The organism is Stenotrophomonas sp. YJH_SMC_46 (assembly GCF_059370315.1).
Genome location: NZ_JCAFTO010000004.1, coordinates 164,914 through 280,256, shown reverse-complemented (window position 1 = coordinate 280,256; position 115,343 = coordinate 164,914). Strand labels below are relative to the sequence as shown.

90 protein-coding genes (2 of these 90 only partly in view) are annotated in these 115,343 nt (G+C 67.2%); 34 read left to right on the top strand and 56 right to left on the bottom strand.

Annotation, left to right across the window (positions count from 1 at the left end):
- The 5 genes from AC5P8C_RS14895 to AC5P8C_RS14875 form a co-directional block, all read right to left on the bottom strand.
- On the bottom strand, positions 1 to 92 hold the beginning of the coding sequence (locus tag AC5P8C_RS14895) for a BcsE family c-di-GMP-binding protein (RefSeq protein ID WP_019661021.1). 1,447 nt of this gene lie to the left of the window's left edge; the window shows 92 of its 1,539 coding nt (coding positions 1-92); its start codon is at positions 90 to 92; its stop codon lies off the left edge, out of view.
- Positions 93 to 305: 213 nt separating this feature from the next.
- The gene (locus tag AC5P8C_RS14890) at positions 306 to 1,340 is read right to left on the bottom strand and encodes a fimbrial protein (protein ID WP_019661020.1); all 1,035 of its coding nucleotides are present in this window, start codon (positions 1,338 to 1,340) and stop codon (positions 306 to 308) included.
- Positions 1,331 to 3,895, bottom strand: a complete 2,565-nt coding sequence (locus tag AC5P8C_RS14885) for a fimbria/pilus outer membrane usher protein (protein WP_495219064.1) — start codon at positions 3,893 to 3,895, stop codon at positions 1,331 to 1,333. Before AC5P8C_RS14885 ends, AC5P8C_RS14890 begins: the two co-directional genes overlap by 10 nt.
- 92 nt (positions 3,896 to 3,987) lie before the next feature.
- A complete protein-coding gene (locus AC5P8C_RS14880) occupies positions 3,988 to 4,716 on the bottom strand; it encodes a fimbrial biogenesis chaperone (protein WP_019661018.1) in 729 nt (242 codons plus the stop codon).
- Positions 4,717 to 4,801: 85 nt separating this feature from the next.
- The gene (locus tag AC5P8C_RS14875; protein WP_019661017.1) at positions 4,802 to 5,341 is read right to left on the bottom strand and encodes a fimbrial protein; all 540 of its coding nucleotides are present in this window, start codon (positions 5,339 to 5,341) and stop codon (positions 4,802 to 4,804) included.
- A gap of 459 nt (positions 5,342 to 5,800) precedes the next feature.
- Between AC5P8C_RS14875 and AC5P8C_RS14870 the strand changes: the two genes are divergently transcribed.
- Complete coding sequence (locus AC5P8C_RS14870; RefSeq protein WP_019661016.1) at positions 5,801 to 6,166, top strand: hypothetical protein; 366 nt, start codon at positions 5,801 to 5,803, stop codon at positions 6,164 to 6,166.
- Between the two features lie 10 nt (positions 6,167 to 6,176).
- Here the strand turns inward: AC5P8C_RS14870 and pncB are convergent, their stop codons facing one another.
- The 17 genes from pncB to purL form a co-directional block, all read right to left on the bottom strand.
- Positions 6,177 to 7,355 (bottom strand): nicotinate phosphoribosyltransferase, encoded by a 1,179-nt coding sequence (pncB, locus tag AC5P8C_RS14865; protein ID WP_019661015.1) that lies wholly within the window; start codon positions 7,353 to 7,355, stop codon positions 6,177 to 6,179.
- A gap of 101 nt (positions 7,356 to 7,456) precedes the next feature.
- Positions 7,457 to 8,296, bottom strand: a complete 840-nt coding sequence (locus AC5P8C_RS14860) for a glycosyltransferase family 2 protein (protein WP_019661014.1) — start codon at positions 8,294 to 8,296, stop codon at positions 7,457 to 7,459.
- Positions 8,293 to 9,144 (bottom strand): glycosyltransferase family 2 protein, encoded by an 852-nt coding sequence (locus AC5P8C_RS14855; protein WP_019661013.1) that lies wholly within the window; start codon positions 9,142 to 9,144, stop codon positions 8,293 to 8,295. The genes AC5P8C_RS14860 and AC5P8C_RS14855 overlap by 4 nt, the downstream gene beginning before the upstream one ends.
- Before the next feature lie 570 nt (positions 9,145 to 9,714).
- On the bottom strand, positions 9,715 to 11,922 hold the full coding sequence (gene gspD / locus AC5P8C_RS14850; RefSeq protein ID WP_241888646.1) for a type II secretion system secretin GspD: 2,208 nt from the start codon (positions 11,920 to 11,922) through the stop codon (positions 9,715 to 9,717).
- 9 nt (positions 11,923 to 11,931) lie between these two features.
- Positions 11,932 to 12,717, bottom strand: a complete 786-nt coding sequence (locus AC5P8C_RS14845; RefSeq protein ID WP_019661011.1) for a type II secretion system protein, XpsN-like — start codon at positions 12,715 to 12,717, stop codon at positions 11,932 to 11,934.
- Positions 12,707 to 13,414 (bottom strand): type II secretion system protein GspM, encoded by a 708-nt coding sequence (gene gspM / locus AC5P8C_RS14840; protein ID WP_241745020.1) that lies wholly within the window; start codon positions 13,412 to 13,414, stop codon positions 12,707 to 12,709. Before gspM ends, AC5P8C_RS14845 begins: the two co-directional genes overlap by 11 nt.
- A complete protein-coding gene (locus AC5P8C_RS14835) occupies positions 13,395 to 14,540 on the bottom strand; it encodes a PilN domain-containing protein (RefSeq protein WP_019661009.1) in 1,146 nt (381 codons plus the stop codon). The genes gspM and AC5P8C_RS14835 overlap by 20 nt, the downstream gene beginning before the upstream one ends.
- Entirely contained in the window at positions 14,537 to 15,400 is an 864-nt protein-coding gene (locus AC5P8C_RS14830; protein ID WP_019661008.1) for a type II secretion system minor pseudopilin, read from the bottom strand. The genes AC5P8C_RS14835 and AC5P8C_RS14830 overlap by 4 nt, the downstream gene beginning before the upstream one ends.
- Complete coding sequence (locus AC5P8C_RS14825) at positions 15,397 to 16,029, bottom strand: type II secretion system protein J (RefSeq protein WP_495219004.1); 633 nt, start codon at positions 16,027 to 16,029, stop codon at positions 15,397 to 15,399. Before AC5P8C_RS14825 ends, AC5P8C_RS14830 begins: the two co-directional genes overlap by 4 nt.
- Positions 16,026 to 16,445, bottom strand: coding sequence for a type II secretion system protein XpsI (xpsI, locus tag AC5P8C_RS14820; protein WP_019661006.1), 420 nt, complete (start codon positions 16,443 to 16,445; stop codon positions 16,026 to 16,028). The genes AC5P8C_RS14825 and xpsI overlap by 4 nt, the downstream gene beginning before the upstream one ends.
- Positions 16,442 to 16,936, bottom strand: coding sequence for a type II secretion system protein XpsH (gene xpsH / locus AC5P8C_RS14815; protein WP_019661005.1), 495 nt, complete (start codon positions 16,934 to 16,936; stop codon positions 16,442 to 16,444). Before xpsH ends, xpsI begins: the two co-directional genes overlap by 4 nt.
- A gap of 6 nt (positions 16,937 to 16,942) precedes the next feature.
- Positions 16,943 to 17,386 carry a type II secretion system major pseudopilin GspG gene (gspG, locus tag AC5P8C_RS14810; RefSeq protein WP_495219003.1) on the bottom strand — a complete coding sequence of 148 codons (444 nt, stop codon included), beginning with the start codon at positions 17,384 to 17,386 and terminating at the stop codon, positions 16,943 to 16,945.
- A 49-nt stretch (positions 17,387 to 17,435) separates the two neighbouring features.
- Entirely contained in the window at positions 17,436 to 18,656 is a 1,221-nt protein-coding gene (gene xpsF / locus AC5P8C_RS14805) for a type II secretion system protein XpsF (protein ID WP_019661003.1), read from the bottom strand.
- Positions 18,657 to 18,680: 24 nt separating this feature from the next.
- A complete protein-coding gene (gene gspE / locus AC5P8C_RS14800; protein ID WP_495219002.1) occupies positions 18,681 to 20,402 on the bottom strand; it encodes a type II secretion system ATPase GspE in 1,722 nt (573 codons plus the stop codon).
- A gap of 136 nt (positions 20,403 to 20,538) precedes the next feature.
- Positions 20,539 to 22,392 carry a S8 family peptidase gene (locus tag AC5P8C_RS14795; protein WP_019661001.1) on the bottom strand — a complete coding sequence of 618 codons (1,854 nt, stop codon included), beginning with the start codon at positions 22,390 to 22,392 and terminating at the stop codon, positions 20,539 to 20,541.
- Between the two features lie 157 nt (positions 22,393 to 22,549).
- A complete protein-coding gene (locus AC5P8C_RS14790; RefSeq protein WP_495218999.1) occupies positions 22,550 to 30,073 on the bottom strand; it encodes an ESPR-type extended signal peptide-containing protein in 7,524 nt (2,507 codons plus the stop codon).
- Positions 30,074 to 30,510: 437 nt separating this feature from the next.
- Positions 30,511 to 34,395, bottom strand: coding sequence for a phosphoribosylformylglycinamidine synthase (purL, locus tag AC5P8C_RS14785; RefSeq protein ID WP_495218997.1), 3,885 nt, complete (start codon positions 34,393 to 34,395; stop codon positions 30,511 to 30,513).
- A gap of 805 nt (positions 34,396 to 35,200) precedes the next feature.
- On the opposite strand from purL, the gene AC5P8C_RS14780 reads away from it, so the two are divergent.
- Positions 35,201 to 37,300 carry a glycosyl hydrolase family 18 protein gene (locus AC5P8C_RS14780; protein WP_021203462.1) on the top strand — a complete coding sequence of 700 codons (2,100 nt, stop codon included), beginning with the start codon at positions 35,201 to 35,203 and terminating at the stop codon, positions 37,298 to 37,300.
- 119 nt (positions 37,301 to 37,419) lie between these two features.
- Here AC5P8C_RS14780 and AC5P8C_RS14775 read toward each other — a convergent pair whose 3' ends face one another.
- Together AC5P8C_RS14775 and xerD are read right to left on the bottom strand one after the other, a co-directional pair.
- Entirely contained in the window at positions 37,420 to 38,208 is a 789-nt protein-coding gene (locus AC5P8C_RS14775) for a DsbC family protein (RefSeq protein ID WP_021203463.1), read from the bottom strand.
- Between the two features lie 100 nt (positions 38,209 to 38,308).
- Positions 38,309 to 39,286: a site-specific tyrosine recombinase XerD gene (gene xerD / locus AC5P8C_RS14770; protein ID WP_233653242.1), complete on the bottom strand. Its 978-nt coding sequence runs from the start codon at positions 39,284 to 39,286 to the stop codon at positions 38,309 to 38,311.
- A gap of 56 nt (positions 39,287 to 39,342) precedes the next feature.
- Here xerD and AC5P8C_RS14765 point away from each other — a divergent pair, with 56 nt between their 5' ends.
- Complete coding sequence (locus AC5P8C_RS14765; RefSeq protein ID WP_021203465.1) at positions 39,343 to 39,834, top strand: RDD family protein; 492 nt, start codon at positions 39,343 to 39,345, stop codon at positions 39,832 to 39,834.
- 179 nt (positions 39,835 to 40,013) lie between these two features.
- Here the strand turns inward: AC5P8C_RS14765 and lptG are convergent, their stop codons facing one another.
- Positions 40,014 to 41,120 (bottom strand): LPS export ABC transporter permease LptG, encoded by a 1,107-nt coding sequence (gene lptG, locus AC5P8C_RS14760; protein WP_019660994.1) that lies wholly within the window; start codon positions 41,118 to 41,120, stop codon positions 40,014 to 40,016.
- Positions 41,117 to 42,199: an LPS export ABC transporter permease LptF gene (lptF, locus tag AC5P8C_RS14755; RefSeq protein WP_019660993.1), complete on the bottom strand. Its 1,083-nt coding sequence runs from the start codon at positions 42,197 to 42,199 to the stop codon at positions 41,117 to 41,119. Before lptF ends, lptG begins: the two co-directional genes overlap by 4 nt.
- 104 nt (positions 42,200 to 42,303) lie before the next feature.
- Between lptF and AC5P8C_RS14750 the strand changes: the two genes are divergently transcribed.
- From AC5P8C_RS14750 to AC5P8C_RS14735, 4 genes are all read left to right on the top strand, one after another.
- Positions 42,304 to 43,782 (top strand): leucyl aminopeptidase, encoded by a 1,479-nt coding sequence (locus tag AC5P8C_RS14750; protein WP_233653244.1) that lies wholly within the window; start codon positions 42,304 to 42,306, stop codon positions 43,780 to 43,782.
- An 82-nt stretch (positions 43,783 to 43,864) separates the two neighbouring features.
- A complete protein-coding gene (locus AC5P8C_RS14745) occupies positions 43,865 to 44,290 on the top strand; it encodes a DNA polymerase III subunit chi (protein WP_019660991.1) in 426 nt (141 codons plus the stop codon).
- A 71-nt stretch (positions 44,291 to 44,361) separates the two neighbouring features.
- Positions 44,362 to 47,190 (top strand): valine--tRNA ligase, encoded by a 2,829-nt coding sequence (locus AC5P8C_RS14740; RefSeq protein WP_019660990.1) that lies wholly within the window; start codon positions 44,362 to 44,364, stop codon positions 47,188 to 47,190.
- Between the two features lie 79 nt (positions 47,191 to 47,269).
- Positions 47,270 to 48,091, top strand: coding sequence for an EamA family transporter (locus AC5P8C_RS14735; RefSeq protein WP_019660989.1), 822 nt, complete (start codon positions 47,270 to 47,272; stop codon positions 48,089 to 48,091).
- Positions 48,092 to 48,157: 66 nt separating this feature from the next.
- Here AC5P8C_RS14735 and rimI read toward each other — a convergent pair whose 3' ends face one another.
- From rimI to pssA, 3 genes are read right to left on the bottom strand one after another with little or no spacing between them, the layout of a single operon-like run.
- Positions 48,158 to 48,655 carry a ribosomal protein S18-alanine N-acetyltransferase gene (gene rimI / locus AC5P8C_RS14730; RefSeq protein WP_019660988.1) on the bottom strand — a complete coding sequence of 166 codons (498 nt, stop codon included), beginning with the start codon at positions 48,653 to 48,655 and terminating at the stop codon, positions 48,158 to 48,160.
- Positions 48,652 to 49,161: a hypothetical protein gene (locus tag AC5P8C_RS14725; protein WP_019660987.1), complete on the bottom strand. Its 510-nt coding sequence runs from the start codon at positions 49,159 to 49,161 to the stop codon at positions 48,652 to 48,654. The genes rimI and AC5P8C_RS14725 overlap by 4 nt, the downstream gene beginning before the upstream one ends.
- Positions 49,158 to 49,934: a CDP-diacylglycerol--serine O-phosphatidyltransferase gene (gene pssA, locus AC5P8C_RS14720; protein WP_019660986.1), complete on the bottom strand. Its 777-nt coding sequence runs from the start codon at positions 49,932 to 49,934 to the stop codon at positions 49,158 to 49,160. The genes AC5P8C_RS14725 and pssA overlap by 4 nt, the downstream gene beginning before the upstream one ends.
- Positions 49,935 to 50,014: 80 nt before the next feature.
- On the opposite strand from pssA, the gene AC5P8C_RS14715 reads away from it, so the two are divergent.
- The 3 genes from AC5P8C_RS14715 to AC5P8C_RS14705 all read left to right on the top strand — a co-directional run bounded on the left by AC5P8C_RS14715 (position 50,015) and on the right by AC5P8C_RS14705 (position 53,284).
- Positions 50,015 to 50,392, top strand: coding sequence for a DUF4124 domain-containing protein (locus tag AC5P8C_RS14715; protein ID WP_026347125.1), 378 nt, complete (start codon positions 50,015 to 50,017; stop codon positions 50,390 to 50,392).
- Positions 50,393 to 50,974: 582 nt separating this feature from the next.
- Positions 50,975 to 52,678 (top strand): proline--tRNA ligase, encoded by a 1,704-nt coding sequence (locus tag AC5P8C_RS14710; protein ID WP_019660984.1) that lies wholly within the window; start codon positions 50,975 to 50,977, stop codon positions 52,676 to 52,678.
- Between the two features lie 222 nt (positions 52,679 to 52,900).
- The gene (locus tag AC5P8C_RS14705) at positions 52,901 to 53,284 is read left to right on the top strand and encodes an H-NS histone family protein (protein WP_010480700.1); all 384 of its coding nucleotides are present in this window, start codon (positions 52,901 to 52,903) and stop codon (positions 53,282 to 53,284) included.
- Between the two features lie 109 nt (positions 53,285 to 53,393).
- Here the strand turns inward: AC5P8C_RS14705 and AC5P8C_RS14700 are convergent, their stop codons facing one another.
- On the bottom strand, positions 53,394 to 54,653 hold the full coding sequence (locus tag AC5P8C_RS14700) for a threonine/serine exporter family protein (protein ID WP_019660983.1): 1,260 nt from the start codon (positions 54,651 to 54,653) through the stop codon (positions 53,394 to 53,396).
- 92 nt (positions 54,654 to 54,745) lie between these two features.
- Here AC5P8C_RS14700 and AC5P8C_RS14695 point away from each other — a divergent pair, with 92 nt between their 5' ends.
- From AC5P8C_RS14695 to AC5P8C_RS14680, 4 genes are read left to right on the top strand one after another with little or no spacing between them, the layout of a single operon-like run.
- Positions 54,746 to 55,867 carry an ABC transporter permease gene (locus AC5P8C_RS14695; protein ID WP_019660982.1) on the top strand — a complete coding sequence of 374 codons (1,122 nt, stop codon included), beginning with the start codon at positions 54,746 to 54,748 and terminating at the stop codon, positions 55,865 to 55,867.
- Between the two features lies 1 nt (position 55,868).
- The gene (locus AC5P8C_RS14690; RefSeq protein ID WP_019660981.1) at positions 55,869 to 56,696 is read left to right on the top strand and encodes an ABC transporter ATP-binding protein; all 828 of its coding nucleotides are present in this window, start codon (positions 55,869 to 55,871) and stop codon (positions 56,694 to 56,696) included.
- Positions 56,697 to 56,699: 3 nt separating this feature from the next.
- Entirely contained in the window at positions 56,700 to 57,626 is a 927-nt protein-coding gene (locus tag AC5P8C_RS14685; RefSeq protein ID WP_019660980.1) for an MlaD family protein, read from the top strand.
- Positions 57,623 to 58,264, top strand: coding sequence for an ABC-type transport auxiliary lipoprotein family protein (locus tag AC5P8C_RS14680; RefSeq protein ID WP_019660979.1), 642 nt, complete (start codon positions 57,623 to 57,625; stop codon positions 58,262 to 58,264). The genes AC5P8C_RS14685 and AC5P8C_RS14680 overlap by 4 nt, the downstream gene beginning before the upstream one ends.
- 4 nt (positions 58,265 to 58,268) lie before the next feature.
- Here the strand turns inward: AC5P8C_RS14680 and AC5P8C_RS14675 are convergent, their stop codons facing one another.
- The 3 genes from AC5P8C_RS14675 to AC5P8C_RS14665 are packed head-to-tail and all read right to left on the bottom strand — an operon-like array spanning position 58,269 to position 60,269.
- Positions 58,269 to 58,856: an alpha-ketoglutarate-dependent dioxygenase AlkB family protein gene (locus AC5P8C_RS14675; RefSeq protein ID WP_019660978.1), complete on the bottom strand. Its 588-nt coding sequence runs from the start codon at positions 58,854 to 58,856 to the stop codon at positions 58,269 to 58,271.
- Between the two features lie 47 nt (positions 58,857 to 58,903).
- The gene (locus AC5P8C_RS14670; protein ID WP_019660977.1) at positions 58,904 to 59,536 is read right to left on the bottom strand and encodes a CoA transferase subunit B; all 633 of its coding nucleotides are present in this window, start codon (positions 59,534 to 59,536) and stop codon (positions 58,904 to 58,906) included.
- A 1-nt stretch (position 59,537) separates the two neighbouring features.
- Positions 59,538 to 60,269 (bottom strand): CoA transferase subunit A, encoded by a 732-nt coding sequence (locus AC5P8C_RS14665; RefSeq protein WP_019660976.1) that lies wholly within the window; start codon positions 60,267 to 60,269, stop codon positions 59,538 to 59,540.
- A 158-nt stretch (positions 60,270 to 60,427) separates the two neighbouring features.
- On the opposite strand from AC5P8C_RS14665, the gene AC5P8C_RS14660 reads away from it, so the two are divergent.
- From AC5P8C_RS14660 to AC5P8C_RS14650, 3 genes are all read left to right on the top strand, one after another.
- A complete protein-coding gene (locus AC5P8C_RS14660) occupies positions 60,428 to 63,745 on the top strand; it encodes a DEAD/DEAH box helicase (protein WP_019660975.1) in 3,318 nt (1,105 codons plus the stop codon).
- Positions 63,746 to 63,842: 97 nt separating this feature from the next.
- A complete protein-coding gene (locus tag AC5P8C_RS14655) occupies positions 63,843 to 65,189 on the top strand; it encodes a phosphohexomutase domain-containing protein (protein ID WP_019660974.1) in 1,347 nt (448 codons plus the stop codon).
- Between the two features lie 12 nt (positions 65,190 to 65,201).
- Entirely contained in the window at positions 65,202 to 66,605 is a 1,404-nt protein-coding gene (locus tag AC5P8C_RS14650; protein WP_019660973.1) for a mannose-1-phosphate guanylyltransferase/mannose-6-phosphate isomerase, read from the top strand.
- Between the two features lie 98 nt (positions 66,606 to 66,703).
- Here the strand turns inward: AC5P8C_RS14650 and rfbD are convergent, their stop codons facing one another.
- Genes rfbD through rfbB form a run of 4 tightly spaced genes read right to left on the bottom strand, consistent with a single transcriptional unit; the run spans position 66,704 to position 70,120 of the window.
- Complete coding sequence (rfbD, locus tag AC5P8C_RS14645; RefSeq protein WP_019660972.1) at positions 66,704 to 67,597, bottom strand: dTDP-4-dehydrorhamnose reductase; 894 nt, start codon at positions 67,595 to 67,597, stop codon at positions 66,704 to 66,706.
- Complete coding sequence (gene rfbC, locus AC5P8C_RS14640; protein WP_019660971.1) at positions 67,594 to 68,166, bottom strand: dTDP-4-dehydrorhamnose 3,5-epimerase; 573 nt, start codon at positions 68,164 to 68,166, stop codon at positions 67,594 to 67,596. The genes rfbD and rfbC overlap by 4 nt, the downstream gene beginning before the upstream one ends.
- A complete protein-coding gene (gene rfbA / locus AC5P8C_RS14635) occupies positions 68,163 to 69,050 on the bottom strand; it encodes a glucose-1-phosphate thymidylyltransferase RfbA (RefSeq protein WP_019660970.1) in 888 nt (295 codons plus the stop codon). Before rfbA ends, rfbC begins: the two co-directional genes overlap by 4 nt.
- A gap of 14 nt (positions 69,051 to 69,064) precedes the next feature.
- The gene (gene rfbB / locus AC5P8C_RS14630) at positions 69,065 to 70,120 is read right to left on the bottom strand and encodes a dTDP-glucose 4,6-dehydratase (protein ID WP_111097806.1); all 1,056 of its coding nucleotides are present in this window, start codon (positions 70,118 to 70,120) and stop codon (positions 69,065 to 69,067) included.
- Positions 70,121 to 70,383: 263 nt separating this feature from the next.
- On the opposite strand from rfbB, the gene AC5P8C_RS14625 reads away from it, so the two are divergent.
- From AC5P8C_RS14625 to AC5P8C_RS14610, 4 genes are all read left to right on the top strand, one after another.
- Positions 70,384 to 71,130, top strand: coding sequence for an electron transfer flavoprotein subunit beta/FixA family protein (locus AC5P8C_RS14625; RefSeq protein WP_019660968.1), 747 nt, complete (start codon positions 70,384 to 70,386; stop codon positions 71,128 to 71,130).
- Complete coding sequence (locus tag AC5P8C_RS14620; RefSeq protein WP_019660967.1) at positions 71,130 to 72,071, top strand: electron transfer flavoprotein subunit alpha/FixB family protein; 942 nt, start codon at positions 71,130 to 71,132, stop codon at positions 72,069 to 72,071. Before AC5P8C_RS14625 ends, AC5P8C_RS14620 begins: the two co-directional genes overlap by 1 nt.
- A 171-nt stretch (positions 72,072 to 72,242) precedes the next feature.
- Positions 72,243 to 72,935: an NAD-dependent epimerase/dehydratase family protein gene (locus AC5P8C_RS14615; RefSeq protein WP_019660966.1), complete on the top strand. Its 693-nt coding sequence runs from the start codon at positions 72,243 to 72,245 to the stop codon at positions 72,933 to 72,935.
- On the top strand, positions 72,925 to 73,890 hold the full coding sequence (locus tag AC5P8C_RS14610; RefSeq protein WP_111097817.1) for a glycosyltransferase family 2 protein: 966 nt from the start codon (positions 72,925 to 72,927) through the stop codon (positions 73,888 to 73,890). Before AC5P8C_RS14615 ends, AC5P8C_RS14610 begins: the two co-directional genes overlap by 11 nt.
- A 17-nt stretch (positions 73,891 to 73,907) precedes the next feature.
- Here AC5P8C_RS14610 and AC5P8C_RS14605 read toward each other — a convergent pair whose 3' ends face one another.
- The 11 genes from AC5P8C_RS14605 to AC5P8C_RS14555 all read right to left on the bottom strand — a co-directional run bounded on the left by AC5P8C_RS14605 (position 73,908) and on the right by AC5P8C_RS14555 (position 87,364).
- On the bottom strand, positions 73,908 to 74,747 hold the full coding sequence (locus tag AC5P8C_RS14605; protein ID WP_019660964.1) for a glycosyltransferase family 2 protein: 840 nt from the start codon (positions 74,745 to 74,747) through the stop codon (positions 73,908 to 73,910).
- Positions 74,744 to 75,217: a GtrA family protein gene (locus AC5P8C_RS14600; RefSeq protein WP_019660963.1), complete on the bottom strand. Its 474-nt coding sequence runs from the start codon at positions 75,215 to 75,217 to the stop codon at positions 74,744 to 74,746. The genes AC5P8C_RS14605 and AC5P8C_RS14600 overlap by 4 nt, the downstream gene beginning before the upstream one ends.
- Positions 75,218 to 75,219: 2 nt before the next feature.
- Positions 75,220 to 77,007 (bottom strand): hypothetical protein, encoded by a 1,788-nt coding sequence (locus tag AC5P8C_RS14595; RefSeq protein WP_026347123.1) that lies wholly within the window; start codon positions 77,005 to 77,007, stop codon positions 75,220 to 75,222.
- An 8-nt stretch (positions 77,008 to 77,015) separates the two neighbouring features.
- Complete coding sequence (locus AC5P8C_RS14590; protein ID WP_019660961.1) at positions 77,016 to 80,438, bottom strand: glycosyltransferase; 3,423 nt, start codon at positions 80,436 to 80,438, stop codon at positions 77,016 to 77,018.
- Positions 80,438 to 81,793 (bottom strand): ABC transporter ATP-binding protein, encoded by a 1,356-nt coding sequence (locus AC5P8C_RS14585; protein WP_495219063.1) that lies wholly within the window; start codon positions 81,791 to 81,793, stop codon positions 80,438 to 80,440. The genes AC5P8C_RS14590 and AC5P8C_RS14585 overlap by 1 nt, the downstream gene beginning before the upstream one ends.
- The gene (locus AC5P8C_RS14580) at positions 81,783 to 82,577 is read right to left on the bottom strand and encodes an ABC transporter permease (protein ID WP_019660959.1); all 795 of its coding nucleotides are present in this window, start codon (positions 82,575 to 82,577) and stop codon (positions 81,783 to 81,785) included. The genes AC5P8C_RS14585 and AC5P8C_RS14580 overlap by 11 nt, the downstream gene beginning before the upstream one ends.
- Positions 82,577 to 83,761, bottom strand: coding sequence for a cystathionine gamma-synthase (locus AC5P8C_RS14575; protein WP_019660958.1), 1,185 nt, complete (start codon positions 83,759 to 83,761; stop codon positions 82,577 to 82,579). The genes AC5P8C_RS14580 and AC5P8C_RS14575 overlap by 1 nt, the downstream gene beginning before the upstream one ends.
- Positions 83,762 to 83,884: 123 nt before the next feature.
- A complete protein-coding gene (locus tag AC5P8C_RS14570; RefSeq protein ID WP_021202680.1) occupies positions 83,885 to 85,255 on the bottom strand; it encodes a pyridoxal-phosphate dependent enzyme in 1,371 nt (456 codons plus the stop codon).
- A 301-nt stretch (positions 85,256 to 85,556) separates the two neighbouring features.
- Positions 85,557 to 85,793 (bottom strand): HP1242/YdcH family protein, encoded by a 237-nt coding sequence (locus AC5P8C_RS14565; RefSeq protein ID WP_005407964.1) that lies wholly within the window; start codon positions 85,791 to 85,793, stop codon positions 85,557 to 85,559.
- 324 nt (positions 85,794 to 86,117) lie between these two features.
- Positions 86,118 to 87,002, bottom strand: coding sequence for an OmpA family protein (locus AC5P8C_RS14560; RefSeq protein ID WP_019660955.1), 885 nt, complete (start codon positions 87,000 to 87,002; stop codon positions 86,118 to 86,120).
- Positions 86,999 to 87,364, bottom strand: coding sequence for a DUF4398 domain-containing protein (locus AC5P8C_RS14555; protein WP_019660954.1), 366 nt, complete (start codon positions 87,362 to 87,364; stop codon positions 86,999 to 87,001). Before AC5P8C_RS14555 ends, AC5P8C_RS14560 begins: the two co-directional genes overlap by 4 nt.
- Before the next feature lie 121 nt (positions 87,365 to 87,485).
- Here AC5P8C_RS14555 and AC5P8C_RS14550 point away from each other — a divergent pair, with 121 nt between their 5' ends.
- The 3 genes from AC5P8C_RS14550 (at position 87,486) to AC5P8C_RS14540 (ending at position 91,502) form a co-directional block, all read left to right on the top strand.
- Complete coding sequence (locus AC5P8C_RS14550; RefSeq protein ID WP_019660953.1) at positions 87,486 to 88,613, top strand: PilT/PilU family type 4a pilus ATPase; 1,128 nt, start codon at positions 87,486 to 87,488, stop codon at positions 88,611 to 88,613.
- A 128-nt stretch (positions 88,614 to 88,741) separates the two neighbouring features.
- Positions 88,742 to 90,025 (top strand): putative DNA modification/repair radical SAM protein, encoded by a 1,284-nt coding sequence (locus tag AC5P8C_RS14545; protein WP_019660952.1) that lies wholly within the window; start codon positions 88,742 to 88,744, stop codon positions 90,023 to 90,025.
- Entirely contained in the window at positions 90,006 to 91,502 is a 1,497-nt protein-coding gene (locus AC5P8C_RS14540) for a UdgX family uracil-DNA binding protein (protein WP_019660951.1), read from the top strand. Before AC5P8C_RS14545 ends, AC5P8C_RS14540 begins: the two co-directional genes overlap by 20 nt.
- Positions 91,503 to 91,535: 33 nt before the next feature.
- On the opposite strand, the gene maiA is transcribed toward AC5P8C_RS14540, so the two are convergent.
- Together maiA and AC5P8C_RS14530 are read right to left on the bottom strand one after the other, a co-directional pair.
- Positions 91,536 to 92,204 (bottom strand): maleylacetoacetate isomerase, encoded by a 669-nt coding sequence (gene maiA / locus AC5P8C_RS14535; RefSeq protein WP_019660950.1) that lies wholly within the window; start codon positions 92,202 to 92,204, stop codon positions 91,536 to 91,538.
- A 14-nt stretch (positions 92,205 to 92,218) separates the two neighbouring features.
- Entirely contained in the window at positions 92,219 to 93,208 is a 990-nt protein-coding gene (locus AC5P8C_RS14530; protein ID WP_495218994.1) for a fumarylacetoacetate hydrolase family protein, read from the bottom strand.
- 893 nt (positions 93,209 to 94,101) lie between these two features.
- Here AC5P8C_RS14530 and AC5P8C_RS14525 point away from each other — a divergent pair.
- Positions 94,102 to 95,514 carry a DEAD/DEAH box helicase gene (locus AC5P8C_RS14525; RefSeq protein ID WP_019660948.1) on the top strand — a complete coding sequence of 471 codons (1,413 nt, stop codon included), beginning with the start codon at positions 94,102 to 94,104 and terminating at the stop codon, positions 95,512 to 95,514.
- Between the two features lie 555 nt (positions 95,515 to 96,069).
- Here AC5P8C_RS14525 and AC5P8C_RS14520 read toward each other — a convergent pair.
- Positions 96,070 to 98,664, bottom strand: a complete 2,595-nt coding sequence (locus AC5P8C_RS14520; RefSeq protein ID WP_019660947.1) for a M14 family zinc carboxypeptidase — start codon at positions 98,662 to 98,664, stop codon at positions 96,070 to 96,072.
- 73 nt (positions 98,665 to 98,737) lie between these two features.
- Entirely contained in the window at positions 98,738 to 101,377 is a 2,640-nt protein-coding gene (locus AC5P8C_RS14515) for a TonB-dependent receptor plug domain-containing protein (RefSeq protein ID WP_019660946.1), read from the bottom strand.
- 191 nt (positions 101,378 to 101,568) lie between these two features.
- Between AC5P8C_RS14515 and queD the strand changes: the two genes are divergently transcribed.
- Both queD and AC5P8C_RS14505 read left to right on the top strand, forming a co-directional pair.
- Positions 101,569 to 101,931, top strand: a complete 363-nt coding sequence (gene queD / locus AC5P8C_RS14510) for a 6-carboxytetrahydropterin synthase QueD (protein WP_005407953.1) — start codon at positions 101,569 to 101,571, stop codon at positions 101,929 to 101,931.
- Positions 101,932 to 102,049: 118 nt separating this feature from the next.
- Entirely contained in the window at positions 102,050 to 102,397 is a 348-nt protein-coding gene (locus tag AC5P8C_RS14505; protein WP_019660945.1) for a phasin family protein, read from the top strand.
- A 434-nt stretch (positions 102,398 to 102,831) separates the two neighbouring features.
- On the opposite strand, the gene asnB is transcribed toward AC5P8C_RS14505, so the two are convergent.
- Positions 102,832 to 104,733, bottom strand: a complete 1,902-nt coding sequence (gene asnB, locus AC5P8C_RS14500) for an asparagine synthase (glutamine-hydrolyzing) (RefSeq protein WP_019660944.1) — start codon at positions 104,731 to 104,733, stop codon at positions 102,832 to 102,834.
- Between the two features lie 347 nt (positions 104,734 to 105,080).
- Between asnB and AC5P8C_RS14495 the strand changes: the two genes are divergently transcribed.
- Positions 105,081 to 105,770 carry a winged helix-turn-helix domain-containing protein gene (locus tag AC5P8C_RS14495; protein ID WP_010484092.1) on the top strand — a complete coding sequence of 230 codons (690 nt, stop codon included), beginning with the start codon at positions 105,081 to 105,083 and terminating at the stop codon, positions 105,768 to 105,770.
- Entirely contained in the window at positions 105,767 to 107,113 is a 1,347-nt protein-coding gene (locus AC5P8C_RS14490) for an ATP-binding protein (RefSeq protein ID WP_019660943.1), read from the top strand. The genes AC5P8C_RS14495 and AC5P8C_RS14490 overlap by 4 nt, the downstream gene beginning before the upstream one ends.
- On the opposite strand, the gene AC5P8C_RS14485 is transcribed toward AC5P8C_RS14490, so the two are convergent.
- Positions 107,110 to 108,579 (bottom strand): sensor histidine kinase, encoded by a 1,470-nt coding sequence (locus AC5P8C_RS14485; protein WP_019660942.1) that lies wholly within the window; start codon positions 108,577 to 108,579, stop codon positions 107,110 to 107,112. The two genes, AC5P8C_RS14490 and AC5P8C_RS14485, sit on opposite strands and share 4 nt — an antisense overlap.
- Positions 108,576 to 109,295, bottom strand: a complete 720-nt coding sequence (locus tag AC5P8C_RS14480; protein ID WP_005407947.1) for a response regulator transcription factor — start codon at positions 109,293 to 109,295, stop codon at positions 108,576 to 108,578. Before AC5P8C_RS14480 ends, AC5P8C_RS14485 begins: the two co-directional genes overlap by 4 nt.
- A 144-nt stretch (positions 109,296 to 109,439) precedes the next feature.
- Between AC5P8C_RS14480 and msrB the strand changes: the two genes are divergently transcribed.
- The 4 genes from msrB to AC5P8C_RS14460 all read left to right on the top strand — a co-directional run bounded on the left by msrB (position 109,440) and on the right by AC5P8C_RS14460 (position 114,230).
- Positions 109,440 to 110,012, top strand: coding sequence for a peptide-methionine (R)-S-oxide reductase MsrB (gene msrB / locus AC5P8C_RS14475; RefSeq protein WP_019660941.1), 573 nt, complete (start codon positions 109,440 to 109,442; stop codon positions 110,010 to 110,012).
- A gap of 2 nt (positions 110,013 to 110,014) precedes the next feature.
- Positions 110,015 to 111,784 (top strand): cytochrome c biogenesis protein DipZ, encoded by a 1,770-nt coding sequence (locus tag AC5P8C_RS14470; RefSeq protein ID WP_019660940.1) that lies wholly within the window; start codon positions 110,015 to 110,017, stop codon positions 111,782 to 111,784.
- 14 nt (positions 111,785 to 111,798) lie between these two features.
- Complete coding sequence (msrA, locus tag AC5P8C_RS14465) at positions 111,799 to 112,536, top strand: peptide-methionine (S)-S-oxide reductase MsrA (RefSeq protein ID WP_026347122.1); 738 nt, start codon at positions 111,799 to 111,801, stop codon at positions 112,534 to 112,536.
- 242 nt (positions 112,537 to 112,778) lie between these two features.
- Positions 112,779 to 114,230, top strand: a complete 1,452-nt coding sequence (locus AC5P8C_RS14460) for an aminotransferase-like domain-containing protein (RefSeq protein ID WP_019660938.1) — start codon at positions 112,779 to 112,781, stop codon at positions 114,228 to 114,230.
- Between the two features lie 78 nt (positions 114,231 to 114,308).
- Here AC5P8C_RS14460 and bioD read toward each other — a convergent pair whose 3' ends face one another.
- Entirely contained in the window at positions 114,309 to 114,992 is a 684-nt protein-coding gene (gene bioD, locus AC5P8C_RS14455; RefSeq protein WP_019660937.1) for a dethiobiotin synthase, read from the bottom strand.
- Positions 114,993 to 115,060: 68 nt separating this feature from the next.
- On the opposite strand from bioD, the gene AC5P8C_RS14450 reads away from it, so the two are divergent.
- Positions 115,061 to 115,343 carry the 5' portion of a GAF domain-containing protein gene (locus AC5P8C_RS14450; RefSeq protein WP_005407940.1) on the top strand. It continues 200 nt past the right edge of the window, so 283 of the gene's 483 nt are visible here — the first part of the coding sequence; the start codon lies at positions 115,061 to 115,063; its stop codon lies off the right edge, out of view.

Here is a 115,343-nt window from a genome sequence, read left to right as displayed (position 1 = left end):
CTGCCCGCGGCAACGACCCAATACAGGCCCCCGCTGCGCATCTCCACCAGTTCGGTGGGCAGTCCGGCAATGGCAAGGTGTGTTGCTGGCACGCCGGATCCTTTCATTGCCCCTCACCCAGGCCGACGGCCCGGCAGCGGGGGCGCTGCAGTGGAGAGGGGATCATTTCCATGACGCACATCACATTCATGTGTCTGTACGGCAATGATAGCCCTGATCTTCACGTCTGCGGGATCAAGACGCAGTCAACGCCCCCCGCGGAGCGGGGGGGGTGAGGCTCCAAACTCAGCAATGGGAGACCTGCGCTATTCGTACTGGATGGTGAACGTTGCCTGCCCGTTGGCGGTGCCCGCACCGACGGTACCTGCCTGGGTCTGCACATAGCGCGCGCGCAACGGCAGCGCCATGACGCTGGTACCCGGCGCCGTAGTGCCGACGTTGATGGTCTGGCCGAAGCGCACTTCTCGCTCGGTGCTGCCGTCGCGCTGGACCATCTGGATGCCGATGCGCGTGGCGCTGTTGCTGGTCGCGCTGAGCTTGAGCACGCCCGGCATGTTCGAGCTGTCCTGGTCGGCGTCGAGGCGGATGCCGATCTTGCTCTGGTAGGCGGCCACGTTGCTGCCCTGGCAGTTCAGGCGGATCTCGAAATCGCGATCAGCGGCCTTGGAGCCGACACCGGTGAAGGTGGTGTTGGGCACGCTGCCGAAATCGACGGCGATGTTGCGGCTGCCGGCCTGCACTTCGCAGGTGGGGCTGACCACGGTGGTACCCGAGCCCTTGAACGTCGAGGTCAGCTCCGGACGGCCAGGACCGTCGCCGTCGAGATAGTAGGTGGTGAAGCGGCCGTTGGGCGCGATGATGCCCGAGCCCGTCTGCGCGGCGGTCTTGATCAGCTCCACGCGGAAGCGGCCACCATTGAGGGTCAACGTCCGGTTGCCCCCCAATTGCAGCGTGTGCGGGTAGTAGGTCTGGATGGTGCCCGAATCACGATAGACACGGATACCCACTCCCGCTACATCGGTCGCATAGACGTTGCTGAAACCCGGGACTGCGTTTTGCTGTGCGGCGTTGACGAAACGCCCGTTGGCACTACCGCCCCAGCGATCGCAGTAACCGATGCTGTCGCGCTGGTTGATCGGCACGATCAACTCCTTGATCACACCACCGACGGGCAGGCTGGGCAGGATCACGATCTGCCCCATGTCCATCTGCACGTCCTGCGCGACAAAGCCCTGCTGGGTGATATAGCAGGTCGCCAACGCCGGGCTGGCCACGGCGATACCCCCCATCACGGCCATGGCGGCAAGCAGCGTGCGGCTGCGGGAAGAAATCATCGGCATGCTGCCTCCAGCGGAATGAAGCCGGTCTTGGACGCATCGGCGCCCGCCGGAACCTGGTAATCGATGGTGCAGCGCTGGTCTGCACCGGCGCCCCACTCCACCAGCAGGCGGCCCTGGCTCTTTTCACTGCGCACGTACAGGCGGCCGCCCTGGCTGACCATGCCCACCGGCTGGCCCTGGTCATCCTTGACCTGCGCACCGAACGGCATGCTGCGGCCATCGGCATTGCGTACCTGGATCAGCAGCGCATTGCCTTTGCGGGTATCGAAGCGCAGGTAGCTGATGGCACCGGCGAACGGCGCGATCGACTGGCTGGTGCTTTCCAGCTCGACGTCATGGGCCATGCCCTGCGGGTCAAGGGTGACGGTGTTGAGGCGGTACGGCGATACGTACGGAACCACTGCATATCCACGGCTATCTACGCGCAGGCCCGGGGCGTTGCTGACGATCGCATCGCGCGCACCCGGCGCTTCCACCAGCACCATGGTGTCGCCCCGCTGCGGGGTGAAGGTGAAGCCGCCCGGATGCACGACCACGCTGCCGTTGGCACCGACCGAGGCCTGGCGGAAATCGCGCGAGTGGCTGTAGGTCGCGTTCAACGCGGAGTAGCGGCTGCGGTACTCGGCGTTGCCGACCGCCGTGGTGCCCCCCTCGCGGGAATCGGACAGGGCCACGCCGTAGCTGAAGTTGTTGTCGACGCCGGCCGAACCGGTGATGCCGACGCGGCTGTTGTCGTAGCCACCACGATCGCGCATGCCCAGATCGGCGCTGAACGACACCGGGTGGGTACCCCGGCCCAGCGGCACGCTCATCGACAGCAGGTACTGGGTATCGGAACGGCCGAGCACGCCCTCTTCGGTGCGCAGCGCCGAGAAGCCGTAGTTCACCGAGCGCCAGGCGTTGTTGTAGCCCACCTGGTACTGCTTGGAGGTGCCGGAACGGTCGTAGAAGTCACGCACCGAACCGGTCACGTACAGCGCGCCGCCGCGACGTCCCAGCGGCTGGTTCAGCGTTATCTGGAACTGGCTGCGCTGACGGCCACGGGTGGTCGGATCGATTCCGCGCGTGTCCGAATCACGGCCGTACAGCGCATCCTGCAGGCTGTAGAAACCTTCGGTCGAATAGCGGTAGGCGGCCAGGGTCAGGTTGGTCCCGGTCTCGCCGATCATGTTGCTGTAGCTCAAGCGCACGCTGGCACCGGTGTGGTTGCCGTAGTGGTCGAACGTCGTACGTGCGTGGGTGACGTCGGCGGCGAACGCGCCAACCGGCGTGGACAGGCCGACGCCGTACAGCAGCGACAGGTAGCCGTCGCTCAGTGCACTGCCGCCGTACAGGGTCAACTGGTTGCCGATACCGCGCTGGTAGGTGCCCTGCACCAGCCACGGCTCATCGGCCAGCAGCTTGTTGCGCACCTGGCCGGCGGTCAGCGAGTAACGCGACACGCCTTCGCGCAGCATCTGCGGCACCGAGCCGAACGGCACCTTGAATTCGCGGCGGCGGCCATCGGCCTCGATCACGCTCACTTCCAGATCGCCGCCGTAGCCGGTCGGGTACAGGTCGTCGATGACGAAGCTGCCCGGCGACACGGTGGAGGAGTAGATCAGCTGCTCGTTCTGGCGCACTTCGATGCGTGCATTGGTCTCGGCGATGCCGCGCACGACCGGCGCGTAGCCGCGCAGCGAATCGGGCAGCATGCGGTCGTCGCTGGCCAGGCTGGCACCGCGGTAACCGATCGAGTCGAACAGTTCACCGGTGGTGTAGGCCTCACCGATGGTGAGCATGCCGCGCACCTGCGGAATGCCGCGCTGCGCATAGGTGGCGATGCTCTGCCAATGGCGGCCATCGCCCTCGGACCAGGTCAGGTTCGAATCGTGGCGGAACTGCCAGCCACCCAGGTTCATGCCGGCGTTGAGGCCGAGGTAGGCACTGCGGTTGCGCTGGCCACCTTCGACACGGCTGTCGCTGTCGATGGCATTGAAGCTGTAGCCAACGAAGCCGGCATTGATGCCGCGGTCCCACAGCGCCGGGTTGACGTAGCCGCGTGCCTCACGGCGCAGGAATACCTGCGGGATGCTCAGGTCGTAGCGCAGGTTGCCGCTGTCATAGACACCATAGGCATTGGCCATGCGCTGCTGGACCGGCACGCAGCTGGTCTTGTCGGTCGGCACGGACGGATCCTGCTGCAGCAGCACGGCTTCGCTGTCCACGCCCATTTCTTCCAGCATCGGCAGCGGCAGGCAGGCGTCGACACGGCCCTGCGCATCGGCCTTGAACTGCAGATCGCGACGGCCCTGCCAGGCACCGTTGACGTAGACGTCGACACGATAGTTGCCGGCCACCATCGGGTTGCCGTTGCTGAAGGCCGCCAGGTCGACCTGCTTGGCCTGGCCAGACAGGAAGCTGGAATTGAACTGGGCCGACTCCGGTGCACGCGCATTGGCCGCACCACTCTGCGCCATCAGCGCCTGTTCGCCGAGATTGGCCGGGGCAGCCAGCGCCCATCCTGGGCAGGCCACGCCAGCAACCAGCAGGCAAAGCGCCTGATGGATCGACAATGTCAATCTGTTTCCGATCACACTGACATTCCTTCAATTCGCCGCACAGCGGCGGTGGCGGGATGCGCAGGCCAAGGGCCAGCGCGGCGCGTTCAGCCCCCGGTGCTGCCGAGGCGGATGGTGTGTTCCACCCGGCCGCCGTAGTCGTTGATGGTGATGAAGCGGACCTGGCCGGTGCCCGCCGGTGCGGCGAACTCCAGGCTCTGCTTCGGCGCGACCATCGCGCCCTTGTCCTCGACGGCCTTTTCACTGCTGCCGGTCACGGCATGTACTTCGGCCAGAGTGACGTGGAAGGGGCTCGGGTTTTCCACCCGCAGGCGGTCGCCATTGCGGGTCCAGCGCAGCGCTGCCGGCGCGTCGTTGGCGACGCCCTTCAGGCCCTGCGGCCGGTAGAAAAGCTTCAGGCGCGAACGGAACGCGACCTGCAGGTAATTCTGTTCGCCGCTTTCGGCGTTGTCCGGGGACGGCGGCACATCCAGCACGTTGAGCCAGAACACCGACTCACGGTCGGTCGGCAGCTGCGCGCCGGAGAAGATCAGTCGCAGCGCCTGGCTGCGGCCCGGCTCGACACGCGCGATCGGCGGTGTAAGCACGAACGGGGCATCGCTGGTATCGGCGGTCTGGTTGGCGTCGCCGCTGTCGATCCAGGCCTGCACCAGCGCCGGCGAATCGCCCACGTTGTCGACCTGCACGGTGACTTCGCGCGCCTGCGCCGGATAGATCACTCGCGTGCCATTGACCACCACGCCGGCCAGTGCGTTCTGGCAGAAGGGCAGCGTGAACGCTGCCAGCAGCAGCGCCCGGGGAAAGAATGCTTTCATCGGAAGTACTACGCTCGAGGGGTGTGGCCAGCGGCCGCGGAACACCGGCCGGCGCGAACGCCGGCCAGTGGGGGCATGACTGCGATCAGTTGTAGATGATCGTGTACTTGACGCTGCTGGTGACGTCGCCCGGGGTGGCGGCGGCAGTGGCGTAGTACTCAGCGTAGTAGTTCAGGTCGGCCGAGCCGTCGGTGCCGACGGTGACCCACTGCGAGTTGGTCTGGGCCAGGCCAGCACCAGCCGCCTTGATCGGCAGGAACTGGTTGTTCGAGCCCAGCAGCTGCAGCTGCACGTTGGTGGCAGCGTTGGCCGAGGCCTGGTTGACCAGGCGGCCACTGTTGAAGTCGACGGTCGAACCCGGCTCGAAGTAGGTGGCGACGTTGCCGGCGCTGCACTTGGTCAGGTTGATGGCGAACGGAGTACGGCCCGCAACGGCGCCGGCGGTGGCCAGGGTGTTCTTGGACACGGTCGGCAGCGTCACGGCGAAGTCCTTGCCGCCCGGGGTCGAGATGGTGCAGGTCTTGTCGGTCACCTTGCCATTGAAGGTGATGGTGCCGTCGGCGGCGTTGGCGGCCAGCGGAGCGGCGGCCAGCATCAGAGCGGCGATGATATTGATCTTGTGCATTCGCTTTTACCTAACCCTACTGAAGAGATGAGAAGTAGAGGAGGAAGCAAGGAGCACTGCCGGGCTAACAAGACCCATCCTTGCGTCTCACCTGTGGCCGGACTCGGACGTAGCTTTCCCTGAATCCGTGACGCAAGTATAGGTGCAAGTGTGATGAAAGTCTCATTATTTTTCTGAACGTCAATTCATTGACGCTGGAAATGTGACGTGATAGCCGAAATCAGGACCCACGGGGGTTCGGGAACCCGACGGTCGCCGGATCAGGTCAGAAGCGACCTTGGATGACGCTTCGGGTGGCGCGTTCGGCATGCACGGAAACAAACCTTTTCCCGGCGGAAATCGGCTTCTTTGATGCGCATCACTCTTTCTTGGTGATGGCCCTAGCAGATTCGGAATCGTCCTATTAAAGGCTGATCGAAGCTGTCGCTAACTAGGACACACCGAACCAGAGAACGTGTCATGAGGAATTCCATTCTGCTGTGCGTGGCCCTGATGTCCGTCAGTGCGCTGGCCCAGGCCAGCAGCGGCAGCATCCGTTTCAGTGGCCGCATCGCCGAGCCGGGCTGCACGACGAATCTGTCCCAGGGCGAGCTGAGCCTGGCCGCCTGCCCGCCGTCGGCCAAGGGCTCGACGGTGGAAGTGACGGCGCTGGCCAACGGCCAGGCCGCGACGCTGCGCGACGGCAAGCGCCAGGGCCAGAAGCTGTCGGTGTCGGCCAGCGCGCTGCGCGCCGGCGATATCGCCTTCTCCGAGCGTTACAGCGTGCAGGCTTCGACGCAGCAGCCGCTGCAGGGCGCCTATCTGGTGGTGGTCGACTACCTGTAAGCCGGCACGCTTACGCCGGCGGCAGCTCGAAGACCTGGCGCAGGTAGGCCAGGTAGCCCGGGTCGTCGCACATGCTCTTGCCTGGCGAATCGCTGAGCTTGGCCACCGGCTGGCCATTGCAGCGGACCATCTTGATGACGATGTTGAGCGGCGTTGGCCCCAGATCATTGGTCAGGTGGGTGCCGACGCCGAAGGCGACCTGGCAGCGACCACGGAAGTAGTCGTACAGGCGCATCACCTTGGCGATGTCGAGCCCATCGCTGAACACCAGCACCTTGCTGCGCGGATCCACCCGGCGCTGCTGGAAATGCGCCAGCATGCGGTCGCCCCAGTCGAACGGATCGCCCGAGTCGTGGCGGACACCGTCGAACAGCTTGCAGAAATACATGTCGAAATCGCGCAGGAACGCATCCAGGCCGACCACGTCGGACAGCGCGATGCCGAGGTCGCCGCGGTACTCGCGTGCCCACGATTCCAGTGCCGCCACCTGCGAATCACGCAGGCGCGGGCCAAGTGCCTGGAATGCCTGCAGGTACTCATGGGCCATGGTGCCGTGCGGGGTCATGCCGTACAGGCGGGCGAAGTGCACGTTGCTGGTGCCGACCAGTTGCGGGCCGAGCGCATCGCGCAGCAGCGGCAGCAGGCGCGCATGCCAGTCACGCGAATAACGGCGGCGGCTGCCGTAGTCGGCAATGCGGCACTGTTCGAAACCGGGAGTATCACGCAGCAGCGCGGCCTTGGCCTGCAGCCGACGCTCGCCCTCGGCAAAGTCGGCGGTGGTGGTGTTGCGGAACCAGACTTCGTTGATGATCGCCAGCAGCGGGACTTCGAACAGGATGGTGTGCAGCCACGGGCCGGTGATGTCCAGTTCGATCTCACCGGGCACGGCCGTCGACGCGCGTAGCTGGATGTACTTGCGGTCGAGGTGGAACAGGCCGAGGAAATCGGCGAAATCCGGCTTCACGAAGCGCAGGCCACGCATGTAGTCCAGCTCCGCGTCGCTGAAGCGCAGGCTGCACAGGTGGTCGATCTCTTCGTCGATCTGGTCGATGTAGTGGGCCAGGTCGATGCCGGGCGTGCGGCACTTGAACCGGTACTGCACCTGGGCACCGGGGTGCTGGTGGAGCACCGCCTGCATCATGGTGAACTTGTACAGATCGGTGTCGAGCAGGGACTGGATGATAGGCATGAGGCGGATTATGCGCCCGGACGGGTGAACCGGGGTGGCCGCGGGCACGCTCGGCTCTCCGCGTGGGTAGATCCGCGCCATGCGTGGATGCAGGTTCGGCCCTACAACGACCTGCGCAACAGGCGCGGTACCAGCATCAGGGCGTGCCCCCAGATCGCGGCCCACACCGCCACGCGCACCGGCAGCGAACGCTGCCTGGCCTCGAACTTCTGAAAGTAGCGCCACAGGCCCCTGTGCTTGTGCCATTCAACGAAGAACGGCCGCGATCGGCTCGAGACGCCACGTACATGGGTGACCTGCAGGTCGTTTGCAATCGCCACCACGGCCCCGGCTTCGCGTGCACGCCGGCACAGGTCCAGGTCTTCGGCGTGCAGACGATACCCGGCGTCCCAGCCTCCGATCCGGTCGAACAATGCACGCGGCATCATCAGCAGTGCGCCAGACAGTGCCGGCACCCGCTGCAGCACCTGCTGCGGGTCACGCGGCAGCGCCAGCTTCGAGCCCTTTCCCGGCGAGCGCAGCATCATCAGGAAATCCGGGTCGCGGCGGCGCACGGCTTCGTCGGCATGGCCCTGCTCGTCCACCTGCTCGACACCGAGCAGGCAATCGCCCAGTGCTTCCGCCCGGCTGCGCAGTGCGGCCAACGTCTCCGGCTCGACCATCAGGTCCGGGTTGATGAAGGCCAACCAGGGGCTGCGCGAATCGGCCACGCCCTGGTTGTTGGCAGCGGCGAAGCCGGGATTGTCCGGGTTGCCGACGAAACGCACGCGCGGATCGTGGCTGGCATGGCGCTGCACGATGTCCAGCGTGCCATCCATCGAGCCATTGTCGATCACCCGGATCTCGGCCACGTCCTGCGCCTGGCGAAGGCGCGAGAGGCAGGCATCGATGGTGCTGGCACTCTGGTAGGTCACGACGATGGCGGCGATGGCAACATTCAAGCGAGTGACTCCGGCGCGGAAGGAACGAACAGGTCGCCCTGTTCCTTCGGCATTATCGCCTGCCGCATGCGCTGCTGCAGGTCGGCGCGCAGCCCGTGCAATGGATCGTGCATCAGGAAATCGGCCAGGCGCGGCACCCAGCCAGGCCAACGCGCAGCCAGCGCCTCAAGGTCGCCATCGCGGCTGGCCGCCTCGCCCGCCCGGCTCACAAAGGCGGTCTCGCACAGTACGTTGCGCCAGCCCAGGCCGGCCATGCGCAGGCTGAGGTCGACCAGGGCCGCGTTCCAGCCAGCGTAGCTGTCCACATCCAGGCCACCGGCGCGGCGGCGCGCATTGCCACGCACCAGAACCGCATGGGTGACCGCCGATGGCAGTTCCGGGTGCAGCGCCGGCAAGGCGGCGCAGGTCTGTGCCAGCAGCGCCGCATCCTCGGGCTCGGGATTGATCTCGCCCAACCGTGGCCACGCTGCGGTTTCGCCGGCATTGCACCACGGGGTTGCGGTCGCGATGGCGGCATCGCGGGCGAAGGCGTCCTGCAGTTGTTGCAGCCAACCCGGCGCAGGCACGCTGTCCGGTCCCAGCACGGCCACGTCCAGGCCATCGCAGGCGCGCAGCATCTCGTCCAGATGGGCGACCTCGCCCAGTGGCCGCGCGCGCCGGGTGTACTCGGCCTGTAGTGGCGTATGTGCCAGCCAGTGTTCCACCACCGCCTGCGCACGCGGCCCGGTCTGCGCATCGTCGGCCAGCCAGACTGCGGTGCCCGGCGCGGTGCCCGCATCCAGTGCGGCCAGGCAGCGGTCGAGCGCGGCATCGTCCACGCACAGCGGCAACAACACGATCGCCCCCATCCCGCCTCCGTGGTTGTCGGTGGCCACAGCCTAGCACCGGGAGGGTATCGGCCGGGTTGCGCCCGGCACCCGCTTCAGGCCAGGGCAACAGCAACAGCCGAAGCAAGGGCTGGGTTCCTGGGGTTGGCGGGGTGGGTCCGGTTGCGGGGGACGCTGCAAGTACGTCCATGTAGGTCGGTCGCCGCATCCATGCGGCTCACGCCCCCACAACCGGACCCACCCCACCGTCGACAGTTTTCCGCGACCTGCCTGCTCTTCTGTAGAGCCGAGCCGTGCTCGGCTCAGATCTCACAGATATCGAAATATTCGATTTCGATGGAGAGTCATCCACGCATGGCGTGGATCGTGTCGACCAAGGTCGACACCTACCAACAGCAAGCAGGAAACCGTCGAAGGCGGGGCACTGTGGGTTTGCGGGGTGTGAGCCGCATGGATGCGGCGACCAAGCCTACATGGACGTATTCACGGCGTCCCCGCAAACCCACAGTGCCCCCGCCATCCCTCAGTAAACCCGCTGTTGCTGTTGCTCCGGCCTCGGCGGGTGCCGGGCGCAGCCCGGCCGCAAACCCCTTACTTCTTTGCGCGCGGCTGGTTCAGCGGTTCCATCGCGCGGAAGCGCTGGCTGTACTCGTCGGTCAGATTGCGCGCTTCCTGGCTGTTGCGCACGATGCTCGGGGTCAACAGCACGATCACCTCCGAACGGCGGCTGGTGCGGCTCTTCTGCCCGAACAGCGCGCCCACCACCGGAATCCGGCTCAGGCCGGGAATGCCGCTGCTGCCATCGGTGCCCGAATCGGTGATCAGGCCGGCCAGCATGATGGTGTCGCCACTCTGCACCGCCGCTTCGGTCGACAGCTTCTTGGTGGAAATGCGCGGGTTGCAGTTGCGCTCCTGCGGGTTGCAGTTCTCCGGTACGTTCGAGGCGCTGCTCACTTCCTGCACGATGTCGAGGAACACCGTGCCGTCGCGGGTCACGCGCGGGCGCACCTTCAGGATCACGCCGGTGTCGATGTACTGCACCGAGCTGTAGCTGCTGGTGCCGATGCCGGTGTTCACCGTAGTCGTGTTGATCGGCACCTTGTCGCCCACGTTGAGCGTGGCCTCGGCATTGTTGCGCACGAACACCGAAGGGGTCTGCAGCAGGCGCACATCGGTGACCTTGTCCAGCGCGCTCACCACCGCTGCGCCGTTGTGGCCGGTGAACGCCCAGCCCAGGCCTTCGCCACCGGTCGCGGCACCGGCGAAGCTGCTCCAGGAGCCACCCGCTGCTGCCGGCAGGGTCACGCCGCCCAATGCGCCCGTCAGGGCACGCCCGGCCACGGCGTTGTCGAAGAACCAGTTCACGCCGTACTTCAGGTCGCCATCGAGCGAGACCTCGGCCACCTGGGCTTCGATGTGCACCTGCAGGGGCATCACGTCCAGCTTCTCGATCACCTCGCGGATCGACCGCCAGGCCTGCGGGGTCGAACGCACCAGCAGGGTGTTGGTTTCCTCCACCGCCGACACGCCCACGCGGTCGCCTTCCACTTCCAGGCTGACACTGACGTTGCCGGACTGGCGCTGCGGCAGGTTCATGCTGCCGTTGCCACCGCCACTGGAGCTGCTGCCGGGGACCGAGCCGAAGCTGCTGCTGTTGTTGTTGGTGCTGTCCATGCCACGATCGGAGTCGCTGCCCAGCTGCGACGGCATCGCCCCCGGGGCCAGCGAGGCCGGACTGGAACCGCCGCGGTTGCCACTGCTGGCAAATGCTTCACTGAGCCGTTCGGCCAGGTCACGCGCCTTGATGTAGCGCAGCTCGTAGGAAAACAGGCGGGCACTGCCACCGGCGGTATCGATGCGGTCCAGCCACTGCTGGATCTGGTCCAGGTAACGCACCTGCGGGGTGATCACCAGCACCGCGTTGGCGTTTTCCAGCGGCAGGAAGCGGAACATGCCGGCACTGGGCGTCTTGCTCTCCTCGCCGAATACTTTCTCCAGGTCGGCAGCGACCTGCTCGGCCTTGCCCGACTGGATCGGGAACACGCCCACCGACATGCCCGACAGCCAGTCGACGTCGAAGATCTCGACGGTGCGCATGTAGTTTTCCAGCTCGGCGCGGGTACCGCCCAGGGTGATAACGTTGCGGCCGCTGTCGACGTTGACGATCGCATTGGGCCGCGCATAAGGCTCCAGCACCTTCTTCATCTCGGTGGCGGAGATGAACTGCAGCGGGACCACGCGGACCTCGAAGCCACGCGCGCTGGCGGCTGGCGCCGTGCTCGGCGCAACCGTACCGGCCAGCGCCTGGTCGGCGGCAACGATGTTGTAGCGCCCACCGCTGTAGACCATGCGTGCGTTGTTCCAGCCCAGCACCATCTCCAGCAGGTTCAGCGCCTGTGCCGGCGACACGGGCTTGGGGGTGGCCAGGGTGACCGTGCCCTGCACCCCCGGTGCGATCACGTAGTTCTGGCCCAGCATGTCGCCGAGGATGGCCTTGACCACCGCATGCAACGATTCGCCTTCGAAGTTGAAGGTAGCCTCGCCGGTGCTGGCGCCATGCAGCGCCGGTGCCGGTGCGCGGGCTGCTTCGCGGTTGATCATGGTGCCCGTGCCACGGCGGATCACCGCCTGCGGCGCGCCCTGGGCGTCACGGGCGGCGTCAGCGGTGACATCGGCCGCCCGGCCAGCCTCGGAGGTGGGCGACAGATTGCCCTTGCGCTGCACGTGCGGCGCGGACACGGTGCTGCAGCCGACCAGCAGCGCGAGGGCAAAGGACCAGGGAAGGAAACGCAGGCTCATGCATTCACTCTATCGGTTGGTGCCATCGCCCGGGGGCGGCGACGGTTGTTGCTGCTGTTGTTGCTGCAGCTGGCGGCGACGGGCCTGGATGCGTTCGCGGATGGCCTGCATCTGCGCTTCGCTGGGGCCGTTGTTGGTGGCAGGGGCGGATGCCGCAGCCGAGGGCGCTGGCGCACTGCCAGCAGGCGACGGCGATGGGGTTGCCGCAACCGGCGGCGGTGCCGGCGGAGCGCCTGCCGGGGGCGGCACAACGATCGCACCTGCCGGCGGCACACCATTGGCGCCGCGCAGTACGGTCGGCGGTTCACCGCCCTGCCCGTTGAATACCGCCAGTTCCAGCACCTGGTTGCCACCGGGGCCGATCACGGTGGCCTGGCGCGGCTGCAGCGCCACCAGCTGCCAGCCGTCGACAGCTTCACCGTTGAGGCGCAGGCGCAGCGAGCGGTTCTGTTCGGTGGTGAAAGTGGCCATCCCGAAGTTGCCGGTCAGCAGCACGCCGGTCAGGCGCAGCGCGGCACTGGCGGCGGGCTCGCTGCCACCGAGCAGGTAGGGCTTGGGCCTGCGGTCCTCGGCGAACAGCGGCCGTTCGCTGATTGCGCTGTAGCTGTCGGCGCTGGGCATGCGTTCTGCAGCCAACGGCGGCAGCACCGGCAACGAGGGCACCGCGTCGGCATTGCCGCCGGCAGCTGGCAGCTGGCTGCCCAGCCCGAAGCCGGTGGCCAGCCAGACCGCTGCCGCCCAGCCGGCCAGTGCCAGCAGGAAACCGGTGCGCAGGCTGATCTGCTCAAGCTTCATCGGCCACCTCCTGCCCCTCTTCCGGCGCAGCCGGTGAGGGTGCCGGTGCAGCCGAAGGCGGTTGCGGCGCCGCGCCTGGCTCGGCTGCCGGTGCCGCCGCAGCGCCATCGGCAGCGGCACCGGGCAGCAGGTAACCGGCCAGTTCGAACGACACGTCCAGGCCGAGCCCGGATTCATTCGGCGACTGCTGGAAGCGCTGCGCGATCAGGTTGAGGTTGTCGACGAACAGGCGTGGGCTGCCGGTTTCCAGGCTGTGCAGCACCGTGGCCAGCTCGGCCACGCCACAGCGCAGGCGCACCTGCATGGCCACTCGCACGAATTCGGCGTCACGACGGTTGTCGGCCAGTGGCGTGCGGTTGCTGATGGTGCAACTGCGGTTGCCCGGGCTGGCCATCGCCACCGCATCCTGCAGCCTGGCGCCAAGCGCAGCGGCCGCAGCTTCGGCCGTGGCCTCACGCAGGAAACCAGGCCGCTGCTGCAATGCCTCGCGGGTGGCGCGCAGCCGTTGTTCGATCTGCGGCTGCTGCTGCAGCTGCGCCTGCACGCGCTGCTCGCGTTCGCGCAGGGCGGCCACGTCGGCGTCGATTTCACGCAGTGGCCGGGTGAACCAGGGGTGCACCAGCAGCAGGTAGGCCAGGCCCAGCACTGCCAGCAGCAGCGCCAGTGCCAGCCAGCGGTCACGGCGTGCGCTTGGCATCGGCATCGGCCGCCTCCCGGGCCGGGGCTGCAGCCGGCAACGGCTGCAGTTCGGCAGTCATGGTGAAACGGTCACGGCCGCTGGCAGCACCATCGGCCTGCAGTACGCCGGTCAGATTGACCTTGCGCCACTGCGGTGCGTCCTGCAGCAGCTGCACCAGCTGCGACGCCTCGCGGCTCAGGCCGATCAGCTGCAGGTTGTTGTTCTCGATGGCCAGCTTTTCCAGATAGGTGCCCTCCGGCAGGCGCCGGGTCAGTTCATTCCAGATTTCCACCGTTCCGGCACGCTGGCTGCGCTGCTTTTCCAGGAATGCGGCACCATCGATCAGCGCCTGCAGCTGCGCGCGTTCGCTGGCGACACCACGCGCACTGCGTGCACTGCGCTCGACCTGCGCACGCAGCGCATCGGCAGCGTCACGGCGGTTGTCGAGCAGCTGCACGGCGGCCAGCACCAGCATCACCAGCGCGGCCACGGCCAACAGCACGTTCCAGCGCCGCATGGGATCCGCGCGCAACTGGCGCTGCGCCGGTGGCAGCAGGTTCACCTGCAGAGGCTCACCCTCGCTGTCGACGGCATCGACACCGGCCAGTGCATCGGCCCACTCGCCCACGCTGGCCCGCCACGCTTCCAGCTGGCGCAGCGGCCAGGCGATCAGTTCGACCTGCAGCTGGCCCTCGGCTGCGCCCCCCAGCTCACGGACGTCAAAGCTGACCTGGCTCGATTCGAACGGCGTCTGGCGGTCGATCTCGAAACCGACCACGGCGCGCAGGCGGTCGGCCGCAGCCGCGGGCAAGCGCAGATGACGACGCAGTACCTCGCTGGCAGGCAGCAGCCACACCCGTGGCAGGCTGCGCAGCCGCGGTTCCAGCACGCGGTCCAGTTCCACCGGCGACAGCGGCCATGGCACGCTGGCAACCGCTTCGCGGCGTTCACCGGCCTCACGCCAGACCTGCAGCTGGTCACCCTGGCGCTGCAGCAGCAGGCGCGCCTGTGCCCAGCCCAGCGCCCACTGCCAACGGGCCGGCACCCACGCCAGCAGCGATTGCCGCCACCAGCGCAGGAAACGGCCGGCGCCCGGGCCGATCCGGCCCTGCACCTGCCGCACACTGTCCTGCCATGCCGTCATCTTGCTGTCATTCCCTGCTCCCAGCGAAGCACTGTGTAGGACCGCCCGGGAACCCCGCCCGAGCCATTGCGTACCACTGCCTGCAACACCGACCGGCGTCCACTGCTGTCGGTTGCACGGGACTCGATACTATAGGTGCCGCTGCTGCTGGCAAGCGTTGTCGCACCGCCAGCGGTATCTGCGTCACGCTCCTGCTGGGCGCGCTGCGCCAGCACGGTATCCGCATCCAGCCCCAGTGCGGTCAGCACCGGCGCGCTGGCGAACTGGGGATCCGGGCGCGCCTGGCGGCTGTACAGGGTCAGGTGGGGCAGCATGGCCTTGTACAGCGGGCCGCGCATGCCCAGCACCCGCTGCAGTTCGCCGAGTGTCTCAAAGCGCTTGTTGCGCGGGCCATACGGCAACCCGGCCGCCGCGTAGTCCGGCGCTTCGGCACCGCCACCGGGCTGCAGCAGGCTGTCTTCATCACGCCAGTCAACAATGGCGCCGGCCATCTGCCGGGCAGCGCCTTCGTCTTCACCGAGTGCCTTGAGGAACGCCGTCAGCAGGGTCACGTCGGCCAGGTTGAGGTTGATCTTGCCATTCTCGTCCAGCACCTTGATCTCGATGCTGGCGTCATCGAACTGCCAGCGGTAGGTGCGGCCATCGGCACGCCAGGGCGCCCGCAGCGGATCAGCGGACAGGCGCAGCAGCGCGTACTCCAGGCCGGCGCGCGCACGTTCCTGCCCGCGTGCATCGTCATCCAGTACCCGCTGCTGCAGATGCTCGACCCGTGCGCTCAGCGCGAACGCACCGACCAGCGCGGTCATCAATGCGATCAGCCACAGCACCAGCACCAGCGCCGCACCGTGTTGCCGGTTCATCGCGAACCTCCACTGCCACCGGCGCGCGGTGCCACCACCAGCAATGGCCAGGGCGCGCCCTTGGCGGGCACGATCCTGATCTCCACCAGCATCGGCAGCCGCCGGGTATCGTCCCAGCGCGGCATCCAGTCACTCATCTGACCGGTGCCCGCATCGATGCCGCGATAGCGCAGCTGCACCGACTTCAGGTTCTCAACCAACACCTCCGGCGGGCGTGGCGGATTCTCGGCGATGCGCTCGCCTTCCTGCAGCAACACCAGGTCCAGCAGCAGGCGCTGTTGCCCCTCGCGTCCGTCCACCTGCAGCGCGTGCAGGTAGGAGCCGCCACGGCCGAGGTAGCCGGGCAGGTCGGCGGCGAACAGCATGCGCTGTTCTTCGCCCTGGAAGAACACCGGTTCGCGGGTGGGGTCCGGGACCTCCAGCGGGGTGCGCAGTGCGCCGGCCAGCTGCCTGCGCAGCAGAGACTCGACCGCCCGCATGCGTTCACTTTCGGCGGCGATCTGTTCGCCGCGCTGGCTGACCGCCATCGCCGAGCGTACGCTGGCAAAGGCCAATGCCAGGCCGCCGGCCAGCAGCACGGTGGCCAGCATTACTTCGACCAGGGTGAACCCTGCGGCGCGGGGCTTCACCGCGCATTCTCCAGGTCGGGCGGCAACAGGCGCAGGCTGCGCCAGCGCAGCTGTTCGCGCTCGCTGTCACCCCAGCGCACCTGCAGCTGCAGTTCGGCCAGCCAGGGGGTTCCCGGTGACGTTGCCTGCGCGACATTGCCTGCGCGCGGCTCCGCCCATGGCTGGACCTGCAATTCCCAGTGGTAGCGCCCCTGCTCCCAGTCTCCCTGCTGCCTGCCTGCCTGCAGCGGCGAGGCGACGCCGGTTTCGGCCAGCAGCGACTGCGCATGCAGCACCGCGCGCGTGCGCAGCTCGGCATCGCGCACCTGTTTTGCGCCGCCGGACAGGCTGCCCAGCAGCAGCGTCAGCGCCAGGCCCAGCAGGGCGAAGGCGATGATCACTTCCAGCAGGGTGAAGCCGCGGGCGCGCCGCTTCATTGCGCCCGCCAAGGGCCAGAGCGGACCTCACCGGTCAGCCAGCCCACGTCGATGCGCCATTCGGCGTCGTCACGCTGCAGCCGGATGCGGCCACCGCTGGAGCCGCCATCGGGGTGGAACTCGATCACGCCCTGCCCCGGCGCGGTGGCCAGCTGCGCGGCGCCTTCGAACTGCACCTGCAGCTGTGCCGGCACGTCACCGTGGCGCTGGTTGGCGCCTTCCCAGCGCCGCTTGGCCGGCTCGATGACAAAGCGCTGCGGCTCGCCGCGGGTGATCGCCTGCGCGCGCACCATGCGCAGCTGGTTGGCGATGTCCTTGCCGGCGCTGCGCAGCTGCATGCCAGCGAAACCGCGTGACAGGCCGGCAGCGGTGATCAGGCCGATCGCGGCGATCAGCGCGATCACCAGCAGCATTTCCAGCAGCGACAGGCCCGCTGCGCGCCTGCCGGGCAGGCGCGGGCGTTGCAACCGGCGCGGCAGGAAACGCGACATGCCCGGTTACGGCTGGTAGCGGATGTCGGCGTCGACACTGCTGCCACCGGCCTTGCCGTCCTTGCCCAGGCTGATCAGCTCATACGGCTGGCCCTCGCCCGGCGTGCGGTATTCCAGCGCATGGCCCCACGGATCGTTCAGATCGGCCGGCTTGGCATAGGGCCCCAGCCAGCCAGCCACGCCAGCCGGTGCAGTCACCAGATCATTGAGCGAGCCGGGCAGCTTGCCGGTATCGATCTGGTAGTTGTCGACCTTGGATGCGACGGTCTGCACCTGTGCCTTGGCAATGTTGGCCTTGCCGCGGTCGGCGCCACCCAGCACGCGGCTGGCGACCAGGGTCAGCACCGCGCCGATCAGCACGATGACGATGATGATCTCCAGCAGGCTCATGCCCGACTGGTTGCGCGCTGCGATGAAGGAAAGGCGGATCGGTCGACGGGAAGCAATCATGGTCGGTCCTTTCAGTTGCGGAGTGTCGGGGTTGCGTAGGGATCCATCGTCAACCGATGGCATTGGTCAGGTCGTACAGCGGCACCAGCACGGCAACGATCACCGCACCCACCACCGAGGCCAGCACCAGGGTGATCGCCGGCACCATCGCCGCCAACAGGCGGTCGATGCGGCGGGCGCTGTCCTGTTCGAAGGTGTCAGCCGCTTTCAACAGCATGGTATCGAGCGCGCCGGACTCCTCGCCAACCTGGATCATCTGCAAGGCCAGGCGCGGGAAACGCCTGCCTCGCGACAGTGCCAGCGACAGGCCGGCACCGTTCTTCACTTCATCGGCGGCGGTTTCCACATCGGCAGCCAGCGCGCGGTTGCCCAGCACGTTGCGGGCGATGCCCAGGGCACCCAGCAGCGGTACGCCATTGCGCAGCAGGGTACCCAGCGTGCGCGCCAGCCGGGCAGTCTCCAGTTCACCCAGCAGGCGGCCGATGCCGCGACGCTGCAGCAGCCAACCATCCAGCGCCAACCGGAAGGCCGGCTGCCGCGCCTTGCGTTCGAAGAACAGCGCCACCAGCGCCGGCACCACCAGCAGCAGCACCCACCAGTCACGCACGAACAGGCCCAGCTGCAGCACTGCGTTGGTGAACCACGGCAGCGCCACATCCAGGCTCTCGTACATCTGCGCGAACTGCGGCACCACGTAGCCAAGCAGGAACAGCAGCGCACCACCCACCACCACCAGCAGGATGGCCGGGTACACCAGCGCGTTGATCACCTTGCCTTGCAGGGCCCGGCTGCGTTCGAGGTAGTCGGCCAGGCGCTGCAGGGTTTCGTGCAGGCTGCCGCCGGCCTCACCGGCACGCACCATGTTCACGTACAGGCGCGAGAACAACCCGTGCTGGCGTTCCAGTGCGGTCGACAGCGGCGCGCCACCGCGCACCACATCGCGGATGTCGGCGATCGCGCGACGCGAACGATCGTCTTCGGGCAACCCGAGCAGGATCGACAGCGCGCGGTCCAGCGGCTGGCCCGCACCGAGCAGTGTCGCCAGCTGCTGGGTGAACTGCAGCAATGCCGCGCCCTGCAGCGGCCGTTGGCGGAACAGGTTGCGCCAGGTACCGCCACCGATCGCACCGCCATCGGCCAGCTGTGTCTCCATCGGCAGATGGCCCTGGTCCTGCAGGCGCGCGACCAGCTCGGCCTCGCTGGCCGCTTCCATCTGCCCGTCGAAGATCTCGCCGTGCGGATTCAGTGCCTTGTAACGGTAGGTCGGCATGTCAGCCCCGTCGTCCTGCGCGCATCAGCTTTCCTCGGTGACACGCAGGACTTCCTCGATGGTCGTCTGCCCACTGAGGGCCTTGGACAGGCCGTCTTCGTACATCGTGCGCATGCCGGCTTCGCGGGCAATGCGTTCGATCTCGCCCATGCCGTCGCGGCGCATCACCGCACGCCGCAGCGCATCGTTCATCACCAGGAATTCCATGATGGTGGTACGACCGAGGTAACCGGTCGGCGCCAGCGCCGAGGGCCTGGGGCGGAACAGATGGATCGGCCCCTCCGGCTGCAGGCGGCGCAGCTCGAAGCGTTTGATTTCCTCCGGCGAAGCCTCGTAGCGCTCGGCGTGGGTCGGTTCCAGCCGGCGCACCAGGCGCTGGGCCAGAATCCCGTTGATGGTGGAGGTGAGCAGGTAGTCTTCCACGCCCATGTCGAGCAGGCGGGTGATACCACCGGCGGCATTGTTGGTGTGCAGGGTGGACAGCACCAGATGGCCGGTCAGTGCCGACTGGATCGCGATGCGCGCAGTTTCCAGATCGCGCATTTCGCCGATCATGATGATGTCCGGATCCTGGCGCACGATGCTGCGCAGCGCGTTGGCGAAGTCCAGGCCGATCTGCGGCTTGGCCTGGATCTGGTTGATGCCCTCGATCTGGTACTCGACCGGGTCCTCGACCGTGATGATCTTGACGTCGGCGGTATTGAGCTGGCTCAGCGCGGTGTACAGCGTGGTGGTCTTGCCCGAGCCGGTCGGGCCGGTCACCAGCAGGATGCCGTGCGGCTGTTCCAGCACCTTGCGGAACTGCGGCAGGAACGCATCGGTGAACCCCAGCCGGTGGAAATCAAACACCACTGTCTCGCGGTCGAGCAGGCGCATCACCACGCTTTCGCCGTGCGCGGTCGGCACGGTGCTCACGCGCAGGTCCAGCTCCTTGCCCTGCACGCGCAGCATGATGCGGCCGTCCTGCGGCAGGCGGCGCTCGGCAATGTTGAGCCGGGCCATGATCTTGATGCGGCTGATCACCGCTGCGGTGAGGTTGGCCGGCGGGCTTTCGCCCTCCACCAGCACGCCATCGACACGGTAGCGGACCTTCAGGCGGCTCTCGAACGGTTCGACATGGATGTCCGACGCGCGCAGTTCCACCGCACGCTGGATCACCAGGTTGACCAGGCGGATCACCGGCGCTTCCGAGGCCAGGTCGCGCAGGTGCTCGATATCGTCGACCGCGCCGCCCTCGCCGTCTGCGGTCTCCACGATCGCGCCCATCGCGCTGCGGCCCTGGCCGAACCAGCGCTCGACCAGGTCATCGATCTCCGCGCGCATGCCCAGCACCGGTGTCACCGGAACCCCCAGCGCCAACTGCACGGCCTGCTGCGGATAGGCATCGTGGGCATCGGCCAGCCACAGACGCACCCTGTGTTCATTCAACTCCAGCGGGCACACATGGAACTGCTTCAGGAAGCGCAGCGACAGTGGCATGCCCTCGGCCAGTGCCTGTGGCGGGGCCTCCGGCACCTGCCTGCCCTCCAGCAGCGGCAGGCCCAGCACCTCCGCGCTGGTCTGTGCCTGGTCGCGTTCAGACACCAGGCCCAGGCGCACCAGCAGGCCCAGCAGGCTGCCGCCGGCCTCGGCGTGCAACGGCCGCGCGCGCGCCAGGTCTCCTTCCTTGAGCCGGCCGCGTGCCAGCAGCGCATCCAGGATGCGGCCTTCGGCATCGTCGGTAACGGTTGCAGCGAGCGCGTTCACGTGACTCTCCTGTCAATCGGACCGACTTTAGCAGTTAAGCCATGATTTCCGCCGCCCTGCGGCCAGCTTTCGTAAAAAGACGAAGCCCGTCACACAGGATGACGGGCCTCGGCCGTTCAACTACGACACGTCAGGCTTACTGCGTGGCGAGGATGCTCACGCCGTTATAGGCCGCTTCGCCCACTACCTTGATGTAGTAGGTGCCTGCCACCGGCTTGTTCACCCGTACCGTTTCGGACGTGCCGGGACGGGTCGACTTGCCATCGTTGTCGCTGGCGCTCGGCTCGCGACCCTGGGCGATGTAGACGGACACGTTGCCGGTGCCACCGTAGGTGATCACGCTGAGCTGCTTGCCAGCGGCTGCCTCGAAGCTGTACAGGCGGCTGCTGCCGGCCGTGCCGTTCAGCCCCCCCACGGCGGCCTTGTTGGTCAGCGGCGTCGCCACCGGTCCACAGTTCTCGGTGCACGGCTCTTCCAGCGCCTTGGCCAGCGCCGCCTTGGCATCGACGATGCCGGTGCCGATCGGAGTGGCGGTCGGGATGCTGACCGGGAACGGACGCGCGGTTTCCTTCAGCAGGGTGCGCATCGCGGCGGGGGCCAGCGGATCCTTGCCCTTGGCGATCAGCGCGCTCTGCACCAGTGCAGCGACGGCAGCCACGTGCGGCGAGGCCATCGACGTGCCGCCCATGCCCATGTAGCTGTAGCTGCCCGACTCCGGCGTGGTGGCCGCATCGGAACCGGACTGCCAGACGTAGCCGCCGGGATTGCCGTCGACGCTGCCACCACCACCCGGACCGGACAGGTCCACGCGGGTGCCGTAGTTGGAGTAGTAGGTGATGCCGCCGGTAATGCGGGTGGCGCCGACGGTCACCACGCCGTCGCAACTGGCTGGACGGTATTTGGAGGCGTTGTCGGTCTCGTTGCCGGCCGCCACGACCACGGTGGTGCCACGCGAGATCGCGCCATTGATCGCATCCTGGTAGGTTCCGTCACAGCTGCCGCTTCCACCCAGGCTCATGTTGATGATCTCGGCCGGGTTGGCATTGGCGGGCACGCCCGCCACCGTGCCGCCGGAGGCCCAGGTGATGGCGTCGGCGATATCGGAAAGGTAGCCACCGCACTTGCCGAGCACGCGGACCGGCAGCACCTTGGCCTTGTGCGCGACACCGGCCATGCCGACGCCGTTGTTGGTCTGCTCGGCCACGGTGCCAGCCACGTGGGTACCGTGCCAGGAGCTGTCCTCCGCGACGGAACCGGTGTAGCACTCGTTGTCGTTCTCGACCCAGTCACCATAGTCCTGCGCACCTGGCACGCGATCGTTGGTGGCACGGCGCGACGTCTCGGCATCGCTGATGAAGTCGTAGCCTTCCAGCAGGTTGCCGACCAGGTCCGGGTGCTGCGGCAGGATGCCGGTGTCGAGTACCGCCACCACCACGCCTTCGCCCTGCGATACATCCCACGCCGACGGTGCGTTGATGCCGCCGGTGGCGTTGTGCAGGTGCCACTGGTACTGCTGGTAGTAGGGATCATTCGGCGCCAGCGCCGGCTGCACGTCACCGGCACGCAGCTCGGTACGGCGCAGCTTCACATCGGCCTCGGCGTACTGCACGGACGGATCGGCCTTCAGTTCCTTCAGCACGCGCTGCAGTTCGGCAGGCGCCAGGCGCCCCTGCAGGCGGATCAGGTCGGCACCGACGCCCAGCCTGCGCACGACCTGCGGGCCGAGCGCGCTGGCGCGGGTAGTGCCACCGGACAGGCTGGCGCGGGTCAGCGCGGACTGCACGGTGGACAGCTTGGCCGACCGGTCGCCCGCCGCAGTGGTGCCGGCACGGTACTTGACGATGATGCGCTGGGTGCCGGGCTCGGCGGTGCTGGCCTGGCGCACCGGTTCACGGGTCGGCAACCCGGCGGCGTGGACGGCACCGACGGCGGTCATCGACAGCACGGCGGCGGCAAGCACATTGATGCGAAGGTTCTGCTTCTTGATCACGTCGAATTCCTCTTCTGGGTCATGGATCGAACCAACACTGCGGCCATCATTCCTTGACGACTCCCGGCCGGCCCAGCCGGGATTGCCGTGACCTCCCCCCAGGCCCTGTTTGCAGGTTTGGCGCCGGCGTGGGTGGCCGCCGGCGCAGTGGTTTGGCTTACCAGCCGAAGCCGGCACCGACGCCAACCGAGCTGTCGTCACTGCTGAAGGCACCGCCGAAGGTAACCGTGGCGCGATCGCTGATCGCACGCTGGTAGCCCAGCGACAACGCCGACTCGCCGCCCTGGAAACCGATGCCGACGCCGACCCGGTTCTGGGTGCGGATACCGGCGGCACTGGTGGCCATGTTGAGCATCGCCGCACTCATCGCACCCTGGCGGTCGATGCGGCGGTCCATGTGGCGCAGGCGTCCATCGATTTCACCCTTGAACACATCGAAGCTGTCGGCGACGGCCTGGACGCGGCTGTCGGTGTAGCTGTTCGCCGTGGCCACGCCACGGTCCAGCTGGCCCTTGTTGACGGCGTCGGTGGCGGTGGTGCCGGCGGCGACGTTGGTGACCTGGCGTTCGTTGCCTTCGCTGCCGACCGACACGGTGTTGGCACGATCGGCGACCGAACCCTGGCCCAGTGCCACGGCGTTGGCAGCCGTGGCACTGGCACCCTGGCCGACGGCGGTGGACGACGCGCCGCTGGCGACGGCGCCCTCGCCCATGGCCACCGCATTGGCGCCGGTCGCCGGGGTCCCGACCGGAATGCCAGCACCCGCCGCGGCGGCCGTCGGCGTACCCTGCACCCGCGCGGTGCCGGCCGGTGCTGCATCGGCTGTTGCACGCGCATCCGCGGCGCTGGCCAGCGGGCTGTCATCCAGCGAGGCACTCATCGCGCGCAGGCTGGCGGTTCCGGCACGCGTGCCACCGGCGGTGCGACGGTCGATCTCGCTGACCTTGCGGTCCAGCGCGCCCAGCGCATCGCCGACGTTGCTGTAGGTGGCGCCCTGGATCACGTAGTTCGGCGCCACGAACACGCCCTGCATGCCAACGCTGGCGCCACCGCCGAGGAAGCTGGCGGCATCACTTAGCGACTGGAACAGCTGCCCGCCGGTGATCACCTGGCGGCTACCGGCGGCGATGCTGCCGGCACCGACGTTGTCGATGGTGGTGCCCTGGAAACCGGACAGGGTCAGTCGGTCACGGCTGGCGTCGTCGTAGCCGACCGCACTGGCCGCCGTGGTCTCGACCGTCGCGATGCGCGAGTCGAAGTCACCCACGCGGGTTTCCACTGCTCCCACCCGCTGGTTGGTGACGTTGAGCTGGGAGCCGGTGATCGCATCGGTGCTGCCGGCAGCGATGCGGCCGTCGGCGACGTTGACGATGCGCCGCGTGGCCGGACCGGCGGTGCCGTTGCCACCGCCGACCGAGACCACGTTGGCCTCCAGCGCGCGCGAACCGGCACCCAATGCCACCGAGTTGTTGCCGCTGGCGCCGCTGTTGGCACCCAGTGCCAGCGTCGCATTGCCGATGGCCGCGGCACCGCTGCCCAACGCATTGCTGCGGCCGCCACTGGCGTTGGCGTTGCCGCCAATGGCCACGGCATCGGTGCCGGTGGCACTGGCGGTACCCGAACCGTTGGCCTTGAAGCGTTGGCCGACCGCATCGGCGGTGGCGGCCACTGCATCGAGCTGGCCCTTGTTCACCGCATCGGTGGCCTGCGTACCCGCCGCGACATTGGTGAGCTGGCGGTTGATCGCGCTGTGGGTGACGCCGGCGGCATCGACCCACTCCTGCGCAGCACCCACCGACACCGTGTTGGCGCGGTCGGCCAGCGAGCCCGCGCCCAACGCGACGCTGTTACCGGCGTCCTTGGTGGTCCAGGTGTTGCTGCCGAGCACCGTCGCGTTGCTGGCCTGCGCATAGCTGTTGTAACCGACCACGGTGGCGCCATCTTCGGTGGCCCACGCTTCACTGCCGATGGCGGTAGTGAACTGGCCGGCGCTGGCGCTGGCGGCATCCTGTCCGGCCAGTGCGTTGAAGCCGACCGCCACGCCGTTCAACCCGGTGGCGGCGTTGTTGCCCAGAGCGGTGCCGTACTCGCCAGCCTTTGCCTGCACGCCGAAGCCGGCGCCGGCGATCTGCGCGATGGTGCCCTGGCCCACCGCCGTGGAAACATCGGCGGCCTGCGCAGCACTGCCTACGGCGGTGCCGAAGAAGCCGGCGCTGGCACCTGCACCAAACGCCGTGGCGCGCCAGCCGCTGGCCTGCGCGAAGTTGCCGACTGCGGTCGTTTCGCGGCCATCGGCGATCGCGCCGTAGCCCACTGCGGTAGCCGCAAGGCCGGCGGCCTCGGCCATGCCGCCGACAGCGGTCGCCCCGATGCCCTGCGACTGCGACTGCGCGCCGATCGCAATGCTGGCGGCGCCGCCGCTGCTGCTCTGTGCACCCAGCGCAACGGCACTGTCTGCGGTGCTGCTGGCACCGCTGCCGATGGCCACGCTCTGCTCGGCCGTGGCCAGTGCGTCGACGCCGACCGCCGTGGCATTGGCAGCGACCACCGTTGCGCCGCTGCCCAACGCGGTAGCGCCGTTGCCAATTGCATTGGCCGCATTGCCAGCGGCGAGCGCGTTGTCACCCTCCACCAGTGCGCCTGCTTCGCCATCGGCATTGCCGCTGGCCTGGAACTGGCGGCTGGTCTTGTCGGCAACGCTGGCCACCGCGTCCAGCTGGCCCTTGTTCACCGCATCGGTGGCTTCAGTGCCGGCTGCAACATGGGTCACCTGGCGCTCACCGCCCGCGGTTCCCACAGCCACGGTATTGTCGCGCTCGGCCTTGGAGCCGGCGCCCAGCGCCACGCTGTTCAACCCACTGGCGGTGGCACCGGCACCCAGCGCAGTGGCATCCGCCGCATCCGCCCACGAGTTCCAGCCGATCGCGGTCGCGTAGTCTTCGGTCGCCCACGCACCCGCACCGAATGCCGCTGCACCAGTGCCGCTGGCACGCGACGGGATCAAGCCGAAGAAGGTGCTGCCACCAATGGCCACACTCTCCTCGCCACTGGCCTCGCTGGACTGACCTACGGCCACGGCACCGGTACCGGCCGCGGCAGCGCCGAAGCCGACTGCCGTGGTGTTGGCACCACTTGCCGCCGAGCCATAGCCCAACGCGGTGCCGAGGCGTCCGCTTGCTTCGGCATAGCCACCGACGGCGGTGGTGCCATCGGCCGAGGCGGCGCTGCGGAAGCCGCTGGCCAGTGCCTGCGTGCCGCTGGCGTTGGATTCAGTGCCGGTCGCGGTACTGTATGCACCACTGGCCTGTGCACGCGCACCCACGGCACTGGCACCCAGCTCGCTGGCGCTGGCGCCGGTGCCGAGCGCAAGGCTGTCTTCGCCGGTGGCCTGTGCGGCACTGCCCAACGCTGCGGCGTTGTCGCCGGTGGCCAGCGCATCGAGGCCCACCGCCGTGGCGTTGGCCGCCAGTGCATTGGCGCCGCTGCCGAGTGCGGTGGCGCCGTTGCCGATGGCGTTGGCCGCATCACCGGCGGCCAACGCGTTGTCGCCCTCAACCAGGGCGCCGGTTTCACCATCGGCGTTGCCACTGGCCTGGAACTGCCTGCTGGTCTTTTCCGCTGCAGCGGCTACGGCGTCGAGCTGGTTCTTGTTGACCGCATCAGTGCCCTGCGTGCCAGCAGCCACGTTGGTGATCTGGCGGGTATTGCCACCACCGCCCACCGACACGGTGTTGTCGCGGTCGGCGATCGAATCGGCACCCAGCGCCACGCTGTTGGCCGCGCGCGATTCGGCGGCGTTGCCCAGTGCGGTGCTGTTGATGCCACCGGACCAGGCGCCACCACCGACGGCGGTGGAGTAGTTGCCCGATGCTTCGGTGGCCAGCACGCCGAACAGCGAACCGCCGACGGCAACACTGTTGGTGCCGGTGGCCAGGCTGCCCTGGCCGGTGGCCGTGCTGTAGGCACCGGAGGCTTCCGCATCGCCACCCACTGCCACACTGTTGGAACCGGAGGCATTGGCGAAGTTGCCGAAGGCGGTGGCGTTGAACGCCGAGGCCTGCGCATAGCCACCGATGGCGGTGCTGTAGCCACCGGTCGCTTCTGCACCGATGCCGAACGCTGCCGACGCGGTGCCGCTGGCCACGCTCTCGCTGCCGACAGCGGTGGCCGCATCGCCGCTGGCATTGCTGAAGTAGCCCACCGCCACGGCTTCCTCGCCGGAGGCTTCGGACAACACACCGTTGGCGGTACTGCCGGCACCACTGGCGATGCTGGCGGCACCGAACGCCGCGCTCTGCTCGCCGCTGGCTTCGCTTTCCGCGCCCTGTGCGGTGGCGTACTCACCGGTGGCCTGCGCGTTGGCACCGACGGCGCTGGCGTTGGCGGCGCTGGCCAGCGCGTTGAAGCCGATCGCCTGCGCGTTGCTGGCCAGCGCATTGGCACCACTGCCGAGCGCGGTGGCGCCGTTGCCGATGGCGTTGGCCGCATCACCGGCGGCCAGCGCGTTGTCACCGTCCACCAGGGCACCAGTCACGTCGTCGCCGTTGCCGCTGGCCTGGAAGAAGCGGCTGGTGGTCGTGGCGGTGGTCGCCACTGCATCCAGCTGTGCCTTGTTCACCGCGTCCGTGGCTTGGGTACCGGCAGCGACGTTGGTGACCTGGCGTTCGTTGCCGCTGCTGCCCACCGACACCGTGCGTGCACGGCTGGCAACCGAACCGGCACCGAGCGCGACAGCATTGCTGGCGCTGGCGTTGCTGCCGGCGCCCAATGCGATCGCACTTTCGCCGCCGGCCACCGTATTGGTACCGATGGCGATGCTGTTGATGCTGTTGCCCAGCGCCTGGAAGCCCAGTGCCACGCTGTTGTCGCCATAGCCGAATGCACCGCGGCCGACCGCAGTGGAACTGGCCCCATTGGCCCAGCTGTTGTAGCCGATGGAGGTTGCGCCGCTGCCACTGGCCCAGGCCGCGTTGCCAAAGGCCGACGCGTTGGTGGCGGTGGCCCACGCACCCGAACCGAACGCTGCTGCGCCACTGGCCGTCGCCCAGCTGTAACCCCCTACCGCGGTGCTGTCATCGCTGCTGGCGAAGGCGCTGTCACCAACCGCGACCGCATAGCTGCCGGTTGCACGCGACGTGCCGCCAGCAGCGAAGCTGTTGTCCCCGCTGGCCTTGGCCGCATTGCCGAAGGCGCTGCTGGCGGCGCCGGTGGCCTGTGCGCCGCTGCCCACTGCGGTGGCGTTGGCGACGGCGGTGGTGCCTACCTGCTGCGCCGTGCCGTCGGCACCGATGATCGGCTGGTTGTACTCGTCGTAGGCCTGGCCGAGGCCACCGATGGCAACACCGCCGTTGCCGGTGGCGCTGCTGTTGCGACCCACCGCCACGCTGTCATCACCGATCGCCGACGCGGCAGCGCCATGTGCAACCGCGCCGGCGCCGATCGCATTGCTCGACGAACCGGCCGCGACCGCGCCTTCCCCCTCGGCCAGCGCACCGGCATCACTGCCCGCTTCCGGCTGCGCCTGGAAGAAGCGCGCGGTGCTGTCGGCGGTGCTGGCCACGGCGTCCAGCTGCGCCTTGTTCACTGCATCGGTGGCTTCGCTGCCGGCAGCGACGCTGGTGATCTGCCGTTCGTTGCCGGCACTGCCGACGGCCACGCTGTTGGCGCGCACCGCTTCGGAATTCGCGCCAAGCGCGACGCTGTTGGCGCCACGCGCGGTGGCGTAGTACCCGACGGCCGTGCTCTGTGCGCCGCTGGCCCAGGTCTGCGCGCCGAGTGCGCTGGCATTCTCACCCGGGGCGTAAGCGAAGTAGCCGACGGCGGTGGATTCCGCGCCGGAGGCTTCGGTCAGGCTGCCGTTGGCCACCGCGCGGTCACCGCTTGCGATGGCACCGGCACCGACGGCTGTCGCCGCTTCGCCGCCGGCCTGGGTCTGCACGAAGAAACCCAGGCCGGGAATCAGGTCGGCCGGGCCACCGATGGCCACGCTGCTGGTGCCGGTGGCGTTGCTCTGCGTACCCAGCGCCGTGGAGTAATCACCGATGGCGTTGGCGACCGCACCGAACGCGGATGCCTGCGCGCCGGCGGCATAGGCACCTACCCCGTAGGACGACGCCGCAAAGCCGCTGGCTTCGGCACTGGCGCCCACCGCGGTGCCACCGACACCGGCACTGGTGGCGCCGGTTTCCACCGGTACGCCGCCACTGGTGATCAGCGGATTGCCATCGGCATCAACAGCGGCACCACCGACGGCGACGCTGCCCGGGCCGTTGGCCTGTGCGTTGTTGCCGAACGCGGCACTGTTCTGGCCCGAGGCCAGTGCGTTGTTGCCCACGGCGGTCGCGTTCTGCGCAATGGCGTTGGCGCCCGCGCCCACAGCGGTGGCGCCGTTGCCGATGGCGTTGGCCGCCTCGCCGGCCGCCAGTGCCTCGTCACCTTCGGCCAGCGCGCCGGCATCGCTGTTGCTGCTGCCAGTAGCCTGGAACCGCTTGGCGGTGGCATCGGCCACGGTAGCCACGTCCTTCAGCTGGCCGACATTGACCGCGTCGGTATCTTCAGTACCTGCCGCAACGCTGGTGATCTGCCGGGTCAGGCCGTACTCGGTCGCACCGACGGACACCGTATCGACACGGTCGGCCAGCGAGCCTGCGCCCAGCGCCACGCTGCCGGTGGCAACCGCCGCCGAATTGGAGCCCAGTGCGGTGCTGTATTCGCCCACGGCGGTACTGAATGCACCCACCGCAATCGAGGCTTCGTTTGCGGCAGTGGCGCCTCGACCCAGTGCGGAACTGCCTGGGCCCATCGCCACAGCGCCACCACCTACGGCAGTGGCGCCGTCGGCGCTTGCTTCGGACAACGCACCCAGCGCGGTGGCCGCGCCGTTCTCGCTGGCGGCATAGGCGCTGGCGCCAACGGCGGTGTCACCGAGACCGAACGCTGCGGCGCTCTGCCCGACCACCACGCTGGCATCGCCGATCGCCAATGCGCCTTGTCCGAACGCACTGGCGCCGAGACCGGCGGCAATGGCCTGGGTGCCGATGGCGGTGGTGGCATTGGCCAAGGACTGGGCGCCGGCACCGGCGGCTACCGCGCCTTGCCCGTCGATCTTGGCCGCGTCGCTGTCATCACCTGCGCCGTCAGCCTTGAAGTAGCGGTCCCCAGCTGCGGCGACATCCGCCAGCGCGGCCTGCGTGGCGCGCGCCTGCGCATCCAGCTGCCCCTTGTTCACCGCATCGGTGGCCTGGGTACCGGCGGCCACGTTGGTGATCTGCCGTTCCTTGCCGGCATCGCCGACAGACACCGTGTTGGCGCGCGTAGCCTTGGAGCCTGCGCCCAGCGCAACGCTGTTGGCTGCACTGGCGCTGCTGTTGCCACCGATCGCCACCGCGTTGCTGCCCTTGGCACTGGCCGTGCCTTCAACCAGGCACTTTTCCAGCAGCTTGCCGCTGAGTGCCACACAGGTGGCGCTGCCACCGATCTGCACCGACTGTGCAGCGGCGGAACTGCTCATGCCCAATCCCAATACCAGGCCCAGTGCCACCGCCAACAGCGCGGGCGTGGCCTGTGTCGTATCGCGGCGCTGGTCGACAACACCACCGCTGCTGTCGGAGGAGGCCAGCTCCGAGGCCACCACCAACTGACCCAATGCTTTGTTCCAGACCTTGCGATAAATCCGATTCATCGGTACGGCTCCTGATTGGACTGGTTTTGGGCAAAGCGACGCCATCGCCGAGCCTTCTGGCCCAGCGTCCCCTGGGGGCGTCTATTCGCGTGATTTACTGCGGGTAATGCCGAACGGCGCGCAGCGACAGAAACCCGAGCGCATGCGCCAAGCGGTTACTGCGAAATGAATGATTCTGAAACGGGCTTCAAGTGTTAACGGCAACTTTGCAGATCGTCAAGACTTTGACACGGCAAATCCTATTGCCGTGAAGCAGTTCACCATTTCGCGTGTTTATAAAAGAACTTCGTTATGCACACGTGACGAGCTGCTGGCGCATGAAAATCGATGTAACTAGCGGGCGCGACAAGGGTTTCGCGCGCGCAAAGAAAAACCCGCCGGCAACGCGGCGGGTTTTCCATACGCGATGGCATTGCGCCGTGCGCGCAATGCTGCGATCAGCCGCACCACACCCGTGCGTTGCGGAACATGCGCATCCACGGCGAATCACCCTGCCATTCGGCCGGCGCCCAGCTCATGTTGAGCGCGCGCGGGGTGCGCTCGGGGTGCGGCATCATGATGGTGACCCGGCCGTCGCTGCTGGTGAGGCCGGTGATGCCATCCGGCGAACCATTCGGATTCAGCGGATACTGGCTGGCAACGTTGCCATGGCCATCAATGTAACGCAGCGAGACGCGGGCCGCGGCCTGGTCGACGGCCGTGTCGAACACTGCCTGGCCTTCACCATGCGCCACCGCCACCGGCAGGCGCGAGCCGGCCATGCCACGCAGCAGGATCGACGGCGACTCCACCACTTCCAGCAGTGCGGTACGGGCTTCGAACTGCTCGCTGGCATTGCGGCGGAACTGCGGCCAGTGCTCGGCACCCGGAATGATGTTCTTCAGCTGGCTCATCATCTGGCAGCCATTGCACACGCCCAGCGCGAAGCTGTCTTCGCGTGCGAAGAACGCGGCGAAGGCATCACGCAGTGCGCTGCGCTCCAGGATCGAGGTAGCCCAGCCACGGCCGGCACCGAGCACGTCGCCATAGCTGAAGCCACCACAGGCCACCAGGCCGGTGAAGTCCTGCAGCGCCACGCGGCCTTCGATCAGGTCGCTCATGTGCACGTCGAAGGCGCGGAAGCCGGCGCGTTCGAAGGCGTTGGCCATTTCGATCTGGCCATTGACGCCCTGCTCGCGCAGCACGGCCACGCGCGGGCGCGCACCGCTGCTGATGAACGGTGCGGCCACGTCTTCGTTGAGATCGAAGCTGAGCTTCGGCTTCAGGCCCGGTGCGTTGAAGGCACGTGCCACCTCGCGCTCTGCGTCGGCATTGGCCGGATTGTCGCGGCGCTTCTGCATCGCGTGGGTAACCGACCACCACGCGTCGAACAACGCTTCCCAGCGCCATTCGGCCAGGTTCTCGCCACCCAGCGACACGCGCACCACCGGTGCGGTGGTCGGCTTGGCGATGCGCTGCGCGCATTCGGTCAATGCATGGCGTTCGACAAGGTCGGCAAACGCGGCGCGGTCTTCGCGTGCGATCTGCACCACCGCACCCAGTTCTTCGTTGAACAAGCTGCGGAACGGATCGTCACCCCAGGCATCGAGGGTGATGTCCAGGCCCAGGCGCGAGGTGAAGGCCATTTCGCACAACGCGGCGAAGGCACCGCCGTCGCTGCGGTCGTGATAGGCCAGCAGCAGGCCGGACTGGCGCGCATCGCGGATCAGTTCGAAGAAACCCCGCAGGCGCTGCGGATCGTCCAGGTCCGGGGCGGCACCGGCAAAGGCCGGCAGTTCGCTGTGGTCGGCATGCACCTGGGCCAGGATCGAACCACCCAGGCGTTGCTTGCCGGCCCCCAGGCCGATCAGCCACAGCTCGCTGTCCACCTCCCGGTCGAGCAGCGGGGTCAACTGCTGGCGCACGTCGGCCACCGGCGCGAACGCCGAGATCACCAGCGACACCGGCGACACGCTCTTGTGCGCCTCACCCTGGTCGTGCCACTGCGCCTGCATCGACAACGAGTCCTTGCCCACCGGGATGCTGATGTCCAGCTGCGGGCACAGTTCCATGCCCACTGCCTTCACAGCGTCGTACAGCAGTGCGTCTTCGCCCGGGTGGCCGGCCGCGGCCATCCAGTTCGCCGACAGCTTGATCTCATCCAGCGCATCGACCGGCGCCGCGCACAGGTTGGTCAGCGCTTCGCCCACCGCCATGCGTGCCGAAGCAGCCGCATCGAGCAGGGCCAGTGGGGTGCGCTCGCCGATCGACATCGCTTCGCCGGCGACGCCGTCGAAGTCGGCCAGGGTGATCGCCACGTCGGCCACCGGCAGCTGCCACGGACCGACCATCTGTTCGCGTGCGGTCAGGCCACCGACGCTGCGATCACCGATGGTGACCAGGAAGTTCTTCGAGGCGACCGTCGGGTGCGCGAGCACGCGCAGGCCTGCTTCCTGCAGATCCAGGCCACCGGTCTTCAGCGCCGGCCAGCGCGGTGTCGGCGGGTGCGCAGTGTCGCGGTGCATCTTCGGCGGCTTGCCGAACAGCACGTCCATCGGCAGGTCGATCGGTGCGTCGGCCGGGGTGTGGCCCGGCACGGCGCCATAGGCCACCACCAGATGTTCCTCGGCGGTCGCCACGCCAACTGCAGCGAACGGGCAGCGCTCACGAGCACACAGCGCGGCGAACTCGGCCAGGCGCTCCTGGGCCACGCCCAGCACGTAGCGTTCCTGCGATTCGTTGCACCACAGCTGCATCGGCGACAGCGACGGATCATCGGTGGGCACCTTGCCCAGATCGATCACGCCGCCGACCCTGGAGTCGTGCAGCAGTTCGGGGATGGCATTGGACAGGCCACCGGCGCCGACATCGTGGAAGAACTTGATCGGGTTGTCGGCGCCCATCGCCACGCAGCGGTCGATGACCTCCTGGCAGCGGCGTTCCATTTCCGGGTTGTCGCGCTGCACGCTGGCGAAGTCCAGGTCCTCGGCGCTTTCACCGGAGGCCACCGAACTGGCGGCACCGCCGCCCAGGCCGATCAGCATCGCCGGGCCACCCAGCACGATCACCGCATCACCGGCCTGCAGCGGGATCTTGTCGACCTGCACGCGGTCGATCGCGCCGAGGCCACCGGCCAGCATGATCGGCTTGTCGTACGCGCGCACCAGATCGGCGCCTTCCGGCAGCTCGAAGCTGCGGAAGTAGCCGAGCAGGTTCGGGCGGCCGAACTCGTTGTTGAACGCGGCGCCGCCGAGCGGGCCGTCGGTCATGATTTCCAGCGCCGGTGCCATGCGCGGGTTCAGCGCGCGCGGCGCCTCCCACGGCTGCGGTAATTCCGGAATGCGCAGGTGCGAGACCGAGAAGCCGGTCAGGCCGGCCTTGGGCTTGCCGCCGCGGCCGGTCGCGCCTTCGTCGCGGATCTCGCCACCGGCACCGGTCGAGGCGCCCGGGAATGGCGCGATCGCGGTCGGGTGGTTGTGCGTTTCCACCTTGATCTGGAACGCGCTGGGCACCTGCGGCTCGCGGCGGTACTCGCCGCTGGCCGGATCCGGGCGGTAACGCGACGCCGGATGGCCTTCAATCACCGCGGCGTTGTCGCTGTACGCGCTGAGCGTGTGCTGCGGGGTCTGCTGGTGCGTGTTCTTGATCATCCGGAACAGCGAGCGGTCCTGCTCCTGGCCGTCGATGGTCCAGCTGGCGTTGAAGATCTTGTGGCGGCAGTGCTCGGAATTGGCCTGCGCGAACATCATCAGTTCCACGTCCGACGGCGACCGGCCCAACGCAGTGAAACGCTCGCGCAGGTAGTCGATCTCGTCCTGGGCCATGGCCAGGCCGAGGCGCTGGTTGGCGGCCTCCAGCTGGTCCACCGGCACGCGCTCCAGTTCACCCCGGGCCGGTGCCGAGAACAGCGCCTGGCCCTGTTCCACGGTCTCCAGCACAGACTGCGTCATCGGGTCGTGCAGCGCCTTGACCAGCGCCTGCTGGGCAGCGGCACCGGCCGGCCAACCCTGCACGTCGATGCGCAGGCCACGCTCGACCCGGCTGACCGGCTGGCCGGCACCTCGGACCAGTTCGGTGGCCTTGCTCGACCACGGCGACAGCGTGCCCAGGCGCGGCACCACGATGCGGCTGACTGCGCCTTCGGCCACGGCTTCGGCCTGCGGCGCCGCTTCGAGGATGCGGCACAGCGTGGTCAGGTCGGGGGCGGCGCTGCCTTCGGGCTGCACGAAGTAGACGTGCCAGGCACCGCTGATGCGCAGGGAGGGAGCGATGGACTGCAGGCGGGATTCAAGACGTTCGCGGCGGAACGGCGACAGGGCGGGCGCGCCCTCGAGGACCATCATGTCCGGGGAACCGTAGTTGGGAAACGGGCCCGACATTGTACCGGAAGCGGGGGAAGGGCTCTGGCCGGGCGGCGCCCGGCACCCGCCGAGGCCAGGGCAACGGCAACAGCAACAGCAAGAGCTGGCTTCCTGTGGGCTGGCGGGGCGGTGGGGGCCAGCAGGACACGCCGTAAACCCATCCATGGGGGCTCGATGGCGCCATCCATGGCGCCAACGGTCCTGCTGGCCCCCACCACCCCGCCCCCGACAGATTTCCGCGATCTGCGGCCATGCGTGAATGCTCCCCGGTAGTGCCGGCCGCTGGCCGGCACCCAGGAAATGTCAGAAATCAGGCACTGAAGAGCGCAGCGACCGGCTTTTGCCTTTGTTTTTTCTTCTGTCTTTCGTGGCTGGCCGCGCAGGAACCTGTCCGTGGCCGGGCGGGTGGGCTGCGCAGGGGCGTGAGCCGCATGGATGCGGCGACCGAGCTTACATGGACGTACTTGCAGCGTCCCCTGCGCAGCCCACCCGCCCGGCCAACCCCCAGAAATCCGCTGTTCGCGGAAAGCCCCAGCCACGAGGGGCCCCGCCGATGGCCGCCGACCGCGCGCAGCGCGCTCTCCGCCCGATTCCCCGAACCATGCGCTTGCTCACGGATTGACCACGCAATTGATGACAACGTTGTCCCCACCTGGTGCCGGACTCTCTCCCCGGCCTCCCAGGTGCCCTCCGTCCGGCCCCTCCGTCGCCTTCCCCGGCGATGCCCGGACCTGCGTCACGCGCGGCGCCATCGGGGCCCGCGCGCCCTTTGATCGGAGACTTACCCATGTACGACCCGATTGTGCGCAGTGCCGAACGTTCGACCCGAAGCTGTCGTCCCCGCCGCCTGGCCTGGCTGCTTGCCTTGGCCGCCGGTGCCGCCGTCCTGCCCGGCCTGGCGCAGGCCGCCAGCTGTGCCGGGGTGGCCGAATGGGACCAGGCCAAGATCTACCGGGCCGGCGATACCCTGCAGAAAGGAGGCGTCCTCTATCGGGCGAACCAGGACATCTGGAACGCGCCGCCGGACCATCCGGCCGGCGCGCCCTACTACACCAACCTCGGCGCCTGCGATGGCGGCGGCGCCAACCAGCCGCCGGTGGTCAGCCTGACCTCGCCGGCCAACGGTGCCACCTTCAGTGCCGGCAGCACGGTGAACGTGACCGCCACCGCCAGTGATCCAGACGGCAGCGTCGCCAAGGTCGAGTTCTTCCGCGATGGCAGCACGCTCGGCGTGGCCACCAGTGCGCCGTATGCGGCCAGCTGGGCCAACGCCAGCGCCGGCAGCCACACCCTGCGCGCGGTGGCCACCGACAACAACAACGCCACCACCAGCACGGCGACCATCACCATCACCGTCAACGCCGCCAGCGGCGACACCACCGCGCCGAGCGTGCCGGGCGGGCTGGCGGTCGGCACCCGTACCGCCAACAGCATCGCGCTCAGCTGGAGCCCGTCCACCGACAACACCGGTGGCAGCGGCGTGGCCGGCTATGACGTGTACCGCAACGGCAGCCTGGTCGGTTCACCGTCCAGTGCCAGCTACGTCGATGGCGGGTTGACTGCATCCACCACCTACCGCTACCGCGTACGCGCCCGCGACAATGCCGGCAATGCCTCAGCGCAGGGCACCGAGATCAGCGCCACCACGCTGGCCGGCGACGGCGGAACCACCGGCAAGCGGGTCATCGGTTACTTCACCCAGTGGGGCATCTACGGCCGCAACTACCGGGTCAAGAACATCGACAGCAGCGGTTCGGCCGCGCGCCTGACCCACATCAACTACGCGTTCGGCAACGTGCGCAACAACCGTTGCGAAGTGGGCGTCACCCAACCCTCGGATCCGAACAGCGGTGCCGGTGGCGATGCTTTCGCCGACTACACCAAGGCCTTCAGTGCCGCCGAGAGTGTCAGCGGCAGCGCCGACACCTGGGACCAGCCGCTGCGCGGCAACTGGAACCAGCTCAAGCAGCTCAAGGCCAAGTACCCGAACCTGAAGGTACTGATCTCGCTGGGTGGCTGGACCTGGTCGCGCGGCTTCTCCAGCGCAGCGCGCCCGGAGAACCGCCAGGCCTTCGTCGCCTCGTGCATCGACGCGTACATCAAGGGCAATCTGCCAGTGACCGACGGTGCCGGTGGTGCCGGTGCCGCGCTGGGTGTGTTCGACGGCATCGACATCGACTGGGAATACCCGGTGGCCTGCGGCATCGAATGCGGCAAGCCGGAAGACAACGCCAACTTCACCGCGCTGATGGCCGAGTTCCGCCGCCAGCTCGATGCGGTGCGTCCGGGCCTGTTGCTGACGGTGGCGGTGGGCGCCGGCATCGACAAGATCCGCGTCACCGATCCGGCCGCGTACCACCCGTACCTGGACTACATCAACGTGATGACCTACGACTTCCACGGCGCGTGGGATGCGAAGACCAATCACCAGTCGGCGCTGTTCGATTCGCCCAATGATCCGTCCACCGGCGACCAGAAGCTGTACAACAGCAACGACGCCATCGAGGCCTTCATCAGCCGCGGCGTGCCCGCGGCCAAGCTCAACCTGGGCATCGGCTACTACGGGCGTGGCTGGACCGGTGTGGCCAACGCCAACAACGGCCTGTACCAGACCGCGACCGGCGCTGCCCCGGGCACGTATGAAGCCGGCATCGAAGACTGGAAGGTGCTGAAGAACCTGGCGTGGCCGGGCTACACCGACAACACCGCAGGTGCCACCTGGATCTACAACGGCAGCACGCTGTGGAGCTTCGACACCCCGGCCAACATCACCCGCAAGATGGGCTACGTGAAGACCCAGGGCCTGGGCGGCGCGTTCGTCTGGGAGTTCAGTGGTGACGATGCGCAGGGCACGCTGACCAAGGCGGTCAGTGATGGCCTGAAGTAAGAAAAAAGCCGGGGGTGCTGCGCGCCCCCGGCTTCCTACCTGTAGAGCCAAGCCCATGCTCGGCTGCGGAAACATCAGCCGAGCATGGGCTCGGCTCTACAGAAACAAGGTCGGTCGCGTCAGCGCTTGGCCGACAGCTTTTCCAGCGCCGCACGCAGCTGTGCCGGCGGCAGGTAGCCCCCCAGCTGGGTGCCGTCCGGCGCGAAGATCGCCGGCGTGCCGTTCACGCCCAGCTGCTGGCCCAGTGCGTACTGCATCGCCACCGGGTTGGTGCAGTTCTTTGCCGGCACGCTGCCACCGCGCTTGGCGTTGGTCAGTGCCTGGCGGCGATCAGCCGCACACCAGACCGAGATCATGTCGGTGTAGTCCTTGCTGCCGAGGCCCATGCGCGGGAATGCCAGGTACTCGACGGAGATGCCGTTGCGGTTGAGCTCGGCGATGTCCTGGTGCAGCTTGCGGCAGTAGCCGCATTCGATGTCGGTGAACACGCTGATGGTGTACTTGGCGTTCGGTGCGGCAAACACGATGCGGTCGCCATGGTTGGCCTTGGCCAGCAGATCGCGGCGGTAGCCGAGCAGGCCTTCGCTGTTGGCCGGGCCCTTGGCACGGGTGTCGTAAGGCTGCGACTGGAACAGGTAACGGCCATCATCGGACACGTACAGGAGCTGGCCGGAGACCACCACTTCACGGAAGCCCGGGAACGGTGCGGCACCGATGTAATCCACCTGGAAACCGGGATTGAGCGCGGTCAACGCGGCACGTACCGCCTGGTCGGCCGACGCGTTGGCGGCGGGGGCGGCCTTGGCCGCAGCGGCAGCAGCAGGCGCCTTGGCGGCCGGCGGGGCCGGCTGGGCGCAGGCGGTCAGGCTGAGCGCACCGAACACGGCGGCGATGGCAAATCGGAGCATGGAACGATCCGCGACAGAAGAAGACCCTGGATTCTGACACAGCCAGCGGTACCGGACAGCGGCACCGCCCATGGTTTGTGGCCGGGATTCAGGGGCCTGCTCAGCCGCGCGGATGGTGGCGGGCGTGCAGCTTCTGCAGGTGCTCGCGCGCTACCAGGGTGTAGATCTGGGTGGTGGACAGCGAGCTGTGGCCGAGCAGCATCTGCAACGCGCGCAGGTCGGCACCACGGTTGAGCAGATGGGTGGCGAAGCTGTGGCGCAGGCCGTGCGGGCTGATCCGCGCCGGGTCGATGCCGGCCACCTGCGCATGGCGCTTGACCAGGTGCCAGAACGCCTGCCGGGTCAGCGCATGCAGCGACGGCTCGATGAACAACGGCGTCTGCCCATCGGCCAGCGCCTGCACCTTGCCCTTCCCGACCAGCTGCGGCCGCGAGTGCTGCAGGTAGCGCTCCAGCCAGTGCTGGGATTCCTCGCCCAACGGCACCAGCCGTTCCTTGCTGCCCTTGCCGGTGACCCGCAGCACGCCCTGGCGCAGGTTGACCGCAGTCGCGGGCAGCAGCACCAGCTCGCTCACGCGCAGGCCGGCGGCGTACATCAGTTCCAGCATGGCGCGATCGCGCAGGCCCAATGCGCTGTCGGTATCGGGCGCTGCCAGCAGCGCGTCGATCTGGCTTTCGGCCAGCGCCTTGGGCAGCAGCCGTGGCAACTTCGGCGGGTCGAGCAGCGCGCTGGGATCCTCGCTGCGTTCGCCGCGGCGCACGCCATCGGCGAAGAACGCCCGCAACGCCGACAGCAGGCGCGCATTGCTGCGCGGCGACCAGCCATGCCGGGTGCGCCAGGCCAGATACTCGAACAGTCCGGGGCGCTCGATGCCGGCCAGGCCACCGTCGCGCCCATCCATCCAGCGCGCCAGCCCTTCCAGATCGCGCCGGTAGCTGTCGAGGGTGGCGCGGGCCAAGCCGTTCTCGGCCCAGATCGCATCAAGGAAGCGCTGGATGCGCGCGCTGTCGTCGGCGCGCAGTTCGGGCAGTTGCTGGACCAGCTTGCGGCGTTCGGCGGGGGTGGAAACATGGGCCATGCGTGCAGGATACGGGGGCCACTGCGGGCACGGCCAGCTTTGCGTATGCTCGACGCATGTCCCAGCCTGCCACCGACACGGCCTCTGCCGCTGCTACCGAAATGCCCCATCCGCGCGCATTGTTGCTGTGGCGCATGCTGGCAATGGTCTACGACGCACTGCCGGTGCTGGCACTGTGGATGCTCGCCGGCACGCTGTTCACCCTCGCCTACACCCTCAGCGGCCACGCGCAACGCGAGAACATCGCGCCATTCAGTGCCTGGCAGTGGCTGCTGTGGGCGGTGTGCTGGGCGATCACGGGGTGGTACGCCACGGCCAGCTGGCGCCGCGGCGGACAGACGCTGGGCATGCGTCCATGGCGGCTTAAAGTGCAATCGAGCGATGGCACGCCACTGCGGCGCAACCAGCTGTGGCTGCGCTTTGCGGTAGGTACGCTGTCACTGCTGCTGGGCGGGCTGGGATTCTGGTGGGCGTGGGTCGACCGTCAACGCCTGACCTGGCACGACCGCGCCAGCGGCACCCGTCTGGTGCGCATGCCGAAACGGTGATGCACGACCTGTAGAGCCGAGCCCATGCTCGGCTGGCAGGCGGTGCGCAAAAAGCAGCCGAGCATGGGCTCGGCTCTACAGAATCCAGCACGCTGGGCCGGGATGCTGGTGGTCCTGGCACGGATGCCGAAGCGGTGGATTGCTCCGGTAGCGCCGGGCATGGCCCCGCGCTACCAGAATCAGCCCGACTTGCGCCGGAACAACAGTCCGGACACCGCCAGCATCACGATCGGCGGCAACGCATAGGCAATGCGGTAGTCGAACTTCAACGCGCCGGCCATGCGCCCGAAGAACAGCTGCAGCAGCCAGAAGCCCAGCGCGAACAGGATGCCCAGGAACAGGCGCTTGCCCATGCCGCCGCTGCGCAGCGAACCAAACGCGAACGGCACCGCCGCCAGGCATAGTGCCAGCACGTTCACCGGGTAGAACCAGCGGCTCCAGTAGACATCCTCGAAATCGCGCGCATCCAGCCCGTTGCGCTGGCGGTAGGCAATGCTGGTGCTCAGCTCGGCAACGCTCAGGTTGCGCGGCTTGGCGATGCCGGTAGCCAGTGCCGCCGCATCGAGATTCGAGTTCCACGGCTCGCGCGCCACTTCCTGGCGGGTCGCCGAACGCTCGCCGAAGGTGTCGCGACGCACCCCGGTCAGCACCCAGCCGTCCTTGTCGTGCTCGGCGGTGGCGGCATGGGTCAACGAGGCGATCCCTCCGTTCCCGGCAATGCGGTAGAGACGCACGTCGCGCAGGATCAGGCGGGTGCCCTTGTCACCGACCAGCTGCTCCTCGCCGCTCTGCGCGTTGAGGAAGGTATCGCCTTCGCGTGCCCACAGGCCGGAGTAGCGGCTGGTCGCGATATCCCGGCCCCACTTGGCGCTGGACTTCAGCGCATCGGCGCGGTCCTGGCCCCAGGGGCCCAGCGTCTCGGCGCTGAGCACCATCACCGCGGTCAGCAGCGACAGCGCGATCGCCACCGAAACGCTCAGGCGCTTGCGCGACAGGCCCAGTGCACGCAGCGCGGTCAGTTCAGAGGTCGCTGCCAGCTGGCCCAGGCCCATCAGTGCGCCGATCACCGCGGCCGTGGGGAACATGGTGTAGGCGCGGCGCGGCACCGTGTACAGCACCCAGGCGGCGGCATGGCCAAGCGTATAGCCGTTCTTGCCGATGTCCTTGAACTCGCCGGAGAAGGCCATCACCACGTCCAGGCCGACCAGCACCGCCCAGGTCAGCAGCACCGTGGTGAACACCGACCGGCCCAGGTACAGATCGAAACGCATCGGGCGCAGCCTCATGCGCGGGCTCCCTTCGGGTGGCCCAGGCGGCCATCACGTGCATACATCCAGATCGCCAGCGCCAGCAGCGGCACCGTCAACCACCACAGGCCCAGCGCGGCCGGAATCTTGCCGTTGGCAATCCAGCCACTGCCGATGAACATCAGGTTGGTACCCACCATGTAGGCCATCAGGGCCAGCATCATGCGGCCATAGCGCTGCTGCCGCGGCGAACTGCGGCCCAGCGGCACGGTCAGCAGGGCGAACGCCAGCGCGATCAGCGGCGGTGCGATGCGACGGTGCAGCTGCGCCTGCGCCTGCGGGCGCGCATCGCCGATCAGCTTCAGGGTCGGCATCAGTTCCGGGTCGTCCTCGGTGCGGGTCTGTGCGCCGTCGGGCAGGGCCACGTCATTGCGGGCGAAGGTCGCCAGCCGGTAGTCGAGCCCACCGGCCACGGGCCCTTCCACCTGGTGGCCATCATCCAGTTCCAGGAAGCGCTGGCGGGTGCCCTCGAAGTACATGCGGCCACTGTTGGCCGACACCACTTCCAGGCGATCATCCTTCTGCCGCTGCAGGAACACCTTGCCCAGCTGGGTGCCGTCGGGCGAGATCGAGGACAGGTAGACCACGCCGCCGTTGGGCAGCGGCGTGAAACGGCCCGGCTCCAGGCCGGCCATCAGCACGCTGCGGTTGGCCTCGATGACCATCTGCTCTGCCACCCGGCCGGCCCACGGGCCCAGCCACAGCGAGCAGGCGCCGACCAGCAGCACCACCGGCACCACCAGCATCAGCAGCGGCCGCAGCAGCCGCTTTGGGCCTACCCCGATCGCGGTGATGACCGCCATCTCCGAGTCGCGGTACAGGCGGGCGATGGCCAGCAACAGGCCCAGCATCAGCGCCAGCGGCAGGATCAGAGGCAGGTAGGCGATGAACTGCAGGCCCAGCTGCGAGAACAGCAGCTTGGCCGGCAGGCGCCCGTCGGCGATGTTGCCGAGGATGTCCACCAGCACGCCGCCCACGCTGACCACCAGCAGGACGATCAGGGTAGCCAGGAAACTCTGGACGAAATCGCCCAGCAGGTATCGGTCGAGCTTCAGCATGGGGCGGTGGTTTAAACTCTGGGGTTCGTTCGCGGTGCCGCCCAGTCTACTGTCTGGGCGTAAACGGCCTGCGATTGTACGGACTCGCCAATGGAATCTGCTCAATGGCCCTCGAATTCACCCTGAACCACGTTGCTCCGGTCGCCGCCACCGTTGATTGCCTGGTGGTCGGCGCGTATGCCGACCATACCCTGACCCCGGCCGCGCAGGCGCTGGATGCCGCCAGCGGTGGCCGCCTGGCCGCCCTGGCCCAGCGTGGCGACCTGTCCGGCAAGACCGGCGCCACCACCCTGCTGCACGACCTGCCGGGCGTGAGCGCGCCGCGCGTGCTGGTGGTCGGCCTCGGCGACGCCGCCCGCTTCGGCGTGCCGCAGTACCTGAAGGCCGTGGGCGACGCCGTGCGTGCTTTGAAGGCCGGCGCTGCCCGCAGCGCACTGTTCACCCTGTCCGAAGTGGCAGTGAAGGACCGCGACGCGGCCTGGGCGATCCGCCAGGCGGTGATCGCCGCCGATCACGCCGCCTACCGCTACACCGCCACCCTGGGCAAGAAGAAGGCCGACGACGCCGGCCTGGCCCAGCTGGCCATCGCCGGTGACGACGCGCAGGCCCTGGCCCAGGGCCAGGCCATCGCCGCCGGTGTCGAGTTCGCCCGCGAGCTGGGCAACCTGCCGCCGAACTACTGCACCCCGGCCTACCTGGCCGAGGTGGGCGTGAAGTTCGCCGGCGAGCATGACGGTGCCGAAGCCGAGATCCTCGACGAGCACCAGATGGAAGCGCTGGGCATGGGCTCGCTGCTGGCCGTGGCCCGTGGCTCGGCCAACCGCCCGCGCCTGGTCGTGCTGAAGTGGAACAATGGCGGCGACGCCAAGCCCTACGTGCTGGTCGGCAAGGGCATCACCTTCGATACCGGTGGCGTCAACCTGAAGACCCAGGGCGGCATTGAAGAGATGAAGTACGACATGTGCGGTGGCGCAAACGTCATCGGCACCTTCGTCGCAGCGGTCAAGGCCAAGCTGCCGCTGAACCTGGTGGTGGTGGTGCCGGCGGTGGAAAACGCCATTGACGGCAATGCCTACCGCCCGTCCGACGTGATCACCTCGATGTCGGGCAAAACCATTGAAGTGGGCAACACCGACGCCGAAGGCCGCCTGATCCTGTGCGATGCGCTGACCTACGCGCAGCGCTTCGAACCGGCGGCGCTGGTCGATGTCGCCACCCTGACCGGTGCCTGCATGGTCGCCCTGGGCCACCAGACCGCCGGCCTGATGAGCAAGCACGACGACTTGGCCAACGAGTTGCTGGCCGCCGGCGAGCAGGTATTCGACCGCGCCTGGCGCCTGCCGCTGTGGGACGAATACCAGCCGATGCTGGATTCGACCTTCGCCGACGTCTACAACATCGGCGGCCGCTGGGCCGGTGCGATCACCGCCGGCTGCTTCCTGTCGCGCTTCGCCGAAGGCCAGCGCTGGGCCCACCTGGACATCGCCGGCGTGGCCAGCGATGAAGGCAAGCGCGGCATGGCCACCGGCCGCCCGGTGGGCCTGCTGAGCCAGTGGCTGCTGGACCAGGCCGCCCGCGCCTGATGCCGTACCCGACCCTGGCCGGCAGACGCCGGCCCGGGCCTCGCCCGGCACCGCCGGAACCCTGCCTGACCCGGACCCTGCCATGCCCCGCGCCGACTTCTACCTGATCGCCAAGCCCCGTTTCCTGACCGAGCCCCTGCGCCTGGTCTGCGAGCTGGCGCGCAAGGCCAACGATGCCGGGCTGTTCACCCTGGTACTGGCCCGCGACCAGGCCCAGGCCGAGGAGCTGGACGAACTGCTGTGGGCGTTCGACAACGATGCCTACATCCCGCACCAGATTGCCGGCGAAGACATGGACGAGGAAGAAGCCCTGGTGCTGATCGCCGTGCCCGGCACCGAGGCACCGGTGCGTCCGCTGGTGATCAACCTGCGCGACGAGCCCTGGCTGGGCCAGTGCGAGCGCGTGCTGGAAGTGGTTCCGGCCGATCCGGAAGCGCGCGAACCGCTGCGCGAACGCTGGCGCCAGTACAAGGCCGCCGGTTACGACCTGAACAAGCACGACATGTAAGCGCGCCCCGGTCCCTTGATGGGCCGCCGCCGCGCCCTGATCCTTCAACGATTACCTCCTGGTTCCCCCGCATGACCCAACTCGCCTCCAGCTACGACCCGACGTCCTTCGAGACCGACCTCTACGAGGCCTGGGAGAAGGCCGGCCACTTCAAGCCGTCCGGCAAGGGCGAGCCCTACACCATCCTGCTGCCGCCGCCGAACGTGACCGGCACCCTGCACATGGGCCACGCGTTCCAGCAGACCCTGATGGACGCGCTGGTGCGCTACCACCGCATGCGCGGCTACGACACGCTGTGGCAGGTCGGTACCGACCACGCCGGCATAGCGACCGAAATGGTGGTCAGCCGCAATCTGGCGCTGGAGGGCAAGGGCGAGACGCGCGATTCGCTGGGCCGCGAAGGCTTCATCGGCAAGGTCTGGGAGTGGAAGCAGCAGTCCGGCGACACCATCGAGCGCCAGATGCGCCGACTTGGCACTTCTGCCGACTGGTCGCGCAGCACCTTCACCATGGACCCGCAGCCGTCGGCGGCGGTCAACGAAGCCTTCGTGCGCTGGTACGAGCAGGGCCTGATCTACCGTGGCCAGCGCCTGGTGAACTGGGACCCGGTGCTGAAGACCGCCATTTCCGACCTGGAAGTGGAGAGTGCCGAGGAAGACGGCTTCCTGTGGTCGATCGCCTACACGTTGGATGAAGGCCTGAGCTACGAGCACGTCGAGCGCGATGCCGATGGCGTGGAAACCCTGCGCGAAATCCGCGACTACCTGGTCGTCGCCACCACCCGTCCGGAAACCCTGCTGGGCGATACCGCAGTGATGGTGCACCCGGAAGACGAACGCTACGCGCACCTGATCGGCAGAAACGTGGTGCTGCCTTTGACCGGCCGCCGCGTGCCGGTGATCGCCGATGATTACGTGGACCGCGCGTTCGGCACCGGCGTGGTCAAGGTCACCCCGGCGCATGATTTCAACGACTACGAAGTGGGCGTGCGCCACAGCCTGCCGATGATCAACCTGTTCACGCCGGTGGCAGCGCTGAACGAAAACGCGCCGGAACGCTTCCAGGGCCTGGACCGCTATGAAGCGCGCAAGGCCGTGCTGGCCGAACTGGAAGACCTGGGCATCCTGATCGAGACAAAGGCGCACAAGCTGCAGGTGCCGCGCGGTGACCGTACCGGCCAGGTGATCGAGCCGTACCTGACCGACCAGTGGTTCGTGAAGATGGACGACCTGGCCAAGCGTGGCCTGGAACTGGTCGAGGACGGTTCGATCTCCTTCGTGCCGCCGAACTGGATCAACACCTACCGCCACTGGATGAACAACATCCAGGACTGGTGCATCAGCCGCCAGCTGTGGTGGGGCCACCGCATCCCGGCGTGGTTCGATGCCGCCACCGGCAGCTGCTATGTCGGTCGCAGCGAAGAGGAAGTGCGCGCCAAGAACAACCTCGGCAGCGACGTGGTGCTGAACCAGGAAAGCGACGTGCTGGAGACCTGGTTCTCCTCGCAGCTGTGGCCGTTCTCCACCCTGGGCTGGCCGAATGAGCAGGCCATGGCCGAGCGCGGCTTCGACCGCTACCTGCCATCGTCGGTGCTGATCACCGGCTTCGACATCATCTTCTTCTGGGTGGCGCGCATGATCATGGCCACCGACAACCTGGTCGGAAAGATCCCGTTCAAGGACGTCTACTTCACCGGCCTGATCCGCGACGGCCAGGGCCAGAAGATGTCCAAGAGCAAGGGCAACGTGCTCGACCCGCTGGACATCATCGACGGCATCACCATCGACGACCTGGTCGCCAAGCGTACCGGCGGCCTGATGCAGCCGAAGATGGTGGAGAAGATCGAAAAGGCCACCCGCAAGGAATTCCCGGACGGCATTGCTGCCCACGGTGCCGATGCGCTGCGCTTCACCATCGCCGCGCTGGCCACCCACGGCCGCGACATCAAGTTCGACATGAACCGCGCCGAGGGCTACAAGAACTTCTGCAACAAGCTGTGGAACGCCAGCCGCTTCGCCCTGATGAACACCGAAGGCGCTGCGTTCACCGGCGTGCCGAAGCCGCGTACCGATGCCGAGCGCTGGATCCTCGCGCGCCTGGCCGCCACCACCGCCGAAGCGCAGGGCCATTTCGCCGCCTACCGCTTCGACCTGCTGGCGCAGTGCCTGTACGAGTTCGCCTGGAACGCGTTCTGCGACTGGTTCCTGGAACTGAGCAAGCCGGCACTGAACGGTGCAGACGCCGCCGACGCCGAAAGCACCCGCCACACCCTGCTGTACGTGCTGGAAGCGCTGCTGCGCCTGCTGCACCCGCTCACGCCGTTCATCACCGAACAGCTGTGGCAGCAGCTGGCCCCGCGCCTGGGCCTGACCGAAACCACGCTGTCGCTGCGCCCGTACCCGACCGCCGCCGAGTTCGAAGGCGATTTCGCCCAGGCCGAGGCCGACGTGGAATGGCTGAAGGCGGTGATCAGTGCCGTGCGCCGCGTGCGCAGTGAGCTGAACGTCGCGCCGTCCAAGCTGGTGCCGCTCCGCCTGCAGGCCGGCCTGGCGCAGGACCGCGTGCGTATTGAACGCTTCAGCGCCTCGCTGTCGTTCCTGCTGAAGCTGGACAGCGTCCAGTGGCTGGCCGAAGGCGAAAGCGCACCGCCGGCGGCCGCCGCGATCGTGGGCGAGCTGAAGCTGCTGGTGCCGCTGGAAGGCCTGGTCGATCTGGACGCCGAGCGCGCACGCCTGGACAAGGAGATCAAGCGCGTGGAAGGCGAGCAGGAAAAGAGCGAAACCAAGCTGGCCAGGTTCACCGACAAGGTTCCACCGGCGGTGGTCGAGCAGGAGCGCGTGCGATTGGCCGACTGGAACACCCAGCTGGCCGGCCTGCGCGAACAGCGCGCGAAGCTGTAACACCTCGCCCTGGTGGGTGCCAACCAAGGTTGGCACCCACCAAACCCGGAACATTTTCCCGGCATGGCATCATCACCGGATGCCGCTTTCCATCTTCCTGCTGGTCCTCGCCGCTGCGGCACTGCATGCCAGCTGGAATGCGATCGTCAAACGCGGGCCGGACAAGTTCCTCGGCACCGTGCTGGTGACCGGCAGCGCTGCGCTGCTGTCGGCGGCGGCCCTGCCCTTCCTGCCGTTCCCGGCCGCGCAAAGCTGGCCCTGGCTGGCTGCATCCGTACTGCTGCAGGTGACCTACTACGGGCTGGTCGCACGCTGCTACCAGCGGGTCGACATGAGCCTGGCCTATCCGCTGATGCGTGGCAGCGCGCCGATCCTGGTTGCACTGGCGGGCTCCCTGCTGGGCGAGCAACTGCCCCCGGCGGCGTGGCTGGGCGTGGTGCTGGTGAGCACCGGCATCCTGTGCATGGCACTGGGTGCACGTGGCGGCCAGCTGCGCCTGCCGCTGCTGACTGCGGCGATGATCGCCACCTACACCCTGGTCGATGCGCACGGCGCGCGCGAGTCCGGCAGCGCGCTCAGCTACACGCTGTGGTTGTTCCTGCTGTCGGGCATTCCGCTGCCGCTGTGGGCGTTGTACACCCGCGGCGGCGCGGTATTGGACTATGCGCGGCAGCATTGGCCACTGGGCCTGGCCGGTGGCGTCGGCACCACCGCCTCCTACGCGATGGCGTTGTGGGCCATGACCCAGGCACCGGTGGCGATGGTCTCGGCGCTGCGCGAATCCTCGATCCTGTTCGCGTTGCTGATCTCGGTATTCGTGCTGCGCGAGCGGATTCCGCGTGCGCGCTGGCTGGCAGCGGCGTTGATTGTGGGTGGCGTGCTCGCACTGCGGATGGCGTGAGAGAAGCGTGCCAACCAAGGTTGGCGGCTAGCGGTAGTGCCGGCCGCTGGCCGGCACCCTTCTCCGTCACAACGGCGGCATCGCCTGCAGGTCACCATCGACCAGCTCGATCGCCATCACCACCGCGTCCTCGCGGCCCTGTGCGGCCGGGTAGTAGCGCGGGCGGCGGCCGATCTCGTTGAAGCCTTCGCTGTGGTACAGCGCCAGCGCCGGCGTATTGGACGGACGCACTTCGAGGAACACACGCTGTGCCCCCCGGTCGCCAGCCAGCTGTACCAGCGCGCGCAGCAGTTGACGACCCAGCCCACGCGACTGCGCCAGCGGATCGATGCAGATGTTCAATACATGTGCCTCATCGGCCGCGATGCTGAGCACCCCATAGCCGATCAACTGACCATCGCGCTCCATGGCCAGGCCGGGATAGCCCGCACGCAGGCAATCGACGAAGATGCCGCGGGTCCACGGAAACGGATACCCGCGTACTTCAATCGCCATCACCGCGTTGAGGTCACTCTCGCGCAGCGCGCGCAGGCTGACCGGACCAGGCTGGCTGACCGCACTCACGGTGCGCCCCGCTTGCGCAGGGCACGCAGCTGCGGCCACAGCGCGCGCTTGGCGGCGGGATCCTGGCGCAGCTGGTCCAACGGCCAGCTGTCCATCAGCGCCTGCGTGGCCGGATCATTGGGATTGCAGCCGGACGCGCGCAGCAAGGCGATCTGCAGGCGATCCGGCAGCCGCACCACCGGCTGCCGGGCATTGCCGCCGGGCAGCGGGCGGGCCGCCGCCGGCGCGGTATTCGGTGCGTTGACTGGGGTCTGGCGACGTGGTGGCGCCTGGCGTTCCTGCCGGGAAACCGGTGTTGGCGCAGCCAGAGGTTCGCGCGCGGGCGCGGTGGGTGCCCGCGCCTGCTCCACCGCTGGCGCGGCAGCCGCCTCGGCTTCGGCCACGCTCAGCTGCAGCGCGGCGTCCAGCTCGGCGGCCAGCTGGCCGTCGTGATAGACGGTGTAGCCCATGGCCTGCAGCCAGGCCTGCTGGGCCGGTGACCACAGCACGGGCAGGTCCTGGCTCACGCGGCCTCGGGCTTCTTGCGCAGGCGCTGCACGGCCCACATCACCGGGCCGGACAGGGCGTACAGGATGCCCACCGCGAACAGCACGCGCGGCAGATCGATGACCGCGATGGCGATGGCCACCGGCACCAGGGCCAGCACCAGGAACGGCACGCGGTCGGAACGGGTACCCTTGGCGCCGCCGCCCTTGAAGCTCCAGAAGCGGATGCGGCTGACCATCAGCAGCGCCGCGATGATCGTCACCGCCAGCGCCACGTAGCGCAGCTGGTTGCCGTCCCAGCCCAGGTTGCCATCTGCGAACGCCCAGACGAAGGACATCATCAGGCCGGCCGCAGCCGGGCTGGCCAGGCCGACGAACCAGCGTTTGTCGACCACCGCCACCTGGGTATTGAAGCGGGCCAGGCGCAGTGCCGCGCAGGCCGCGTACAGGAACGCTACGGCCCAGCCAACGCGGCCGAGCAGCGGATCGTCGAACTTCAGCCACGACAGCGACCAGTGATACATCACCAGCGCCGGAGCCATGCCGAAGCTGACCAGGTCGGCCAGCGAGTCGTACTGCACGCCGAATTCGCTGCTGGTGCCGGTCAGGCGCGCCACGCGCCCATCCAGCCCATCCATCACCGCCGCCACGAACACGGCGATGCTGGCGTTGACGAAATCCCCATTGGCCGCGGCGATGATCGCGTAGAAGCCGGCGAACAGTCCGGCAGTGGTGAACAGGTTGGGCAGCAGGTAAATCGTGCGCGAACGCGGCGGCGGTGTGATCGGGTCCATGGAATCCAGTTTAATCGACTTGCCAGTGCTCGGCGCCAATGCTGCAATCGGCGTTCTACGCCCATTCCGCGGAGTTTGCCATGCGTGCCCTGTCCTGCCTTGGATGCCTGCTGCTGCTGGCCAGTGCCAGCGCCGTGGCTGGCCCGGTCTATAAATGGAAGGACGCCCATGGCGTGACCCAGTACTCGGAGACCCCGCCGGCGGGCAAAAAGTACGAGACCCGGGAGCAGGCGCGCAGCCCGCAGACTGCAGCCAGCACCCAGACTCCGGCTGCACCGGTGCCCGAGCAGTGCAGCACCGCCCGTGCCAACCTGGCCTTGCTGGATGGTGGCGGCCAGGTGATGCAGGACACCGATGGTGATGGCAAGGCCGATACCCCGTTGAGCCCGGAGCAGCGCACCGCGCAGAAGGGGCTGGCGGAGGCCGCGATCAAGGCGTACTGCCCACCGGCAAGTTAAGGGGGTCGGCAGGGCTGCGCCCTGCACCTGCAGAGGCTGCATGCAACGGCAACGGCAACGTCAAAAGCGGGCATTCCGTGGAATGGCGGGGCGGTGTCGGATTGCGGGGACGCCGCAAGTACGTCCATGTAGGCCTGGCCGCGGCATCCATGCGGCTGACACCCCGCAATCCGACACCGCCCCACCCCCGACAGATTCCCGGTGGCCAATAGATCCACGCCATGCGTGGATGAAATCTGTCGGATCTCGAATTGAATCCGGGGTCAGATCCGTTTTCCTGCGGAAAACGGATCTGACCCCAGGAGCCATTCCGACAGCTTGCAGGAAACTGTCGAAGGCGGGGTGGGTCCGTTTGCGGGGTGTCAGCCGCATGGATGCCGCGGCCAAGCCCCCAGGGATGGGTTTACGGCGTCTCCCGCAACCTGACCCACCCCGCCATCCCACGGGAAGCCCGCTGTTGCTGTTGCTGTTGCTGTTGCAGCTGACGTTGCTTGAGGCGGGTGCAGGGCGCAGCCCTGCCGATACCCCTCCCCCCGGCCGGGCTGGCAGAATAGGCGTCTCTGCCGTTATCCGAAGCCGACGATGCGCCTCTCCCAGTTCCACCTGCACACCACCAAGGAAACCCCCAGCGACGCCGAGCTCACCAGCCACCGGCTGATGCTGCGCGCGGGCATGATCCGCAAGCTGGCATCGGGCCTGTACACCTGGTCGCCGCTGGGCCTGCGCGTGCTGCGCAAGGTCGAGCGCATCGTGCGCGAGGAAATGGACCGCGCCGGTGCCGTGGAATTCCAGATCCCGACCATCCAGCCGAAGGAACTGTGGGAGCAGACCGGGCGCTGGCAGAAGTTCGGCCCGCAGCTGCTGAAGATCAAGGACCGCAAGGACCAGGTGTTCTGCTACAGCCCGACCGCCGAGGAAGCAGCCTGCGACTTCGCGCGCAGCGAGCTGTCCAGCTACAAGCAATTGCCGGTGAACTTCTACCAGGTACAGACCAAGTTCCGCGACGAGATCCGCCCGCGTTTCGGCGTGATGCGTTCGCGCGAGTTCCTGATGAAGGACGCCTATTCGTTCCACCTGCACGACGAGTGCCTGGTGCGCGAATACGAGAACATGAAGTCGGCCTACAGCCGCATCTTCACCCGCCTCGGCCTGGACTTCCGCATGGTGCAGGCCGACTCCGGCGCAATCGGCGGCGATGCGTCGCAGGAATTCCACGTGATCGCCGATTCCGGTGAAGACGCGCTGGTGTTCTCCACCGGCTCGGACTACGCGGCCAACATGGAAGCGGCGATTGCCGCCGATCCGGCGCCGCGTGCGGCCGCCAGCGAAGCCATGCGCAAGGTCGACACCCCCAGCCAGAAGACCTGCGAGGAGGTCGCGGCCCTGCTCGGCATCGACCTGCAGCGCACGGTGAAGTCGGTGGCGCTGATCGCGGGTGAAGGAAAGGCACAGCAGTTCGTGCTGGTACTGGTGCGCGGTGACCATGAAGTCAACGAGATCAAGCTGGCCAAGGTTGCCGGCCTGGACGAACAGCGCTTCGCCAGCGAGGCGGAGATCGCCGAGCATCTGGGCAGCGTGCCGGGCTTCCTCGGCCCGGTCGCCCCGGCCAAGCCCATCCGCGTGGTCGCCGATCGCGAAGTGGCGGCGATGTCGGACTTCGTCGTCGGCGCCAACGAAACCGGCTTCCACCTGGCCGGCGTCAACTGGGGCCGCGACCTGCCGGAACCGGAAGTGGCGGACATCCGCAACGTGCGTGCCGGTGACCGCGCAGTGGACGGTGGCGAACTGAAGATCGCCCGTGGCATCGAAGTCGGCCACGTGTTCCAGCTCGGTCGCAAGTACGCCGAAGCGCTGGATGCCACCGTGCTGGATGAAAACGGCAAGGCGGCGGTGATGGCGATGGGCTGCTATGGCATCGGTATCTCGCGCGTGGTAGCTGCCGCGATCGAACAGAACCATGACGATGCCGGCATCATCTGGCCGGACGCGATGGCGCCGTGGCAGGTGGTGGTGTGCGTGATCAACCCGAAGGGCGATGCTGCCGTGGCCGACGCTGCGGCCAACCTGTTGCAGGAACTGCGCGATGCCGGCCTGGACGCGGCGCTTGACGATCGCGGCCTGCGCCCGGGCGCGATGTTCGCCGACATGGAACTGATCGGCATCCCGCACCGCGTGGTGGTCAGCGAACGCGGCCTGGCCGCCGGTACCTACGAATACCGCTCGCGCCGCGCCAGCGAAGCAGAAAGCCTGGACAAGGCCTCCCTGCTGCAGCGTCTGCAGGGCTGATCAGGAAAAAGACCGGGCCCTGCCCCGGTCTTTTTTTTCTGCCGCGGTCTTCCCCGATATTGCAGCGGACATAATCCGGTCAAAATCACCGCGACGGCGCCTGCATGCCGCCACGCCATGACCCGCCTGCATTTGTGCTGTGATTAATTCATCTCTATTCTGTCCGCCGACGCCATGGACTGGCTTGTCCCGTCCACACATTAGTTTCCGGAGTAACCGTAAATGAGCATTGACCTGACCGGCCTGTCAGCACGCGAGCTGGGCGCCCTGATCCGTACCGCCAAGAAGCAGCAGACCATCGTCGCCAAGCGCCGGCCGATCACCAAGGTCCGGGCCCAGCTGACCAAGCTGGCCAAGACCGAGGGTTACACCATCGAAGAACTGTTCGGCAGCGCCCCGGCCACGCGTGCCCGCAAGGCCGCTCCGGCCGCCAAGGCCCCGTCGAAGACCGCCGGCCGCAAGCTGGGCAAGGTTGCCCCGAAGTACCGCAACCCGGCCAACCCCAAGGAAACCTGGACCGGCCGTGGCAAGCAGCCGCGCTGGATGGCTGAGCTGACTGCCAAGGGCAACAAGAAGCCGGAAGATTTCCTGATCAAGAAGGCCTGAGGCCGGATCGGGATGCAATGGAAAACGCCGGCGAAAGCCGGCGTTTTTTGTTTGTAGAGCCGAGCCCACGCTCGGCTATCCATATCCGAAGCCGAGCATGGGCTCGGCTCTACAGAGTCTTGCGGGCGGGCATCAGCAGATTGCCGAACAGCAGGCCGGCCACCAGTGCCATCACCACGTTGAGCACGGTAAGGAACACGCTCTGGCCGGCGCCCACGTCCTGCTGCTGGACCAGGGTCAGCACGCCGCGCAGGCTGGTGCTGCCGGGCACCATCATGATGATGCCGGGCAGGCGGATGATCGCGCCCGGACGCCCGACCAGACGACCGAACAGATTGCCACCGGCCGTCAGCAGCATCGCCGACAGGAAGATGCCGGCCGGCGCGCCCCAGGCGTGGCCGCCAAACTTGGAGATCGCATAACCGGCCACCGAGGCGGCAATCACCCACGGATAGTCGCGACGATTGGCCTTGAACAGCATCGCGAACGCGAATGCCGCGGTCAGCAGCGAGCCCCACTCCACCCACGGCCCCTGCGGCCGAGCCGCGCGGATCACCGGGTCCAGGCCGAGCACGTCGGCCAGGGTCACCGCGATCATCGCGCCGACGCTGAGCTTCATGATGGTGGTCAGCGCGCCGGCAAAGCGCGCGGTGCCCGATACCCAGTGCTGGCTGGCCAGTTCGTTGACCGCATTGGTCAGCGACATGCCGGGCAGCAGCACTACCAGCGAGGCGATGATCACCGTGTTGAGGTTGAGCGCACCAATAAAGGACGCAACCAGCGTGGCGACCAGGCCGGCCAACAGCGCGGCCAGTGCCTCGGCGGCTTCCCGGGTGGCCGGGCGACGGTCGGTGACCATGCCGAGCAGGCCGATCATCAGGCCGATGACACCGGCGGTCGCAATGTCCAGCCACGGCAGCTTCCACATGCCGGCCACGCCGGCCGCGCCAAGGGTGAACGAGAGGATCGTGCGCAGCTTGCCGCGCCGGCCCGGATCCTTGTCCAGCTGGCGCAGCGCGGTGTGGCCCTGGGCGATGCTCATCCGGCCGTTGGCCACTTCTTCGGCAATATGGTCGGCGACGCTGAGCTTGTGCAGGTCGTTCTCGCCGGGCGCCAGGCGGATCACCCGGGTGATGTCACTGGAGCCGATCGCCTGCGCCGGATCGCTGAAGCTGAGGATGATGCCGGTGGGGTTCGACCACGGTTCACAATCCAGGTCGAGCTGGCGAGCCAGTGCCACCACCGCCGTTTCCAGGCGCTGGGCCGTGGTGCCATAGCTGTGCAGGCGTCCGGCGATCTCGGAAACGAAGGCCACCCGCTGCGCGTAGGTGGCCTGGGGCGTGGGGATCGTGTGAGCATCTGCGGACATGCGCCGTAGTATTACCTAGGCGGGGCCTGACCGGAGAAATTCATCCGAGTTCGACGCGATGGCCAATACAGAACGGTTATGCTGCGACCGGAATGGCCCAAGTGACCCCGAACCACGCCCCCCAGCTCGAACAGGACGCCCATGATCCGGGCGTGATCCGCCTGTCCGGCACCTGGACCTTGAAGACCGCGCTGGCCGCGGCCGAGGTCCTGCGTGGCGTTCCTGACACGCTGACCGGCATCGATGCCACCGCCATCGAGAAGATGGATTCGGCCGGCGTGCTGCAGGTGCTGCGCGTGGCCCATCGCGCCGACCTCGGCGAAGACGCACTGAAGTTCCGCGCGGATCACCAGGCGCTGGTGTGCACCATCGAGGAAGTCGCCGACGACCGGCCCAAGCCCAAGCGCGACTTCGGCGTGCTGGCGGCACTGGAGCGGCTGGGTGTCAGCGTCCATGCCACAGGCCACAACATCAAGGCGCTGTGCAGTTTCCTCGGCGAGAACCTGGTCAAGGCGGCCCGCCTGGTCAAGGAACCGCGCCGCTTCCGCCTTACCGCCACCGTGCACCAGATGGAGCAGGTCGGGCTGGATGCGGTGCCGCTGGTGGCACTGCTGTCCTACCTGGTCGGTGCGGTGATCGCCTTCCTCGGCTCGACCATCCTGCGCGACTTCGGCGCCGAGATCTACGTGGTCGAACTGGTCAACATCGCCTTCCTGCGCGAGTTCGCGGTGCTGCTGACCGCGATCGTGCTGGCCGGCCGTACCGCCAGCGCCTTCACCGCACAGATCGGCGCGATGAAGGCGCGCGAGGAAATCGATGCGATGCGCACGCTGGGCCTGGACCCGGTCGACCTGCTGGTGCTGCCTCGCTTGCTGGCGTTGCTGGTCACCCTGCCCCTGCTGACCTTCATCGCGATGATCGCCGGCCTGGCCGGCGGCGTCACCGTCGGTGCGTTCGACCTCGACATCCCGCCGCAGATGTACATCGCGCGCATGCACGAGACCATGGAGGTGCGGCACATGCTGGTCGGCCTGTCGAAGGCGCCGGTGTTCGCGCTGGTGATCGGCCTGATCGGCTGCCTGGAAGGCCTGAAGGTCGAAGGCACGGCACAGTCGGTAGGCGAACGCACTACTTCCAGCGTGGTGCAGACGATCTCGCTGGTGATCATCATCGACGCCTTCGCGGCGTTGTGGTTCATGCACATGGGCTGGTGACATGAGCACGCATCCGACGCCCGAAGACATTCCCATGCAGGACGACGACGGCCACGAGCTGGCCATCCGCGTGCGCGGCCTGGTCAACCGTTTCGGCAGCCAGACCGTGCACGAAGACCTGGACCTGGACGTGCGTCGCGGCGAGATCCTGGGCGTGGTCGGTGGCTCCGGCACCGGCAAGTCGGTGCTGATGCGCTCCATCCTGGGCCTGCGCACGCCCGACGAAGGCCAGATCGAAGTGCTGGGCCGCGACGCGCGTGCCGACGACGCCGAGAGCCGCCTGCACATCGAACGCAACACCGGCGTGCTGTTCCAGGACGGCGCACTGTTTTCGTCACTGACCGTGGGCGAGAACGTGCAGGTGCCGCTGAAGGAACACTACCGCGAACTGCCCGAGCGCTGGCATTACGAGCTGGCACTGCTGAAGGTGAAGCTGGCCGGCCTGCCCGCCGACGCGATCAACAAGCTGCCCTCGCAGCTGTCCGGCGGCATGCGCAAGCGCGCCGGCCTGGCCCGGGCGCTGGCGCTGGACCCGCCGCTGCTGTTCCTGGACGAACCCACCGCCGGCCTCGACCCGATCGGCGCGGCCGCGTTCGACCGACTGATCAAGACCCTGCAGGAAGCGCTGGGGCTGACCGTGTTCCTGATCACCCACGACCTGGACACCCTGTACGCCATCTGCGACCGCGTGGCCGTGCTGGCCGACCGCAGGGTCGTTGCCAACGCCCCCCTCCCGGAAATCGAGAAACTGGATCATCCGTGGATCCAGGAATACTTCCACGGACCCCGCGCGCGCGCCGCGCGTGGCGAACAGATCGAGAGTGCCTAAGCCATGGAAACCAAAGCCAACTACGTGCTGATCGGCGCGTTCACCCTGATCACCGGCCTGGCCCTGCTGGCGTTCGGCCTGTGGGCGGCCAAGTACTCTTCCGACCGCACCTGGCAGGAATACCGCGTGGTGTTCCGCGAGGCGGTGACCGGCCTGTCGGTGGGCAGCCCGGTGCAGTACAACGGCATCGCGGTCGGGTCGATCGTCGAACTGAACCTGGTGCCGGACGACCCGCGCCAGGTGGTCGCACGCATCCGCCTGAACTCGACCACGCCGGTCAAGACCGATACCCGCGCCAAGCTGGCGATCACCAGCCTCACCGGCCCGTCGATCATCCAGCTCAGCGGCGGTACGCCGCAGTCGCCGGCGCTGACCACGGTCAACAAGGATCCGGCACCGATCATACCGACCACGCCGTCGGCGCTGCAGAACATCACTGATGTTGCCAACCGCATCGTCGAGCGCATGGACCAGATCCTCAGCGACCGCAATGTAGCCTCGATCAACGCCACGCTGGCCAACCTGGAGACCATCAGCGGTGGCCTGGCCGACCGCGACCAGGGTACCCAGGCGCTGCTGCTCAGCGCGCGCGATGCCGCCCGCAGCCTGGACACCACGCTGAAGACCACCAACGGCACCATCGAGCGCCTGGACAGGAACCTGGTGCAGCAGCTGCCGGGCATCATCGACAAGCTCGATGCCACCCTGGCCAAGCTCGACTCGGCCGCCGGCAACGCCGATTCGATCCTTGGCGAGAACCGCGCCGCGATCAACAGCTTCGCCAATGATGGCCTCGGCCAGCTCGGCCCGACGCTGACCGAACTGCGCGGCCTGATCCGCGACCTGCGCCGGGTCAGCGACCGCCTCGAGAACAACCCCGCGCGCTACCTGCTGGGCCGCGACGCACCGAAGGAGTTCGAACCCAAATGAGCCCGATGCCCCTTCCGCGCCTGCTGCTGGCCGCTTCGCTGGTCACCCTGCTGGGCGGCTGCTCCATCCTTGGCAGCAGCGAGAAAACCGCAGTGACGCTGTACTCGCCCGCCGTGCAGGTGAAGGCCGACCCGGCGTGGCCGCAGGCCAGCTGGCAGCTGGTACTGGCCAAGCCGAGCGCCGCGCGCCTGGTCGACAGCCCGCGCATCAATGTGCGGCCGACGCCTTCGCAGATGGAAATCTACAAGGGCGCCAGCTGGGCACAGCCGGCCACCGACATGATCGAGGACACCCTGCTGCGCGGCTTCGAGGATTCCGGGCGCATCCGCGGCGTGGCGCGCAGCACCGCCGGCATCCGTGCCGACTACAAGCTGTCCACCGACGTGCGCCGCTTCGAATCGGATTACCAGGGCCAGGCCACGCCGACCGTGGTGATCGAGGTCAACGCCAAGCTGATCCACGTCGCCGACCAGCGCGTGGTGGCCGACCGTACGTTCCGCCAGGCGCAGCCGGTCGGCAGCACCGACGTACCGGCGGTGACCGCGGCGTTCGAACGTGGCCTGCAGCAGCTGGCGCAGGATGTGGTGGGGTGGACACTGGTGAGCGGGCAGGCCGACCAGCCTAACGTCGCGCGCTGATCGATCAGCGCGGCGCAATCCAGCGGAACGTCAGGTTGATCCGCTCACCCTGCACCCGCGCCATCTTCGGAAGCGCGTGCTGGTAGAACCTCTGCGTCTGCCCCGCCATTACCAGCAGATCGCCATGGCCGAGCAGGTACTCGGCCTTGCGCGCCGGATCATCGCGCCGGCGCAGCAGGAATCGACGCGATGCGCCCAGACTCAGCGACGCAATCACCGGGGCCGGACCCAACTCCGGCTCGTCATCGCTGTGCCATCCCATGTAGTCGCCGCCGCCGCGATAGCGGTTCAGCAGCACGCTGTTGAAGCGGCCGAAGCCATCGTCCTGCAGGCGCTCGCGCATGCCCTGCAGGGACGGCGGCCACGGGTGCGGCACGAATTCTGCCCCCGAGTAGCGATAGCGCGCCTGCGGATCACCTATCCAGCAGCTCAACCGTGGCGAATCCACCCAGCTGCCGAACATGCGGATGCGATGCACCTCCCACGGCACGCCGGCTTGCAGATCGCGCTGCAAGGCATCGGCCTCGGCGGGAGACAGCCAGGCCGGGAGGTGGCGGACGTCGGCATCGGGAAGGTCGTGGGGGAACAGCATGGGCGCCCCAAGGGAAAGGGGGGGCGACCGAAGGCCGCCCCGGAACGTCAGCGGCGCGCGAACGCCACGCCCGTTTTTTCCTTCAGTTCGTCATCACTGACACCCGGCGCGGCCTCCACCAGCAGCAGGCCCTTGTCAGTCACGTCGAACACCGCCAGGTCGGTGATGATGCGGTCGACCACGCCCACGCCGGTCAGCGGCAGCGTGCATTCGGCCAGGATCTTGTGCTCGCCGTTCTTGGCGGTGTGCTCCATCAGTACCACCACGCGCTGCACGCCGGCCACCAGGTCCATCGCGCCGCCCATGCCCTTGACCATCTTGCCGGGCACCATCCAGTTGGCCAGGTCGCCCTTGTCGGTGACCTGCATGGCGCCGAGGATGGCCAGGTTGACGTGGCCACCACGGATCATCGCGAAGCTGTCGTGGCTGCCGAAGTAGCTGGCGCCCGCACGTGCGGTGACCGTCTGCTTGCCGGCGTTGATCAGGTCGGCGTCGACCTCGGCGTCGGTCGGGAACGGGCCAATGCCGAGCAGGCCGTTCTCCGACTGCAGCCACACATCCACGCCGTCGGGAATGTGGTTGGCGACCAGGGTCGGCAGGCCGATGCCAAGGTTCACGTAGGCGCCATCGGTCAGTTCCTGGGCGGCACGGGCCGCCATTTCATCGCGGGTCCACGCCATGTCAGTTGCCCTCCGCGCGGATGGTGCGCTGTTCGATTCGCTTCTCAGGATGCGCGTTGTGCACGATGCGGTGCACATAGATGCCCGGCAAGTGAACCTGGTCCGGATCAATCGCACCGACCGGCACCACCTCTTCCACTTCCACGATGCAGACCTTGCCGGCCATCGCGCAGGCCGGGTTGAAGTTGCGCGCGGTCTTGCGGAACACCAGGTTGCCAGCCTCGTCGGCCTTCCAGGCCTTGACCAGTGCCACATCGGCGCGCAGCGCGGTTTCCATCACGTAGTGCTTGCCATCGAACTCGCGGGTTTCCTTGCCTTCGGCCACCACTGTGCCATAGCCGGTGGCGGTGAAGAACGCCGGAATGCCTGCGCCGCCAGCACGCAGGCGTTCGGCCAGGGTGCCCTGCGGGTTGAATTCCAGCTCGAGCTCGCCGGCCAGGAACTGCCGCTCGAACTCCTTGTTCTCGCCCACATAGGACGAAATCATCTTCTTGATCTGCCGGGTTTCCAGCAGCTGGCCCAGACCGAAACCATCGACCCCGGCATTGTTGGAGATCACGGTCAGGCCCTTGGCGCCACTGTCGCGCAGCGCGGCGATCAGGGCCTCGGGAATGCCACACAGGCCGAAGCCGCCCACGGCCAGCGTCTGGCCATCGGCGACCACCCCTTGCAGGGCCTCCGCCGCACTGGCGAAACGCTTGCTGCGCTTGCCGGTGGAAGTCGATTGCTGCATTGCTGTACTACCCTGCACGTTGAGGATGACCGCATTCTAGCTGGAGGGCGGCGAAGGGCCTGGATGCGCCGCAGCATTGCACGGGCATCGCACTGGGTTCCGTAGAATGCTTGGTTCCCCTGCCAATGGCCGGCCCCATGCCCGGCCCACCCTCGTTGATGGCCCATACCTACACCGAAGAAGACCTGCTCCGCTGGATGGACGCGTGGACACTGGAAAAGAGCGAACGTTGCCTGTCCGGCGTCCGCAACATGCATCTGACCAGTGGAATGCTCATCGCCGAAGTGAAAGGCTCGGCCAGATATCCCTACAGGGTGGAAATCGATCTGGAAGCCAGCCTGCGCCATCCTCGCAGCCGCCTGCAAAGTGAATGCTCGTGCCCTGTCGGCCATCACTGCAAGCACGTGGCGGCCGTGCTGATCGCCCACATGCTGGATGCAGCAGACCTGGGCGATGACGATCCAGCGTCGGAGCACGAACCGGTCCAGTCGCCACGCCGCGAACTGCTGGAACAGCTGTCACGCTGGCAGTCCGTCAGAGCCCAGCCTCCCCGGTCACGTAGAAACGGCATCATCTTCGAGCTGTCCACGTTCAATCACCGGCCTTCCATCCTGCTCCGTCGCGTCAAGTACGCCCTCGACGACACGATCGAGTTCGACAAGTGGCAGGAAATCACCCCTCAGCTGTTGCTGGAACCGCCCGCCTACCTGACGCAGGCCGACCTGGCCGCGGTGGCGCAGCTGTGGGCCCTGCATCAGTCGGTGAAACCGCCGGAGTGGTTCGACGTCGGCACGATCCTGCAGTCGATCGTGTCCAGCGGGCATGGCTGGGTGTCATGTGGCATGCATGATCGCGTGCCAGCCAGGCCCGGCACACCACGTCGCGGTACGTTGGGGTGGAGCGCAGAGACGACTCACGGCAGGTTGCTGCTGGCGCCGGCACTGAGCGTGGAAGGCGATGCGGAAGGCCTCGTACTGGGATCTAGTGCCGGTTACCTGGATCCGGTCTCCGGTGAAGTCGGCCTTCTCCTGCTGGACGTCAAGCCAGAGGACGCGGACGCGTTCCTCGCCCTTCCCCACCTGCTCCCCGATGAGGAACCGATCGTGGCGCAACTGCTGCAACAGATCGACCCCGCGCTGCCGCGCCCCGGTGCAGGCGACACACTGCCTACGCTGCAGATCAGCGCCATGACCCCCGTGCTGCGCCTGCATACGATCGAGTTCCGCCCGGCATGGCTTGGCCACCGCGACGCTTCGCAATGGGCCGATATCGCCACCGTGGCCTTCGAATACGACGAGCACGTGCGGTTCCTGGATGATCCGAGCCTGTTCGCCCACGATCCGGAGGGCCAGCTTGCGCTGCTGCCCCGCGACCTGGCCGAGGAATCACGGCGCGAGGCCGAGCTGCGCACGGTGGGACTGCATCGCGACACGGCGCCGCGGGCGCCATTGGAGGGCGCAGGACCTCAGTTCCAGCTGCGCACCCATGACTGGACACGGTTCCTGCTGGACGACGTACCGCGCCTGGAAGCCTTGGGCTGGAAGGTAGAGACCGACGACGATTTCCGCCATCGCATCACCCGGGTGGATGAGATCGACCTGGACATCCAGGCGGACCCGGCGGATGCGGGCTGGTTCAACCTGGGCCTGGACATCCAGGTGGAAGGCCGCAACGTGTCGATGGTTCCGCTGCTGCAGCAGGTGCTGCAGTCCGATCCCCGCTGGATGCGTGGCCAGCTGGACGCCATCGGCGATGATGAGAACATTCTGTTGACGGCGGGCGACAACACGCGCCTGGCATTGCGGGCCGCACGACTGAAACCGATCATGGCCCTGTTGACGGACCTGTTCGCCCAGCGTGGCGCGCCGCTGCGCCTGTCTGTGCTTGACCGTGGCCGCCTGCAGGCGCTGCAGGACACGGCGCGCCTGCAGTTCCGCGGGCGCAAGGACACCCAGGCACTGGTGCAGCGGCTGATGCAGGCACCCGCATTGGGCGAAGTGCCGCCGCCGGCAGGGCTGGTGGCAACGCTGCGTCCCTATCAGCGCGAAGGCCTGTCGTGGCTGCAGTACCTGCGCCAGCAGGGCCTGGGGGGCGTGCTGGCCGATGACATGGGCCTGGGCAAAACCGTGCAGACGCTGGCGCATGTGCTGGTCGAGAAGGAAGCCGGTCGCCTGGACCGTCCGGCGCTGCTGGTGGTGCCCACTTCGCTGCTGCACAACTGGCAGAGCGAAGCGGCACGCTTCACCCCGGGCCTGCGCGTGCTGACCCTGCACGGGCCGGCACGTGAAACGCTGTTCGAGGCGATTCCCGGGCACGACCTTGTACTGACCACCTACCCTCTGCTGTGGCGCGACGAGCAGGCGCTGCAGGCACATACCTACCATCTGCTGATTCTGGATGAAGCCCAGCAGGTGAAGAATCCGAAGTCACGCGCGGCCATCGCCCTGCGCACGCTGCAGGCGCGCCACCGGCTGTGCCTGACCGGCACGCCGCTGGAAAACCACCTGGGCGAGCTGTGGACGCAGTTCGACTTCCTGCTGCCCGGCCTGATAGGCAGCGAGAAACAGTTCAACCAGCATTGGCGCCATCCGATCGAACGTGGCAGCGACCACCGCCGCGCCACCTTGCTGGCGCAACGGCTGCGTCCGTTCATACTGCGCCGGCGCAAGGACCAGGTGGCTTCAGAGCTTCCGCCCAAGACCGTCATTACCCGCGCGGTGGAAATGGAAGGCGGCCAGCGTGATCTCTATGAAACCGTGCGCGCAGCGATGGAAAAGCAGGTGCGCGAAGCCATCAGCGGCAGCGGGCTGGCGCGCAGCCACATCGTGGTACTGGATGCGTTGCTGAAGCTGCGCCAGGTCTGCTGCGATCCGCGCCTGCTGCCGGGCGACATCCCCGCCCGCAATGCCGGTTCGGCAAAGCTCGAGCTGCTGCGCGAGATGCTTCCGTCGATGGTCGAGGAGGGCCGGCGCATCCTGTTGTTCTCGCAGTTCACCGGCATGCTCGCGCTGATCGCGCAGGCACTGGATCAGTTGGGCTTGGCCTATGTGACCCTGACCGGCGACACCCAGGACCGGGCCACGCCGGTGCAGCGCTTCATGCAGGGCGAGGTGCCGGTATTCCTGATCAGCCTGAAGGCAGGTGGCGTCGGGTTGAACCTGACCGCCGCCGATACCGTCATCCACTTCGACCCGTGGTGGAATCCGGCGGCCGAAAACCAGGCCAGCGATCGCGCCCATCGCATCGGCCAGCAGCAGCCGGTGTTCGTTTACCGGCTGATCGCCGCAGGCAGCATCGAAGAACGGATTGCCGAGCTGCAGGAGCGCAAGGCCACGCTGGCCGACGCCATTCTCGAAAGCGGCGGCGCTACGGGGCCACGCTTCAGCGAAGAAGACGTGCAGGCGCTGCTGGCGCCGTTGCCGGGCCTGCCCGGCAAGCGTTTGCGCAAAGCGGGCAAGCGGTCGACGCGAAGCTGACCTCCGGACGCCAGTCAGGTGGCGTTCCCCGATGGAAACGATTCCCATACATGACTGGGACTACAATTGGGGACTGAGCTCACAAAGGAACTGATCGATGCCCCTGCCCGCCTTCAAGGCCTACGATATCCGCGGCCGTGTGCCGGAAGAACTGAACGAAGACCTGGCCCGCCGCATCGGCGTCGCCTTGGCCGCGCAGCTCGCTCCCGGTCCAGTGGTCCTCGGCCACGATGTGCGCCTGACCAGCCCGGCGCTGCAGGATGCACTGGCCACCGGCCTGCGTGGTACCGGGCGCGAGGTGATCGACATCGGCCTGTGCGGCACGGAAGAAGTCTATTTCCAGACCGACCATCTGGGCGCGGCCGGCGGCGTGATGGTCACCGCCAGCCACAACCCGATGGATTACAACGGCATGAAGCTGGTCAAGGAGAATGCCCGGCCGATCAGCTCCGATACCGGCCTGTTCGCAATCTCCGACGCGGTTTCCGCCGATACGTCCGAGGCCCAGCCGCCGCGTGCCGGGCAGGTTGCCCAGCACGACAAGAGCGCCTACATCCAGCACCTGCTCAGCTATGTCGATGCCAGCAGGCTCAAGCCGCTGAAGCTGGTGGTGAATGCCGGTAACGGCGGCGCGGGCGCGATCGTCGACCTGCTGGCCCCGCACCTGCCGTTCGAGTTCATCCGCATCTGCCACGAACCGGACGGCAGCTTCCCCAACGGCATTCCCAACCCGCTGCTGCCGGAGAACCGCGCCGCCACCGCCGATGCGGTGCGTGAACACGGTGCCGATTTCGGCATTGCCTGGGACGGTGACTTCGACCGCTGCTTCTTCTTCGACCACACCGGCCGCTTCATCGAGGGCTACTACCTGGTCGGTCTGCTGGCCAAGGCGATCCTGGCACGCAATCCCGGCGGCAAGGTCGTGCATGACCCGCGCCTGGTCTGGAACACCGTGGATATGGTCGAACAGGCGGGCGGTGTGCCGGTGCAGTGCAAGAGCGGCCACGCCTTCATCAAGGAAAAGATGCGCGCCGAAGACGCCGTGTACGGTGGCGAGATGAGCGCCCACCACTATTTCCGCGAGTTCGCCTATGCCGACTCCGGCATGATCCCGTGGCTGCTGATCGCGCAGCTGATCTCCGAGAGCGGCCGCTCACTGGCCGAGTGGGTCGAAGACCGCATGGCGGCCTATCCGTGCAGTGGCGAGATCAACTTCAAGGTGGCCGATGCCAAGGCTGCCGTGGCCCGCGTGATGGAGCACTTCGCGGCGCAATCACCGGTACTGGATCACACCGACGGCATCAGTGCCGACTTCGGCGGCTGGCGCTTCAACCTGCGCAGCTCCAACACCGAACCGCTGCTGCGCCTGAATGTCGAAGCCCGTGGTGACGCCGCGCTGATGCAGGCGCGTACCGACGAAATTTCCCGCCTAATCCAGCAGTAATCAAGGACGACCATGAGCATCATCCAGCCCGTCATTCTGTCCGGTGGCTCCGGCACCCGCCTGTGGCCGCTGTCGCGCGAGTCCTACCCCAAGCAGTTTCTACCCTTGGCCAGCGAGCTGACGATGCTGCAGGCCACTTGGAAGCGGGTGGCGCCGATCGCCGCGCATGGCCCGCTGGTGATCGCCAACGAGGAGCACCGCTTTGTCGCTGCCGAGCAGCTGCAGCAGGTCGGCGCCGAGCCGGCGGCCATCATCCTGGAACCGGTTGGCCGCAACACGGCGCCGGCAATCGCGGTCGCAGCCCTGGAAGCCACCCGCGACGGCGCCGATGCGCTGCTGCTGGTGCTGCCCTCGGACCATGTGATCACCGACGAAGCCGCCTTCCGCAGCGCCGTGCAGGCCGCCGCCAGTGCCGCCGAAACCGGCAAGCTGGTGACCTTCGGCATCGTGCCGACCGGCCCGGAAACCGGCTACGGCTATATCAAGGCCGCCGATGGGCAGGGCCTGCGTGCGGTCGAGCGCTTTGTCGAAAAGCCCGACCTCGAGACCGCCAGCGGTTACGTCAGCAGCGGCCAGTATTACTGGAACAGCGGCATGTTCCTGTTCAAGGCCTCGCGCTACCTGCAGGAACTGGAGCGCTTCCAGCCCGGCATGCTGGCCGGCAGCCGCCAGGCCTGGCAGCAGGCCCGCCGCGATTCGGATTTCACCCGCCTGGACAAGGACGCCTTCGCCGCCGTTCCCTCTGATTCCATCGACTATGCCGTGATGGAAAAAACCGCCGACGCCGTGGTGATTCCGTTGGACGCCGGCTGGAACGATGTCGGCTCGTGGACAGCCCTGCGCGATGTCTCGCAGCAGGACGGCGATGGCAACGCCCACCAGGGCGATGTGATCGCCATCGACTGCCGCAACACCTATGCCTATGCACAGCGCCTGGTGGCACTGGTCGGCCTGGATGACGTGATTGTCGTCGAGACCGACGACGCGGTGCTGGTCGGCAGGGCCGACCGCATGCAGGAGGTCAAGACCGTTGTCGGTCAGCTGAAGTCCGAAGGCCGCAGCGAGGCCACGTGGCATCGCAAGGTCTACCGCCCGTGGGGCGCGTACGATTCAATCGACAATGGTGCACGCTTCCAGGTCAAGCGCATCACGGTCAAGCCCGGCGGCACACTCAGCCTGCAGATGCATCATCACCGCGCCGAGCACTGGATCGTGGTCAGCGGCACCGCAGAAGTGACCCGCGGCGACGAAGTGATCCTGCTCAGCGAAAACCAGAGCACGTACATCCCGCTGGGAGTGACCCATCGCCTGCGCAACCCGGGCAAGCTGCCGCTGGAACTGATCGAAGTGCAGTCCGGCAGCTACCTTGGCGAGGACGACATCGTGCGCTTCGAGGATACCTACGGGCGCAGCTGACCCGGCGCCCGCTGGAGGCGACCGACCGTTGGTTGGGGTGGGTGCCGACCGTTGGTCGGGGTGGGTGCCGACCGTTGGTCGGCACGCCGCCTGCCGGGTCAGGCAATCTCCGCCATCACCCGCTTCAGGCCATCCTGCCAACTCGGCAGTACGATACTGAAATCCTGCTGCAGCTTGCGGTTGTCCAGCACCGACCAGGCCGGGCGCTTGGCCGGGGTCGGATACTCGGAACTGGGAATCGCCTCGACCGCCGGCACCTTCGCCAACACGCCGGTAACCAGCGCTTCGGCGAAGATCGCTTCGGCGAACCCATGCCAGCTGGTCTGGCCGCTGGCGGTCAGGTGCCAGGTACCGGACAGTTGGCCCGGATGCCGCAGCGCCTGCGCAGTAACATCAGCGATCAGCGCGGCCGGCGTCGGCGTACCGACCTGGTCGGCCACCACACGCAGCTGGTCGCGCTCGGCGCCGACGCGCAACATGGTGCGCAGGAAATTTGCCCCATGCGAGGCATACACCCAGGCCGTGCGGAAGATCAGGTGGCGACCGCCGGCCGCGCGTACCGCATCCTCACCATCGCGCTTGCTGGTGCCATACACACCCAGCGGCGCGGTCGGCTCGTCCTCGCGGTACGGCGCGGTGCCCTGGCCATCGAACACGTAGTCGGTGGAGTAATGCACGAACGGCACGCCATGGGCCGCACACCAACGCGCGATCATGCCAGGCGCCTGCGCGTTGGCCGCAAACGCAGCTTCCACATCCTGCTCGGCACGATCAACGGCGGTATAGGCCGCAGCATTCACCACCACCGACGGCTGAAGACGGTCCAGCAGGGCCGGCAGGCTTTCAGGTTGGCCGAAATCGGCGGTTTCGCAGGCGCTGCCATCCGGCAGAGTGCCGCTGCGGGTGGTCGCGACCACCTTGCCCAGCGGCGCCAGCGCGCGCAGCAGCTCCTGGCCGACCTGGCCGTTGCCACCGAACACCAGCACGGTCATGGCGCGCCCTGGGCGGCGGTGTAGACCGGCAGGCGGTCTTCGGCGATGTCCTTCAGGAACGGCGCGTTCTCGTCCTTGGCCGACAACGTCGGTGCACTGACTGGCCAGTCCACGGCGATATCCGCATCGTTCCAGCGCACGCCGGCATCGAAGTCCTTCAGGTAGACCTCGGTGCACAGATAGCTGAACACCGCGCGCTCGGACAGGACGGCGAAACCGTGGGCGAAGCCTTCCGGAATCCAGAACTGCTTCTTGTTCTCCGCGCTCAGCACCACCGCTTCCCACTGGCCGAAGGTCGGCGAACCCCGACGGATGTCGACGGCCACGTCATAGACCTCGCCTTCCAGCACGCTGACCAGCTTGCCCTGCGGCCGCGGCCACTGGTAATGCAGGCCACGCAGCACGCCCTGCGCCGAGGTGGAGACATTGCTCTGCACGAAGCGGTCCGGCAAGCCCAGTGTGGCAAAGCGTTCGGCGTTCCAGGTTTCGAAGAAGTAGCCGCGTGCGTCGCCGAACACCGCCGGCTCGATCACCACGCAGCCAGGCAACTTGGTTTCAATCACTTTCACGGAACAACTCCACGCAGGGCGAGCTTGTGCAGGTACTGGCCGTAGCCATTCTTGATCAGCGGCGCGGCGAGTGCCTCCAGCTGTTCGGCGGTGATCCAGCCCTGGCCAAACGAGATTTCTTCCGGGCAGCAGACCTGCAGGCCCTGCCGGGTCTGGATGGTCTCGATGAAGTTGGAGGCTTCCAGCAGCGACTGGTGGGTGCCGGTATCGAGCCAGGCATAGCCACGGCCGAGCGCTTCCAGGTGCAGGTTTCTCTCGCCCAGATAGCGCTTGTTGAGATCGGTGATCTCCAGCTCGCCGCGCGGCGACGGCTTCAGCTCGGACGCGTAATCGCTTGCCTTGCCGTCATAGAAGTACAGGCCAGTCACCGCATAGTTCGAACGCGGGTTTTCCGGCTTCTCCACCAGATCGATGACCTTGCCGCTCTTGTCGAACTCGGCCACGCCATAGCGCTCCGGATCATTCACCCAGTAGCCGAACACGGTGGCACCGTCGGTGCGCTCATCGGCGCGCTTGAGCACGTCGCGCAGGCCGTGGCCGTGGAAGATGTTGTCACCCAGCACCAGGCAGCTCGGTTTGCCGGCCACGAAGTCGCGGCCGATCAGGTAGGCCTGGGCCAGGCCATCGGGGCTGGGCTGCACCGCGTACTGGATGTCCATGCCCCACTGCGAACCATCGCCCAGCAGCTGCTGGAACAGGGCCTGCTCGTGCGGGGTGTTGATGATCAGCACCTCGCGGATGCCCGCCAGCATCAGCACGCTGAGCGGGTAGTAGATCATCGGCTTGTCGTACACCGGCAGCAGCTGCTTGCTGACGCCCTTGGTGATCGGATACAGCCGGGTGCCGGAGCCGCCGGCGAGGATGATGCCCTTGCGCTGCGTCATGGTGTCTCCCGGGTTCAGGCTGCGGTGCCGATGCGCTGCAGGCGGTAGCTGCCGTCCAGCACGCCGTTGACCCATTCCTGGTTGTCCAGGTACCAGTCGACGGTGAAGGTGATGCCCTGCTCGAAGGTGTAGGCCGGTTCCCAGCCCAGGTCGTTCTTCAGCTTGGAGGCATCGATCGCATAGCGGCGGTCATGGCCGGGGCGGTCGGCGACGTAGGTGATCTGGCTGCTGCGCGGCTGGCCGTCCGCACGCGGGCGGCGCTGGTCCAGCAGTGCGCAGATGGCCTGCACCACTTCGATGTTCTGCTTTTCCGAGTTGCCGCCCACGTTGTAGGTCTCGCCGACCTGGCCCTTGGCCAGCACGGTGCGGATCGCCTCGCAGTGGTCGGAGACGAACAGCCAGTCGCGCACCTGCTTGCCATCGCCGTACACCGGCAGCGGCTCGCCGGCCAGCGCCTTGGCGATCACCAGCGGGATAAGCTTCTCCGGGAAGTGGTACGGGCCATAGTTGTTGGAGCAGTTGGTGGTCAGCACCGGCAGCCCGTAGGTGTGGTGGAACGCACGCACCAGGTGGTCCGAGGCGGCCTTCGACGCCGAGTACGGGGAATTCGGAGCATACGGCGTGGTTTCGCTGAACTTGCCGGTCTCACCCAGGGTGCCGTACACCTCGTCAGTGGATACGTGCAGGAAGCGGAAGGCCGCGCCCTGCTCGGCCGGCAGCGCCTTCCAGTAGTCACGGACCGCCTCCAGCAGGCCCAGGGTGCCCACCACGTTGGTCTGGATGAAGGCGCCAGGACCGTCGATGGAGCGATCCACGTGGCTCTCGGCAGCAAAGTTGAGCACGGCGTCCGGCCGGTGCTCGGCCAGCAGGCGGGTGACCAGCGCCTGATCGCCGATGTCGCCCTGCACGAACACGTGATTCGGGTTGCCGTCCAGGCTGGACAGGGTCTTCAGATTGCCGGCGTAGGTCAGCGCATCGAGGTTGATGACTTTGACGCCGCGCGCGACGGCCTCGAGAACGAAGTTACCGCCAATGAATCCGGCGCCGCCGGTGACAAGCCATGTGGGCACTACCTGTTCTCCTGATCGAAATTCATCCAAGGGGCGCTATGAAGCGCCCGACACAGCGGCACAGGATACATGTGGTTCGTCTTCACGACTGCCTGCGTGACGTGAACGACGCACGATACTCACGCGAGCCATGCCGCATCGCAACATGACCATACGCGTTCGCATGGTCGTCCCAAGCCAGCTAGAATCGGGATCCCACCCCCGAACCGGTTGCTGTGCGAGGACCGGACGTTCTCCCCAGTTATTGAAGGACCCCGTACCAGATGAAAATCCTCGTCGCGTACAAGCGCGTGGTGGACTACAACGTCCGCATTCAGGTCAAGCCGGACGGTTCCGGCGTGGTCACCGACGGCGTCAAGCTGTCACCCAATCCCTTCGATGAAATCGCCCTGGAAGAAGCCCTGCGCCTGCGCGACAAGGGCATTGCCAGCGAAGTGGTGGTCGCCACCATTGCCCCGGCCGATGCCCAGGCGCACCTGCGCAACGGCCTGGCCATGGGCGCCAACCGTGCCATCCACGTCGTTACCGACCAGGCCATCCAGCCGCTGACAGCCGCACGCACCCTGCTCAAGCTGATCGAGAAGGAACAGCCGGACCTGGTGATCCTGGGCAAGCAGGCCATCGACGACGACGCCAACCAGACTGGCCAGATGCTGGCCACGCTGTGGGGCCGCCCGCAGGCGACCTTCGCCAGCAAGCTGGAGATTGCTGATGGCAAGGCCACGGTGACCCGCGAAGTCGACGCCGGCCTGGAAACGCTGGAAGTGGACCTGCCGGCGGTGGTCACCACCGATCTGCGCCTGAACGAGCCGCGCTTCATCAAGCTGCCGGACATCATGAAGGCCAAGGCCAAGCCGCTGGAGACCCTGCAGCTGGCCGATCTGGGCGTTGAAGCCGCCGATACCTTCAAGACCACCCAGTATGCCGCGCCGTCCAAGCGCAGCAAGGGTGTGATGGTCAAGGACGCGGCTGAACTGGTGGCCGCACTCAAGCAGAAGGGGTTGCTGTAATGAGCAGGATTCTCGTCATCGCCGAACACCACGACGGCAAGCTCAACGCCGCCACCGCCAAGACCGTAAGCGCTGCTGCCGCCATCAGCGGTGCCAGCATCGACGTGCTGGTGCTGGCCGCCGACCCGGCCGCCGTTGCCGCTGAGGCCGCGAAGATCGCTGGCGTCGCCAAGGTTCTGACCGTGGCCAACGCTGCCAACGCGCAGGCCATCGCCCAGGTGCTGGCGCCGCAGATCGCGCAGCTGGCCAAGGGCTACACCCACGTGTTCGGCCCGTCCACCACCTTCGGCAAGGACCTGATGCCCTGCGTGGCCGCCCTGCTGGGCGTCAACCAGGTCTCCGACCTGATGACCGTCGAAGGCAGCCACACCTTCAAGCGCCCGATCTACGCCGGCAACGCGATCATCACCGTGGAAGCCCCCGCCGACCAGATCGTGGTCGCCACCGTACGCGCCGCGTCATGGCCGGAAGCCGCCCAGGGCGGCAGTGCCACCATTGAAGCGGCCAGCGTCGATGCTGCCCTGCCGAGCCACACCCGCTTCATCGGCCTGGCCGCCGGTGCCAGCGACCGCCCGGACCTGCAGAGCGCCAAGCGCGTGGTCTCCGGTGGCCGCGGCGTCGGTTCGGAAGAGAACTTCAAGGTCATCTTCCAGCTGGCCGACAAGCTCGGCGCCGCCGTCGGTGCCTCGCGCGCCGCGGTCGATGCCGGCTACGTGCCCAGCGACCTGCAGGTGGGCCAGACCGGCAAGATCATCGCCCCGGAGCTGTATGTGGCGGTGGGCATCAGCGGTGCGATCCAGCATCTGACCGGCATCAAGGACGCCGGTACGATCGTGGCGATCAACAAGGATCCGGATTCGCCGATCTTTGAGATTGCCGATATCGGCTTGGTTGGGGATCTGTTCGCGATCCTGCCGGATCTGGAAAAGGCCTTGGCCTGATGCCCGGCGATGTGATCGGAGCGGCTGGGCCGCTCCGGTCCATCCTCTCCTCAGCCAATGCGCCAGCTGGCGTATGCTTTCCTGCCACTGGCCCCGTGGGCCTGAACCTCATGGACGCGCCATAGACATGTACACAAGCTTCCTGCCCCGTCGTCCTTCGGCCCCTTCCCGATGATTGTCGGTTCCGGACTGGTGGCGCGCGCTTTCGCGCAGCGCTATGCCGAGGACGATTCGACCATCATTTTCGCTTCGGGTGTCTCCAACTCGAACGAAACCGACCCGGAAGCGTTCGCCCGCGAACGCTCCATGCTCACCGGGTATTTGGCCGAAGGCCAGCAGCGGCTGGTCTATTTCGGCAGCTGCAACGTAGTCAATGCCAAAGAGCACTCGGCCTATTTCCAGCACAAGCGCGCCATGGAAGCGCTGGTGATCGGCTCTGGCCGTGGCACTGTGCTGCGTCTGCCGCAGGTGGTAGGGCGTACACGCAACCCCAATACCCTCACCAACTTCCTGCGCGACTGCATCCTGCAGGAACGGCAGTTGACCTTGTGGACACGCGCACAACGCAATCTGATCGACATCGACGATGTCGCAGCCATCGCTACCCGCATTCTCGAGGGCGGTGCAGCGCCGTCGGTGGTGGCCATCGCTTCACCTTGGTCACTGCCGATGCCCCGTATCGTCGACCTGTTCGAGCAGGTGCTCGGCCGCCGTGCGCATCGCGTGCTGATGGAACGTGGAGAAGCGATGGCCATCGACAGCAGCCTCTCCGAGCAGGTCGCTCGCGACATCGGGGTGGATTTTGGGCCAGACTATCCACTCCGTGTGATCCAGAAATACTATGGCCCCCGCCATGAAGCCTGAACTCTCCGTCGTCATTCCCGTCTACGGCAGCGCCTCGATCCTGCCCAACCTTGTCCGCCGCCTGGAGGAAGTGCTGGTGCCGGCGCTGGGCGCTGATGGCTTCGAGGTCGTACTGGTGCACGATTCCGGCCCGGACAATGCCTGGGAAGTCATCCGCGGTGAGGCTCGCACGCGGCCGTGGCTGGTTGGCGTGGACCTGCGCCGCAATGCCGGCCAGCACAATGCAATCATGGCCGGCCTCGGCTTTGCGCGGGGCCGCTATATCGTCACGATGGACGATGATCTGCAGCACGACCCGGCCGACATCCCTCGCATCCTGCAGACGCTGCGCGACGGTGCCGACCTGTGCTACGTGCAGTTCGAAGGCCGCAAGCATGCACTGTGGAAGCGCGCCGGCAGCCGCTTCAACGATATGGTGGCCGCACGCCTGCTGAAGAAGCCCGAGGGTCTGTACCTTTCGCCCTTCCGCGGTTTCGTGCGTGAACTGGGTGAGGAAGCCCGGCGCTACCAAGGCCCGTTTGTGTATCTCGACGGACTGCTGGTACAGAGCACCAGCCCCAAGCGCATCGCGACCATCTCCGGCCAGCACCACGCGCGCAGCGATGGCCGCTCGGGCTACAGCCTGAGCAAATCGATTTCACTCTGGCTGCAGATGGCCACCAGCTTCTCGATCGTGCCGCTGCGCTTCGTCTCGCTGGCCGGGGTATTGGCCTCATGCGTGGCATTCGTGATGGCGGTGGTGGTGCTCTGGCAGAAACTGCACAGCCCGCAGATGGCGGTCGGCTGGCCGTCACTGATCATTACCATCCTGTTCATGGGCGGCCTGCAGCTGCTGGCACTCGGTGTCATCGGCGAATACACCGGCCGCGTTCTGCTGAACATCAACAACCGCCCGCAGTACATCATCGGGCGTACCACCAACGTGGCAGGCCGGGACGAAGACGATCGCCCCTGAGTTCCTTGGCTGCGGCCTCAGGCCGCGCCCATCCGGCGCCCGAGCCAGAGGTAGGTCAGGCGCCGCGCCTGCGCCATCAGGCGGGCCTTGAGGTTGCCCACGCGCAAGGTCATCGGCGACAGCAGCTGCGGATGCGCTGCGGCCAAGGCGTTATGGAAATCGATGGCCTGCTGCGCCTGGTCGTTCATCAGCCTCACGCTCCACTGCCCTGCGTTGATGCGGAAACTGGCCAGGCTCTCGCGCAGCGCGACCATGTCGCCCTGCAGCATGATCGCCGAATAGCTGGCCTGGTCGATAAGGTAGGGGTGGGAGTTGTCCCAGCCCCCCGCCTGCACCAGCAGCTCGCGTCGGAACATCACGCAGCCCGGCTCACCGAAAAGGTTGGTGCCGGCAAGCACCGATGCCCGTACCGCATCGCGCCCCCTTACCAGCCCCTTCAGCGGACCCAGGCCACGGCCGGCGATCACCACCTTGCCGTGCGCATCCACGAGGTCACGCTTGCTGGCCACCAGTACTGCCGAGGGGTGTGCATCCAGCGCCGCGACCTGCCGGCTGAGGGCATCGGGTGCGATCAGATCATCGCCGCAGACCAGCTTTAGCAGCTCGCCGTGGGCTGCAATGCTGACCCGGTCCCAATTGGCCTTGGCACCGCCGCCGGCGGGTGTCGGGTCGAGTACCCGGACCTTGGGATGACCGGCATAGCGGGCCAGCAGTTCAGTGGTGCCGTCGTTGGAGGAATGATCAGCCACGACCAGCTCGAAATCATCGTAGTCCTGCGCGAGGATCGAATCGAGCGTCTGCGCAAGGTACTCGACGTTCCTGTAGGCCGGCACCACGACCGAGACACGTGGGTTCATTCCTTTTTCTCCGCGGTAGGTGGTTCCGGTCGTCGCCGGAAAGAGAAATGCTTGTGGCCAACATAATTGAAGATCACCACCAGAACGGTAATGACGATCTGCGTCGGAATGGCCGGAAGGCCGAGCACGTCGGCCAGCAGGGCCAGTGCCCCCATGTTCAACAGCAGGCTGCCGACATTGACGCTGGTGAAGCGCAGGAAATCGCGCCAGCCATTGCCGCTGACCCGGAACACCAGCCGTCGGTAGATGAAGAACACCAGCACCAGCGAGACCACCCAGGCGATGCCCAGGCTCACGACCGACGGCACCTTGGGGCCCAGCAGCAGCACCAGCCCGGCGAACAATGCCGTACTGAAGGCGGTGTTGGCGCCACCGACCAGCAGGAACAGGACGCGCTGGTCCTTGATCAGGCGCTGCAGCGGACCGGGCGGGCCGGAGCGCGGCAACGCGTCGTTGTCCTTCCTGGTCATGCTCACGGTACCTCGCAGCTCACCGAGAAACCGGTAAGCAGTACACCCAGTTCTCGGGCATCGCTGCTGCCGGGCTGGTCACGGCTGGGGATGCTCACCGGACTGACTGTCAGTTCGGCATGCTCATTGCCCACGCGCGCGCGCGCGGCCTGACCTGGCCGCACGGTCAGCACATCCTCGTTGCCCCCGCCGGTGTTGATGCGCACGTGGCGCTCGGATTGCCCGGGCGGCACGTACAGCTCGGCGAAGTACGCGCAACCACAGGGAGGAAGCGCGAGTGACGCGTGCGCGCCACTCCAGCGCACGGCGCCTTCGGGCGGATGCCAGCCCTGGGTATACCCGATCCTGCGCGTGGAACAATCGCTGGCCGTGCTGTCGGCGTACAGCGCCAGACGGCGCTCCCGCATGACGTTGGCGCCTTTGCGCGCATAATCCAGCTGCGCCTGCAGCAACCCTGCGGCAGCCTCGTCGGGCACGGCCCGCAACAATGCCTTGTTCATGGACGCGAAGATGGCTTCGCGGAAAGGACTGGCTCTCCACTCGTGGACATAGGTGAGCAGCTGGGTCAGCATCACGGCCGACAGCAGGCCACCCACCAGCGCGTTCCACCCTGATGCCCGGGGCGCGGCCTGCAGCTCGCGGGCCGCCAGCCAGATCACACCCGCCAGTCCGAGCACAAGGTCCATGTAGTAGCGCGACGCCATCACCGCGAACGGCCCCTCAGCACCGCGTGCCAGTGTCAGCGAAGCGGCGATCAGAACACCATAGAGCGCCAGCAGCAGTGGCAACCGCGACCCGGGAGCGCCGCGGCGCAGCCAGGCGACAGCAGCGACCACGCCGACCAGAAGCAGGATGCCACCAACCACCGCAATGGCCTCCAGCGGCAGCCTTCCGCCCATCAGCACGGCTTCGGGATACCCCATCGTGGAGCCCACCGCGTACAGCAGCAGCGCCGGCAGATCCAACCCGATATTCAGGCCGTTGCGGGTAGACGCGTCGGTGACCGAGCCGCTGAGCAGATACACAACCATCGACAGCGCGACCGCCGCGCTCGGCAGGATGCCGGTCCAGCGCCCCTCGGCCCGCCAGCGCGGCAGGAACGAAAACACCTGCACGATCACCACGGCGCCGACGAAGGCGTAGTTCCAGCCCATGCCACAGACCAGCACGATCAGCGGCGCGGCAAGCACCAGTGCCACCACCCACAGCGCCGGTCGGCGTGAACGCCCTGACAGCAGGTGGGCATGGCCACAGAAGAACGCCACGAAGGCCAGGTTCTTCGTCCACAGCGGCAGGCCCAGATCCAGAGTCAACAATTCATAGCCGGCCCAGCTGAAGCACAGGGCCGCCAAGGTCACCATCACCACCACATTCAGCCACGGGCGCTGCGCGCCGGGCTGGCGTCGCATGTCGGCCAGCCAAGCGATGCACAAGCACACCGCGACCGTGGAGATCACCGCGCCGGTCAACCGATTAGCCAGCAGCACGTCAAGGTCGAAAAGGCTGACATTCGCCCACAGGAACAGTTGGTTGACGAATCCGCGGTGCGAGGATCCGCCCCAGAACTCGAACGTGGACAGCTGGCCCGCCTGCCATTGGTCAAGCTGGAACAGCAGGCGCAGCGAATCCATGTACAGCGCGTCGGGGTGCGCGCGGTTGAGGATGACCTGATGGATGGCCGCGAACACCGCCACCACGGCCAATACCAGGGCAACACTGCGCCAAGGGAGTACCTGTGCACCGCTGGTGCCTGCGCCGGCAGTCGGACGCTGTGCTGCGTGTCCCCTCATCGGCTGCCTCATGCTGCCTGCTCATCGCGCTGCATTGATGACGACAACACACGCCACAGCGCCTCACGCGAGTATTCCTGATCGATGAATGCCTGCTCCGCCATCGACACGCGCTGCCAGAGCGCGTCATCGCGCAGCAACGAGACAATATGTGCCGCCATCGCCTGTGGTTCGTCCGCCACAAGCATGAACGCGCTGGCGCCGCTCAGGCCCTGCATGCCCACTGACGTGGTCACGCATGGAACACCGTGACGCAGCGCTTCGAGCACCTTGCCTTTCACGCCGCCGCCGAATCGCAGCGGTGCGACGGCAACCCGCGCGCGGGCATAGAAGGTTTCCAGACGCGCATCGCTGACATAGCCGGTCACCTCGATCCGCTCGGACGCCAGAGCCTGTACCTCCGGACGGGGGTTGGATCCCACCAGGCTCACCCGAACCCCGGGCACTTCGCGCTCGACCAGCGGCAGCACCTCGCTGACGAACCACAGAGCAGCATCAACGTTGGGCGCATGGGCAAAGCCGGCCACCAGCAGGATGTCCTGTCGGCCCTGCGGTGATGGCACCAGTTCCGACTGTTCGAAAGCATACAGCGGGATGGTTGCAGCGCGGCTGGTCGCGGCCGGCGCGTGTTCGGCCAACCACTGCCGCACGTGGCGCGTTTCATCCTCCGATGGATAGAGCACGACGTCGGCCTGCTGCCAGAGTGCATGCTCGAACTGGCGGTAGCGCTCGGTTTCCCGCTTCAGTTCATCGTCGGGCTTCACGTGAAGCTGCTGCTGCATGCGCAGATGATGGATGTCGTGCCCGTAGTACACCAGCGTTGCCTTGCTGTGCCGGCGGACGCTGGCCACCAGCTCGATGGAAATATGCGGACGATTGAGGATCACCACATCCAGGTAGCGACCGTTGGCCTCCATCCAGGCGTCAAAGCCGTCCGTGCCCACGCATGCGGCTCCATGCATCACCTCGATGCCCGATCGCTGCAGCGGCGGTGCGTACTCGGCGTCGTAGTAAGCGTTGGCTGGCCAGAACGTGACCTGGCATCCTTCCTGCACCAGCGTCTGCAGCACCTGGCAGGTCGCACGTGATCCCGCGTCACGGTCCGGTTGCGGAACGTAATGATCGACCACAAGCACGTGGCGCTTGCTGCGCGAACGATCGCGGGCGAGAAAGACATTCTCGGCATTGGCGAACTGCGTTTCCTGCAACGTCGGGCCCCAGCGCTCAAGGAACTTGTCGCGGTTGACCGCCTGCCACGCCTTTACGCCACTGCTCTCATCGGTACCGCTGGAGACGCCCTCGTAATGCACGACCACCGAATCCGGCTGCATGTACACCTTGAGGCCGCGTGCACGCACCCGGAAGGCAATGTCCGTGTCTTCGTAGTAGGCCGGAGCGAAATGTTCGTCGAACCCGCCAAGTTCGCGGAACAGGTCCAACGGCAACATGATCGATGCGCCGGACACATAGTCGGCTTCCTTGAGATAGCTGTAGGCGGGGCGCGAGGGATCCTCAAGCCGCCCGAAGTTCCAGGCGCTGCCATCGGCCCATACGATACCGCCCGCTTCCTGCAGCCGGCCATCGGGGTAAACGAGCTTGGAGCCGACCAAGCCGGCATCCGGATGCGACTGGAACACCGCGACAAGGGCATCCAGCCAGCCCGGCCGGACCTCGGTGTCGTTGTTGAGGAGATACACGTAGCGGCCCTGGGCCAAGGTCAAAGCCTGGTTGCAGGAACGCAGGAAACCCAGATTCTTCGGATTGGCGTGATAGCGCAGCCCCGGAATTGCTGCCAGGCCGCCGATCCGCGTATCGCCGGAGGCATCCTCCAGCACCAACACCTCGAACGGTACACGCGCACCGGCACGGGCAATGGATGCCACGCACGCCAGGCTCTGCTCGAAATTACCGTAAGTCGGGATGACAATGCTGACCAACGGCTCCGCCACCTCGGCGAAGCGTACGCTCTCCAGGATGGCCTGCGGGTCGTTCCTGACGTCCTCCAGCAACAGTCCGTCCAGCGCAGCCGGCGCGGATTCGTCCTGCTTCAGCAGCATCCGCTTTGCCATCGGCACCATCGGCTTGAGCAGTGGATGCCGCGCCAGCCCGGACGCACGCAGCGATTGCAGAACCACACGCCACTCGCCGCGTAGCACGCGACCAGCGAAACGCAGAGGCTTGGTGATGCGCCAGGAACGTGAACCGATCAGCGAGCCGGTCAGATCCTGCAACGACTGCAGTTCCTCGCGATAGGACGCCAGAAGCGCCGATACCTCGCTGCCATCGCTCTCCTCCGCCAGCTGCCTACCCGGCAGGCTGACACCTGACTGGTGGAGGAGCTGATCGATCTGCTCGTGGCGCTTGCGCAATTCGGCGCGTGCCGCACTGGTCAGGCCGGACACTGCGGTCATCTGTGCCTGCAGCTGGCTGCGGACCTCCCATACCTCGGCCATCGCCGACTCGAGGTGCTGGGCCCGCGCCTTCTCATGCTCCAGTTGCTGCTGGAGGCGTGCGACCGTCGCGCGCTGATCCTGCTCCAACTGCTGCAGCCGTTCGGCGGCGGCCAGCCCGGCCTGCTCAAGCTGACGATGCAGCTCTGCCACCACGCTCTGCTCGCGTACCACATGGCCTCGCAGCGAACCGATCTCCGCGTCCTGCGCCTGGGCCCAGCGCGCGACTTCATGGTGATGGGCGTACAGATCCTCCGCCTCGGTGTACAGCACCGACGCTGGCAGCTGCGGCAGCAGCAATGGGTCCGCCGCGGCCACCACTACGAAATAGACAGCGTCGGGAATGACTGCGGCACGCTCCTGCACGCCCTCGCCAGTATCGGTCAGCGCCTGGTAGACAGGCTGCGCCGGTCCTCCATCCAGCCCTGTGATGGTCGAACAGACCGACATGCGGTGGCCGCACAGGTACATCGCCGGGAAATACCGCTCCACAAGCGTGCGGAACTCTTCCAGGTAGAGTTCCTTGACATGGTATTCGTTGTGGTAGCCGGCGCGATCGGAGTAGACCTCCTTGTTGGGCGAGGACATGATCATCACGCCATCCGGCCGCAGTACGCGACGGATTTCGGACATCATCTCCTCCTGCTCGTACAGGTGTTCGATGGTCTCGAAGGAGACCACCACATCGACGCTGTCGTCTGGAAGTGGAATTGCCGCGGCCGAACCCTGCAGGTATTGCAGATTCGCTACGCCGGCATAGCGCTCCCGCGCATGCCCAACGGCATCCTGCGAGATGTCGACACCGCGGACAGAACGCGCGCGCCCGGCAAGCATCGCGCTGCCGTAGCCTTCACCACTGGCCACGTCGAGCACGTCCTTGCCTTCCACCAGGGGCAGGCACCACGCATAGCGATGCAGATGTTCCTGGCGGATGACACCGTGTTCGGTAGGGACGAAACGTTCGCCGGTGAACTCGATCATCAGGATTCCTTGGTGACTTCGATGGCAAGCATGGGCAGTCCCACCAGGCCAAACCGCATGGTCTCGTCGATCGCGCGGAACTCCAGCGCGTCATGGATCCAATGCTGCTGGGTGTGGTCGTGCTGGTCGCCGGAGGCAACCGCTGCATCGATCATGTAAGAGCCGGACGGCATCACCGGCATGCGGAACAGAAACGAAGCCACGACAGACTCGCCGGCGCGCCCGCCCACCGGCGCGTCCTTGCAGGCGAAATAGCTGTTGTCGCCAAACAACCTCTGGCCCAGTCGATCCTTCACGCAGAAGCCGACGATCAGGCTGTCCAGCGACTGCATGAGCTCAACCCGGACGCGCAGCCGGACCAGCTCGCCGCCTTCGGCCATGCCCAGCGGCGAGCCGTCCTGGTCGGTCAGTGCGACATCGACAATTCTCGCACCTTGCGCACCGAACTCCTGGCCCACATTCTCCGGGTCGAATTCGAACAGGGCGATCCGGTTTCTGACGCCCGCTTCGCGCAGGGCATCGTGGCGGAAGTCCGGACCGTCGGACGCCAGCCTGCGCGACTTCCTTTCCACCTTGACGTCTTCGACACCAGCTTCGCGGCGACCGACCACATGCTGCTCCGTCATATACGCTTCGATCACCTCCTGCGAGGTACCGGACAGGCGCATCTGGCCATTCTGGAGCCATACCGCACTTTCGCAGAGGTTGGTCACCGCCGCTGCATCATGACTGACGAACAGCAGCGTTCCGTTCTTCTGGAACTCGCGCAGGAAACGCATGCACTTTTGCGAGAAGAAGGCGTCGCCTACGGCCAACGCCTCGTCGATGATCAGGATGTCGGCATCGACATGGGCAATCACCGCGAAGGCCAACCGTACAGACATGCCACTGGAGTAGCTGCGTACCGGTTGGTCGATGAACTCACCGATGTCGGCGAAGGCCAGGATGCTCTCCATGCGCGCCTCGATCTGGGGCCGGTTCAATCCCAGGATCGTAGCGTTGAGGTAGACGTTCTCGCGCCCCGTGAATTCCGGGTTGAAGCCACTACCCAGTTCCAGCAGCGCCGCCACCCGCCCCTTGACCGTAATATGGCCTTCGGTCGGGTTGAGGGTACCGGCGATCATCTGCAGCAGGGTGGACTTGCCCGAGCCGTTGCGGCCGACAATACCCACCGTCTGCCCGCGGCGGATCGAGAAACTGACGCCGCGCAGCGCCCAGAAATCCTTGTAGAAGGATTTGCGCTTGCCGGCCAGGGCCTGCAACAGCCGGTGCGAGGGGCGTTCGTACATGTGGTACGCCTTGCCCACGCCCTGCACATCGATGACGATGTCGCCGTCGGTCAGCTCAGAGGACATCGGCAAACCCCACGCGCAACTTGTTGAACATCCGATGGCCCAGCAGAGCCACCGCACAGGCGATCAGGGTGTAGAGACCCAGGCCGGCCCAGTCGGGCAGCCGGCCCCAGATCACCACTTCGCGTACCTGGTCGATGATGAAGGTCAGCGGGTTCAACTCGAACACGATGCGATAGCTTTCCGGTACCGATTCGACCGGCACGATGGCAGAGGACAGGAACAGCATCGCCGCCGCCATCACGCCGGCAATCTGGCCGATGTCACGCAGGTACACGCCCAGCGACGAGACGATCCAGCCCACGCCCGCTGTGAGGATCACCAGCGGGATGATCACCACCGGCAGCAGGATGGCCGTGGCCGGAATGCTGCCCTTGATCGCCAACTGCAACAGAAGCAGTACCACCATGTTCATCAGCAGGTGAAACAGCGCCGAGAAGGTCATGCTCCACACCAGGATATCCAGCGGGAACACCACCCGCTTGACGAAGCCGGTGTTGGCTACGATCAGCTGTGGGGCGCGGGTGAAGCACTCAGCGAAGAACCCGTGCACGGTCAGGCCCGCGAACAGGATCAGGGCAAAGTCGGTGGTCGATCCTGTCGATCCCGGCCAGCGGCCTTTCATCACGAAGCCGAAGGCAAGGGTGTACACCAGCAGCATCAGGAACGGACTGATCAACGACCACAGCAGCCCGAAACTGGCCCCGCGGTAGCGGCCCAGGACTTCGCGCTGGCTCAGTTCGAACGTCAGCGAACGATGCTTGCCGATAACCGAGAGAATTCCCATCAGCCAGCCTGCTGCACCAATGCCCGCTCCAGATCCACCTGCAGATCCCCCAACTCCTCAACACCCACGCTCAGCCGCACCAGCGCATCGCTGATTCCCAGCTGCTCCCGGCGTGCGACCGGGATCGAGGCATGCGTCATCACCGCCGGGTGGTTGACCAGGCTTTCCACACCGCCCAGCGACTCGGCCAGGGTGAACAGCTCGGTCTTCTCGCAGAAGCGCTTGGCCGCCTCGAACCCACCCTTGAGTACGATCGAGACGATGCCGCCGTAGCCGGCCATCTGCTTGCCGGCCAGCTCATGCTGCGGGTGCGAGGCCAGGCCGGGGTAGATCACCTTCTCCACCGCCGGGTGCTTTTCCAGCCACTGGGCCAGGGCCAGCGCGTTGGCGCAATGTGCCCTCATGCGCAGCGGCAGGGTCTTCAGGCCGCGCAGGGCCAGGAAGCTGTCAAACGGGCCCTGCACGCCACCCACCGAGTTCTGCAGGAACGCCATCTGCTCGGCCAGTTCGGCGTTGTCGCCAACCACCACCATGCCGCCGACCATGTCCGAGTGACCGTTGAGGTACTTGGTGGCCGAATGCAGGACCAGGTCCGCGCCCAGTTCCAGCGGGCGCTGCAGCATCGGCGAGGCGAAGGTGTTGTCGACCACCACGATCAGGCCATGGCGCTTGGCGATGGCAGCGACCGCGGCGATGTCCACGATCTTCAGCATCGGGTTGGTCGGGGTCTCGATCCACACCATCTTCGTCTTCGGCGTGATCGAGGCTTCGAACGCCGCCAGATCGGTCAGGTCGACGAAACTGAAATCCAGCCCGGCGGTGCGGCGACGCACGCGCTCGAACAGGCGGAAGCTGCCGCCGTAGATATCGTCCATCGCCACCACGTGGCTGCCGGCGTCCAGCAGCTCGATCACCGTCGAGCTGGCCGCCATGCCCGAAGCGAACGCAAAGCCACGGGTACCGCCTTCCAGCGACGCCACGCAACGCTCATAGGCGAAACGGGTCGGGTTGTGCGTGCGCGAGTACTCGAAGCCCTGGTGCTCGCCCGGGCTGGACTGGGCGTAGGTCGAGGTGGCGTAGATCGGCGGCATCACCGCACCGGTACTGGGGTCGGGCGACTGGCCACCGTGGATGGCCAGCGTGGCCAGGGCCAGCGCACGGTCGGGCGAAGAGGAGTTGGACATGTCGTTTCCTGAATGGCGCCGACGTGCGGCGCCGTCAAAGGATCGGGAGTCTATCAGCGCAGCCTTAACGAGCTTTGACGCGAATAAACCGGAATTCAGCGGTGAACTGCCGTGATCGGCGGCTTACTGCACGCGACGGCGCAGATAGTTCAGCAGGTCGATACGGGTGATCAGGCCCAGGAAAGCATCGCCGTCCATCACGATCGCCACCTGGCCGCGGTCGAACACCGGCAGCAGGGCCTCGATCGGCGACTTCACGTCCAGCCGGTCCAGCTTGCTGACCATCGCCGTGGCAACCGTGTCGCGGAAGCGCGCTTCGTCGCCATAGACATGCAGCAGGACGTCGCTTTCATCGACGATGCCGACCAGCTGGTCACCGTCCATCACCGGCAGCTGCGACACGTCATACAGCTTCATGCGCTGGTAGGCGGTGGTCAGCAGGTCGTTCGGGCCAATAACGACAGTGTCGCGCTGGCCGTACGGACGCAGGATCAGGTCGCGCAGGTCGCCGTGCTGCGGGCGCTGCAGGAAGCCGTTGTCCAGCATCCAGTAGTCGTTGTACATCTTCGACAGGTACTTGTTGCCGGTATCGCAGACCAGTACGAGCACCTTCTTCGGCGTGGTCTGCTCCTTGCAGTACTTCAGCGCTGCGGCCAGCAGGGTGCCGGTGGACGAACCGCCGAGGATGCCTTCCTTGCCCAGCAGCTCGCGCGCGGTGTGGAAGCTCTCGGCGTCGCTGATTGCATAGGCTTTCTTGACACGGCTGAAATCGGAGATCGACGGCAGGAAGTCCTCGCCGATGCCCTCCACCAGCCAGCTGCCCGACTTGTCGTTGAGCACGCCGTCGTTGATGTATTCGGCCAGGATCGAGCCGACCGGATCGGCCAGCACCAGCTCGGTCTTGGGCGACAGCTTGGCGAACGCTCGCGACAGGCCGGTCATGGTGCCGGAGCTGCCGCAGCCGAACACGATGGCGTCGAGGTCACCCCCCATCTGCTCCAGGATCTCCGGGCCGGTACCGAATTCGTGCGCTGCCGGATTGTCCGGGTTGCCGAACTGGTTGATGAAGTAGGCGCCCGGGGTCTGCTCGGCGATGGTCTTGGCCAGGTCCTGGTAGTACTCCGGATGGCCCTTGGCCACGTCCGAGCGGGTCAGGCGGACTTCGGCGCCCATCGCCTTCAGGTTGAAGATCTTCTCGCGGCTCATCTTGTCGGGAACGACGAGGATCAGCTTGTAGCCCTTCTGCTGTGCCACCAGCGCCAGGCCCAGGCCGGTGTTGCCGGCGGTACCTTCAACCAGGGTCGCGCCCGGCTTCAGGTCGCCACGCTGCTCCGCCGCCTCGATCATCGACAGGCCGATGCGATCCTTGATCGATCCGCCCGGGTTGGCGCTCTCCAGCTTCAGGTAGAGCTCGCAGACGCCGGTGTCCAGGCGCTGGGCCTTGACGATCGGGGTCTGGCCGATGAGTTCGAGGACGGAAGAATGAATGGGCATTCGGAGGACTTTCGATTCGCGCCGCGCAGGGCCGGACCGATGATTATCCGTCGGATGGCGATGAATGTCAGGTCGTTGCGCCGCGGGGCCGGAAGCCCGCAAAAAAGGGATGCGGACGGCCCCGGATCGACGAGGAGACCGGTGCCGCCCGCATCGGTGAGTTGTGCCTGAAGGCCAAGGCACCACCGCCTGTGGTGCCTTGGCGCGGCCGCCTCATCGGCGCGGCCGCGATGCCAGGGCAGGAGCCCCCGGCAGGGCCATCGATGGCCGGGTCACGCCGTTCCGGGCGCGACGATGTGCGTCAAAGCGTGGGGGACGTCGTTGGGAGCGGTGTTTCGTACATTCGCAGAAGACGTTGCTTGGCCAGCAGCTTCTCGCGCTTCATGCGACCCAGGGTGACATCATCGATCGGGAGTACACCCAACTCCGCGTCCATGCACTTCTTGTTCAACTTGCGGTGCTGGTCATGGAGTGCCCTGAACTCCGGATCACGCGCGCGACGTGCGTCGATCTCGCTCTGGGGCTGATCTTCAAACATGATGGACCTCCTTCGACAGATACACGAACGCCCCGGCCGAAAGGCACGGGGCGTTGTTCATGGAGGAGCGCCGGTCGATGGCCACCTGGACGCCTGCAACGACCTGCGGCACTGGCCTGCGCACGTCGATCTGCTGCGGTTCGCGCCCTGCTTGCATCGGCCCGGCCCTCCCATCGTCCGGTCCGCGGCATTGCGTCCCGGACGATTGACCCTACGCCTGCTCAAGGCGGGGTACAAGACCCCTGCGTCAAAAAGACCGAACCCCGCCGAGGCGGGGTTCAGGCTGAATGCTCATCACAACGAAAAACAAACAATATCAATGCATTACGGGGCAATGATGACCTCGGCCGAGCGCGCCCGGGTGGACGCAGCCTTCTTGCCGCTGACCTGGATGCGGTTGCTGGCGACACCACCCGCGACCAGGGCGTCGCGCAGCGCTTCGGCACGCTTTTGGCCCACGCCGTTGGCACTGTCGTAGGCCTCGATGCGCAGGCGGCCCTTCTTGCCGATGTTCAGGTACTCGGCCAGGGCCTTGGCCTGATTGCGGGCCCCACTGGACAGGCTTGACGCGCCGACGGCGAATGCGTCACCAGCGAAGGTGAAAACTTCGCCACGGCCATCGAACTTCGAGCCCGGCAGTTTCTGCCCGGACACCAGTTCGGCTTCCTCGCGGGCCAGCTTGGCGGCGTTCTGCTGTGCGGCGCTCAGACGCTGCTGCTGCTTGCCGGCCACGCTGGTCAGGGCGTTCTCGGCGTCCTGGCGGGCCAGGGTCTCGGCTTCGGCGGCCTGGCGCAACCGTTCGGCCTCCTCGGCCTGCATCTGCGCCTGCATGCGCAGCTGCTCGGCTTCCTGGCGGGCACGGGCCGCATCGCGGCGGCTGGCCTCGATCAGCAGGTCGCTGCGGGTCCGATCCAGGCGGTCCACCTCGCGCGCGGCCAGTGCGGTGCGCACGGCGGTCTCGGCGATCTCGACCCGGCGCTCGGCCAGGTAGGTGGCCAGCTCCTGATCGCGGCGCTTGGCCTTGTCCAGGGTGGCGATGGCCTGCTGGGCCTGCATGCGCTCGAACGCGCCCAGCTCAGCGGTATCCGGGTTGGCCTGGATGGCCATCAGGCGCTGGCTCAGCTGCGCCACCATCGGGTTGTCGGCGGCCATGGCCAGGGTCGGCAGCGCCAGCAGCGCGGCCAGGGTTGCGGCGGTCATCGGCTTCACCGGCGGTCCTCCCCGGTCGACAGCTGGCGTTGCAGCTGGTTGACCTCGTTGCGGCGCAGCTGCAGCTGCGCGCTGACGGTGGCTTCCTCGCTGCGGACGCGGGCCAGGTCGGCATCGGCGGCGGCGCGCAGGGCCATTGCCGGCGCATTCTTGCGCTCGCGGCGGTCGCCTGCGGCGCGCTGGGCCTGCTCCAGCCCCTGCCGGGCCAGCCCGATCAGGTCCGGGGCGTACTGGTCGGCATCGGCCTGGGTGGCCTTGTCGACCGCCTGCCGGGCCTGCGCCAGTTCCAAGGCGGCGTCCTGCGCCCAGGCGGGGGCAGACAGTGCGAATGCAAACGCCATCACATACAGGCCATGGCGCATTCGTGCGAAGCTAAGTCGTTTCATTGGGGAGGCCGTACCGGTTGTCGGTTCACGGCCATTGTCGTCAAGCCGACACCGTGCTGGCAACGGGCGTCGGCCGTTTCGTTGGGGAAAATTCGCAATGGATATCGGCTACTTCCTGAAGCTGATGACCGAAAAGAACGCTTCGGACATGTTTTTGACCACCGGGGCACCGGTCTACATCAAGATCGAGGGGAAGCTCTATCCGCTGGGCAACACCGGCCTGCCGCCGGGCATGGTGAAGAAGATTGCCTACTCGCTGATGGACGAGGGCCAGGTGCCGCAGTTCGAGCGCGAACTCGAGCTCAACATGGCCATCGCCCTGCCCGACGCCGGGCGCTTCCGCGTCAACGTGTTCAAGCAGCGGGGTGAGGTCGGCATGGTCATCCGCGCCATCCGCAGCCGCATCCCGAGCATCGAGGAGCTGAACCTTCCGCAGGTGCTGAAGGACGTCATCATGACCCCGCGCGGGCTGGTGCTGGTGGTGGGGTCCACCGGCTCCGGCAAGTCCACCTCGCTGGCGTCGATGATCGACCACCGCAACAGCACCACCACCGGTCACATCCTCACCATCGAGGACCCGATCGAGTACCTGCACAAGCACAAGATGTCGATCGTCAACCAGCGCGAGGTCGGCCTGGACACCCATGCCTTCCACAACGCGCTGAAGAACGCGATGCGTGAAGCGCCGGACGTGATCCTGATCGGCGAGATCCTGGATGCGGAAACGATGGAGGCGGCGATCGCCTTCGCCGAGACCGGCCACCTGTGCCTGGCCACCCTGCACTCCAACAACGCCGACCAGACCATCGAGCGCATCCTCAACTTCTTCCCGGAAAGCGCGCACAAGAACGTGCTGATGAACCTGGCGCTGAACTTGCGCGCGGTGATCAGCCAGCGCCTGGTGAAGAACAAGGAGGGCCGACGCCTGCCGGCCACCGAGGTGCTGATCAACACGCCGATGATCCGCGACCTGCTGCGCCGCGGCCAGGTGCACGAAATCAAGGCGGCGATGGAAGCCTCGCTGGAGGAAGGCATGGAGAGCTTTGACCAGTGCCTGTTCCGGCTGGCCAAGGCCGGCATCATCGAGCACGAAGAAGCGCTGCGCGCGGCCGACTCGCGCGATGGCCTGGCCCTGAAGTTCCGCCTGTCCGAAGGTAGCAGTGGCGAGCATGACCCGTACGCCGATTTCTCGGCGGGCGCGCCCAGCATCACCCACGGCTTCTGATCGCACGAAAAAGGGGACGGAGGGGATTAAGTCGTTTGTGCACTTGCGACTTGATCCCCTCCGTCCCTTTTCTGAAGAGTTCAGGGGCCATCTCATCCAATGAGACCCCTCATCCGTAGGTTTCCTCAATGGAAACCATCCGCAAGCTGGCCATTCTGGCTGATGCCGCCAAGTACGATGCCTCCTGCGCCTCCAGCGGCTCGGGCAAGCGCGATTCGCGCGCCAGTGGCGGTATCGGCAGCACCGAGGGCATGGGCATCTGCCACAGCTACACGCCCGATGGCCGCTGTGTTTCGTTGCTGAAGATCCTGCTGACCAACTTCTGCGTCTACGACTGCGCCTACTGCGTGAACCGGGTCTCCAGCAACGTGCCCCGTGCACGTTTCAGCGTGGATGAGGTGGTCACGCTCACCCTGGACTTCTACAAGCGCAACTACATCGAGGGCCTGTTCCTGTCCAGCGGCATCATCCGCAATGCGGACTACACCATGGAACAGATGGTGGAAGTAGCCCGGCAACTGCGCGAAGAACACCGCTACGCCGGCTACATCCACCTCAAGACCATTCCCGAGGCCTCGCCGGACCTGCTGGCCAGTGCCGGGCGCTATGCCGACCGCCTGTCCATCAACGTGGAACTGCCGACCGAAGCCGGCCTGAGCGCCTTGGCGCCGGAGAAGACGGTTCATTCCATCCGTGGCGCGATGGGCGAACTGCGTTGGCGCATCGAGGAAGCCAAGGAGGCGCGCAAGGCCCCCGCAGCGGTGGCCCCGACGGCCAGCCGCAGCGCACGCCCGCGCCCTCCCCGTTTCGCCCCGGCCGGGCAGAGCACGCAGATGATCGTCGGCGCGGACGGGGCCAACGACCAGCAGATCCTGGCCAGCGCCGACAGCCTGTACGGCAGTTACCGGATGCGCCGGGTCTACTACTCCGCGTTCAGCCCGATTCCGGACGCCAGCCGGCAGCTGCCACTGCAGCCGCCACCGCTGCAGCGCGAACATCGCCTTTACCAGGCCGACTGGCTGCTGCGCTTCTACGGCTACGGCGTGGATGAGATTACCGATACCACCCAGGACGGCATGCTCGACCTGGATATCGACCCGAAGATGGCCTGGGCGATCCGCCATCCCGAGCGCTTTCCGGTCGATCTGAACCGGGCACCGAAGGAAATGCTGCTGCGCGTGCCCGGCCTCGGCGTGCGCAACGTCAAGCGCGTGCTGATGGCGCGCCGTCACGGGCGGCTGCGCGTGGCCGACATCGCGCGCCTGAAAGCACCGATGAGCAAGCTGCTGCCGTTCGTGCTGCTGGCCGACCATCACCCGCGCAAAGCACTGGATGATCCGGCGGCGCTGCGCGCGCAGCTGGCCCCGCCGCCGCGCCAGGGTTCGCTGTTCGATGCCCCGTCCGCGGCCTGACGCGCAGCGCTGGTCGCTGCGGGTGGATCCGCCGTGGTCGCTGCAGGCCTGGCGCGATGCTGCGCGCGAAGCGTTGCTGCGCGGCGTTGCCCCGCCGCAGCTGGACTGGCTGGAAGGGAGCGAAACGTCGCTGCTGGATGCACCGGCCGTGCAGCAGGCGCCGATGCTTGCCGAGGCCGGTGCACCCAACGTTCCACGTGACTTCCTGGAGCTGGCGGCCACCTGCCTGTGCCATCGCGATCCCCAGCGCCTGGCCTTGCTGTATCGCCTGCTGTGGCGCATCGCCCATGGCGAGCGTGCGGTGCTGGGCAACCCCGCCGACGCCGATGTGCTGCGCGCAACGGCTCTGGCCCAGGCCGTCCGCCGTGACACGCACAAGATGAAGGCGTTCGTGCGCTTCCGGGAAGTGCCCGGCCAACCTGACGCGTTCATCGCCTGGTTCGAGCCACAGCACCACATCGTCGACCGGGTAGCGCCGTTCTTCGCGCGCCGCTTCACCGGCATGCGCTGGGCCATCCTCACGCCCCAACGCAGCGTCGCCTGGGATGGGCAGGCGCTTGCCTTTGGCCCCGGTGCACGGCGCGAAGATGCCCCGGCCGAGGATGCACGCGAGTCGCTGTGGCAGACCTACTACGCCAGCATCTTCAATCCGGCGCGGCTCAACACACGGATGATGATGCAGGAAATGCCGGCCAAGTACTGGCGCCACCTGCCTGAAGCCCGGTTGCTGCCACGCCTGGTGCGCGACGCGGCCGACCGCGTGCAGGAAATGCATGACCGGCCGGCACAGGCACCGCAACGCAGGATTCCCCCGCGTGCGAACGCTGCGACGCCGGCAGCCGATGCCAGCAGCCTGGACAATCTGCGCGGACAGGCCAGTGCCTGCCGCCAGTGCCCGCTATGGGAGCAGGCCACGCAGACCGTGTTCGGGCAGGGGCCTGCCGATGCGCGGGTGATGGTGATCGGCGAGCAGCCCGGTGATACCGAGGATCTGCGCGGGCAGCCGTTCGCAGGACCTGCCGGCCAGGTGCTGGACCGCGCACTGGCGGAACTGGGAATCGATCGCGCCCAGCTGTACCTCACCAACGCGGTGAAGCACTTCCACCATGAGCGGCGCGGCAAGGTGCGGCTGCACAAGCGGCCGGAAAGCCGCCACATCCAGGCCTGCCGCCCCTGGCTGATGGGTGAGATCGCACGCGTGCGGCCCCAGGTGATCGTATGCCTGGGCGCGACAGCGGCAGCCTCGGTATTCGGTCGTGACTTCGACCTCTCACGCGACCGCGGACGCTGGCACACCCTCGAAGATGGCACGCGCGGCTACGCCACGGTGCACCCGGCGTGGGTGTTGCGGCAGACCGACGATGCACGCCGCGAGGCCGGCTATCGGCTGTTCCGGGAAGACCTTCGGCAGATGTTGCGAGGGGATGGGGCATCCGCCGGGCATGGCCCGGCGCTACCACGGGCCGGGGACCGGTAGCGCCGGGCCGCGCCCGGCGAGCGAAGCGGCCCGTCAGGCGGCGTCGGGCTGGTGTTCCGGACGCGCGCGGTCGAAGGCATCCACTGCCTGGCAGGCCGCCTCGATGCGGCGCAAGGTCGGGTACGGCGCCAGGTCCAGGCCGAAGCGGTGGGCGTTGTACAGCTGCGGCAGCAGGCAGATGTCGGCCAGGCCGGGACGGTCGCCGTGGCAGAAGGTGCCGGTGTCGCGGCTGTTGGCCAACAGCGTTTCCATCGCCGCAAAGCCCTCGGCGATCCAGTGCAGCGTCCACTGCGTGCGTGCGTCGGCAGGCACCTGCAGCGTGCGCTCCAGGTACTGCATCACCCGCAGGTTGTTGATCGGGTGGATATCACAGGCCACCAACTGGGCCAGCGCCCGCACCCGCGCACGGCCGGCGGCGTCGGCCGGCAGCAGCGGTACCTGCGGAAAGCGCTCGTCCAGGTATTCGAGGATCGCCAGCGACTGGGTCAGCACATGCCCCTCATGCAGCAGCGTCGGCACCTGCTGCTGCGGATTGAGCGCGCGATAGGCATCCCGGTGCTGCTCGCCACCGTCGCGCACCAGATGCACCGGCCGCGCCTCCCAGGCCAGGCCCTTCAGCTCCAGGCCGATGCGCACGCGGTAGGCGGCGCTGGATCGCCAGTAGGTGTACAGCACGATGCCGTCGTCGACCGGGATCTCCATGGCCGCCTCCATGCTCAGGGCCTGGCCGCCTGTTCGATGCGCTGCTCGATCGCACCGAAGATGCTGTTGCCGGCAGCATCAAGCATCTCGATGCGGACCACGTCGCCGAAGGACATGAAGGGCGTGCTCGGCTTGCCGCCGCGCAGGGTCTCGACCACGCGCTGCTCGGCAAAGCACGAGGCGCCCTTGCTGGTGTCTTCGTTGGCGATGGTGCCCGAACCGACAATGGTGCCGGCACCCAGCGGACGGGTCTTGGCCGCATGCGCGACCAGCTGGGCGAAGTTGAACTGCATGTCCACGCCCGCCTCCGGCGCACCGAACCACTGGCCGTTGATGTGGGTCAGCAGCGGCAGGTGCACCTTGCTGTCCTGCCACGCAGCACCCAGCTCATCGGGGGTGACGAACACCGGCGACAGCGCCGAACGCGGCTTGGACTGCAGGAAGCCGAAGCCCTTGGCCAGCTCGCCCGGGATCAGGTTGCGCAGCGAGACATCGTTGACCAGGCCGACCAGCTGGATGTGGCTGGCGGCCTGTTCCGGGGTGGCCGCCATCGGCACGTCGTCGGTGATCACCACGATCTCCGCTTCCAGGTCGATGCCGTAGTCCTCGCTGACCACCTTGACCGCATCGCGCGGACCGTAGAAGCCCGCACTGGTGGCCTGGTACATCAGCGGGTCGGTGTAGAAGCTCTCGGGCACCTCGGCACCGCGGGCGCGGCGCACGCGCTCGACGTGCGGCAGGTAGGCGCTGCCATCGACGAACTCATAGGCACGCGGCATCGGTGCGGCCAGCGCCTGCGGATCGAGGTCGAACACGCCATCGGCGTAGCCAGCGTTGAGCGATTCGTACAGGGCGTTCAGGCGCGGCGCGATGTGGCTCCAGTCCTCCAGGGCCTGCTGCAGGGTGGCGGCAATGCCGGTGGCGCGCACGCCGTGGCGCAGGTCACGCGAGACGACGATAAGGGTGCCGTCGCGGCCGCCTTCCTTCAAGGAACCAAGCTTCATGGTGGGTGTCCGGAGTCGTGGGCAAACAAGTTTCAAGTGTAATCAAATCTGCGACGACGCCAAGCTGCAGCGCGGCATCGGCCCACCCTACCGTAGTGGGGGCTTCGGCAGGGCTTGCAGCCCTGCACCTGCTCAATGCAACGGCAACGGCAACAGCTGGCTTTCCGTGGGTTGCCGGGGCGGTGTCGGATTGCGGGGACGCCGCAAGTACGTCCCTGTAGGCTTGGCCGCGGCATCCATGCCGCGGACACCCCGCAATCCGACACCGCCCGCCCTCGACACATTCCGGCGACTGCTGGTGGATGTCGACCTTGGTCGACACATTGGTCAGATATCGAATGGAATTCCGGGGGACAGATCCGTTTTCCAAAGGAAAGCGGATCTGACACCAAGAGACGTCCCAGCAGCTCGCGGGAAACTGTCGAAGGCGGGGTGGGCCCGGTGGCGGGAGTGTCCGCGGCATGGATGCCGCGGCCAAGCCCCCATGGACGGGTTTACGGCGTCTCCCGCCACCGGACCCACCCCGCCATCCCTCAGGAAACCCGCTTTTGACGTTGACGTCGCTTTGGCCTCTGCGGGTGCAGGGCGCAGCCCTGCAGAGAGAACCCCTTACCTGAACAGGCCTTTTTGCGCGAGGTCTCAGCCATCGGTTAGACTAGGCAGGTCTGCAGCGGCCGTCCGTTTCCCTCCGGGACCGCCGGCGACCAGGGTCCGCCCTCTTCGCCCGCCCCCACTCCGACGCCGTTCGTCACGCATTCCAGCCGGCGCTTCGTGCCGGCTGCACCCAACTTCTCGCAGCGCGGTTCACGGGAACGCTCCGAGTCAGCCGATCACTTTGATCTGCCCCCGTCTGTCCGTTCGGACAGGCGTTTCTTGTACCTGGAGCAATCTCAATGTCTTTTGAATCGCTGGGCCTGGCGCCCTTCCTGCTGCGTGCGCTTGCCGAGCAGGGCTACGAAAACCCGACCCCGATCCAGCAGCAGGCGATCCCGCTGGCGCTGGCCGGTCGCGACCTGCTGGCCGGCGCACAGACCGGTACCGGCAAAACTGCCGCATTCGGCCTGCCGTTGCTGCAGCACCTGGGCACCGCCTCGCAGGAAGTGCGTGCCGGCCCGCGCAAGCCGCGTGCGCTGATCCTGGCCCCGACCCGCGAACTGGCCACCCAGGTGCATGACAGCCTGCGCGGCTACAGCAAGTACCTGCGCATTCCCAGCGCCTGCATCTACGGCGGTGTCGGCATGGGCAACCAGCTGGACATCCTGCGCCGTGGCGTGGACCTGCTGGTGGCCTGCCCGGGCCGCCTGATCGACCACCTGGAGCGTCGCAGCGTCGACCTGTCCGGCATTGAACTGCTGGTGCTGGACGAAGCCGACCGCATGCTCGACATGGGCTTCCTGCCGTCGATCAAGCGCATCCTGGCCAAGCTGCCGAAGCAGAACCGCCAGACCCTGCTGTTCTCGGCCACCTTCGAGGACAACATCCGCCAGCTGGCGCTGGAGTTCATGCGCAACCCGGAACAGATCCAGGTGACGCCGAAGAACACCGTGGCCGAAACCATCACCCACCGCGTGCACCCGGTCGATGCCGGCCGCAAGCGCGACCTGCTGCTGCACCTGCTGGCGCAGGACAGCCGCGAGCAGACCCTGGTGTTCGCCCGTACCAAGCACGGCAGCGACAAACTGGCCACGTTCCTGGAAAAGTCGGGCATCAAGACTGCGGCGATCCATGGCAACAAGAGCCAGGGCCAGCGCCTGCGTGCGCTGGGCGACTTCAAGGCCGGCCGCGTGACCGTGCTGGTGGCCACCGACATCGCTGCGCGCGGCATCGACATCAACGAGCTGCCGAAGGTGATCAACTTCGACCTGCCGATGGTGGCCGAGGACTACGTGCACCGCATCGGTCGTACCGGCCGCAACGGCGCGACCGGCCAGGCGATTTCGCTGGTGGCGCAGGATGAAGTGAAGCTGCTGCGCGCGATCGTGCGCCTGCTGGGCCGCGACATGGACATCCGCGATGTACCGGGCTTCGAACTGCAGGTTCCGATCCGCTGGGGCAACAGTGCGCCGGGCAAGGCCGAGCACGATACCGGTGAGCGCGCACCGCGCAAGAGCCACGCGCGCCGTCCGCACGGTGATGCGCCGCGCCATGCGCATGCCGGCCCGAAGAAGGCCGGCGGTGGCCGCCGCGAAGGCGGTGGAAATGGCCAGCAGCGTGCAGGTGCCGGCCAGGGCCAGCGCCGTGGCGGTGGTGGCAATGGTGGCGGCCGTGGTCGTGGCCAGGGTGGCGGCGGTGGTCGCGCTGGCTGATCCCAGCTGACATGGAGGGTGCTTCCCGCTGCGCGGGGGGCTATCGAAGGACGGCGCTGACGCGCCGTCCTTTTTTGTTGTTGGCTACCGTGAGTAGAAGCCGGCGGTGTGCTGCGCTGAGGGCGGATGGGCGTGGGGCCAGCGCAAAACACGCCGTAAACCCATCCATGGGGGCTCGGTCGGCGCATCCATGCGCCTCACGGTTTTGCGCTGGCCCCACGCCCATCCGCTTCAAGCATTGCCCGCGCCTTCTTCTCCCGCCGGGTAGCCGGGAGAAGAAAGATCAAATTCAAATTCAAAGTCAAATTCAAAGTCAAAAGCCGAAGCCGCAATTCCTAGCTTTGCCTTTGCCTTTGCTTTTGCTTTTGCCCTTGCTCCCGCCTTGGGGTCTGATGCGTCCGCGCCCGCAGGAAACTGTCATGGGAGGCAGGGGGCCTCAGCCAGGACCGTTGGCGCCAAGGGTGGCGCCATCGAGCCCCCATGGATGGGTTCACGGCGTGTCCTGGCTGAGGCCCCCTGCCTCCCAAGCACAACAACGACTCGGCGCCAAACGCCTCAACCCCGCGCTTTACTCGGATTCACCAGATTCCCGAAGAAGATCGCGTTGATCAGCAGCCGATCCGTCCCGTGCCAGTACTTGCGGTGCGCCGGGTCATCGGCAAACAGCACCACGTTGCCCTGCCCCTGCGCCGACACCAGCACCCACGCGCTGCCCGCCACCCGCGCACGGTTGCGCTCGGAAAGATAGCCATTCACCCGCGGCGGTGTGTCGATGCGTACCACCGTCGAGAACGGATTCGTGCTCGGCTGCAGCGTCACCGTGCTCTCCTTGTTGATCGCCAGTTGCCGGCGCGGCACGCCAAACGCCAGCGGATGACTGGTGTCCACATCGGCGCTCAGGATGTTGCCGCTGACCCGCTCGATCGCGGCGATGTCGCGCTGGTCACCGAATGCACGGCGGCTCTCGTCGGCAGTCTCTTCTTCCTTGCCGAGCTTCTCGCCGTCGGCCAACTTCTGCTCGATCGCCCACTTCGATGCACTGCCGTAGGTAACCAGCGAGCCACCCGCCTGCACCCAGCGCTTCAGCGCAGCCACCGCTGTGGTATCGACGCCGGTGTAGGTCCCCCCGGACAGCACGATCGTGGTGTAGCGGTCCAGGGACACTTTGCCCAGCTGCTGCGGGTCCAGCTTGCTGGCAGGCAAATGCAACTGCTGGTCGAGCAGGAACCAGGCCGAGCCGATCTCGGTGGCGGCCACGCCCTCACCCATCACCAGCGCAACCGCGGGTTTGCGCAGTGCCTTGACGCCGTCACTGCCCAGATCGATGCCTTCGCGGCTGCGGCCACTGGACAGCGCGTGCACCTGCACACCTGCCTCGCGCGCGGCCGATGTCACAGCCTCAAGCAGCGCCGCGCCCTGCAGCGCTTGCCCGGCAACCGGAATCACCAGGCTGCCGGCGGCGAAGCTGACGTCGCCCTGCGCGGTCGCGGTGGTGAACGGCTGGAATGCCGCACGTGCGCTCACGCCCTTGCCCTGCAGCGCGGCCAGCGCGCGCCCGGCGTTGTAGTCGCGCCAGTCGATCGCGTAGGCGAACCCGGCCTGGCCACCCAGCACCGCGCCCTGCTGCGCCGGCAACGCAGTCACCCGCGCGCCGCCTTCGATACGGCTGCGGCTACCGGCGAAGGCCACGCCGTAGGCCGGTGCGATTGCATAGCTGGTGCTGCCGTAGAACACGTCGCCCTTGATCGGCGGCGTCTCGGCAAAGATCGAATGCACCAGGCGGAACTGCGCCTGCTGCACCTGCACCACGTAGGTGCTGCCGGCATCGAAGCGCTGCCCATCGACGGTGACTGCACGCTCCAGCGCACGTACCTCGATGCGATGCAGCAGCAACAGTTCCAGCAGGCGGCGGGTCAGTGCCGGATCGTGCGCGTCGCCGAACACGAAGCTCTTCACCGGCTGCTGTGCGGCCTGCTTCAGCGCGCTCTGGAAGAACTGCTTCTGCAGGTCGAACAGGCCACTACGCTCGGCCACTGCACCACGCACCGTGCCCAGCCCGGTGGCGACCTGGTTGCGGATGGTGAACGGGAAGGTCAGCAGGCCATTGACCGATTCCTGCACGCGGCCACGCGAACTGGCCTGCTCGACGGTGACGCCGACCGCGCCGTGGAAGTCCGGATAGGTCGAGCCGTACACCGGCGAGAAGTTGTCGAAATTCTCGCCGGTGTAGTACAGCGAACCCAAGGCATCCAGCGCCTGCGCGTGGTACTTGGCCAGGGTCTTGTTGAACTCGTACGACGGCGCCGGAATCAACGGGCTGTGCATGCTCTTCGGCGAAGGCTCGAAGTAGTACGTGCTGTCCTTGCCCATTTCGTGGAAGTCGATCTGCACGTTCGGGTACCACTGGTGGAACACCTCCACCTTCGGCCGCGAGTCCTGCTGGGTCAGGGCCAGCCAGTCGCGGTTGAGATCGGTGAAGTAGTGGTTGGTGCGGCCCTGCGGGAACGGCTCGACGTGCTCCTTGTCAGCCGGGTCGGCCGAAGCCGGATCGGAGGCCCACGCGTTGTGCCAGTTGGCGGCGCGATCGCGACCGTCCGGATTCTGCGCCGGGTCGAACAGCACCACCGCCTGCTGCAGCCATTGCTGGGTCTCGGCACTGCGGTTGGCCACCAGGTAGTAGGCGGTCAGCATCGCCGCCTCGGCGCTGGAGGTCTCGTTGCCATGCACGCTGTAACCCAGCCACACCACCACCGGGCTGTCGCCCGCCGCACTGCGCGGCTGCGCCGGATCGACCAGGGTCGCGTGCTGCTGGCGCAGCTGTTCCAACCGCGCGTGGTTGCCGGCAGCGGTTACCGTGGCGATCAGCAACGGGCGGCCCTCGTAACTGCGGCCGATCTCGCGCACGCTGATCTTGTCCGAGCGTTTCGCCAGTTCCTGGAAGTACGCCACCAGCTGGTCGTGCCGGGTGTAACGGCTGCCGATCGGGTAGCCGAGGAACTGCTCGGGTGTGGGAATGGACGTATCGAACGCGGCCGCGTCGACGGCCTGCGGGAAGAAGTACGCACTCTGTGCCTGCGCTGGCTGCGGGCAGGACAGTGCGGTGGCGGCGGCGATCAGCAACGGAAGAACGGCACGACGATGCAAGGACACGGTGACTCCCCAGGACACAACGGCAGACGGTCGCGCGGCCGGCTCCCTGAAGAAACCGGCCGCAGCGGATGGATCAGAAGCGGTAATCGAAGCCCAGCGTGAAGTAGCGGCCGCGCAGGTCGTACTGGCTGAAGTCGTATGGCGCGCGGATGCCCGGGAACGAAGCGTCGTACGGCGGCGTCTTGTCAGCCAGGTTCTGCACCTTGGCATACAGCGTCAGCTTGTCGATGCCGGTGTAGCCCAGGTACAGGTCGTACTGGCTATAGCTGCCGACGCGCTGCTGCACGGCCTTGGCTGCGGTGCTGGCTTCCTGGCGGTAGCTGCTGGTGTAGTACCAGGTTACTGCGGCGTTGAAATCACCGTACTTCCAGTCCAGCGTGGTGGTGGCCTTGTCCTTGGGCAGGGTCGCGCCCAGGTTGCTGCCGGCGTAGTCCACCAGCGGGCCACCGACCACGGTCGGGCGACGGTAGTCGCGCACGTGGGTATAGGCCGAGGACACGGTGAAGTCACCCAGCGCCGCGGTCGGGATGCGCTGGCGCAGTTCGACGTCGATACCCGAGGTCTTCAGCTCGCTCAGGTTCTGGTAGCGGTTGTAGACCGCCTGCAGCTTGCCGCGCTCATCGCGCTGCACCGCGCCAGCCACGTTGTCGTTGACCAGGGTCTGGGTATTGTTGGTGCCGACCAGGTTGTCCAGCTGGATGCGGTAATAGTCCACGCTCAGGTTGGTGTTGGCCCACGGTGACAGCACCACGCCGAAGTTCACGCTCTTGGTTCGCTCCGGCTTCAGTGCGTTGTTACCGACGGTGAAGAAGGTCGGGTTCTGGCGCGAGCCCGGCACGTCCGGATCACGCGGATCAACCACGCTGCCGTAGGCGATGCTGGTGCTGTTGGAGTTTTCCGACAGCGACGGTGCGCGGAAGCCCTTGGAAGCGGACGCACGCACCAGCAGGACATCCAGGGGCTGCCAGCGCAGGCCGATCTTCGGCGAGAACGCATCGCCGAAATCGTCGTAGTGGTCGGCGCGCGCGGCGGCGGACAGCTCCAGCGTCGAGGCCAGCGGCACGTTCACTTCGGCGTAGGCCGCACTGACCTGGCGCTTGCCGTGTACTTCGGCAATGGCCGGGCGCACCTGCAGGCCGGCATCGATCTGCCACGGGTTGTTGGAGTCGAGCTTTTCGCGGCGCCACTCGGCACCGGCCGCGAAGCCGATCTCACCCGCCCAGGTATGGCCCAGGCTGCCGGAAATCTTCGCATCGATACCCTGCAGCTTGGATTCGGCCGGACGCAGCGTGGCGATGTTGATCGAATCGCGCACCGACTGCGGCGTGGCCGCCGGGTTGAGCAGGTTGTAGCTGCCGGTGGCCAGCGCGTCGGCCAGCGCCCAGCGATTGGCGAAGCCGCCGGACACGCTCTCGCGCTCGCTGCTGCGTGCGCCGAACGCGGCCACTTCCCAATCCCACGACGCGGTGGTGCCACGCAGGCCGAACACGCCGCGGTAGGCGGTGGAACGGTTGGTCTTGATCGTGCCGCCGAGGTCGAAGAAGGTGTACTCGATCGGGATCGCGCGGCCGTACGGGTTGTACGGATTGTTGGCCGGCAGCAGCGACGACACCGGCTCGGCCAGGCCGCTGTTGGCGTTCAACGCGAAGCGGCCGCTTTCCAGGGTGAAGAACGGGCTGCTGCCGAACCAGGCGGCGCTCTTGATCTGGCTGTACAGCACTTCGCCAAAGGCCTCGACGTTGTCGTTCAGGCGGAAGGTACCGTTGGCATAGGCCTGGTAGCGCTTGGTCGAGGGAATCAGCGTGGTGAACGGCGCCTGGTTGAAGCCGCAGGTATCACCGGACAGGCCATCGATCGGCGCGCTGGCAACGCGGGTGGTGCCGGCCGGGCAGTTGCCGTTGGCATCGAGCATCGGCACCGAGACGCCGTTGACCAGGTAGCGCGCGCCCTTGGCCGACCAGCCGTTCCAGCGGCCACCCGGCTTGTCGGTGTAGATGCCGCTCCTGGTCAGGTTGCGTTCGTCCTGGTCCAGGCGCTCACGGTTGTACCCCTGCAGGCTGAAGAGGATGTTGTAGCCATCGGTGTCCAGATCACCGAGGCCGCCGACGAACTTCAGGTTCTGCTCGTGCAGGCCGCCCTGGTCGGCACCGCCGAAGCTGCCGCCGATCTCGGCGCCTTCGAAGTTCTGCCGGGTGATGATGTTGACCACGCCGGCCACGGCGTCGGAGCCGTACACCGCCGAGGCGCCGTCCTTGAGCACCTCAATGCGCTCGACCGCGACCAGCGGCAGCGCATTGAGATCGACGAAGGTGTCGGACAGGCCACCGGCCGGGAAGCCGTAGTTGGCCAGCCGGCGGCCATTGAGCAGCACCAGCGTGTTCTTCTGCGACAGGCCACGCAGGCCGATGCCGGCCGAGCCGGACGCCCAGCCGTTATTGGTGGTTTCGTTGGCAGCGTTGCCGGTGTTGGCCGAGATCGAGCGCAGCACGTCGGCGACGGTGGCCTTGCCGGTCTGTTCCAACTGCTGGCGGCCGATCACCTGCACCGGGTTGGAGGCCTCGGTATCGGTGCGCTTGATGTTGGAACCGGTGACGCGCACGGCGGCCAGGGTGCTGGCTTCGCCACTGGCGTCGGCGGAGGTTTCGGCGGCGGCGGACAAAGGCGCGGCCAGAGCGACGGCCAGGGCCGCCACGAGCAGGGTGTGCTTGGGCATGACGATGTGGGGAGGTGGAAAGGGCGACGTAGTTCCGCAGTAGTCCATGCCTGGCCGGGGCCCGGCCAATAACATCTCTTCATACGGATATAAGAGAAACTATCATCTCTTCATCCGGATGGAAAGAATTACCTCACGAAAGTCCAACAACCGCTCAGGATGGCCGGCCACCTGCGGCGTACAATCGCGCCATGGAAATCTTCAAAGTCTTCATGCTCGAGGCGGCGCACCGCCTCCCCAACGTGCCGCCGGGGCACAAGTGCGCGCGCCTGCATGGCCACTCGTTCCGGGTGGAACTGAAGGTCGAGGGCGAGCCCGGCGCGCAGACCGGCTGGATCATGGACTTCGGCGACGTGAAGGCGGCTTTCCAGCCGATCTATGACCGCCTGGACCATCACTACCTCAACGACATCCCCGGCCTGGAGAACCCGACCAGCGAGAACCTGGCGGTGTGGATCTGGAACGAACTCAAGCCCAGCCTGCCGGCGCTGAGCGAGATCACCGTGCACGAAACCTGCACCTCCGGCTGTCGCTACCGCGGCCCGACGGCCTGATCAACCCATTGATCTGAAAGGCTTTTCAAAGGCGCCCTGAGCGCCTTGGTTATTTTTGTTGCATTGCCGCATCAACGGCGTATGCTGCAATGCATCAAGCCACTCCCTGATGCCCCCTATGGCTGCCGCCTTCAGCGATCGCTTCAGTGATGCCACCCGCCAGTTCGCCGCCGCCGCAACGCGCGCAAACCGATTGGCGTTGGAGAACGCGGAAAGCATGTTCGGCGTGCAGTTGAAGGTGATGGAGCGCAACCTGACCGCGACCGGCGGCTGGCTGGGCGAACTGGCCCGCAGCGACGACGCGGCCGGGATGCTCAACAAGGGCGCACAGCTGTGGCAGGACAACCTGCAGCGGCTGGGCCAGGCCCAGCAGGACGTGGTCGGTCTCGGCCTGGTGGCCAGCAAGGCGTGGTCCGAACTGGTGCAGGGTTACAACGAATCAACGGCGGACGCGAGCAACCACTGACGCGACGCAACGCTCATTGCGTGGGTCCCTCCCCCCATGCAATCCGGACCCGGCAGATCCCTCCCTCTGCCGGGTCTTTTTTTGCCTGGCGTCCGGATTCCGGAGTGCGTCTTCGTCCGATGTCTCTGCGAACTGAGGGGCCCCGCCGGGACAGGCAGGGGCCTGGGCAAATGTCCCCCGGCGCCGGCCGTTGGCCGCCACCTCCTCCTTTACTTTGCCCAGCCCCCCGCCCGCCCCGACGAGGCTCGGCTTACGGCAGGTAAAGCGCAGCGCTCGTGGCGCCTTTCAACGAGGCGCCGACGAACTCCGAACGCAGAGCGGATGCCCTTGCGTACGAAGTAAAGGGGGAGGTGACGGCCAACGGCCGGCGCCGGAGGACATTCGTACGCAAGGGCCTCCGCCCTGCGCCGCGCAGGACAACCCGCGAAGGAACCTCAGCGCCCGCGACCACCATGCCAATGCTGGTGCCACGCCTGGAACATCAGCACGTTCCACAGGTGCGTGTGCCACTTGCGCTCGCCGCGCAGGAACGCTTCCCAGATGCCGCGCACGCGTGCCGCATCGAAGCAGCCCTGGTTGCGAAGCAGCTGCGGGTCCAGCAGCGCCTCCGCCCAATCGCGCAACGGACCGGCCAGCCAGCGCGCCATGGGCGGGCCAAAGCCACGCTTGGGACGGTACACCAGCGGCTCGGGCAGGTAGCGTGCCAACAGATTCTTCAGAATGAGTTTGTGTTCGCCATCGTGGTACTTCAGGTGCTGCGGCAGGCGCCAGGCCAGGCGCACCACCTCCATGTCCAGCAATGGCGCACGGGTTTCAACGCCCGCCGCCATGCCCGCGCGATCAACCTTGGCAAGGATGCCCTCGGCCAGGTCCATGCGGAAATCCAGCAGCTGGATGCGCGCCTCGGCCGGCAGCGCGGTGTCCTGCTGCTGGAAGATCGTCATCGGCTCGCGTGCACCCAGCACCACCTGCGCCGGCTGCCGCCAGCGCGTCACGCGCTGCAGGTAGTGGCCTTCCACGTCGTTGGCGGCGACTTCCGCCACCAGCGCACGCCAGCCGCCGAGGCGGCCTCGCTCCACGTTCATCCGGTTGCCGCTGCGCCGTGCCAGGTCACGCACCCAGTCCGGCAGGCCGCCGCACAGGCGTGCATTGCGCAGCGCGCGGCCGTAGCTGGGGTGACCGAAGAACAGCTCATCGCCGCCGTCACCGGTCAGCGCGACCGGCTTGCGCGCCCCCAGCAGTTCACTGGCCAGCAACGTCGGCAGCTGCGAGGCGTCGGCGAACGGCTCGCACCAGACCTGCGGCAGCCGCTGAAGCAGGTCCAGTCCCTGGCGCGCGTCCATCCGGTGCAGGTGGTGCTGCACGCCGAGATGCCGCGCGACCTGCGAGGCCCAGTCGCTCTCATCATGGCCGGGATCATCGAAACCGACCGTCCATGCCTCGATCGGGAGGGTCGACTGCGCCTGCATCATCGCGGTCACCAGCGACGAGTCGGTGCCACCGGACAGGAACGCGCCGCAGGCCAGTGGCGAATGCATGCGTGCGGCAATGGCCTTCTGCAGTACCGTCTCCAGCTGGTCGGTAGCCTGTTCCAGGCTGGGTGCCGGCTGCAGGGATTCCTGCAGTGCGCTGTGCATCGCATCGCGTGCGCACCAGTAGCGTGAGCCGCCCTGGGCGGCCTGGCTGGAACCGCCAGCCGCATGGTCATTCAGATCGATGCGCAGCATCGCGCCGGCCACCAGCTTGTGGATACCGCGGTAGATGGTGTGTGGTGCCGGCACATAGTCATGGCGCAGCAGCAGGCTCAGCGCATCCTGGTCGATGCCAGGGGCAAATCCGGCGAAGGCCTGAAGCGCCTTCAACTCCGAGGCAAACAGGAACTGGCCCTGGTACCAACCGTAGTACAGCGGCCGCTCGCCGACCCGGTCGCGGGCCAGCCACAGTTCGCGCGCCTCCCGGTCCCACACACTGAAACCGAACGCGCCCTCGATGCGCGACAGCGCCCGCTCCACGCCCCATTCGACGATCGCCTGCAGCAGCAGCCGCGCATCGCTGCAACTGCGTGGCAGGTCGCGCAGCTGCGCCTGCAGGTCACTGCGGTTGTACAGGCGGCCGTCCAGGCACAGCACGTAGCGACCGCAGTCCGAGCTCAGCGGCTGTAACGGCGTATCGGTGGGCGCCCGGCAGTGGCCCAGTGCCAGGCCGGCCCCGGCGTCGGTCCAGTAGCCAATGCGGCCCCGGCCGCGCTGCTGCAGGGCGCGCAGCATCGGTGCCAGGCGCTGCAGCAGGTGTTCGTCCTCGGCAGGTGGCAGCCAGGCCCCGACCACGCCACTCATCGGGCACCTCTGCAGCGGCAGCGGCGGGACGGGTTCAGCAGGTAGAGGGCGGGCGACATGGGAACGGCACGCGGAGCGGAGGAGACTCCATGCTCTGCGCCCTGACGGCCCCGCGTCAGTCGCGTTGCTGTCAGCGATGGTCACCAGACGTATCACGAAGGTAACGCTTTGTAACAACCTCAGGCTATGCTCAACGCCAAGCTGTTGCCAGGCCTGGAGTGCGGCCCCAGCGCCAGCAACCCCGGCTGAATGGCGCCCACCCGCTGGACCCGGGCGGCCCGCAGGCTGGGATAGCATCGCCGCGCTCGTGCCGTGGCGGTACGTTTGCGTCCACGGAGGCCTTGGAAATGCTGGATATCGTACTGGTCGAAGACGATGCCCGCCTGGGAACGATGGTCAGTGACTACCTGCAGCGGCATGGCTACCAGGTCGCCCATGAACGCAGCGGCGAGCGGGCAGTGGCCCGGATCCTGGCGGAAAAGCCGGCGCTGGTCCTGCTCGATGTCGGCCTGCCCGACCAGGATGGTTTCGAAGTGTGTCGGCAGATCCGGCCCCACTATGACGGCATCATCTGCGTGCTGACCGCCCGCACCGACAACATCGACCAGGTGCTGGGCCTGGAACTGGGGGCCGACGATTACATCGGCAAACCGATCGAACCGAGGGTGCTGCTGGCCCGGCTGCGTGCCCACCTGCGCCGCCATCGCCGGGTCGAGCCACGTGACGGCAGCCTGCGCTTCGGCGAGCTGAACATCGACCCTTCCACCCGCAACGTACACCTGCAGGGCGGCCTGCTGGAGCTCACCACGGCCGAGTTCGACCTGCTGTTCCTGCTGGCCAGCAACGCCGGCCAGATCCTGGACCGCGATGCGCTGCTGCGCGGCCTGCGCGGGATCGCCTTCGACGGCCTGGACCGCTCGATCGATGCCCGCATCTCGCGCCTGCGCCGCAAGCTGGGCGACAACCCGGAGCAGCCAGAACGGATCAAGACCGTTCGCGGCCGCGGCTACCTGTTCAGCCGCTCGGCATGGGGATGACGCGCACGCCGTCGGCGATGCGCGGCCACGCCTTCCACTTCCTGCGCTACGGCATCGGCTTCCTGCTCGCCCATCTGTTGCTGATCGTGCTGGGCCTGTGGGCCTGGGATGCCCTGCTGGAAGACCGCACCGAAGCCGGCCTGCAGGCCGAGATGCGCGGCACGCACGCGCTGCTGCAGCATCGCTTCGCCGAAACCCCGCGTGAACAGTGGCCGGCGCTGGCCCGCGAACTCGACGCTGATTTCGCCTATGCCCTACGCCTGGTTCCTTTGGCCGAGGCGGTGAAGGCGCTGCAGTCCAGCCAGCGACCGCCATTCAACAACGGCCGGGTGCAGATCGACCTGGAGCACATGCGCAGCCTGCAGCGCATCGGTGACAGCGGCTACGCGCTGATGCTGGGGCCGCTGGACGAAGCGCTGCCTGACGAAAGCTGGCAGGACAGCGAAGTCTCCGGCGTGGCGATCCTGCTGCTGATCCTGATGGTGGCGGTGGCACTGCCGATGTACGTGATGGTCTACCGGCTGTGGCGCGACGTCTCGCAGCTGGCCCAGGCGGCGCGGCGGATGCGCGACGGCCAGCTGGACACGCGTGCGCCGCGCGCCGGCACCGCACTGGTGCGGCCGCTGGCCAATGCCTTCAACCACATGGCCGAGCAGCTGCAGCAACTGCTGGAAAGCCAGCGGGTGCTCGCGCAGGCGGTGGCGCACGAAGTCCGCACGCCATTGGCACGGATGCGTTTCGGCCTGGCCGAGCTGGAAGACAGCGCACTCGACGACGTGCAGCGCGATGCGCTGGGCGGCCTGCGCACCGATGTGGATCGGCTGCAGCACCTGACCGACGCCGGCGTCGAGTACGCCGCACTGGGTCGCTGCCATCAGCTGACCCGCCAGCGCCTGCAGCTGGCGGCGCTGGCGCGCGGCGTGGTCGCCCAGTTCGCGCCGCTGCCGGTGCCGGTGCAGCAGGCGCTGTCGCCGGTGGGCCTGGTCAACGTCAACCGGCACATGCTGGAGCTGGCACTGCGCAACCTGCTCGGCAATGCACTGCGTTACGCGCGCCGGCAGATCCGTATTGCCAGCACCGTCAATGACGGCTGGCTGTGCCTGCAGGTGGAGGACGACGGCCCCGGCATCGCACCCGAACTGCGCGGCCAGGTACTGCAACCCTATGTGCGGCTGGATCCGGGCAGCCCCGGCTTCGGCCTCGGCCTGGCGCTGGTGCAGGTGGTGGCCGACAAGCATGGCGGCCACGTTGAAGTGACCGACTCCGAACTGGGAGGTGCGTGCATCCGCCTGAAACTGCCGCTGGAAAGCGGCGGTGCGGTGACGGGCGACCCGGCCTGCTAGGCCGCCGGTTCGGCGCGTGGCAGGGCAAACACGAACAACGCGCCGCTCGCGCTGTCACGCAGTTCGATCCTGCGCCCATGCAGCTGCACGATGCGCTGCACGATCAGCAGGCCCAGCCCGCCGTTCTCGCCGCGCCGTGCCCCCAGCGCAGCCGGTGCCTGGAACAGCTGGGTGCGCAGCGCTGGCGCAACCCCGGGGCCGTCGTCGGCCACGCTCACCTCCACGCTGTCATCGGTTGCGCGCAGGCGCACCTCGATCTGCCCACCCTCGGGTGCATGCCGCAGCGCGTTGTCGAGCAGGTTGGTCAGCACCCGCTCGACCAGGCCCAGATCGGCACGCACCAGCGGCAGGCCGGGCGGGAACTCTGCGTGCAGGTGCTGGTTGCGCGCCTGCGCCGCCAGCTCGAATTTCTGCAGCACATCCTGCAGCAGTTCCGGCAGCGCGAACACTTCCCACTCCAGGCGCACTTCGCCATGTTCCAGCCGCGCCAGCTCGAACAGCGCGCGTGCCAGCCGGCCGACCTTGGCACTCTGTGCCAGCGCGATGCCGAGATAACGGCGCCGCTCGTCCGGCGACAGCGTGGCGTCCTTCAACGCCAGTGTTTCCAGGTAGCCATGCAGCGACGACAACGGCGTACGCAGGTCATGCGAGATGTTGGCGACCAGCTCGCGGCGCTGCAGATCCTGCTGGCGCAGCTGCTGCCACTGCTCGCCCAACCGTTGCGCCATCTGCGCATGCGCATGTTCGAGGATCACCAGTTCATCGCGCTCACCCGGGCGCAGCGGCTCCGCCGGCGGCAGTCGCGTGGGTGCATCGATGTCGAAGGCCTGGATGCGCCGGGTCAGCCGCCGCAGCGGGCGTGTCACCCAGTAGAAGGCCACCAGCCCGGCCAGCAGGCCGAGGCCACCAACGAGTGCCACCGACCACAGCGTAGTGTTCCACTGGCTGCCGGCGGCGAGGTCGTCGGCCAGCATCTGCCGGTGCTCGCCCACCAGCACCACGTACACATAGCCGGCCTGGCGGCCCTGCACGATCAACGGTGCAGCACTGAACACCTTGCGGCCATCGGCGCTGCGCGGATCATCACCGAGGATCGGCAACGGTGCTCCCGCCAGCAGGCGGCGCAGCGGCGCCACGTCCACCCGGGTGCGCACCAGGTGCCCACTGGGCGCATCGTGGCCAAGGATGCGGCCCTGGTCGTCCAGCAGGTAGACCTCGACGCTGGGGTTGACCGCCATCAGCTGGCCGAACAGCGCGCGCACGGCGGCATCGCGCATGCCGCTGGTATCCATCAGCTCGCTGCGCTGGGCAATGTGCTCGGCCAGGCCCAGCGACAGCCGCTGTACCACCTCCTGCTCGTGGCGGGTGTTGGCCCGCATCTGCAGTGCAAGCAGCGCCATGCAGCACGCCAGCATCAGCGCAGCGGTCACCACCGCCAGCTTCTGCCACAGGTTCGGCTTGATCATGCCGCCGCCCCGGCCGGATCGACCAGCTTGTAGCCACGGCCCCACACCGTCAGCAACCGCCGCGGGTTGGCCGGGTCCGGCTCGATCTTGCTGCGCAGGCGATTGATATGGGTGTTGACCGTGTGTTCGTAGCCATCGTGCTGGTAGCCCCAGACCTGGTTGAGCAGTTCCATGCGCGCGAACACCTGGTCCGGATGACGGGCGAAGAACAGCAGCAGGTCGAACTCGCGCGGGGTCAGCTCCAGCGCGTTGCCATCCACCGAGGCGGTGCGCGCGACCGGATCCAGCTGCAGGCCGCCCAGTTCGATCGCGCCGGCATCGATGCGTGCGCTCTGCGCCATCGCCTCGGCGCGGCGCAGCAATGCGCGCACCCGCGCTACCAGTTCCGGCATCGAGAAGGGCTTTGCCAGATAATCGTCCGCGCCCAGTTCCAGGCCGACGATGCGCTGGGTTTCGCTGCCGCGCGCGCTGATGATGATGATCGGCACATAGCGCGCCATCGCGCGTGCACGCTGGCAGACCTGCAGGCCATCCACGCCGGGCAGCATCACGTCCAGCACCAATGCATCCCACGGACCTTCCTGCTCCAGCAGGCGCAGGCCGGCATCGCCGCTGGCGGCATGGGCCACGTCGTAGCCCTCATCGCCCAGGTGCATGCGCAGCAGGTCGGCGATGTGGGCATCGTCTTCAACGATCAGCACGCGTTTGGTCGACATCGGCAGCTCGGGGCCAGTGGGGAGGCTGGCAGCATTGTGGCGCGGGGCGGCCGCCGATACCTCACGAAAAATTGAATCCTGCGTGAGGATTCGTTGACCCGGGCGGGCGCAGCATGGCCCCGTCGCCCCTTCCCGGAGTCCGCCATGTCCCTGTCCCGCCGCCATCTGCTGGGCCTGGGTGGTGTTGCCACCGCTGCCGGCCTGCTCGGTCTGGGGGCCTGCAGCCGCGCCGCCCCGGCGGCCGCTGAAGCGCGCCCGCCGCGACAGTTCGAGGTCATGCACAGCGATGCGCAATGGCGCCAGCGGTTGACCCCGGCGCAGTACGCGGTGCTGCGCCAGCAGGGCACCGAACGCCCCTGGAGCAGCCCGCTCAACAATGAACACCGGCAAGGCACCTTCGCCTGCGCCGGCTGTGCACTGCCGCTGTTCTCCTCCTCCACCAAGTTCGAGAGCGGCACCGGCTGGCCCAGCTTCTGGGCACCGCTGCACAACGCCATCGGCGAAGACCGCGACGTGACCTTTGGGATGCTGCGGGTAGAGGTGCACTGCCGCCGCTGTGGTGGCCACCTTGGCCACGTGTTCAACGACGGCCCGCGCCCGACGGGGCTGCGCTACTGCATGAACGGTGCGGCGATGGTGTTCGTTCCCGGCGCCACGGACGGTACCGCCGACGGCTGGCGGGTGCCGGTCGGTTCTTCCCCTGCTTCCGGAGCCTGACGATGCTGCTGTTGCTGCTTGCCTACCTCGGCGGCGCGCTGACCCTGCTCAGCCCGTGCATCCTGCCGGTGCTGCCGTTCGTGTTCGCGCGTGCCGACCGCCCCTTCCTGCGCAGCACGCTGCCGTTGCTGCTGGGCATGGCGCTCACCTTCACCGTGGTCGCCAGCCTGGCTGCGGTGGGCAGCCAATGGGTGGCCCAGGCCAACCAGGTCGGACGCTGGGTCGCCCTGCTGCTGATGGCGCTGTTCGCGCTGGCACTGTTGTGGCCGCGACTGGCCGACCATCTGCTGGCGCCATTCCAGCGCGTCGGCGCACGGCTGAGCGCGCGTGCCGATGCGGCGGATGCCGCGGGGCACGGCGGCGCGTGGACCTCGCTGCTGATCGGCGTCGCCACCGGCCTGCTGTGGGCGCCCTGCGCGGGGCCGATCCTCGGCCTGGTGCTGACCGGTGCCGCCCTGCATGGCGCCAGTGCCGGTACCAGTGCGCTGCTGCTCGCGTATGCGCTGGGTGCGATCAGCGCGCTGGCGCTGGCGGTATGGGTAGGTGGCCGCGTGTTCCGCGCGCTGCAGGCGCGGCTTGGGCTGGGCGACGTACTGCGCAAGGTGCTGGGCGTGGCCGCGCTGCTGGCGGTGGTGGCGATTGGTCTGGGCTGGGATACCGGCCTGCTCACCCGTCTTTCGACGGTCAGCACCGCACGCATCGAGCAGGGCCTGCTGGATGCGGTACCCGGTGCGCAGCCGGCGGCACCGCCGATGATGATGATGGCCGGTGCCAACGCCGCAGCCGATGCACCGCTACCGGTGGAAGGCACCCTGCCCGCGCTGGACGGCGCCACCGGCTGGCTCAACAGCCCACCGCTGACGGCCCAGCAGCTGCGCGGCAAGGTGGTACTGGTCGATTTCTGGACGTACTCCTGCATCAACTGCCTGCGCGCGATGCCGTTCGTGCACGAATGGGAACGCCGCTACCGTGACCACGGCCTGGTGGTGGTCGGCGTGCACACGCCGGAGTTCGCCTTCGAGCGTGACCCACGCAACGTGATGAAGGCGGTGCAGCAGCTGAAGGTCGAGTACCCGGTGGCGCTCGACAACCAGTACACGATCTGGCGCGCGTTCAACAACCGCTACTGGCCGGCGCAGTACTTCGTCGATGTGCAGGGCAACATCCGCGGCCACCAGTTCGGCGAAGGCAACTACGCGCGCTCGGAACAGGTGATCCGTCGCCTGCTGGCCGAAGCCGGGCAGACGAACCTGCCGCCACCCGCCGATCCCGCTGCCGCCGACCTGAAGGGCGTGGCCGTGCAGGCCGACATGGGCAACCTGCGCTCGCCGGAAACCTACCTCGGCCACGCCCGTGCCGAGCAGTTCGCCTCACCCGGCGGACAGCGCAGCGACAGCGCGTTCGACTACACGCTGCCGACCACCCTGGCGTTGAACCAGTGGGGACTGTCCGGCCACTGGACCATTACCGACGAGACCGCAGAGCTGCAGCGGGCCGGTGGCCGCATTGCCTTCCAGTTCCATGCGCGCGACCTGCACCTGGTGCTGGCACCGACCCGCGACGGCACGCCGGTGCGCTTTCGCGTCTGGCTGGACGGCAAGCCGCTGCCCGCCGCCGATGCCGGCAGCGATGTCGATGCCGATGGCAGTGGCGTGGTCGACGAGCACCGCCTGTACCAGCTGGTGCGCCAGCGCGGCACGGTCGGTCCGCACCGCTTCGAGATCGAATTCCTCGATGCGGGCGTGCAGGCCTATGCCTTCACTTTTGGTTGAAACGGGAGGACATGATGAAACTCTCCTTTGAACAGGGCATCGCCGCCGGTGTCGCCGGACTGGTGGCCACCGCATTGATCGCCGGTGTGCTGCTGGTCGACCACGGCGCGGCTGCGGCGCCGGTCGAAGCCAGCGCGCAGACCCAGGCAGTACCGGCACCCACGGGCGATGCGGCGTTCCGCGATGACGCGACCCACGCCAGCGTGGTGTTCGCCGGCGGTTGCTTCTGGGGCGTGCAGGGCGTGTTCCAGCACGTCAAGGGCGTGAGCAATGCGGTGTCCGGCTACATCGGCGGCAGCGCCGCCGACGCGCGTTACGAGCGGGTCAGCAGCGGCCAGACCGGCCACGCCGAAGCAGTGAAGATTGACTACGACCCGCGCCAGGTCAGCTACGGGCAGTTGATGCAGGTGTTCTTCTCGGTGGCACACGACCCGACCCAGCTCAACCGCCAGGGGCCGGACCACGGCAGCCAGTATCGATCGGCAATCTTCACCGATGACGCCCGCCAACGGGCAGCCAGCCGCGCCTACATCGCCCAGCTCGGCCAGGCCGGCAGCTACCGCGCACCGATCGTCACCCAGCTGGTCAGCGGCCAGCGCTTCTACCCGGCCGAAAGCTACCACCAGAATTACATGGCGAACTACCCGCAGGCCGCCTACATCCGCTACTACGACGCACCGAAGCTTGCGGCGCTGGGCAAGCAGTTCCCGGCGCTGTACCGGCGCGAGGCGGCGCTGGTGCCGATGCGGTAGCCGGCATTCCCCCTTGGGCTGACCGACGCTCGGCGGTGCTCTCTGTAGAGCCGAGCCCACGCTCGGCTGCTGTTGGCGGAAGTGCAGCCGAGCATGGGCTCGGCTCTACACACAAAAAAAGACGCACGGCCATCCAGCCGTGCGTTTGGGAAGTATCGGCCGTGCCCCGATCAGGCCAGGCCGACAACGACATGCTAGGCTCGCCATCATCATGGGTACAGCACCAGATGGCGGGATATTCGATGGATACAGATGACCAGGCCTCGATGATTCCCCCCCGCTATCAACGGCTGTCGGATGAGTTGGCCGAAGCCATTCATGGTGGCCGCCTTCCGGTCGGCAGCCGCCTGCCTTCGCTGCGGCAGATGGCCCTGCAGCGCAGGCTCAGCCTGAACACGGTGATTGCCGCCTATCGCCAGCTCGAAGATGCCGGACTGGTGATTCCGCGGCCGAAGGCGGGCTTCGAAGTCGCGCCGCGGCTGTCGGTGCCGGAGCGTTCGCTGCGCGACACCCCATCCGCGCCCACCGCGCCGCTGCAGCAGGTGCTGATGGCCCGGGTACTGGAAGCACAGCGCCGCCCGGGTGTGGTCGATCTGGCCTTCGCCGGCCCACGTGGTCGCCAGTTCTATCCCGGCGCGCAGCTGGCCCGGCATACCGCGCAGGTGCTGCGCCACGGCCAGCAGACGGTGGAGACCTATGCGAGACCCAACGGCTCCCCCCGGCTGCTGGCACAGATCGTGCGCCGCAGTCCGCGCATGGGACTGCACACCCACGCCGAGCGACTCCTGCTGACCCATGGTGCGATGGAAGCCCTGCAGCTGGCGTTGCGCGCGGTCACCCAGCCCGGTGACGCGGTGGGCATCGAGGCGCCGTCCTACTTCAACCTGTATCCGTTGCTGGCCAACCTCGGCCTGCAGGCCATCGAGTTGCCCACCCACCCGCAGCACGGACTGGACGTGGATGCACTGGATGCGCTGCTGGAGCACAGGCCGCTGGCCGCACTGGTGGTGATGCCGACCGTGCACAACCCGCTCGGCTGCACCATGCCGACCGCCGCCAAACAACACCTGGCCGAGCTGGTCAACGCACGGCAGCTGCCGCTGATCGAGGATGCGGTGTACGCCGAGCTGCAGTTCTGCGAACCGCCGGCACCCTTGCTGAAAGCCTTCGATCGCGATGGCTGGGTGATGGTGGTCGGTGGCTTCTCAAAGACACTGGCGCCGGATTACCGCATCGGCTGGCTGGATGGCGGCCGCTTCGCAGAGCGCATCGCACTGCTGAAGTTCCAGTCCACCGGCGGCGAGCCGCAGCTGCTCGGCGATGCGGTGGCCGCGTATCTGGAAGCAGGCAGCTACGAGCACCATCTGCACCGCATGCGCCGCCTGTACCGCGAACAGGTCGGGCGGCTGCGCCAGCTGGTGGCCGAACACTTCCCGGCCGGCACCCGCGCCACCGAACCGCAGGGCGGCTTCCTGCTGTGGCTGGAACTGCCGGGCGTGGACACGCGCGAGCTGTTCGAGCGAGCGCTGCTGGAGGACATCGTGTTCATGCCGGGCCAGGTGTACTCGCGCGGCGCACGCTACCGCCACTGCCTGCGGCTGTCGTGCTGCCAGAGCCTGGATGCGCGCTTCATCGGTGCGGTGGAGCGGCTGGGTGCGATCGCACGGGAGCTGGCAGTGCGCCAGCTCCTGTAGAGCCGAGCCTACGCTCGGCTGCCCTTCGCTGACGGTCCCCGCTGAGCCGAGCATGGGCTCGGCTCTACAGGAAGCAGGTCAGTCGAGCAGGTGCGTACTCAGGATCTGACCATCCGCCCCCGGCAGATGCGGCAGCCGTCCCCAGCACGGCATCGGCAGGCGCTGCTGCAGCGTGGCGATGTTCTCGTCCTGGCGCTGCATCGCACGATCAATGTGGTTGCCGATCCAGCCCAGGCGGTCCACGCCGCTGGCCTGCAGTGATTGCGCAGTCAACCGCGCATGGTTGACGCAGCCAAGTCGCATGCCCACCACCAGCAGCACCGGCAGCTGCAGCGCACGCACCAGGTCGAGCTGGTCCAGCGTGGCCGAAACCGGCGCCAGCCAACCGCCAACCCCCTCCACCACCACGATATCGGCCTGCGCGCGCAGTCGCGCGAACGCGGCCACGATCGGCGCCAGTTCCACCTGCACGCCGTCCTCGGCCGCCGCCAGCTCCGGTGCCAGCGGCTGCCGCAGCGCATATGGGTTCAGGTCGGCATAGTCCGGCACCGGCCAGCTGGCCGCCTGCAGTGCCAGCGCGTCCTCGTTGCGCAGGCCCTGCCCCAGGTCTTCGCTGCCACTGGCCACCGGCTTCATGCCGACTGCACGCAGGCCGCGCCGGCGCAGCGCATGCAGCAGCGCAGTGCTGGCCGCGGTCTTGCCGATTTCGGTGTCGGTGCCGGTAACGAACAGGGCGGGCGGCAGCGTGGCAGGCAACGGCATCGATTGGCTCCAACAGGGCAACAGAGCGTGCATTATCGCCGGCCCGTCGCGCTTGCTAGACTGCGGGCATGTTCGCCAATGCCTCGCTCACCGGCAGCAAGCCGGAACAATACGCCCAGCTGCTGGAACAGGCCCGTGGCCTGGTCTACGCCGAGTCCGACCGCATCGCCAACGCGGCCAACCTCTCCGCACTGGTCTACCACGCCCTGCCCGACCTGAACTGGGTGGGTTTCTACCTGTACGATGGCAAGGAACTGGTGGTCGGCCCGTTCCAGGGCCTGCCGGCCTGCGTGCGCATCCCGCTGGACAAGGGCGTGTGCGGTGCCGCCGCCAGCCAGCGGGTCACCCAGC

Excerpts from the sequence above, each read along its gene's own strand:
- AC5P8C_RS14890 (WP_019661020.1), bottom strand. The coding sequence starts at position 1,340 with ATGCCGATGATTTCTTCCCGCAGCCGCACGCTGCTTGCCGCCATGGCC.
- AC5P8C_RS14880 (WP_019661018.1), bottom strand. The coding sequence starts at position 4,716 with ATGAAAGCATTCTTTCCCCGGGCGCTGCTGCTGGCAGCGTTCACGCTG.
- AC5P8C_RS14875 (WP_019661017.1), bottom strand. The coding sequence starts at position 5,341 with ATGCACAAGATCAATATCATCGCCGCTCTGATGCTGGCCGCCGCTCCG.
- AC5P8C_RS14870 (WP_019661016.1), top strand. The coding sequence starts at position 5,801 with ATGAGGAATTCCATTCTGCTGTGCGTGGCCCTGATGTCCGTCAGTGCG.
- pncB (WP_019661015.1), bottom strand. The coding sequence starts at position 7,355 with ATGCCTATCATCCAGTCCCTGCTCGACACCGATCTGTACAAGTTCACC.
- AC5P8C_RS14855 (WP_019661013.1), bottom strand. The coding sequence starts at position 9,144 with ATGGGGGCGATCGTGTTGTTGCCGCTGTGCGTGGACGATGCCGCGCTC.
- gspD (WP_241888646.1), bottom strand. The coding sequence starts at position 11,922 with ATGAGCCTGCGTTTCCTTCCCTGGTCCTTTGCCCTCGCGCTGCTGGTC.
- AC5P8C_RS14845 (WP_019661011.1), bottom strand. The coding sequence starts at position 12,717 with ATGAAGCTTGAGCAGATCAGCCTGCGCACCGGTTTCCTGCTGGCACTG.
- gspM (WP_241745020.1), bottom strand. The coding sequence starts at position 13,414 with ATGCCAAGCGCACGCCGTGACCGCTGGCTGGCACTGGCGCTGCTGCTG.
- AC5P8C_RS14835 (WP_019661009.1), bottom strand. The coding sequence starts at position 14,540 with ATGACGGCATGGCAGGACAGTGTGCGGCAGGTGCAGGGCCGGATCGGC.
- AC5P8C_RS14830 (WP_019661008.1), bottom strand. The coding sequence starts at position 15,400 with ATGAACCGGCAACACGGTGCGGCGCTGGTGCTGGTGCTGTGGCTGATC.
- xpsI (WP_019661006.1), bottom strand. The coding sequence starts at position 16,445 with ATGAAGCGGCGCGCCCGCGGCTTCACCCTGCTGGAAGTGATCATCGCC.
- xpsH (WP_019661005.1), bottom strand. The coding sequence starts at position 16,936 with ATGTCGCGTTTCCTGCCGCGCCGGTTGCAACGCCCGCGCCTGCCCGGC.
- gspG (WP_495219003.1), bottom strand. The coding sequence starts at position 17,386 with ATGATTGCTTCCCGTCGACCGATCCGCCTTTCCTTCATCGCAGCGCGC.
- xpsF (WP_019661003.1), bottom strand. The coding sequence starts at position 18,656 with ATGCCGACCTACCGTTACAAGGCACTGAATCCGCACGGCGAGATCTTC.
- AC5P8C_RS14790 (WP_495218999.1), bottom strand. The coding sequence starts at position 30,073 with ATGAATCGGATTTATCGCAAGGTCTGGAACAAAGCATTGGGTCAGTTG.
- purL (WP_495218997.1), bottom strand. The coding sequence starts at position 34,395 with ATGATGGTCCTCGAGGGCGCGCCCGCCCTGTCGCCGTTCCGCCGCGAA.
- AC5P8C_RS14780 (WP_021203462.1), top strand. The coding sequence starts at position 35,201 with ATGTACGACCCGATTGTGCGCAGTGCCGAACGTTCGACCCGAAGCTGT.
- AC5P8C_RS14775 (WP_021203463.1), bottom strand. The coding sequence starts at position 38,208 with ATGCTCCGATTTGCCATCGCCGCCGTGTTCGGTGCGCTCAGCCTGACC.
- xerD (WP_233653242.1), bottom strand. The coding sequence starts at position 39,286 with ATGGCCCATGTTTCCACCCCCGCCGAACGCCGCAAGCTGGTCCAGCAA.
- AC5P8C_RS14765 (WP_021203465.1), top strand. The coding sequence starts at position 39,343 with ATGTCCCAGCCTGCCACCGACACGGCCTCTGCCGCTGCTACCGAAATG.
- lptG (WP_019660994.1), bottom strand. The coding sequence starts at position 41,120 with ATGAGGCTGCGCCCGATGCGTTTCGATCTGTACCTGGGCCGGTCGGTG.
- lptF (WP_019660993.1), bottom strand. The coding sequence starts at position 42,199 with ATGCTGAAGCTCGACCGATACCTGCTGGGCGATTTCGTCCAGAGTTTC.
- AC5P8C_RS14750 (WP_233653244.1), top strand. The coding sequence starts at position 42,304 with ATGGCCCTCGAATTCACCCTGAACCACGTTGCTCCGGTCGCCGCCACC.
- AC5P8C_RS14745 (WP_019660991.1), top strand. The coding sequence starts at position 43,865 with ATGCCCCGCGCCGACTTCTACCTGATCGCCAAGCCCCGTTTCCTGACC.
- AC5P8C_RS14740 (WP_019660990.1), top strand. The coding sequence starts at position 44,362 with ATGACCCAACTCGCCTCCAGCTACGACCCGACGTCCTTCGAGACCGAC.
- AC5P8C_RS14735 (WP_019660989.1), top strand. The coding sequence starts at position 47,270 with ATGCCGCTTTCCATCTTCCTGCTGGTCCTCGCCGCTGCGGCACTGCAT.
- pssA (WP_019660986.1), bottom strand. The coding sequence starts at position 49,934 with ATGGACCCGATCACACCGCCGCCGCGTTCGCGCACGATTTACCTGCTG.
- AC5P8C_RS14715 (WP_026347125.1), top strand. The coding sequence starts at position 50,015 with ATGCGTGCCCTGTCCTGCCTTGGATGCCTGCTGCTGCTGGCCAGTGCC.
- AC5P8C_RS14710 (WP_019660984.1), top strand. The coding sequence starts at position 50,975 with ATGCGCCTCTCCCAGTTCCACCTGCACACCACCAAGGAAACCCCCAGC.
- AC5P8C_RS14705 (WP_010480700.1), top strand. The coding sequence starts at position 52,901 with ATGAGCATTGACCTGACCGGCCTGTCAGCACGCGAGCTGGGCGCCCTG.
- AC5P8C_RS14700 (WP_019660983.1), bottom strand. The coding sequence starts at position 54,653 with ATGTCCGCAGATGCTCACACGATCCCCACGCCCCAGGCCACCTACGCG.
- AC5P8C_RS14695 (WP_019660982.1), top strand. The coding sequence starts at position 54,746 with ATGGCCCAAGTGACCCCGAACCACGCCCCCCAGCTCGAACAGGACGCC.
- AC5P8C_RS14690 (WP_019660981.1), top strand. The coding sequence starts at position 55,869 with ATGAGCACGCATCCGACGCCCGAAGACATTCCCATGCAGGACGACGAC.
- AC5P8C_RS14685 (WP_019660980.1), top strand. The coding sequence starts at position 56,700 with ATGGAAACCAAAGCCAACTACGTGCTGATCGGCGCGTTCACCCTGATC.
- AC5P8C_RS14680 (WP_019660979.1), top strand. The coding sequence starts at position 57,623 with ATGAGCCCGATGCCCCTTCCGCGCCTGCTGCTGGCCGCTTCGCTGGTC.
- AC5P8C_RS14675 (WP_019660978.1), bottom strand. The coding sequence starts at position 58,856 with ATGCTGTTCCCCCACGACCTTCCCGATGCCGACGTCCGCCACCTCCCG.
- AC5P8C_RS14670 (WP_019660977.1), bottom strand. The coding sequence starts at position 59,536 with ATGGCGTGGACCCGCGATGAAATGGCGGCCCGTGCCGCCCAGGAACTG.
- AC5P8C_RS14665 (WP_019660976.1), bottom strand. The coding sequence starts at position 60,269 with ATGCAGCAATCGACTTCCACCGGCAAGCGCAGCAAGCGTTTCGCCAGT.
- AC5P8C_RS14660 (WP_019660975.1), top strand. The coding sequence starts at position 60,428 with ATGGCCCATACCTACACCGAAGAAGACCTGCTCCGCTGGATGGACGCG.
- AC5P8C_RS14655 (WP_019660974.1), top strand. The coding sequence starts at position 63,843 with ATGCCCCTGCCCGCCTTCAAGGCCTACGATATCCGCGGCCGTGTGCCG.
- AC5P8C_RS14650 (WP_019660973.1), top strand. The coding sequence starts at position 65,202 with ATGAGCATCATCCAGCCCGTCATTCTGTCCGGTGGCTCCGGCACCCGC.
- rfbD (WP_019660972.1), bottom strand. The coding sequence starts at position 67,597 with ATGACCGTGCTGGTGTTCGGTGGCAACGGCCAGGTCGGCCAGGAGCTG.
- rfbA (WP_019660970.1), bottom strand. The coding sequence starts at position 69,050 with ATGACGCAGCGCAAGGGCATCATCCTCGCCGGCGGCTCCGGCACCCGG.
- AC5P8C_RS14625 (WP_019660968.1), top strand. The coding sequence starts at position 70,384 with ATGAAAATCCTCGTCGCGTACAAGCGCGTGGTGGACTACAACGTCCGC.
- AC5P8C_RS14620 (WP_019660967.1), top strand. The coding sequence starts at position 71,130 with ATGAGCAGGATTCTCGTCATCGCCGAACACCACGACGGCAAGCTCAAC.
- AC5P8C_RS14615 (WP_019660966.1), top strand. The coding sequence starts at position 72,243 with ATGATTGTCGGTTCCGGACTGGTGGCGCGCGCTTTCGCGCAGCGCTAT.
- AC5P8C_RS14610 (WP_111097817.1), top strand. The coding sequence starts at position 72,925 with ATGAAGCCTGAACTCTCCGTCGTCATTCCCGTCTACGGCAGCGCCTCG.
- AC5P8C_RS14605 (WP_019660964.1), bottom strand. The coding sequence starts at position 74,747 with ATGAACCCACGTGTCTCGGTCGTGGTGCCGGCCTACAGGAACGTCGAG.
- AC5P8C_RS14600 (WP_019660963.1), bottom strand. The coding sequence starts at position 75,217 with ATGACCAGGAAGGACAACGACGCGTTGCCGCGCTCCGGCCCGCCCGGT.
- AC5P8C_RS14595 (WP_026347123.1), bottom strand. The coding sequence starts at position 77,007 with ATGAGGGGACACGCAGCACAGCGTCCGACTGCCGGCGCAGGCACCAGC.
- AC5P8C_RS14590 (WP_019660961.1), bottom strand. The coding sequence starts at position 80,438 with ATGATCGAGTTCACCGGCGAACGTTTCGTCCCTACCGAACACGGTGTC.
- AC5P8C_RS14585 (WP_495219063.1), bottom strand. The coding sequence starts at position 81,793 with ATGTCCTCTGAGCTGACCGACGGCGACATCGTCATCGATGTGCAGGGC.
- AC5P8C_RS14580 (WP_019660959.1), bottom strand. The coding sequence starts at position 82,577 with ATGGGAATTCTCTCGGTTATCGGCAAGCATCGTTCGCTGACGTTCGAA.
- AC5P8C_RS14575 (WP_019660958.1), bottom strand. The coding sequence starts at position 83,761 with ATGTCCAACTCCTCTTCGCCCGACCGTGCGCTGGCCCTGGCCACGCTG.
- AC5P8C_RS14570 (WP_021202680.1), bottom strand. The coding sequence starts at position 85,255 with ATGCCCATTCATTCTTCCGTCCTCGAACTCATCGGCCAGACCCCGATC.
- AC5P8C_RS14565 (WP_005407964.1), bottom strand. The coding sequence starts at position 85,793 with ATGTTTGAAGATCAGCCCCAGAGCGAGATCGACGCACGTCGCGCGCGT.
- AC5P8C_RS14555 (WP_019660954.1), bottom strand. The coding sequence starts at position 87,364 with ATGCGCCATGGCCTGTATGTGATGGCGTTTGCATTCGCACTGTCTGCC.
- AC5P8C_RS14550 (WP_019660953.1), top strand. The coding sequence starts at position 87,486 with ATGGATATCGGCTACTTCCTGAAGCTGATGACCGAAAAGAACGCTTCG.
- AC5P8C_RS14545 (WP_019660952.1), top strand. The coding sequence starts at position 88,742 with ATGGAAACCATCCGCAAGCTGGCCATTCTGGCTGATGCCGCCAAGTAC.
- AC5P8C_RS14540 (WP_019660951.1), top strand. The coding sequence starts at position 90,006 with ATGCCCCGTCCGCGGCCTGACGCGCAGCGCTGGTCGCTGCGGGTGGAT.
- maiA (WP_019660950.1), bottom strand. The coding sequence starts at position 92,204 with ATGGAGATCCCGGTCGACGACGGCATCGTGCTGTACACCTACTGGCGA.
- AC5P8C_RS14530 (WP_495218994.1), bottom strand. The coding sequence starts at position 93,208 with ATGAAGCTTGGTTCCTTGAAGGAAGGCGGCCGCGACGGCACCCTTATC.
- AC5P8C_RS14525 (WP_019660948.1), top strand. The coding sequence starts at position 94,102 with ATGTCTTTTGAATCGCTGGGCCTGGCGCCCTTCCTGCTGCGTGCGCTT.
- AC5P8C_RS14515 (WP_019660946.1), bottom strand. The coding sequence starts at position 101,377 with ATGCCCAAGCACACCCTGCTCGTGGCGGCCCTGGCCGTCGCTCTGGCC.
- queD (WP_005407953.1), top strand. The coding sequence starts at position 101,569 with ATGGAAATCTTCAAAGTCTTCATGCTCGAGGCGGCGCACCGCCTCCCC.
- AC5P8C_RS14505 (WP_019660945.1), top strand. The coding sequence starts at position 102,050 with ATGGCTGCCGCCTTCAGCGATCGCTTCAGTGATGCCACCCGCCAGTTC.
- asnB (WP_019660944.1), bottom strand. The coding sequence starts at position 104,733 with ATGAGTGGCGTGGTCGGGGCCTGGCTGCCACCTGCCGAGGACGAACAC.
- AC5P8C_RS14495 (WP_010484092.1), top strand. The coding sequence starts at position 105,081 with ATGCTGGATATCGTACTGGTCGAAGACGATGCCCGCCTGGGAACGATG.
- AC5P8C_RS14490 (WP_019660943.1), top strand. The coding sequence starts at position 105,767 with ATGACGCGCACGCCGTCGGCGATGCGCGGCCACGCCTTCCACTTCCTG.
- AC5P8C_RS14485 (WP_019660942.1), bottom strand. The coding sequence starts at position 108,579 with ATGATCAAGCCGAACCTGTGGCAGAAGCTGGCGGTGGTGACCGCTGCG.
- AC5P8C_RS14480 (WP_005407947.1), bottom strand. The coding sequence starts at position 109,295 with ATGTCGACCAAACGCGTGCTGATCGTTGAAGACGATGCCCACATCGCC.
- msrB (WP_019660941.1), top strand. The coding sequence starts at position 109,440 with ATGTCCCTGTCCCGCCGCCATCTGCTGGGCCTGGGTGGTGTTGCCACC.
- AC5P8C_RS14470 (WP_019660940.1), top strand. The coding sequence starts at position 110,015 with ATGCTGCTGTTGCTGCTTGCCTACCTCGGCGGCGCGCTGACCCTGCTC.
- msrA (WP_026347122.1), top strand. The coding sequence starts at position 111,799 with ATGAAACTCTCCTTTGAACAGGGCATCGCCGCCGGTGTCGCCGGACTG.
- AC5P8C_RS14460 (WP_019660938.1), top strand. The coding sequence starts at position 112,779 with ATGGATACAGATGACCAGGCCTCGATGATTCCCCCCCGCTATCAACGG.
- bioD (WP_019660937.1), bottom strand. The coding sequence starts at position 114,992 with ATGCCGTTGCCTGCCACGCTGCCGCCCGCCCTGTTCGTTACCGGCACC.